At 69.5% G+C, this 115,343-nt stretch carries 95 protein-coding genes and 6 pseudogenes (1 of these 101 running past the window's edge); 43 read left to right on the plus strand and 58 right to left on the minus strand.

The genetic code is table 11. From position 1 onward, the window contains the following. Window positions 1–100: pseudogene (locus tag PV679_RS08465) on the minus strand (IS481 family transposase); the annotation flags it as partial. A 215-nt stretch (window positions 101–315) separates the two neighbouring features. On the opposite strand from PV679_RS08465, the gene PV679_RS08470 reads away from it, so the two are divergent. After that, on the plus strand, window positions 316–873 hold the full coding sequence (locus PV679_RS08470) for a hypothetical protein (RefSeq protein ID WP_319679464.1): 558 nt from the start codon (window positions 316–318) through the stop codon (window positions 871–873). Between the two features lie 11 nt (window positions 874–884). Here the strand turns inward: PV679_RS08470 and PV679_RS08475 are convergent, their stop codons facing one another. The 4 genes from PV679_RS08475 to PV679_RS08490 are packed head-to-tail and all read right to left on the minus strand — an operon-like array spanning window position 885 to window position 5,221. After that, a complete protein-coding gene (locus PV679_RS08475) occupies window positions 885–1,595 on the minus strand; it encodes a hypothetical protein (protein ID WP_319679465.1) in 711 nt (236 codons plus the stop codon). A gap of 44 nt (window positions 1,596–1,639) precedes the next feature. Beyond that, window positions 1,640–3,988: a tyrosine-type recombinase/integrase gene (locus tag PV679_RS08480; protein WP_319679466.1), complete on the minus strand. Its 2,349-nt coding sequence runs from the start codon at window positions 3,986–3,988 to the stop codon at window positions 1,640–1,642. Beyond that, window positions 3,988–4,731, minus strand: coding sequence for a site-specific integrase (locus tag PV679_RS08485; protein WP_319679467.1), 744 nt, complete (start codon window positions 4,729–4,731; stop codon window positions 3,988–3,990). The genes PV679_RS08480 and PV679_RS08485 overlap by 1 nt, the downstream gene beginning before the upstream one ends. After that, a complete protein-coding gene (locus PV679_RS08490) occupies window positions 4,712–5,221 on the minus strand; it encodes a site-specific integrase (RefSeq protein WP_319679468.1) in 510 nt (169 codons plus the stop codon). Before PV679_RS08490 ends, PV679_RS08485 begins: the two co-directional genes overlap by 20 nt. Window positions 5,222–5,341: 120 nt before the next feature. Between PV679_RS08490 and PV679_RS08495 the strand changes: the two genes are divergently transcribed. The 3 genes from PV679_RS08495 (at window position 5,342) to PV679_RS08505 (ending at window position 8,010) form a co-directional block, all read left to right on the plus strand. Beyond that, a complete protein-coding gene (locus tag PV679_RS08495; RefSeq protein WP_319679469.1) occupies window positions 5,342–6,415 on the plus strand; it encodes a Mu transposase domain-containing protein in 1,074 nt (357 codons plus the stop codon). Continuing rightward, a complete protein-coding gene (istB, locus tag PV679_RS08500; RefSeq protein WP_319679470.1) occupies window positions 6,412–7,236 on the plus strand; it encodes an IS21-like element helper ATPase IstB in 825 nt (274 codons plus the stop codon). The genes PV679_RS08495 and istB overlap by 4 nt, the downstream gene beginning before the upstream one ends. A gap of 129 nt (window positions 7,237–7,365) precedes the next feature. Further along, window positions 7,366–8,010 carry a class I SAM-dependent methyltransferase gene (locus PV679_RS08505; protein ID WP_319679471.1) on the plus strand — a complete coding sequence of 215 codons (645 nt, stop codon included), beginning with the start codon at window positions 7,366–7,368 and terminating at the stop codon, window positions 8,008–8,010. A 547-nt stretch (window positions 8,011–8,557) separates the two neighbouring features. Here the strand turns inward: PV679_RS08505 and PV679_RS08510 are convergent. From PV679_RS08510 to PV679_RS08520, 3 pseudogenes are all read right to left on the minus strand, one after another. Further along, window positions 8,558–8,740, minus strand: a pseudogene (locus PV679_RS08510) (helix-turn-helix domain-containing protein); the annotation flags it as partial. A gap of 118 nt (window positions 8,741–8,858) precedes the next feature. Beyond that, window positions 8,859–9,074 (minus strand): annotated as a pseudogene (locus PV679_RS08515) (transposase); the annotation flags it as partial. A 71-nt stretch (window positions 9,075–9,145) separates the two neighbouring features. Beyond that, window positions 9,146–9,352, minus strand: a pseudogene (locus tag PV679_RS08520) (hypothetical protein); the annotation flags it as partial. Between the two features lie 244 nt (window positions 9,353–9,596). Between PV679_RS08520 and PV679_RS08525 the strand changes: the two are divergent. Beyond that, window positions 9,597–10,004, plus strand: coding sequence for a nuclear transport factor 2 family protein (locus tag PV679_RS08525; protein WP_319679472.1), 408 nt, complete (start codon window positions 9,597–9,599; stop codon window positions 10,002–10,004). A gap of 81 nt (window positions 10,005–10,085) precedes the next feature. Continuing rightward, complete coding sequence (locus PV679_RS08530; RefSeq protein WP_319679473.1) at window positions 10,086–10,691, plus strand: TetR family transcriptional regulator; 606 nt, start codon at window positions 10,086–10,088, stop codon at window positions 10,689–10,691. A 140-nt stretch (window positions 10,692–10,831) separates the two neighbouring features. Here the strand turns inward: PV679_RS08530 and PV679_RS08535 are convergent, their stop codons facing one another. The 3 genes from PV679_RS08535 to PV679_RS08545 all read right to left on the minus strand — a co-directional run bounded on the left by PV679_RS08535 (window position 10,832) and on the right by PV679_RS08545 (window position 13,806). Beyond that, window positions 10,832–12,361 (minus strand): UDP-N-acetylglucosamine 1-carboxyvinyltransferase, encoded by a 1,530-nt coding sequence (locus PV679_RS08535; RefSeq protein WP_319679474.1) that lies wholly within the window; start codon window positions 12,359–12,361, stop codon window positions 10,832–10,834. A 200-nt stretch (window positions 12,362–12,561) separates the two neighbouring features. Further along, window positions 12,562–12,765: a DUF4236 domain-containing protein gene (locus tag PV679_RS08540; protein WP_319679475.1), complete on the minus strand. Its 204-nt coding sequence runs from the start codon at window positions 12,763–12,765 to the stop codon at window positions 12,562–12,564. Window positions 12,766–13,026: 261 nt separating this feature from the next. Next, window positions 13,027–13,806 carry an SDR family NAD(P)-dependent oxidoreductase gene (locus PV679_RS08545; protein ID WP_319679476.1) on the minus strand — a complete coding sequence of 260 codons (780 nt, stop codon included), beginning with the start codon at window positions 13,804–13,806 and terminating at the stop codon, window positions 13,027–13,029. Window positions 13,807–14,185: 379 nt separating this feature from the next. Between PV679_RS08545 and PV679_RS08550 the strand changes: the two genes are divergently transcribed. Together PV679_RS08550 and acnA are read left to right on the plus strand one after the other, a co-directional pair. Further along, window positions 14,186–15,202: an aminoglycoside phosphotransferase family protein gene (locus PV679_RS08550; protein ID WP_319679477.1), complete on the plus strand. Its 1,017-nt coding sequence runs from the start codon at window positions 14,186–14,188 to the stop codon at window positions 15,200–15,202. 290 nt (window positions 15,203–15,492) lie between these two features. Beyond that, window positions 15,493–18,207, plus strand: coding sequence for an aconitate hydratase AcnA (gene acnA, locus PV679_RS08555; protein ID WP_319679478.1), 2,715 nt, complete (start codon window positions 15,493–15,495; stop codon window positions 18,205–18,207). A gap of 268 nt (window positions 18,208–18,475) precedes the next feature. Here the strand turns inward: acnA and PV679_RS08560 are convergent, their stop codons facing one another. From PV679_RS08560 to PV679_RS08570, 3 genes are all read right to left on the minus strand, one after another. After that, entirely contained in the window at window positions 18,476–19,144 is a 669-nt protein-coding gene (locus PV679_RS08560; protein WP_319679479.1) for a DsbA family oxidoreductase, read from the minus strand. Then, window positions 19,141–19,320, minus strand: a complete 180-nt coding sequence (locus PV679_RS08565; protein WP_319679480.1) for a hypothetical protein — start codon at window positions 19,318–19,320, stop codon at window positions 19,141–19,143. Before PV679_RS08565 ends, PV679_RS08560 begins: the two co-directional genes overlap by 4 nt. A 226-nt stretch (window positions 19,321–19,546) precedes the next feature. Then, window positions 19,547–23,386 (minus strand): GH92 family glycosyl hydrolase, encoded by a 3,840-nt coding sequence (locus PV679_RS08570; RefSeq protein WP_319679481.1) that lies wholly within the window; start codon window positions 23,384–23,386, stop codon window positions 19,547–19,549. A 503-nt stretch (window positions 23,387–23,889) separates the two neighbouring features. On the opposite strand from PV679_RS08570, the gene ngcE reads away from it, so the two are divergent. The 10 genes from ngcE to PV679_RS08620 all read left to right on the plus strand — a co-directional run bounded on the left by ngcE (window position 23,890) and on the right by PV679_RS08620 (window position 37,703). After that, the gene (ngcE, locus tag PV679_RS08575; protein ID WP_319679482.1) at window positions 23,890–25,335 is read left to right on the plus strand and encodes an N-acetylglucosamine/diacetylchitobiose ABC transporter substrate-binding protein; all 1,446 of its coding nucleotides are present in this window, start codon (window positions 23,890–23,892) and stop codon (window positions 25,333–25,335) included. Window positions 25,336–25,424: 89 nt separating this feature from the next. After that, window positions 25,425–26,348, plus strand: a complete 924-nt coding sequence (locus PV679_RS08580) for a sugar ABC transporter permease (RefSeq protein WP_319679483.1) — start codon at window positions 25,425–25,427, stop codon at window positions 26,346–26,348. Continuing rightward, window positions 26,348–27,265, plus strand: coding sequence for a carbohydrate ABC transporter permease (locus tag PV679_RS08585; RefSeq protein WP_319679484.1), 918 nt, complete (start codon window positions 26,348–26,350; stop codon window positions 27,263–27,265). The genes PV679_RS08580 and PV679_RS08585 overlap by 1 nt, the downstream gene beginning before the upstream one ends. Window positions 27,266–27,539: 274 nt before the next feature. Next, window positions 27,540–28,739 carry an ROK family transcriptional regulator gene (locus PV679_RS08590; protein WP_319679485.1) on the plus strand — a complete coding sequence of 400 codons (1,200 nt, stop codon included), beginning with the start codon at window positions 27,540–27,542 and terminating at the stop codon, window positions 28,737–28,739. Window positions 28,740–28,872: 133 nt separating this feature from the next. Then, on the plus strand, window positions 28,873–29,973 hold the full coding sequence (locus tag PV679_RS08595) for a sugar ABC transporter substrate-binding protein (RefSeq protein ID WP_319679667.1): 1,101 nt from the start codon (window positions 28,873–28,875) through the stop codon (window positions 29,971–29,973). A 210-nt stretch (window positions 29,974–30,183) separates the two neighbouring features. Continuing rightward, entirely contained in the window at window positions 30,184–30,972 is a 789-nt protein-coding gene (locus tag PV679_RS08600; protein WP_319679486.1) for an ATP-binding cassette domain-containing protein, read from the plus strand. After that, window positions 30,969–32,267, plus strand: a complete 1,299-nt coding sequence (locus tag PV679_RS08605; RefSeq protein WP_416069671.1) for a sugar ABC transporter permease — start codon at window positions 30,969–30,971, stop codon at window positions 32,265–32,267. Before PV679_RS08600 ends, PV679_RS08605 begins: the two co-directional genes overlap by 4 nt. A gap of 195 nt (window positions 32,268–32,462) precedes the next feature. Next, window positions 32,463–34,376 carry a 1-deoxy-D-xylulose-5-phosphate synthase gene (dxs, locus tag PV679_RS08610; RefSeq protein WP_319679487.1) on the plus strand — a complete coding sequence of 638 codons (1,914 nt, stop codon included), beginning with the start codon at window positions 32,463–32,465 and terminating at the stop codon, window positions 34,374–34,376. 175 nt (window positions 34,377–34,551) lie between these two features. After that, on the plus strand, window positions 34,552–36,060 hold the full coding sequence (locus PV679_RS08615; RefSeq protein WP_319679489.1) for an amino acid permease: 1,509 nt from the start codon (window positions 34,552–34,554) through the stop codon (window positions 36,058–36,060). Window positions 36,061–36,155: 95 nt separating this feature from the next. Then, window positions 36,156–37,703 (plus strand): glycosyltransferase family 39 protein, encoded by a 1,548-nt coding sequence (locus PV679_RS08620; RefSeq protein WP_319679490.1) that lies wholly within the window; start codon window positions 36,156–36,158, stop codon window positions 37,701–37,703. Here PV679_RS08620 and PV679_RS08625 read toward each other — a convergent pair. Next, window positions 37,679–38,071, minus strand: a complete 393-nt coding sequence (locus tag PV679_RS08625; RefSeq protein WP_319679491.1) for an NTP pyrophosphohydrolase — start codon at window positions 38,069–38,071, stop codon at window positions 37,679–37,681. The two genes, PV679_RS08620 and PV679_RS08625, sit on opposite strands and share 25 nt — an antisense overlap. 111 nt (window positions 38,072–38,182) lie before the next feature. Here PV679_RS08625 and PV679_RS08630 point away from each other — a divergent pair, with 111 nt between their 5' ends. Next, the gene (locus PV679_RS08630) at window positions 38,183–39,343 is read left to right on the plus strand and encodes a hypothetical protein (protein WP_319679492.1); all 1,161 of its coding nucleotides are present in this window, start codon (window positions 38,183–38,185) and stop codon (window positions 39,341–39,343) included. Window positions 39,344–39,434: 91 nt separating this feature from the next. Here the strand turns inward: PV679_RS08630 and PV679_RS08635 are convergent, their stop codons facing one another. The 5 genes from PV679_RS08635 to PV679_RS08655 form a co-directional block, all read right to left on the minus strand. Then, entirely contained in the window at window positions 39,435–41,561 is a 2,127-nt protein-coding gene (locus PV679_RS08635; RefSeq protein WP_319679493.1) for a 3-hydroxyacyl-CoA dehydrogenase NAD-binding domain-containing protein, read from the minus strand. Then, window positions 41,558–42,778, minus strand: coding sequence for an acetyl-CoA C-acyltransferase (locus tag PV679_RS08640; RefSeq protein WP_319679494.1), 1,221 nt, complete (start codon window positions 42,776–42,778; stop codon window positions 41,558–41,560). The genes PV679_RS08635 and PV679_RS08640 overlap by 4 nt, the downstream gene beginning before the upstream one ends. 635 nt (window positions 42,779–43,413) lie before the next feature. Then, entirely contained in the window at window positions 43,414–44,688 is a 1,275-nt protein-coding gene (locus PV679_RS08645; RefSeq protein ID WP_319679495.1) for a ribonuclease D, read from the minus strand. A gap of 77 nt (window positions 44,689–44,765) precedes the next feature. Continuing rightward, the gene (locus PV679_RS08650) at window positions 44,766–45,425 is read right to left on the minus strand and encodes a helix-turn-helix transcriptional regulator (RefSeq protein WP_161312622.1); all 660 of its coding nucleotides are present in this window, start codon (window positions 45,423–45,425) and stop codon (window positions 44,766–44,768) included. 325 nt (window positions 45,426–45,750) lie between these two features. Continuing rightward, window positions 45,751–46,440 carry a DUF3000 domain-containing protein gene (locus tag PV679_RS08655; protein WP_319679496.1) on the minus strand — a complete coding sequence of 230 codons (690 nt, stop codon included), beginning with the start codon at window positions 46,438–46,440 and terminating at the stop codon, window positions 45,751–45,753. Window positions 46,441–46,531: 91 nt separating this feature from the next. On the opposite strand from PV679_RS08655, the gene hemE reads away from it, so the two are divergent. Then, on the plus strand, window positions 46,532–47,596 hold the full coding sequence (hemE, locus tag PV679_RS08660; RefSeq protein WP_319679497.1) for a uroporphyrinogen decarboxylase: 1,065 nt from the start codon (window positions 46,532–46,534) through the stop codon (window positions 47,594–47,596). Between the two features lie 8 nt (window positions 47,597–47,604). On the opposite strand, the gene PV679_RS08665 is transcribed toward hemE, so the two are convergent. Both PV679_RS08665 and PV679_RS08670 read right to left on the minus strand, forming a co-directional pair. Beyond that, window positions 47,605–48,984, minus strand: a complete 1,380-nt coding sequence (locus PV679_RS08665; RefSeq protein ID WP_319679498.1) for an FAD-dependent oxidoreductase — start codon at window positions 48,982–48,984, stop codon at window positions 47,605–47,607. Window positions 48,985–49,037: 53 nt separating this feature from the next. Continuing rightward, window positions 49,038–50,018, minus strand: a complete 981-nt coding sequence (locus PV679_RS08670; protein ID WP_319679499.1) for a DUF4349 domain-containing protein — start codon at window positions 50,016–50,018, stop codon at window positions 49,038–49,040. A gap of 128 nt (window positions 50,019–50,146) precedes the next feature. Between PV679_RS08670 and hemG the strand changes: the two genes are divergently transcribed. Beyond that, window positions 50,147–51,622 (plus strand): protoporphyrinogen oxidase, encoded by a 1,476-nt coding sequence (gene hemG / locus PV679_RS08675; protein ID WP_319679500.1) that lies wholly within the window; start codon window positions 50,147–50,149, stop codon window positions 51,620–51,622. Between the two features lie 4 nt (window positions 51,623–51,626). After that, a complete protein-coding gene (gene hemQ / locus PV679_RS08680; RefSeq protein ID WP_319679501.1) occupies window positions 51,627–52,343 on the plus strand; it encodes a hydrogen peroxide-dependent heme synthase in 717 nt (238 codons plus the stop codon). A 118-nt stretch (window positions 52,344–52,461) separates the two neighbouring features. Here hemQ and PV679_RS08685 read toward each other — a convergent pair whose 3' ends face one another. The 4 genes from PV679_RS08685 to PV679_RS08700 form a co-directional block, all read right to left on the minus strand. After that, window positions 52,462–54,081, minus strand: coding sequence for an alpha/beta hydrolase (locus PV679_RS08685; RefSeq protein ID WP_319679502.1), 1,620 nt, complete (start codon window positions 54,079–54,081; stop codon window positions 52,462–52,464). 211 nt (window positions 54,082–54,292) lie between these two features. Then, window positions 54,293–55,612 carry a DUF692 domain-containing protein gene (locus tag PV679_RS08690; protein ID WP_319679503.1) on the minus strand — a complete coding sequence of 440 codons (1,320 nt, stop codon included), beginning with the start codon at window positions 55,610–55,612 and terminating at the stop codon, window positions 54,293–54,295. Window positions 55,613–55,763: 151 nt separating this feature from the next. After that, window positions 55,764–56,588 carry a DUF4142 domain-containing protein gene (locus tag PV679_RS08695; protein WP_319679504.1) on the minus strand — a complete coding sequence of 275 codons (825 nt, stop codon included), beginning with the start codon at window positions 56,586–56,588 and terminating at the stop codon, window positions 55,764–55,766. 108 nt (window positions 56,589–56,696) lie between these two features. Continuing rightward, window positions 56,697–57,464: a peptidyl-tRNA hydrolase gene (locus PV679_RS08700; protein WP_319679505.1), complete on the minus strand. Its 768-nt coding sequence runs from the start codon at window positions 57,462–57,464 to the stop codon at window positions 56,697–56,699. An 85-nt stretch (window positions 57,465–57,549) separates the two neighbouring features. Between PV679_RS08700 and PV679_RS08705 the strand changes: the two genes are divergently transcribed. Together PV679_RS08705 and PV679_RS08710 are read left to right on the plus strand one after the other, a co-directional pair. Beyond that, entirely contained in the window at window positions 57,550–58,227 is a 678-nt protein-coding gene (locus PV679_RS08705) for an AIM24 family protein (protein WP_319679506.1), read from the plus strand. 109 nt (window positions 58,228–58,336) lie between these two features. After that, entirely contained in the window at window positions 58,337–58,489 is a 153-nt protein-coding gene (locus PV679_RS08710) for a hypothetical protein (RefSeq protein WP_319679507.1), read from the plus strand. Between the two features lie 36 nt (window positions 58,490–58,525). Here PV679_RS08710 and PV679_RS08715 read toward each other — a convergent pair whose 3' ends face one another. The 5 genes from PV679_RS08715 to zapE form a co-directional block, all read right to left on the minus strand. Then, a complete protein-coding gene (locus tag PV679_RS08715) occupies window positions 58,526–59,356 on the minus strand; it encodes a polysaccharide deacetylase family protein (protein WP_319679508.1) in 831 nt (276 codons plus the stop codon). Window positions 59,357–59,477: 121 nt separating this feature from the next. Next, window positions 59,478–60,377: a PPK2 family polyphosphate kinase gene (locus PV679_RS08720; protein ID WP_319679509.1), complete on the minus strand. Its 900-nt coding sequence runs from the start codon at window positions 60,375–60,377 to the stop codon at window positions 59,478–59,480. Window positions 60,378–60,456: 79 nt separating this feature from the next. Then, the gene (locus PV679_RS08725) at window positions 60,457–61,839 is read right to left on the minus strand and encodes an alkaline phosphatase PhoX (RefSeq protein WP_319679510.1); all 1,383 of its coding nucleotides are present in this window, start codon (window positions 61,837–61,839) and stop codon (window positions 60,457–60,459) included. Between the two features lie 183 nt (window positions 61,840–62,022). Continuing rightward, window positions 62,023–62,448 carry an OsmC family protein gene (locus PV679_RS08730; RefSeq protein ID WP_319679511.1) on the minus strand — a complete coding sequence of 142 codons (426 nt, stop codon included), beginning with the start codon at window positions 62,446–62,448 and terminating at the stop codon, window positions 62,023–62,025. Window positions 62,449–62,574: 126 nt separating this feature from the next. Beyond that, window positions 62,575–63,672 (minus strand): cell division protein ZapE, encoded by a 1,098-nt coding sequence (gene zapE / locus PV679_RS08735; RefSeq protein ID WP_319679512.1) that lies wholly within the window; start codon window positions 63,670–63,672, stop codon window positions 62,575–62,577. A 37-nt stretch (window positions 63,673–63,709) separates the two neighbouring features. Here zapE and PV679_RS08740 point away from each other — a divergent pair, with 37 nt between their 5' ends. The 4 genes from PV679_RS08740 to msrB all read left to right on the plus strand — a co-directional run bounded on the left by PV679_RS08740 (window position 63,710) and on the right by msrB (window position 66,951). Further along, window positions 63,710–64,480: a pyrimidine reductase family protein gene (locus PV679_RS08740; protein WP_319679513.1), complete on the plus strand. Its 771-nt coding sequence runs from the start codon at window positions 63,710–63,712 to the stop codon at window positions 64,478–64,480. Window positions 64,481–64,608: 128 nt separating this feature from the next. Further along, the gene (locus tag PV679_RS08745) at window positions 64,609–65,079 is read left to right on the plus strand and encodes an indole-3-glycerol phosphate synthase (RefSeq protein WP_319679514.1); all 471 of its coding nucleotides are present in this window, start codon (window positions 64,609–64,611) and stop codon (window positions 65,077–65,079) included. Window positions 65,080–65,135: 56 nt separating this feature from the next. Further along, complete coding sequence (gene murC / locus PV679_RS08750) at window positions 65,136–66,533, plus strand: UDP-N-acetylmuramate--L-alanine ligase (RefSeq protein ID WP_319679515.1); 1,398 nt, start codon at window positions 65,136–65,138, stop codon at window positions 66,531–66,533. 10 nt (window positions 66,534–66,543) lie between these two features. Continuing rightward, window positions 66,544–66,951, plus strand: a complete 408-nt coding sequence (gene msrB / locus PV679_RS08755) for a peptide-methionine (R)-S-oxide reductase MsrB (protein WP_319679516.1) — start codon at window positions 66,544–66,546, stop codon at window positions 66,949–66,951. 103 nt (window positions 66,952–67,054) lie between these two features. On the opposite strand, the gene PV679_RS08760 is transcribed toward msrB, so the two are convergent. Together PV679_RS08760 and PV679_RS08765 are read right to left on the minus strand one after the other, a co-directional pair. After that, entirely contained in the window at window positions 67,055–69,517 is a 2,463-nt protein-coding gene (locus tag PV679_RS08760; RefSeq protein ID WP_319679517.1) for a GTPase-associated protein 1-related protein, read from the minus strand. A gap of 248 nt (window positions 69,518–69,765) precedes the next feature. Further along, window positions 69,766–70,161, minus strand: a complete 396-nt coding sequence (locus PV679_RS08765; protein WP_319679518.1) for a VOC family protein — start codon at window positions 70,159–70,161, stop codon at window positions 69,766–69,768. A 47-nt stretch (window positions 70,162–70,208) separates the two neighbouring features. Between PV679_RS08765 and PV679_RS08770 the strand changes: the two genes are divergently transcribed. The 3 genes from PV679_RS08770 (at window position 70,209) to PV679_RS08780 (ending at window position 73,341) form a co-directional block, all read left to right on the plus strand. Further along, window positions 70,209–70,850 carry a nucleoside/nucleotide kinase family protein gene (locus PV679_RS08770; RefSeq protein WP_416069672.1) on the plus strand — a complete coding sequence of 214 codons (642 nt, stop codon included), beginning with the start codon at window positions 70,209–70,211 and terminating at the stop codon, window positions 70,848–70,850. A gap of 173 nt (window positions 70,851–71,023) precedes the next feature. Then, the gene (locus PV679_RS08775) at window positions 71,024–71,986 is read left to right on the plus strand and encodes a hypothetical protein (RefSeq protein WP_319679519.1); all 963 of its coding nucleotides are present in this window, start codon (window positions 71,024–71,026) and stop codon (window positions 71,984–71,986) included. Window positions 71,987–72,216: 230 nt separating this feature from the next. Continuing rightward, entirely contained in the window at window positions 72,217–73,341 is a 1,125-nt protein-coding gene (locus PV679_RS08780; protein WP_319679520.1) for an aminopeptidase P family protein, read from the plus strand. A gap of 21 nt (window positions 73,342–73,362) precedes the next feature. Here PV679_RS08780 and treZ read toward each other — a convergent pair whose 3' ends face one another. Next, window positions 73,363–75,108, minus strand: coding sequence for a malto-oligosyltrehalose trehalohydrolase (gene treZ / locus PV679_RS08785; protein WP_319679521.1), 1,746 nt, complete (start codon window positions 75,106–75,108; stop codon window positions 73,363–73,365). Between the two features lie 255 nt (window positions 75,109–75,363). On the opposite strand from treZ, the gene PV679_RS08790 reads away from it, so the two are divergent. Further along, on the plus strand, window positions 75,364–75,912 hold the full coding sequence (locus PV679_RS08790; RefSeq protein WP_319679522.1) for a DUF1707 and FHA domain-containing protein: 549 nt from the start codon (window positions 75,364–75,366) through the stop codon (window positions 75,910–75,912). 47 nt (window positions 75,913–75,959) lie between these two features. On the opposite strand, the gene lpdA is transcribed toward PV679_RS08790, so the two are convergent. Then, window positions 75,960–77,405, minus strand: coding sequence for a dihydrolipoyl dehydrogenase (lpdA, locus tag PV679_RS08795; protein ID WP_319679523.1), 1,446 nt, complete (start codon window positions 77,403–77,405; stop codon window positions 75,960–75,962). A gap of 207 nt (window positions 77,406–77,612) precedes the next feature. Between lpdA and PV679_RS08800 the strand changes: the two genes are divergently transcribed. Further along, a complete protein-coding gene (locus tag PV679_RS08800; protein WP_319679524.1) occupies window positions 77,613–78,497 on the plus strand; it encodes a LysR family transcriptional regulator in 885 nt (294 codons plus the stop codon). Window positions 78,498–78,565: 68 nt separating this feature from the next. Here the strand turns inward: PV679_RS08800 and treY are convergent, their stop codons facing one another. The 3 genes from treY to glgX form a co-directional block, all read right to left on the minus strand. After that, window positions 78,566–80,920, minus strand: coding sequence for a malto-oligosyltrehalose synthase (treY, locus tag PV679_RS08805; protein WP_319679525.1), 2,355 nt, complete (start codon window positions 80,918–80,920; stop codon window positions 78,566–78,568). A 97-nt stretch (window positions 80,921–81,017) separates the two neighbouring features. Then, window positions 81,018–81,794 (minus strand): GNAT family N-acetyltransferase, encoded by a 777-nt coding sequence (locus PV679_RS08810; protein WP_319679526.1) that lies wholly within the window; start codon window positions 81,792–81,794, stop codon window positions 81,018–81,020. A gap of 91 nt (window positions 81,795–81,885) precedes the next feature. Further along, window positions 81,886–84,006, minus strand: a complete 2,121-nt coding sequence (glgX, locus tag PV679_RS08815; RefSeq protein ID WP_319679527.1) for a glycogen debranching protein GlgX — start codon at window positions 84,004–84,006, stop codon at window positions 81,886–81,888. A 398-nt stretch (window positions 84,007–84,404) separates the two neighbouring features. Here glgX and PV679_RS08820 point away from each other — a divergent pair, with 398 nt between their 5' ends. The 3 genes and pseudogenes from PV679_RS08820 (at window position 84,405) to PV679_RS08830 (ending at window position 86,877) form a co-directional block, all read left to right on the plus strand. Next, window positions 84,405–85,634, plus strand: a complete 1,230-nt coding sequence (locus tag PV679_RS08820; protein WP_319679528.1) for an SAV2148 family HEPN domain-containing protein — start codon at window positions 84,405–84,407, stop codon at window positions 85,632–85,634. 137 nt (window positions 85,635–85,771) lie between these two features. After that, window positions 85,772–86,077, plus strand: a pseudogene (locus PV679_RS08825) (exonuclease domain-containing protein); the annotation flags it as partial. 86 nt (window positions 86,078–86,163) lie between these two features. After that, window positions 86,164–86,877: a 3'-5' exonuclease gene (locus tag PV679_RS08830; RefSeq protein ID WP_319679529.1), complete on the plus strand. Its 714-nt coding sequence runs from the start codon at window positions 86,164–86,166 to the stop codon at window positions 86,875–86,877. A gap of 9 nt (window positions 86,878–86,886) precedes the next feature. On the opposite strand, the gene PV679_RS08835 is transcribed toward PV679_RS08830, so the two are convergent. The 4 genes from PV679_RS08835 to PV679_RS08850 form a co-directional block, all read right to left on the minus strand. After that, the gene (locus PV679_RS08835) at window positions 86,887–88,488 is read right to left on the minus strand and encodes a S1 RNA-binding domain-containing protein (protein WP_319679530.1); all 1,602 of its coding nucleotides are present in this window, start codon (window positions 88,486–88,488) and stop codon (window positions 86,887–86,889) included. 460 nt (window positions 88,489–88,948) lie between these two features. Beyond that, on the minus strand, window positions 88,949–90,982 hold the full coding sequence (locus PV679_RS08840; protein ID WP_319679531.1) for a hypothetical protein: 2,034 nt from the start codon (window positions 90,980–90,982) through the stop codon (window positions 88,949–88,951). Then, on the minus strand, window positions 90,982–92,511 hold the full coding sequence (locus PV679_RS08845) for a hypothetical protein (protein ID WP_319679532.1): 1,530 nt from the start codon (window positions 92,509–92,511) through the stop codon (window positions 90,982–90,984). The genes PV679_RS08840 and PV679_RS08845 overlap by 1 nt, the downstream gene beginning before the upstream one ends. A 278-nt stretch (window positions 92,512–92,789) precedes the next feature. Then, entirely contained in the window at window positions 92,790–94,268 is a 1,479-nt protein-coding gene (locus PV679_RS08850) for a tyrosine-type recombinase/integrase (RefSeq protein ID WP_319679533.1), read from the minus strand. Between the two features lie 67 nt (window positions 94,269–94,335). On the opposite strand from PV679_RS08850, the pseudogene PV679_RS08855 reads away from it, so the two are divergent. Beyond that, window positions 94,336–94,737 (plus strand): annotated as a pseudogene (locus PV679_RS08855) (3'-5' exonuclease); the annotation flags it as partial. A 31-nt stretch (window positions 94,738–94,768) separates the two neighbouring features. On the opposite strand, the gene PV679_RS08860 reads toward PV679_RS08855, so the two are convergent. Together PV679_RS08860 and PV679_RS08865 are read right to left on the minus strand one after the other, a co-directional pair. Further along, entirely contained in the window at window positions 94,769–95,632 is an 864-nt protein-coding gene (locus tag PV679_RS08860; protein ID WP_319679534.1) for an aminoglycoside phosphotransferase family protein, read from the minus strand. Window positions 95,633–95,846: 214 nt separating this feature from the next. Then, window positions 95,847–96,032 carry a CsbD family protein gene (locus tag PV679_RS08865; protein WP_319679535.1) on the minus strand — a complete coding sequence of 62 codons (186 nt, stop codon included), beginning with the start codon at window positions 96,030–96,032 and terminating at the stop codon, window positions 95,847–95,849. A gap of 196 nt (window positions 96,033–96,228) precedes the next feature. Between PV679_RS08865 and mgt the strand changes: the two genes are divergently transcribed. From mgt to PV679_RS08890, 5 genes are all read left to right on the plus strand, one after another. Then, complete coding sequence (gene mgt / locus PV679_RS08870) at window positions 96,229–97,446, plus strand: macrolide-inactivating glycosyltransferase (protein WP_319679536.1); 1,218 nt, start codon at window positions 96,229–96,231, stop codon at window positions 97,444–97,446. A 300-nt stretch (window positions 97,447–97,746) separates the two neighbouring features. Continuing rightward, a complete protein-coding gene (locus PV679_RS08875) occupies window positions 97,747–98,955 on the plus strand; it encodes a S8 family peptidase (RefSeq protein ID WP_319679537.1) in 1,209 nt (402 codons plus the stop codon). Between the two features lie 123 nt (window positions 98,956–99,078). Beyond that, on the plus strand, window positions 99,079–99,627 hold the full coding sequence (locus PV679_RS08880) for a DUF1697 domain-containing protein (RefSeq protein WP_319679538.1): 549 nt from the start codon (window positions 99,079–99,081) through the stop codon (window positions 99,625–99,627). After that, window positions 99,620–100,009: a nuclear transport factor 2 family protein gene (locus PV679_RS08885; RefSeq protein ID WP_319679539.1), complete on the plus strand. Its 390-nt coding sequence runs from the start codon at window positions 99,620–99,622 to the stop codon at window positions 100,007–100,009. The genes PV679_RS08880 and PV679_RS08885 overlap by 8 nt, the downstream gene beginning before the upstream one ends. Window positions 100,010–100,099: 90 nt before the next feature. After that, complete coding sequence (locus PV679_RS08890; protein WP_319679540.1) at window positions 100,100–101,095, plus strand: ketopantoate reductase family protein; 996 nt, start codon at window positions 100,100–100,102, stop codon at window positions 101,093–101,095. Between the two features lie 61 nt (window positions 101,096–101,156). Here PV679_RS08890 and PV679_RS08895 read toward each other — a convergent pair whose 3' ends face one another. The 14 genes from PV679_RS08895 to PV679_RS08955 all read right to left on the minus strand — a co-directional run bounded on the left by PV679_RS08895 (window position 101,157) and on the right by PV679_RS08955 (window position 114,594). Beyond that, a complete protein-coding gene (locus PV679_RS08895; RefSeq protein ID WP_319679541.1) occupies window positions 101,157–101,921 on the minus strand; it encodes a sirohydrochlorin chelatase in 765 nt (254 codons plus the stop codon). Window positions 101,922–101,927: 6 nt separating this feature from the next. Continuing rightward, on the minus strand, window positions 101,928–102,845 hold the full coding sequence (locus PV679_RS08900) for an ABC transporter permease (protein ID WP_319679542.1): 918 nt from the start codon (window positions 102,843–102,845) through the stop codon (window positions 101,928–101,930). Continuing rightward, window positions 102,832–103,623 (minus strand): ABC transporter ATP-binding protein, encoded by a 792-nt coding sequence (locus tag PV679_RS08905; RefSeq protein WP_319679543.1) that lies wholly within the window; start codon window positions 103,621–103,623, stop codon window positions 102,832–102,834. The genes PV679_RS08900 and PV679_RS08905 overlap by 14 nt, the downstream gene beginning before the upstream one ends. Before the next feature lie 36 nt (window positions 103,624–103,659). Continuing rightward, the gene (locus PV679_RS08910) at window positions 103,660–104,772 is read right to left on the minus strand and encodes an aliphatic sulfonate ABC transporter substrate-binding protein (protein WP_319679544.1); all 1,113 of its coding nucleotides are present in this window, start codon (window positions 104,770–104,772) and stop codon (window positions 103,660–103,662) included. 233 nt (window positions 104,773–105,005) lie between these two features. Beyond that, a complete protein-coding gene (locus PV679_RS08915; protein WP_319679545.1) occupies window positions 105,006–106,385 on the minus strand; it encodes a sulfate adenylyltransferase subunit 1 in 1,380 nt (459 codons plus the stop codon). 2 nt (window positions 106,386–106,387) lie between these two features. Continuing rightward, a complete protein-coding gene (cysD, locus tag PV679_RS08920) occupies window positions 106,388–107,326 on the minus strand; it encodes a sulfate adenylyltransferase subunit CysD (protein ID WP_319679546.1) in 939 nt (312 codons plus the stop codon). Beyond that, window positions 107,323–107,904 carry an adenylyl-sulfate kinase gene (cysC, locus tag PV679_RS08925; protein ID WP_416069673.1) on the minus strand — a complete coding sequence of 194 codons (582 nt, stop codon included), beginning with the start codon at window positions 107,902–107,904 and terminating at the stop codon, window positions 107,323–107,325. The genes cysD and cysC overlap by 4 nt, the downstream gene beginning before the upstream one ends. Then, on the minus strand, window positions 107,901–108,602 hold the full coding sequence (locus tag PV679_RS08930; protein ID WP_319679548.1) for a phosphoadenylyl-sulfate reductase: 702 nt from the start codon (window positions 108,600–108,602) through the stop codon (window positions 107,901–107,903). Before PV679_RS08930 ends, cysC begins: the two co-directional genes overlap by 4 nt. Further along, on the minus strand, window positions 108,599–108,775 hold the full coding sequence (locus PV679_RS08935) for a hypothetical protein (RefSeq protein WP_319679549.1): 177 nt from the start codon (window positions 108,773–108,775) through the stop codon (window positions 108,599–108,601). Before PV679_RS08935 ends, PV679_RS08930 begins: the two co-directional genes overlap by 4 nt. Further along, window positions 108,772–110,469, minus strand: a complete 1,698-nt coding sequence (locus PV679_RS08940) for a nitrite/sulfite reductase (protein WP_319679550.1) — start codon at window positions 110,467–110,469, stop codon at window positions 108,772–108,774. The genes PV679_RS08935 and PV679_RS08940 overlap by 4 nt, the downstream gene beginning before the upstream one ends. A 120-nt stretch (window positions 110,470–110,589) precedes the next feature. Next, window positions 110,590–110,673: a putative leader peptide gene (locus PV679_RS36170; RefSeq protein ID WP_416069678.1), complete on the minus strand. Its 84-nt coding sequence runs from the start codon at window positions 110,671–110,673 to the stop codon at window positions 110,590–110,592. Window positions 110,674–110,754: 81 nt separating this feature from the next. Next, entirely contained in the window at window positions 110,755–111,321 is a 567-nt protein-coding gene (locus PV679_RS08945; protein WP_319679551.1) for a GNAT family N-acetyltransferase, read from the minus strand. Window positions 111,322–111,401: 80 nt separating this feature from the next. Then, complete coding sequence (locus PV679_RS08950; protein WP_319679552.1) at window positions 111,402–112,691, minus strand: GAF domain-containing protein; 1,290 nt, start codon at window positions 112,689–112,691, stop codon at window positions 111,402–111,404. Between the two features lie 253 nt (window positions 112,692–112,944). Next, window positions 112,945–114,594 carry an acyl-CoA dehydrogenase family protein gene (locus tag PV679_RS08955; protein WP_319679553.1) on the minus strand — a complete coding sequence of 550 codons (1,650 nt, stop codon included), beginning with the start codon at window positions 114,592–114,594 and terminating at the stop codon, window positions 112,945–112,947. 17 nt (window positions 114,595–114,611) lie between these two features. Here PV679_RS08955 and PV679_RS08960 point away from each other — a divergent pair, with 17 nt between their 5' ends. After that, window positions 114,612–115,343, plus strand: partial view of a YihY/virulence factor BrkB family protein gene (locus PV679_RS08960; protein ID WP_319679554.1) — the 5' portion only. The gene runs 474 nt beyond the window's last position; the window shows 732 of its 1,206 coding nt (coding positions 1–732); its start codon is at window positions 114,612–114,614; the stop codon falls past the right edge of the window.

Consider the following 115,343-nt stretch of genomic DNA (forward strand, 5'->3'; position numbering starts at 1 on the left):
CGATGCGGGCGGGGCCCCAGCGGCGCAGGACGCGGACCTTGATGATTCTGCGTTCGGTGCGGGTCGGGGTCCGGCGGGGGCTGTGGTGGGGGCGCGAGGTGTTTGTGACAGGTTCCGTTGGCCCCACCTCGGCACTCTGGTCTGGCCCCAGTTGACCGACATTTGATTTGGCTCCACCTGTGCCGCTCTGTGTCGACATGCCCTCGTCCGAGTGAATGGTCTGCGCTGTCTGCCCGATCCCGACAGGGTGTGTCCGTCGTTCACGGTCATGTCGGAGGCCGTGCTGTTGGTCATGGCCGTGTCGGGAGGCCGGATTTGCGTCTGTCGCGTGTCGAGTTGTTCGAAAACATCCGTCGGGACGTGCGTCTCGATCCGCAGATCTCGCTGAGGACGTTGGCGACGAAGTACGGCGTCCACCGCCGGACCGTGCGGCAGGCGATGGCATCGGCGATCCCGCCGCCGCGCAAGTCCGGCCAGCGGCAGTTCCGCATCCTGGACCCGGCCATTCACTGGATCGACGCGATGCTGCGGGCCGACCTGAAGGCGCCGCGGAAGCAGAAACACACCGTTGAGCGGATCCACAAGTGCCTGGCCGACGAGCACGACTTCGACGCGGCGTCGTACTCGACGCTGCGCAACTACGTCCGCAAGCGGCGGCCCGAGATCGTGGCGGAGGACCGTGAGGGCCGCCAGCATTTGGAGGGAATGGTGCCCCAGGACCACCTGCCCGGCGAGGAGGCCGAGGTCGATTTCGCGGACGTGTGGGTGCGGGTGGCCGGCGAGGCGGTCAAATGTCACCTGTTCACGCTGCGGCTGTCGCACTCGGGCAAGGCCGTCCACCGGGTGTTTCTCTGCACTATCGAGGGTGCCTGAGCGGATCCCGGTCAGAGCGCGATCGGGAGCTCCTCGATCCAGCAGTCGACTGACTTCGCGGTGATCACGGCCTGGGCGTCATCGGCGTCGGCTCTGGTCAGGAAGACACCCGCTCCGGTGACGTCGGGTCCCTCGGGGCGGATCATCCGTGTCATGACGACGTAGACGTGGCGGTGACGCTCTCGTCGGATCATGGCGTTCTCTTCAGCCGACAGTGCCTCGATGAGTTCTTGGGCCGAGGCGATGTTGAGGCCGGCATCGACTCCGGAAAGAGGCTGGCTGGGCCAGATGATCGGCCTAGCGGGGTAGAAGTTGTTGAAGAAGCTCTGCTGAGTGCGGCCGAGCACTCCTTCTGTCCAGCCGACGGCCATGGCAACCACGTAGTCGGAATCGCCTTGGCTCTCCAGAACGAAGACGCGATCGTCCCGGCCGAAGGACATGCTGGCGTGGTCGGCCTTGACCTGCTCGCTCTCGGCCTCGGTCGCGCATCTGATCGCCAAACCGCGGTAGTCGGTACTGATCTTCACCACGGCGGCGGGCTTGAACAGCAGGTCAATCGTCGTCTCGGGCTCGCCAGCTTCGTCGGGTTGCCCGACACTCCGCATCAGGAGCTGACTGTGGCTCGCCGTGTAGGCCAAGAGGTGGAACCTGCGCTCACTGCGAAAGAGCTCCTTGCCGGGGATAAGCTGGTGATCGCGGTTGAGCCAGGTGCTGTCCGTCATGGGCATACGATCTCTGTCCCGCCCATGCTGGTCAATGTGATTGTTCAGCTGAGGGAACCGGCTCGGTTCTCTCCCTGCCCTGCTTGTGCCCTTAGGCGTTCGGCCTGCTGCTTCTTGACGGCGATGTGCCGTAGGCTCTCCTGCAGTCCGGCGACCTCACCGAGCCACTGCATCCGCTGGGCCTCCCCGAGGCGCTCGCGAGTGTTGGCTTCGATCTCCAGCAGCCGGGGCTCCTGGGCCAGGTCCAGGCGGAGCATGGGGCACCTGACGCAGGCGTTTTCATGCTGGCAAGGGGTCCCATAGGGCCGGTCGCAGGTGCCGAGGGCGACCTTGCGGAGGCTGAAGTGGTCACGGAAATCCTGCCACTCCGTGTCGCTGGGCTCGCGGTATTCCTCGCTGGGACGGTGGGTCCGGCGCTGGTCGACGAACTGCCGGTAGTGGCGGATGACCTCCTCGGGATAGACCGCGACGTAAGCCTGAGTGGTGTTGAGATCGAGATGGCCGAGGAGCTTCGCGGCGATGTGGATCGGCAGGCCGCCATTGACCGTCTCGGTCGAGAAGATTCTGCGGAAGTCGTGCGGGGTGAATCTCAGCGGTGTGCCGTCGACGTCGACGATGCCGGCCCGCAGCGCATGGTCGGTGAGGAGCTCGCGGATCCGGTTGGGGGAGATGACCTGCAGCCGGTGCTGGGAGGCGCACTGGAACAGGTGTGGCATCGGTGGGCCGAAGACCCGTTCGTAGCCGTCGTACCGAGTCAGCAGTGGCACCCGTTCGCCGGTGCCCTTGATGCGGCGAATGATCCGGGCGAGGACCGCGACCAGGTCCGGGTCGGCGGGGATGACGCGCTCGCGGTCGGTCTTGGACGGGCTGATCTGCAGCAGCGGGACTGTCTCGCCGGTCGGCGCCTGGTACTGACGCAGGCTCAGGTGGGTGAGCTCCAGGAGCTCCTCGATCCTGGCCCCGGTGCGTCGCAGGACCTCGATGATCGCCCAGGTCCAAAACGCGTTGTTCTCCTCGCATTCGGCATCGAATCGGGGGCCAGACTCGTCGACAGGGGCGAGGAACAATGCAGTGGGGCGCCAGTTGCTGCCGTCGCGGCCGGTGCGTCGATAGCGCGAGCCCTCGACGGTGAACTCCTCTCCTGGTGCCGCCGAGCGGGCTGCCTGCAGCAGGAGCGTGGCGCGTTGGAGTCGGGCCTCGGCAGCGCGGACGAGTTGTGGCAGGACGGGGACCAGGGTGCGGGTACGCTGCTGCATCCGTGCCTGCCGGTGCCGGGTCTCCTTGATGTAGCCGCGGATGTCGGCCTCGCTGATCGGGCAGGGTGCGGCCCAGGCCGCCCAGCGGGCCGGGTCTTCCATCGACCACTGCGAGAGGTCCAGGTAGAAGGAGCGGACGGCCAGGAACACGGCGTGGGCGGTGCGGCGTGGGCGCCCGTCGGGCAGGACCCGGACGCGTTGCTTCCATGCCTGGGCCACCTCGTCGGGCAGATTGAGCGAGGAGATCGCGGGGTGGTGGCGTTGCAGGTCGCCCCAGAACAGGTCGGCCAGCATCTGGGCGTGGTTGACCAGGGAGCCGTAGTCCAGGACGGCGGATCGCTCGGCGATGTAGTGGACGAGCACGTCGCGGACCGCGCGGTTGGCGATCGGGTGGCGGTCGATCAGCTCGGCGGGGGTGAGCTGGCCGCGGGCCTGGGCCTCGCGCAGGGTCGGTGGCGAGTCCTTGAGACCGCCGACGGCGTGAAGGATGTCGTAGGCAAGGGGCAGGGCCGTCACCGTGCGGCCGTTGGCCCGACGGGCCCGGGCGTAGTCGGTGAGGTCCTCCAGGTTGAAGGCCAGCAGGTCCTTGCCGGTGACGATGCTCATGCGGGTGAGCACGTTCAGGGCCTCGGTCGCGTGCTCCTCGCAGCGCTGTCCGCCGGCGCGCTGTGTGAGTTCGGCGAACAGCGACGGCTGGTTGTGGCGACGGTACGCGTCGTAGACGCCCAGGAGGCGGCTGCCGAAGAGCCAACCGTAGGAGGGCCGGATCGCCTGGAGGACGATCAAGGTGCCCAGACCGGCGGTGAACCGCGACCGGGTGCCCGCGCTGAGCCCCTGCGGTCCCCAGCCCGAGCCAAGGTCGTCGGCACCGCTCAGCAGCCATCGGTCCTGCCAGGTGTCGGCGGGGAATCCCTCCAGCCAGTCGAAGATGCGCGTCAATGAGAGCTGTTGGCGCCACAGGTTGCGGACGGTCGGCTCGCTCAACAAGCTCTCGGCCAGGTGGGCCAGTTCATCGCGATGCGCGGTCTCCCGTCCGCTGCCACAGGTCGTGCTCCTCGGTTCGGGCAGCGCGGCGGTGAGGAGGGCGGGGTCGCGTGGGCTGACCGGCGTGCGGGCGACGCGCCCGTGCCGGGTCATCAGCGGTTCCCGAAGACGTCGGCGAGGTCGTCCGGGTCATATGTCCAGCCGGTCAGCGGCCGCGGCGGCGGCTTGGGGCGCGTGTAGTGCTCGTGGACCTTGGTGATGACCTCGTCGATCCTGGGCCGCAGGTAGGTGCTGGTCGTGGTGATGCGCCGGTGGCGCATCACCTGCTGGGCATCGACCAGGGTGATGGCCGGGTCTTCGATCAGGCGCAGACACAGGGTGTGCCGCAGGTCGTGCAGCGTGATGTTCGCCCCGATCCGGGCGTTGATCCGGTTGAGTACCGCTCGCAGGGCGGTGTAGGTCAGCGGGCGCGTCGGTCCGCGCAGGGTCCACCACACCGGCTCGTCCGGGGCGGGCCGATGGCCGTCCTGGGCCAGGTCGCCGAGGTAGAGGGCCAGCCAGGCGAAGGCTTCCGGGGAGGCCGGGCATGCTTCCTTCGCCCCGCCCAGGCCCTTGGTCTGCACATAGATCCGGCCCTCGCCCGGGTGGATGTCGCCGATCGTCATACCCAGCATCTCGGCGGCTCGTGCGCCGCTGGACAAGAACATGGAGAACAGTGCCCGGTCGCGGTGGCAGCCCAGGGAGGTGAACAGGTCCTCGACGACATCGTTGGGGACAGCGCGGGGCTCGCGGTCGACCTGCTTCTGCCGGTAGGCGCCCCGACGGTGCAGTCGGAACGGCTCCAACGGGTTGTGATGCGCCTCCAGCCGGCGCCCGTCACGGGACTGCGGTGGCACAGGAGAGACCAGAGGACCCTGCCCAGTCTGCAGATGGTGGTCGTAGAACGCCGCCAGCACCGACACGGCGTGGTTGATGGTTGCCGAGGCATAGCCCGACCCTCAGGTACGGCTTGCCGGTGCGCGCGTTCAGCGATCCCGGAGCGGGCGCGTCCGGGCGGCGCCGGTCCCGCGCCGGGTTGTGGCACGTTCGCAGCCACAGGACGAAGTCGCGTACGTCCGCACGCTTCGCACGGCTCCATTCAATGTCCACCGCGGCGAGGAACCGGAACCAGCGCAGCAGGTCAAAGGCGTAGGAGCGGCAGGAGGCCGGAGTGTTGCCGCAGGCCAGCAACTCCCGCAGGAACTCGCTTGCCGGCTTGATCGCCCGCCCCGCGCCGTCGAGCACTACCCAGGGCAGCGTGGCGGCAGTGGTCGCCTCCACCCTGCCCACCCGGGCCACCACCAGGCCGGACACCTCGCGTTCGGCTATCACCACACGGTGATCCATCGCGCCTCCGTCTCATCGGGAACATCCCGAACGGAGACTCCTCGCCCTCACCATGCCGACACGTAGGACACGCCGATAGTGCGGTCAACGGGTCTCGCTTCGCAGGCCCAGGAGTCGTTCATGGAGGGCCATGTCGAGGCTTTCCGGGCGCTGGGCGGTGTCCCGACCAGGCATATCCGTTACGACAACCTCAAGCCCGCAGTCCGGCAGGTCTGCACCGGCCGCAACCGGGTCGAGTCCGAGCGGTGGACCACTTTCCGCTCGCACTACGGGTTCGACGCGTTCTACTGCATTCCCGGCGAGGAAGGCGCCCACGAGAAAGGCGGGGTCGAGCAGGAGGGCGGTCGTTTCCGCCGGGCCCACCTGGTCCCGGTTCCCGACGTTCCCTCGCTGGAGGAGCTGAACGGCCGGCTCGCCATCATCGACGAGGCGGAGGACGAACGGATCCTGCGCGGGAAACTGACCTCGATCGGCTTCAACTTCCTTATCGAGTCAGAGGAGTTGGCTCCGCTGCCGTCCGAGGACTTCGAGTGCGGGCTGACGCTGAAGGTCGACCGGACCAGCCGGATCAGTGTCCGCCAGTGCCACTACTCGGTGCCGGCCCGCTTCATCGGAGAACGGGTACGCGTTCTTCTGCGGGGCAACGAACTGTTGGTCTTCGAGCGGCGGAACGTCGTCGCCCGTCATCCGCGGCTGACCCAACGCTATGGATATCGCGACGTGCTGGATCACTACCTGGAGATCTTGCTGGTCAAGCCCGGCGCCATGGCCGGGTCGACTGCGCTGGCCGCCGCGCGGGCCGAGGGCACCTTCACGGCCGTCCATGAGGCGTTCTGGGCTTCCGCCCTCAAAACGCATGGGGACGCGGCCGGCACCCGGGTTCTGATCGAGGTTCTGCTGCTGCACCGGCGGATGCCCGCCGATGCGGTCCTGGCCGGCATCAAGGCGGCGATCAAGGCGGGGTCGATCAGCCCGGACGTGGTGGCCATTGAGGCCCGCAAGGCCGAGTCCACCACCCTGATTCCCGAGCCGGAGGACGACGAGAACGATCCTCCGCCCTGGGCGGACATTCCCGGCGGACAGTTGCTGTCGCTTCCCGCCCGCCGGGCCGAACTGCCCCAGGACAACCGTCCCCCGCCGTCGGTGGACGTCTATGACCAGCTGCTGACCCGCCTTCCGAAAGGTTCCGCATGAACGACAACACCGCCCTCTTCGACGTCGGTCAGCGGGTTCCGGGGCAACGCAAGGACTCCAACGCCCAGGGCGCCGTCGAAACGGTGATCGACGAAGCCTGTCGGACCCTGCACTTGCCCACGATCCGCTCCCGCTTCGAGGACATCGCGGCCACCGCGCTGAAGGAGCGGTCCAGCTACAAGGACTTCCTGGCCGATCTGCTGGAGGCTGAGTGCCACCAGCGCGAGGAGCGGAAGAAGACCCGGCTGGTCAGGGAGGCGAACTTCCCCCGCCCTAAGCGGCTGGAGGACTTCGAGTTCGAGAAGAACCCGAACGTCACCCCAGAGCAGGTCAGCACCCTGGCCGACCCGGCCTGGGTGAAGGCGGGCCTGCCGCTGTGTCTGATCGGTGACTCCGGCACCGGCAAGTCGCACCTGCTGATCGGGATCGGAACGGCGATCGCCGAGGCGGGCATGAAGGTCTGCTACACGACCACGGCGAACCTGGTGAACGAGCTGGCCGAGGCAGCCGACGAAAAGAAACTTGGCCGCACCCTCGCCCGCTACGGACGCGTTGACCTGCTGTGTCTGGACGAGTTCGGTTATCTCGATCTCGACAAGCCCGGCGCGAAGCTGCTGTTCCAGGTGTTCACCGAACGCGAGGAACGACGCGCGATCGCCATCGCCTCGAACGCCCCGTTCTCGGAGTGGAAGCAGACGTTCACCGACCCCCGGCTCTGCGCCGCGATCGTGGACCGGGTCACCTTCAACGCGCACATCATCGAGACCGGTACCGACAGCTTCCGCTTCAAGAAGACCCAGGAGAAGCACCGCAAGTCCTGACCCCCACGCGTTCAGAAACTGTCCCGTCTCGAAGGACCTGGTCTCCGTCTCAAGTGACCTGGTCTGGTTCGTCGTTGATCTCAGTTGATCTGGTTCGTCATCCTGATCGCTGGACTACTCTGTCGAGCCATGAACGCGGAACGCTGGTTGGCAGACACCCGGACCTCCTACGACACGGTCGCGGTCAGCTATGCCGACCAGCTACGCGAGGCTCTGGCCGGGTCGCCGTATCTTCGGGCGGCTCTGGCGCTGTTCGCCGACTTGGTACACGCCGCTGGTGGTGGACCGGTGGCGGACGTGGGCTGCGGACCTGGGCACGTCACCGCTCACCTGCACGAGCTGGGTGTGGACGCTTTCGGCATCGACCTTTCATCCGTGATGATCGACGTGGCTCGGCGTGACCACCCTGGTCTGCGGTTCGAGGTGGGCTCGATGACCGACCTCGACCTCGCCGGTGCTTCAGTTGTCGGCCTGCTCGCATTCTGGTCGTTGATTCACATCCCTGACGAAGCAGTGCCCACGGTCTTCGGCCACTTCCGGCGCGTGTTGAGTCCCGGCGGACCACTGCTGCTCGGCTTTCACGTCGGCGACGAGTCGAGGCTGAAGACGCAGGGCTACGGCGGTCACCCGGTGAACGTCCACGTTCACCGCCGCCAGCCTGACCAAGTGGCGGCCTGGCTACGCGATGCCGGGTTCACCGTCGAGGCCCACATGCTGATCGACCCCGACGAGAGCGTTCCAGGTGCGGTCCTCTTCGCACGCCGTCAGTCCTAGCCACGCCAGCGGTCCGGTTGCGGCCGCCGGCACAGCGAAGTCGGACCACATCAACTGAGACAGCCTCCGGCATCCGCTCGCCCGGGACCACATCACTTGAGATTCCTGGCTTCCCCACGTCTCAACTGAACCGGTCGCCGCAGGTCAGCGACCCGACTCGGAACCAGATCATTTGAGACCGGACAGAAACCGAGGCCGGCACCCCTCACGGGGCGTCGGCCTCGGCCCAGTTGGGCCCGCACCGTTCTCCGCCGGTCGTGCCAATGCCCGCCCTCGTCGTCCACCGCGGACCGGAGAGTCCGTCGGTCCCAGATCGAACACGGGTCGAGATCCGCGGTTTACCTGTCGGGGGCTCGTCGTCCAACAGATCCGATGCGTTTCACGCTACCGCTCCGACCCCGCCCAACCACCAGGGAACCCACTCGTTCGGGGTGGGGCCAAACAACTTGTCGGACCCAGGTTGACGACCTCCACACGACCCTCAACGAACCGCCGGTGGGGCCAACTTCAATGTCGAAGTGGGGCCAATTGAAGTTGTCACAAACAGCGAGGAATGGTCGGCCATGCCCGCCTCGCCCAGCTCGCGATAGCGGGCGGCCCAGCGCTGGGCCGTGGTCGGCGAGACCTGGAAGCGTTCGGCCGCCCGCCGCAGGGGCCATCGGTCCTCGACCACGCAACGGGCCAGGCGCAGACGACCGGTCTCGGTCAGGGGTGCATTACGGTGGGGCATGAGGGCCTTCTGATCGTTCGGTGGAGATGTCGCAATCCACACCGAACCCGGAAGGCCCTCACTCGTTCAAGATCACCCAGCCGTGATTGCTGTCACCAACCTCCGTGGACAGAACACCTAGCCGCCGCCAGGCCGTCGCCCCGCTGCAGCCCGTCCGCTCCGCCGGTACGTCCCGCGAGCTGACGCCCTTACGTAGGACGTACACGATCCCACGCAGTGCAGCCCTGTCATCCGCCGGCAGCCGCCCCGGATAGCGATAGCGACGCACGGGACGGGGAGGCAGCAGCGGGGCGACACGTTGCCACAGGTCATCAGGCACAAGATCCTCTGGCACGGCAGCACTCTCCCGCCAGACCGCTTCAACTGCCGAGCCCCTCAACCGATCTCCTTCTGAATCGATCAGTAAGTCCAGCCCGTGGGTGCCAGCAGCTCCTTCGCAGCGGGGTCGGTCAGCTCGGCCCAGGTGGAGAACAGCCGGACGTGGGACCAACCGCGTACCGCGGCGGCGGCCGGGCCCTGCTCCAGGACCAGCGGGGTCAGGCCGCGCTCGACCAGGTGGGCGGCTGCGGCGAGCCCGGTGCCGTCGCGGGGATTTCCTGCACCGCGCCGCATCGCGTGGTGATGCGGCACGGTGGCCGGCCTGTAGCTGGACTCCCCGGCCGGCACAACCGCCGGCGCACCAGCCGGAGTTCGGTCAGCACCATCACGACGGCGCTCTGCGCGGCGGGCCGGCCCGGCGCCCGGCGCCTTGACGCCGCGCTGCGTTTGGCGTTTTGAGGACTGCCGCCTACATTAGTAAGTAGGTAGTTACTTATTCGCGGTACGACTCACTCAGTCAAGCAAGGAGCGGAACGGCATGGCGACGGCCGAGGAAAACAAGAATGTGGTGCTGGCCTTCTTCGACGGGGTGGGGTCCGGCAACGACCCCAGCGCCCTGCTGGCCGACGATCTGACCTACCGGATCGCTGGTCGGCCGGAGCAGTTTCCGCTGGCCGGAACCCACTCCAAGGAAGGGTTCGGCCAGGTGATGTCCGTCATTGGGGCGAACATGCCCAACGGGGTGAAGGTGAAAATCAACAACGTTGTTGCCGAGGGTGACCAAGTTGTGCTTGAGACGGAGGTTCATGGGGTCTCCGCCACCGGCAAGGTGTACGACAACAGGGTGGTCGTCGTGACCACGGTGCGCGACGGCAAGCTGGTATCGGTGCACGAGTATCTCGACACCATCCACGCCAACGAGGTGCTGGCCGAGAACGTAGCCTGACCCGTGTAAAACACCGTCGGCTGCGGCGTTGACCCGCGTCGCACCCGACGGGCAGGTGTGAGTCAAGTAGGAGCGTGTGGCATGACCCAGAGGCAGGACATCGGCCGGGCGACCCGGGATGCCGCCGACACCCGCCGTCGCATCCTGGAAGCTGCCACCGAGGAGTTCGCCGCTGTGGGACTGTCCGGCGGGCGCATCGCGCGCATTGCCGACAAGGCACAGGCCAACCAGCGCATGATCTATGCCTACTACGACAATAAGGACGGTCTGTTCAACGCCGTTCTGGAGCATCACGTCCTGCGCGCCCAAGACGCCGTGACCCTCGACGCGACCAACCTGCCCGACTACGCCAGGCAGGTCTTCGACTTCTACCGAGCAAACCCCCACTTCGTCCGGCTCCTGTTGTGGCAGCACCTCGAACGCCCCGACCTCACCAACTCGCTGGTCCCAGTGCGGCGGGCCGTTGCCGACAAGATCAAGGCCATCGAACGTGCCCAAGCCGCCGGACGCGTAAGCAGTCAACTCGGCGCGCAACAGCTCCTCGACCACATCTCCGCGCTCACCCTGGGGAACATCGCCGGCCACCCGAACGACTGGACAGAGGAAGAACGCGAAGCCCTCACCCATAGCGTGACCCTGCTCGCAACACCGTCGGCCGCTCCGGAAACGACTACCCCAGCTCCTTGACCAGCGGAGTATCAAGGCGCCAACAGCTCCTTGATCGACCAGTGACCTTGGGTGGCTTCCGAGAAGTCCCAGAGATGCCGCCGCACGCCTGTCTGGCTCGCTAAGTAGCAGGTCAGACGGGATGCGGCGGCATCCGCGTATCAGATGTCGCGGAAGATCTCGATCTGGGCGCCCACCGAGTTCAGGCGCTCCGCCAGGTCCTCGTAACCGCGGTTGATGACATAGACGTTGCGCAGTACGGACGTACCTTCCGCCGCCATCATCGCCAGCAGGACGACCACCGCGGGACGCAGCGCCGGCGGGCACATCATCTCGGCCGCGCGCCAGCGGGTCGGGCCCTCCACCAGGACGCGGTGCGGGTCGAGGAGCTGAAGCCGGCCGCCGAGGCGGTTGAGGTCCGTCAGATAGATGGCGCGGTTGTCGTAGACCCAGTCATGGATCAGAGTCTGGCCCTGGGCCACCGCCGCGATGGCCGCGAAGAACGGCACATTGTCGATGTTCAGTCCCGGGAACGGCATCGGGTGGATCTTGTCGATCGGCGCCTCCAGCTTGGAGGGCCGTACGGTCAGGTCCACCAGCCGCGTACGCCCGTTGTCGGCCGAGTACTCGGTGGTGCGGTCGTGGTCGAGTCCCATCTCCTCCAGCACCGCCAGCTCGATCTCCAGGAACTCGATCGGGACCCGGCGGATCGTCAGCTCGGACTCGGTGACCACGGCGGCGGCGATCAGGCTCATCGCCTCGACCGGGTCCTCGGAAGGGGAGTAGTCCACATCCACGTCGATGGACGGCACGCCGTGCACGGTCAGGGTGGTCGTCCCGATGCCGTCGACCTGTACGCCCAGCGCCTCCAGGAAGAAGCAGAGGTCCTGGACCATGTAGTTGGACGAGGCGTTGCGGATGACGGTCGTACCGTCATGGCGCGCGGCGGCCAGCAGCGCGTTCTCGGTGACGGTGTCGCCGCGCTCGGTCAGTACGATCGGCCGGCCGGGCGAGACCGAGCGGTCCACCTGCGCGTGGTAGAGGCCCTCGGTCGCCGCGATGTCCAGACCGAAGCGGCGGAGCGCGATCATGTGGGGCTCGATGGTGCGCGTCCCGAGGTCGCAGCCGCCCGCGTACGGGAGCCGGAAGTTGTCCAGGCGGTGCAGCAGCGGGCCGAGGAACATGATGATGGAGCGGGTGCGGATCGCCGCCTCCGCGTCGATCGCCTCCATGTCCAGCTCGGCGGGCGGCACGATCTCCAGGTCCACACCGTCGTTGATCCAGCGGGTGCGCACGCCGATGGAGTTCAGGACCTCCAGAAGGCGGAAGACCTCCTCGATGCGCGCCACTCGGCGCAGCACCGTACGGCCCTTGTTGAGCAGCGAGCCGCACAGCAGTGCGACGCACGCGTTCTTGCTCGTCTTGACATCGATGGAACCGGAGAGCCGGCGGCCGCCGACCACCCGCAGATGCATGGGCCCGGCGTAGCCGAGCGACACGATCTCACTGTCGAGCGCCTCACCGATGCGCGCGATCATCTCAAGGCTGATGTTCTGGTTACCGCGCTCAATGCGGTTCACGGCGCTCTGGCTGGTGGCCAGAGCCTCGGCAAGTTGCGTCTGTGTCCAGCCCCGGTGCTGACGGGCGTCGCGGATGAGCTTGCCGATGCGTACGAGGTAGTCGTCTGCCATAGGGGCAGGTTATCTCAGATGTGAGATAGGGGCCGAGCTGGGATATGCCGTCCGGGTGACGGCCACCCGGGTGGCCGCCGAGGGCGGCCACCCATGCTCCGATCTTCTGCGCCAGGAGCCGGCCCGGCAACCGTTGCGCCGCCGTACGGGTGCCCGGTGACCTGCGAGATCGCCTGCTCAGTGGCCGGTGCGGTCACCGCTCAGTGACCGCGCCGCTTGCTCGTCGTCTTGCGCCAGCCGAACGGACCCGGCAGGTCCATGGACGTCGTCCGCCGCCCCGTACTGCTGGACGTGTGCCTCGGACCGTGCTTGCCGCCACCGGTGGTGATGGACCAGGAGTGACGGTTGATGTTCAGCCGCACCCCCGGCAGGATGGTGAAACTCTTACGGAATGTGATCGCCATCTGTGCCTCCTCTGTCAGAGGTACGGGTTTCCGCTGAACACCGATACATGTCTGCGCGCCGGCGGCCGTGGCGCGTGCGCGGCCGGTGAACCGCCGTTCCGTGACCGGGGAGTCTGTCCCGGAGGTCGTCGCCAGTCGTGGCGCAAAGGTCGTGGCGCAAAGGTCGTCGCCGGTCGTGGCGCGGAGGTCGTCGCGCCGGGATCGCCGCCGGCGAAGGGAGTCCGGCCGGTCTCTCAGGGACCGCGATCCGAGGCATCGCGCTCAGTGGACGGAGAATCCGCCGTCGACGCAGATCGACTGTCCGGTGACGTAACCGGAGGCGCGGCTCGCCAGGAAGACCGCCGCGCCGGCGAAGTCCTCGGCCAGACCGTTCCGCCCGGCCATCGTGCGTGCGGCCAGCGCGGCCACCTTCTCCGGGTCGGACGACAGGCGCTCGTTGAGAGGCGTCATCACAAACCCCGGCACCAGCGTGTTGCAGGTGACTCCGTACGGCGACCACGCCTCGGCCTGGGAACGGGCCAGCGACTCCAGCGCTCCCTTGGAGACACCGTAGGCACCGCTCCGGACGAACGCCCGATGCGCCTGCTGGGAGGTGATGTGAATGATCCGCCCGAAGCCGCGTTCGGCCATGCCGGGCCCGAACCGCTGTCCCAGCAGATACGGCGCCTCCAGGTTCACCGCCATCGTGGTGTCCCACACGTCCTCGTCCAACTCGTCCATCGGCGGACGCAGATTGACCCCGGCGCAGTTGACGAGGATGTCCGGCTCTCCGAACGCCTCGACCGCGCCTTCGGCCGCCGCGCGTGAGCCGTCGCGGGTGCTCAGATCGGCGCTCACCCAGGCCGTCCGGCAGCCGTGGCTCGCGAGTTCACCGGCCGTGGCGGCCAGCTCCGCCTCCTTGCGCGCCACCATCACCACACGCGCGCCCGCGCGTGCGAGAGCCCCGGCGACGGCCCGGCCGATGCCGGAACTCCCGCCGGTCACCACGGCGGTCCGGTCCTCCAGCGAGAACAGTTCGGACAGGTACGCTTGCGAGGTCATGCGCGCACACTACTGCGGTGGTGTGGACCTGCTGCTTGTGAGCCCTGACGCATGCCCGGCTTCGTGAGAACCCGTTGACGGTGTTCCGGAAAGTCCGAAGGCCAGGCCGCCGAGCCCGCGAAGTCGAATGCGGTGGCATTGACCGGGACGGTCGCGGCGGAGGCGGTTGCCGAAGCGCCCCAGCCCCGAAGCGCCCCAGCCCCGAAGCGCCCCAGCCCCGAAGCGCCCCAGCCCCGAAGCGCCCCAGCCCCGAAGCGCCCCAGCCCCGAAGCGCCCAAGGCCCGAAGCATCCAAGGCCCCCAAGCCCCGAAGTCCCGCGAACGCATCGCCGGAAGTCCTTGTCCCGACACCGTCCCTTCTGATGAGGAGTCAATTGTCCATGCCGACCAGCGACGCGTCCTGGGGTACGCCCGCACCTCTTCCCTCACACACCGGCAGCAGGCGCATTTCCTGGAGCAGCCTGCCGCGGTCCGTGGCGGCCGGTATCGAGGGCCTGCTCCAGGGCGCGGTGACCACGGCCATCAGCCAGCAAGGCGGTTTCTCCGACGGCCTCGCGGTCCGGCTGGAACTGTCCGACGGCCGCAAGGCGTTCGCCAAGGCCGTCGACACGGTGGCCGCTCCCGCCGTCGGAGAGTTCCATCGCCGTGAGATCGCGGTGGCCGGCGGGCTGCCGTCCGGAGTGCCCGCACCACGGCTGCTGGGATCCTTCGACGACGGCGAGTGGGTGGCACTGGTCTTCGAGGACATCGACGGCGCGCTTCCCGCGCAGCCGTGGCGCGAGGCCGAACTGCGGCGGGTCCTGGACGCCGTCACCGACCTGGCGGAAGGACTCACACCGGCACCGCCGCGCGACCTGGCCTATCCCGCGCCACGACTCGGCGGCTGGCGGCGGCTGGCGGACAATCCGCGGGCGCTGAGAAAGCTGACCGAGATCTCACCACGGACCGCCGACGAGCTGGAAGCACATCTGTCCCTGGAGGCTCATCTCGCCGAGGCGACCGCCGGAGAGACACTCACCCACGGCGACCTGTATCCGTTCAACATCCTGCTCACAGCCGACCGCGTCGTCGTCGTGGACTGGCCGCACGCCTGGGCCGGACCTCGCCACGCCGATCTGGTCATGCTGCTCGGCAGCGTGGCGCTCTCCGGTATCGATCCGGAACCCTTCGCGGCGCGTCATCCGCTGCTGACCGGCGTCGAGCGCGACGCCGTCGATGTCCTCATCTCGGCGCAGGCGGGTTTTCTGCTGGCCGCGGCCTGCTCCATGGATTCCACCGGAGACCCACGGCTGGCGCGCATGATGACGGGGCTCGGCCTGGCCTCCCTGCGCTGGCTGTCCGTACGCCACGACGGCACCGGAGCCGGTCGGGGTGGTGCTCCGGCCGGCGGACGATGACGTTCCTTCCGGCCGGGCGGCCGACTTCCGTCCCCGGCGTCACGCGGGACACGGCTGTCCCACCCAGCGCGCGCTTTCCGGCCCTCGTGGAACAGAACAAGCGCGCGGGCCTGGACATGACCGCGCAGGGGTCATGTACTAGAGTTATCTCGACATCGAGATATCTGCGAAGGCGTACCGCGGCCGCCACTCGGTAAGGGTTACCTAACTAAGCCTTACCTTAGCGCATCGACGACGAGTCGTGACGGCAAGATCGCGGTAGTACGCGCACATTGATGAAGGAGACTGTCGTGTCGGCGAACAGCTTCGACGCCCGCAGCACGCTGCGCGTGGGCGACGAGTCGTACGAGATCTTCAAGCTGGACAAGGTCGAGGGCTCCGCGCGCCTCCCTTACAGCCTGAAGGTGCTGCTGGAGAACCTGCTCCGCACCGAGGACGGCGCGAACATCACCGCCGACCACATCCGCGCCGTCGGCGGCTGGGACTCCCAGGCGCAGCCGAGCCAGGAGATCCAGTTCACCCCGGCCCGCGTGATCATGCAGGACTTCACCGGTGTGCCGTGTGTCGTGGACCTCGCGACCATGCGTGAGGCCGTGAAGGAGCTGGGCGGCGACCCGGCCAAGATCAACCCGCTGGCCCCGGCCGAGCTGGTCATCGACCACTCCGTCATCGCCGACAAGTTCGGCACGCCGGAGGCCTTCACGCAGAACGTGGAGCTGGAGTACGGCCGCAACAAGGAGCGTTACCAGTTCCTGCGCTGGGGCCAGACCGCCTTCGACGAGTTCAAGGTCGTCCCGCCCGGCACCGGCATCGTCCACCAGGTGAACATCGAGCACCTCGCCCGGACGGTCATGGTCCGCAACGGCCAGGCGTACCCGGACACTCTCGTCGGCACCGACTCGCACACCACGATGGTCAACGGCCTCGGTGTGCTGGGCTGGGGCGTCGGCGGCATCGAGGCCGAGGCCGCGATGCTCGGTCAGCCCGTCTCGATGCTCATCCCGCGCGTCGTCGGCTTCAAGCTGACCGGCGAGCTGCCCGCCGGCACCACCGCCACCGACCTGGTCCTCACGATCACCGAGATGCTGCGCAAGCACGGCGTCGTCGGCAAGTTCGTCGAGTTCTACGGTGAGGGCGTCGCCGCGACCTCTCTCGCGAACCGCGCCACCATCGGCAATATGTCGCCGGAGTTCGGCTCGACCGCCGCGATCTTCCCGATCGACGACGAGACGCTGAAGTACCTGCGCCTGACCGGCCGCAGCGACCAGCAGGTCGCCCTGGTCGAGGCGTACGCCAAGGAGCAGGGCCTCTGGCTCGACCCGGCCGCCGAGCCCGACTTCTCCGAGAAGCTGGAGCTCGACCTCTCCACGGTCGTCCCGTCCATCGCCGGCCCGAAGCGCCCGCAGGACCGCATTATCCTGGCCGAGGCCAAGCAGAAGTTCGCGCAGGACGTCCGCAACTACGTCAGCGACGACGAGGAGGCGGGCAAGGAGTCCTTCCCGGCCTCCGACGCTCCCGCCTCCGCCAACGGCGTGCCGACCCGTCCGACCACCGTCACGGCTCCCGACGGCTCGACGTACGAGATCGACCACGGTGCCGTTACCGTCGCCGCGATCACCTCCTGCACCAACACCTCGAACCCGTATGTCATGGTCGCCGCCGCGCTGGTGGCCAAGAAGGCGGTGGAGAAGGGACTGACCCGCAAGCCGTGGGTCAAGACCACGCTGGCCCCGGGCTCCAAGGTCGTCACCGACTACTTCGACAAGGCGGGCCTCACTCCGTACCTCGACAAGGTCGGCTTCAACCTCGTCGGCTACGGCTGCACCACCTGCATCGGCAACTCGGGACCGCTGCCGGAGGAGGTCTCCAAGGCCGTCAACGAGCACGACCTGGCCGTCACCTCGGTGCTCTCCGGCAACCGTAACTTCGAGGGCCGGATCAACCCGGACGTCAAGATGAACTACCTGGCGTCTCCGCCGCTGGTCGTCGCGTACGCCCTCGCGGGCTCCATGAAGGTGGACATCACCAAGGACGCCCTCGGCATCGACCAGGACGGCAAGCCGGTCTACCTCAAGGACATCTGGCCCACCGAGGCCGAGGTCAACGATGTCGTGGCCAACGCCATCGGCGAGGACATGTTCAACAAGTCCTACCGGGACGTCTTCGCGGGCGACGCCCAGTGGCAGGCGCTGCCGATCCCCACCGGCAACACCTTCGAGTGGGACCCGCAGTCCACCTACGTCCGTAAGCCCCCGTACTTCGAGGGCATGACGATGGAGACCACTCCGGTCGCCGACATCACCGGCGCCCGGGTGCTCGCCAAGCTGGGCGACTCGGTCACCACCGACCACATCTCCCCGGCCGGCGCGATCAAGGCCGACACTCCGGCCGGCAAGTACCTCACGGAGCACGGTGTCGAGCGCCGTGACTTCAACTCGTACGGTTCCCGTCGTGGCAACCACGAGGTCATGATCCGTGGCACCTTCGCCAACATCCGCCTGCGCAACCAGATCGCGCCGGGCACCGAGGGCGGCTACACCCGCGACTTCACCGTCGAGGACGGCCCGGTCTCCTTCATCTACGACGCCTCCCAGAACTACCAGGCCGCCGGCACGCCGCTGGTCGTCCTGGCGGGCAAGGAGTACGGCTCCGGCTCGTCCCGCGACTGGGCCGCGAAGGGCACCGCGCTGCTCGGTGTGAAGGCCGTCATCGCCGAGTCGTACGAGCGCATCCACCGCTCGAACCTGATCGGCATGGGCGTGCTTCCGCTCCAGTACCCGGAGGGCGCCTCGGCGCAGTCCCTGGGCCTGACCGGCGAGGAGGCCTTCTCCTTCACCGGTGTGACGGAGCTGAACAACGGCACCACGCCGCGCACGGTCAAGGTCACCACGGACACCGGTGTGGAGTTCGACGCGGTGGTCCGCATCGACACGCCCGGTGAGGCGGACTACTACCGCAACGGCGGCATCATGCAGTACGTGCTGCGCAGCCTGATCCGCAAGTAGCCTGACCGCTCACACGGTTGAGGGCCGTATCCCGCGTCGCGCGGGGTACGGCCCTTCGGTGTTTTCGCGCGCCGTGTCTCCCGGCGCGCGTCCGACGGCCCGGTCCGGTCCGGTGGCGGCGCGGCGCGTGACGCGCGCCGCTCGCGCGCTCGGCCGGATCTGGTGGCACGGCGGCTACAGCCGCCCGGCGGAGGACTGACCGCCTGCCTCCGCCCGGAGAGCCGGCACCGCCGGGCGTGACACCGCCGGTGCTCCCGGAAAAATCAGATCAGCGGGTCGCCGCGCCCGAGTGGTGGTGCGCCTGGCGCAGCGCGGACAGAAATGTCTCGACGGGCTGCGCGCCCGAGACGCCGTACGCACGGTCCAGTACGAAGAACGGCACGCCGGTCGCCCCGAGTGTCCGGGCCTCGCGGATGTCCGCCGCGACATCCGCCGCGTACTCGTCGCCTGCCAGGACCCGCCGCGCCTCGTCGGCGGGGACACCGACCTCGGCGCCCAGCCGGACAAGCGTCTCCGTGTCGCCGAGGGACTCACCCTCGGTCAACTGGGCGCTCAGAAGCCGCTCGTGCATCTCCGCGCCGAGGCCGTGCGCCTTGGCGAGCTGGGCCAGCCGGTGGGCGTCGAAGGTGTTGGCCATGGTGGCCCGGTCGAAGTCGTACACCAGGCCCTCCTGCTCGGCCAGCGCCGCCACCTGCGCGGTCATCGCGCGCACCTGCGCCGTCGAACCGCCGGTCTTCTCGGCGAGGGCCTCGTACACCGGCCGTCCCGGGCCCTTGGGATACGCCGGGTCGAGCTGGAAGCTGCGCCACACCACCTCGACCTCGTCGGCGTGCTCGAACCCGGCGAGGGCCTTCTCCAGCCGCCGCTTGCCGATGTAGCACCAGGGGCACACCACGTCGGACCACACCTCGACCCGTATGGAGGTCTTCTCGCTCACAGCAGGCAGCTTCCGTCGGCGCAGGCCGGGGCATCCGTGGAACCAAGCGACACCAGTACGGACGCGGCGGAGGCCGGTATCACGGCGGGCGGCTCGCCGGTCGTGAGGTCCGGCGGCGGTGCCGCCTCCTCCCGGACAGGGCCTGGTGCCGGCATCGCCGGTGAGGGTGCGCTCATCGAGACCTCCATTGGTTACTTCTTGTGCGTGACCCCATCCTGCGGCAGCCCGAACGGAACCGGAAGGAGGCACTTTGATGTCAGCCACGCACATGGATGTGCCCAAGACCCTCACGGTGACCGACGACCGCCCGGTCCGTGAGGTGTCCCGACACGAGGCCGCCGTCGCGAAAAAGCCGAAAGGGCCACCGGCGCGCGCCGATGGCCCCTTCAGCGACCGGGCGGCCTACCTGAGCAGTTCCACCTCCGCCAGTGCCGACGGTTCCGTGCTCACCAGGCGGTACGTGGCGTACGTGCCCGGCCTGGCCACCGTGAAGACCCGGGTCTGCTTGTCCCAGGCGAAGGACTGGCCGGACCGGGTGTCCAGCGTCTTCCAGGCCGAGCCGTCGGCGGAGCCCTGGAGCACCCAGCCGCTCGGCGCCCGGTCCGCCGCCGATGACGTCAGCGTGTACTGGACGGCGCGGGTCGCCGAAGCGACCGGCAGGTCCACCGACTCGACGGGCGCCTCCGTGCGGGAGGAGTTGTCGAAGAGCGGGCCCGACGCGGTCAGCGCGTCGGCGCGAGGCGCCGGGACCTGGTCGTCCTTGGTGATCGAGACCGGCGCCGCGTCCTTGCCGGTGCCCCAGGACGACGGCTTGGAGCCCATCGCGAACTCCAGCGTGCCGCCGCGTTCGAGCAGGTCGTGCGGGAGCGCCGTGGAGTTCCAGGACTTGCCGTTGACCTTCAGCCCCTGGACATAGATGTTCTTGGCGCTGTTCTTCGGCGCCTTGACGACCAGCTTGCGGCCGTTCTCCAGACGCACCGTCGCTTTGGTGAAGAGCGGTGAGCCGATCGCGTACTCACCACTGCCCATCACCAGCGGATAGAAGCCGAGCGCGGAGAAGAGGTACCAGCCGGACTGCTCGCCGTTGTCCTCGTCGCCGTGGTAGCCCTGGCCGATCTCGCTGCCGGTGTAGAGACGGGAGAGGACCTCGCGGACCTTCTCCTGGGTCTTCCAGGGCTGCGAGGCCGCGTCGTACATGTACGCGACATGGTGGGCGACCTGGTTGGAATGGCCGTACATGCCCATCCGTACGTCGCGCGCCTCGGTCATCTCATGGATGATCCCGCCGTACGAACCGGCGAACTCGGACGAGGCCGTCTCGGGCGTCGAGAAGTAGGTGTCCAGCTTCTCCGCGAGACCCGACCGGCCGCCGTAGAGGTTGGCGAGGCCGCGGCTGTCCTGGACCGCGGTGAACGCGTATCCCCATCCGTTCGTCTCGGTGTAGTCGTAGCCCCATACGCGCGGGTCGTACTGGTCCGAAGGAACCCGCCAGTCGCCCGCCAGATTCCGGCCCTGGAAGAAGCCGGCCTTCGAGTCGAAGAGCGAGACGTAGTTCTGCGCGCGGTTGAGGAAGTACTCCGACTCCTCCTTGTAGCGCTCCTTCTTGGTCTTCTTGTAGAGCGCCTGGCCCATCTTCGCCAGGCCGTAGTCGTTGAGATAGCCCTCCAGCGACCAGGACAGGCCCTCATGGGTCTCGGTGGAGGCATAGCCGGTGAAGGGCGAGGTCTCCATGCCCTTGCGGCCGACTCCCGAACTGGGCGGCGCCACCGTCGCGTTCTTCAGCGCGGCCTCGTACGCCGCCTCCGCGTCGAAGTCGACGCCCTTGACATAGGCGTCGGCGAAGGCCACGTCCGAGCTGGTGCCGGTCATCAGGTCGGCGTAGCCCGGCGAGGACCAGCGGGAGATCCAGCCGCCGTCCTTGTACTGCTGCACAAAGCCGTCAACCAGCTTGCCCGCCTTCTTCGGAGTGAGGAAGGAGTAGGCCGGCCAGGTGGTCCGGTAGGTGTCCCAGAAGCCGTTGTTGACGTACATCTCGCCGTCGACGATCTTCGCACCCGTCCGTGTCGGGGTGTCAGGACCGGTCGCCGGCGAGAACGGGCTCGCGTACTGCTGCTTCGGGCGGGACTTCGAACCGGTGTTCTCGAAACCGGAGTTGGGATACAGGTAGAGCCGGTAGAGGCTGGAGTAGAGCGTGGTGAGCTGGTCGTGGTCCGCGCCCTCGACCTCCACCTTGCCCAGCAGGTCGTCCCACGCCGTCCGCGCCTGGTTCTGGACCTGGTCGAAGCGGCGGGAGGCCGGGATCTCGTCGGCGAGGTTCTTCTTCGCCTGGTCGACGCTGATCAGCGAGGTCGCCACGCGCAGCGTGACGGTCCTGTCCTTGCCGGCGTCGAAGCGGAGATATCCCGTGACATCCTCACCGCCGCCGCCGGTGAGCCTGCCGCTCGCCGTGACGGACGCGTCGAAGACGCCGTATACGAAAAGTCGCGTCGCTCCCGTCGAAAGACCGCTCTTGACGTCCGAGAAACCGGTGAAGGAACGGCTCTCCGGATCGAGGGTCAGCCCGCCGGCGTTCGAGATGTTGTCGAATATGACGCTCGCGTCCTCACCCGGATAGGTGAAGCGCATCATCGCCGCATGGTCGGTCGGGGCCATCTCGGCCTTGAGACCGTTCTCGAACGTCACACCGTAGTAGTGCGGCTTCGCGGTCTCGTTCTCGTGCTTGAAGGGCAGTGCCCGTTCCGTACGGGAGGCGTCGGGCGTACCCGTGGCGACCGACGGCATCACCTGGAAGGTCTGCCGGTCGCCCATCCAGGGACTCGGCTCATGGCTGGCGCTGAACGCCTGCAGCGTCGGCAGGTTGTCGGCGTTGTTGGCGCGGGAGTACTCGTACAGCCAGCTGTCGGAACCGGCGTTGGTCACCGGCGTCCAGAAGTTGAAGCCGTTCGGGACCGCCGTGGCCGGGAAGGTGTTGCCGCGTGAGAAGGAGCCGCTGGAGTTGGTGCCGCGGACGGTGGACGCGTAGTCCGCGAGATGCGCGAGCCGCTTCTCCGGTGCCTTCGGCGCCAGACTGATGTCGTCGATCCAGCCCTGGAAACTCGCGGGCCCCTTCGGCGAGTCGTACGCCACCAGGATCCGGTCGACGGTCTTGCCGGCCGCGACCGAACCGATCCGGGAGTCGACCTGATTCCACTGGTTGACATAGAGCTGCTTGGCCGCGCCCTGGCCCTGCGGGGTCAGCAGCCCGCCGTGGGAGTCGACGGCCTTCAGATCGCTCAGATAGGTGCCGTCGGTGAAGGCGAGATCGACCGAGACGTTGGTGGCCGGGTAGTTCAGATCCGTCTCCGGGAGGGAGGGATAGATCCGGTACGAGAGCGCGGTGTCGCGCCGCACGGCCGTGTTCACGTCGAAGACCTTGTTGTACGAGTACGCGCGCCCGTCCGGCTTGTGCGTACCGGCGTACTTCAGCGCCTTCTTGCCGGTGAATCCGACGCTGGACTTGGCGGTGGGAGAGCCGGCCGGGCCGCGGTCCACCTGGGTGCGCATGTCCTGCGGAGCCGGTGCTCCCGTGTCACCGTTCGAGAACTGGACATCGGCCAACTGGGTCGCGTCCGTACCGCCGTTGTTCGCGGTGATGTCCAGCCGGTAGTGCTGGTAGGCGGTGGAATCGGAGATGTCGTAGGACTTGGTCTGGAAGCGCTCCCCGAAGGTCTCGCCCTTCCTGGTGTCCAGGTCCTTCCACTCCTTGCCGTCGGCGGAGCCCTGGAGCGTCCAGTCCCTGGGGTCGCGTTCCGCGTGATCGTTCGCCGAAGTCAGCGCGTACGTCACGACCTTGACCGGTTCGTCCAGGTCGAACTCGATCCAGGCGGTCCGCTCGAACGCCAGCCACTTCGTGGCCGACTGGACATCGACCAGATTCTCCTTGGTCTCGCCACCGCCCGTGTTCTCGTCGCTCGCGCGCAGATCCACGACCTTGTCGGTGACATTGCCCGGAATTCCGGCGGTGAAGCCGCCATCGACACCGGATGCCCGCTTGTCGCCGCCGGGCCCCACTTCGACGGTGTTGCGCCAGTCCGGCTGAGGTTCGTCTTCCTCGAAAGAGGAGGTGAATTCCTTTTCCGCCGGGCGCGGTTGGCTGGGCTGTGCTATAGCGGCGGACTGGGCGGTCACGACAAGCAGCGAGGCGGCCGCCACCAGGGCGGCCGTATGCCATTGTCTGCGCCGGGCGCCGGTTCTCTGCTGCATACGAGCCATTCCTCCTGCGTAATCAGTTGGACAACGTTGTCAAACGTGAGCGCAGGGTCCAGTAGGAAGCAAGTGTGCAGTGGTGTCAAGGGTGTTGGAGAGGTGTGAGTGCCAGAATCGGTCATTCCGGAGAGACCGAGGCGGTCGAATGAGTACACACCGGCTCAGATATCCGCGAGGTCTCAACTAGGGAAAGACTGCCGTCCAAACCTGCTTTCGATCTTGCTCAGTTGACGGGAAGTGGACTATACCTGTCGGCGTCAGCCCCTGGCGTTTACCGCGGCGGCGGACCGGGGGGCAGGGACGGCGGGGAGGGCTCTGCCCGCTCTCCGCCGGCTCCATTCAGGCAGTTCTCCCTGTGATCGATCAAGCGACGTATTCGAGCACGGCAATCCTGCACCACCCAGCTTCATTTGACCGCGGTGGCGGGGCCCTTCGCCTCAGGCGAGAAGGACGGGCGACCGGTACACCGCCTGAGTCCTGGAGAAGGCGAGGACTTGAGCATGGGATCCACCTCCGCTCAGAACAACGAGGGCCTTGGCCGTCGCGATGTGATCAAGCGTTCTGCCGCGATCGGCCTGATCACCGTCCCGACGATGAGCTTCCTGGCCTCGTGTGCGAGCAGTGACAGCGGGACCGACCAGAAGGTCGAAAAAGGCAAGACGTCCGAGAAGAACCCGCTCGGGGTGAACGAGACCGCGCCGCTCGACTTCGTCCTGTTCGACGGCGGATTCGGCACCGAGTACGCCACCGACGCCGTCAAGCAGTACACGAAGGCCTTCCCGAAGGCGAAGGTGAAGTTCACTCCGACCCAGAAGATCCAGTCGGAGCTCCAGCCCCGCTTCAACGGCGGCACTCCGCCGGACCTGATCGACAACTCGGGTGCCGAGCAGATGGACATGGGTGTTCTGGTCGGCAAGAAGCAGCTCGCCGATCTCACGCCGCTGATGGACGCGCCGTCCTTCGACGACCCGGGCAAGAAGGTCCGTGACACGCTGCGTCCCGGTGTCCTGGAGATGGGCCAGTTCGACGGCGACCCGGTATGGATCATGTACTACGCGTACACCGTGTACGGCGTGTGGTATTCGCAGACCGCTCTGGACAAGCTCGACGCGGAGTATCCCGAGGACTGGGACGCGATGCTGGCCCTCTGCGAGAAGGCCAAGAAGAAGGGCATCGCCGGCTGGACGTACGCGGGCAAGTACCCGTACTACATCCCGTTCTCGCTCTACCCGTTCATCGGCAAGATCGGTGGCCGCGAGGTCCTCGACGCCATCGACAACCTGGAGCCCAACGCCTGGAAGCACCCGGCGGTGAAGGCCGGCTTCGAGGCGTACTACGAGCTGTACAAGAAGGGCTACATCCTCAAGGGCACTCCCGGCATCGACCACACGCAGTCGCAGACCGCGTGGACCGAGGGCCGGGCGCTGTTCCTCCCGAACGGCTCCTGGGTGGAGAACGAGGCGGCGAAGACCACGCCGAAGGACTTCCAGATGAAGGTCGCCGCGCCGTCCAGCCTGGACAGCTCGGACAAGCTTCCGTTCGGCACCATCTGGGCGTCCGGCGGTGAGCCCTTCGTCGTCCCGGCGAACGCCAAGAACCCCGACGGCGGTATGGAGCAGCTCCGCATCATGCTGAGCGAGGCGTCGTCGAAGAACTTCACCACCAAGGTGAAGTCGCTGAGCGCCTTCAACGGCGGCACCGACGGTCTGACGCTCTCCACCGCGCTGCAGTCCGGTGTGGACGCGCTGACCAAGGCCGGTACCAATGTGCTGAACCCGAGGCTCCAGGACTGGTACGTCGCCCTCCAGAAGGAGAAGATCGGCGTCGGCGCGCTCGGCGAGATGATGGCCGGACGCATCACTCCGGCCGAGGCCATCAAGAAGTGCCAGGAGTACGCCGACGCGGCGGCCAAGGACGACTCCATCAAGCACTACAAGCACCAGTAGGAGCGGAAGTGGCCGGAAGCCCCGCCGGGGCTTCCGGTTCCCCCCAAGGCAGCGCGGCGGCACCCGCCGGAGATTCGGGGTCGGGAGACATGCAACACGGCAAGTACCGGTTCATCGTGGGGTTTCTGGTCGTCCCACTGGCGATGTACGCACTGTTCGTCATTTGGCCATTCATCCAGTCCATCTATTACTCGTTCACCGACTGGACCGGTCTCAGCCCGGACTTCAAGATGGTCGGCTTCGGCAACTACACGCGGATGCTCGATGACGACACCTTCTGGAGCTCGCTTCAGCACAGCCTGACTTTCGCGCTGCTGCTGCCCGTGGTGGTGCTCGGCCTGGCGCTGTTCTTCGCGTTCATGCTGAATGTCGGCGGTCGCCGCCGGAAGGGAGCCGCCATCGCGGGCGTCCGCGGCTCCTCCTTCTACAAGATCGTGTACTTTTTCCCGCAGGTGCTCTCGATCGCGATCGTCGCGCTGCTCTTCCAGTTCGCGTACAACCCGAACAGCGGCGCCATCAACTCCGCGCTCGGCGCGGTCGGTCTGGACAGCGTGCAGCCCGAGTGGCTGGGCGATCCGGATCTCGCGCTGTGGTGTGTGATGGCCGTCCTGGTGTGGAGCCAGGTCGGTTTCTTCGTGGTCCTCTTCTCCGCGGGCATGGCCTCCATCCCGAAGGACTTCTACGAGGCGGCGCTGCTGGACGGCGCGAGCCGCGTCACGACCTTCTTCCGTATCACTCTGCCGCTGCTGTGGGACACCGTGCAGTCCGGCTGGGTGTACATGGGCATCCTCGCGCTGGGCGCGGAGTCCTTCGCGGTCGTCCAGATCATGACCGTGGGACCGGGTGGGCCGGCCGACTCCACCAATGTCCTGATCCTGTTCGTCTACCAGAAGGCGTTCCGGGACGGTCAGGCGGCCTATGCGACCACGATCGGTGTCGCCCTCCTCGTCGTCACGCTGGCTTTCTCCGCCATCGTGATGCGGCTGGGTCGACGTGAGCGGCTGGAGTTCTGATGAAGACCACTGACACCCCTCCGCCGGCCGGCGCCGTGGAGCCACGGCCCGTCGTGGCCAGGACGGACGACTCCGCGCCGGCCGTGAAGAAGAGCGGCGGCGTCCTCAACGTCTTCTCGCACGGCGTCCTGGTCATCTGGGCCGTGCTGGTCGTGCTGCCGCTGCTGTGGGCGGTGATGACGTCGTTCAAGGACGACAGGTCCATCTTCACCTCGCCGTGGTCGCTGCCGGACACGCTGCACTTCGACAACTGGTCGCGCGCCTGGACCCAGGCGCACATGAGCGACTACTTCCTCAACACCGTGCTGGTGGTGGCCGGTTCACTGGCCGGCACGCTGCTGCTCAGCTCGATGGCCGCCTATGTGCTGGCGCGCTTCGAGTTTCCCGGGAACCGCTTCATCTACTACCTGTTCGTCGGCGGGATGAGTTTCCCGGTCATCCTGGCCCTGGTCCCGCTGTTCTACGTCATGAACAATCTGGGCCTGCTGAACTCCATCCACGGCCTGATTCTCGTCTATATCGCCTATTCACTGCCGTTCTCGGTCTTCTTCCTCACCGCGTTCTTCCGGACGCTGCCCACCTCGGTGGCGGAAGCGGCGATCATCGACGGTGCCTCGCACACCCGGACGTTCTTCCAGGTGATGCTGCCGATGGCCAAGCCCGGCCTGATCAGTGTCGGCATCTTCAACTTCCTGGGGCAGTGGAACCAGTACCTGCTGCCCACGGTGCTGAACACCGACCCGGACCACAAGGTGCTCTCGCAGGGACTGGTGCAGCTCGCCGTCAGCCAGGGCTACAAGGGCGACTGGTCCGGTCTCTTCGCCGGTCTGGTGATGGCCATGCTGCCGGTGCTCGCCGCGTACATCATCTTCCAGCGCCAGGTGGTGGCCGGTCTCACAGCCGGAGCGTTGAAGTAGCTGATTTACGCTCAATGGGCAGCTATAGCGATAAAACGGACGAACCGTCCGCCTGCTCCGGCCGGCGGACGGTTCGCCGTGTTCCGAACGCGCTGGTCCGAGGTGTGTCGAAGTCGCTCATCCGTAGCCTTACTCGCTCAAGGTCTTGACGGGGAGCTGCCCGAAAGGCTGAGCTTAGGGTTCACAAGTTGGAGAGACGTCGAGGTCTCATTGGCGCGACCTCGGCCGGGGGCGGTGGTCGTGCCGCCCGCCAAGGGCAGGAGTGGATGAGTTCGTGGAGACTCCAGGGTCGCAGTCGTCGCTGCACCGGGCCAACCTTGAGCGGGTCGTACGCGCCGTGCGCATGGCCGGTTCGCTCACCCAGGCGGAGATCGCCCGCGGCACGGGACTGTCGGCGGCCACGGTCTCCAATATCGTCCGCGAACTGAAGGACGGCGGAACCGTCCAGGTCACGCCCACCTCGGCGGGCGGACGCCGGGCCCGCAGCGTCTCGCTCAGCGCCGACGCGGGCATTGTCGTCGGAGTGGACTTCGGCCACACGCATCTGCGGGTGGCCGTCGGCAATCTCGCGCACCAGGTGCTCGTGGAGGAGTCCGAGCCCCTCGATGTGGACGCCTCGTCCGCGCAGGGCTTCGGCCGCGCCGAGGAACTGGTCGAGCGGCTGATCGTGAGCACCGGGGTCAGCCGTCAGAAGGTGATAGGTGTCGGCCTCGGCGTCCCGGGCCCGATCGATGTCGAGTCGGGCACGCTCGGCTCCACCTCGATCCTGCCTGGCTGGACCGGGATCAACCCCAGTGACGAGCTGGCCGGCCGGCTGGGCGTGCCGGTGTACGTCGACAACGATGCCAATCTCGGCGCCCTCGGCGAGCTGGTCTGGGGAAGCGGCCGCGGGGTCAGGGATCTGGCGTACATCAAGGTCGCCAGCGGTGTCGGCGCCGGTCTGGTGATAGACGGTCACATCTACCGGGGACCCGGCGGTACGGCCGGTGAGATCGGGCACATCACGCTGGACGAGTCGGGCCCGGTGTGCCGCTGTGGCAACCGCGGCTGCCTGGAGACCTTCACGGCGGCCCGCTATGTCCTGCCGCTGCTCCAGTCCAGCCACGGCGCCGATCTCTCCATGGAGCGCGTCGTGCGGCTCGCCAGGGACGGCGACCCGGGCTGCCGCAGGGTCGTCGCCGATGTCGGCCGGCACATCGGCAGTGGTGTGGCGAATCTGTGCAACCTCTTGAACCCCAGCCGGGTGGTGCTGGGCGGGGATTTGGCGGAGGCTGGTGAGCTGGTGCTCGCGCCGATACGGGAGTCTGTCTCCCGGTACGCGATCCCGAGTGCGGCGCGGCAGCTCTCGGTGCTTCCCGGAGCGCTCGGCGGACGCGCCGAAGTGCTCGGAGCGCTCGCTCTCGTACTGAGCGAAATGGGCGATTCGACCCTTTTGGACGGTGCCATTCCGGCCGCGACGCCCGCCTTCACTTAGATAACGAATGGCACCGTTGTCATCTCGTTAAGGATTTACTCCTTGACGCTGGCCCCGGAGCCGAGTTGACTTCCAGCCACCTCGGCCGCAACGACGCGGCCTCGTCAGGGAGGTTTCTGAAGTGAACGCGAACATGCGTCGTGCTGCCGTGGCCGCCGCCGCCACCGCGATGGCCGTCTCTCTTGCCGCTTGTGGCAGTGCCAAGGACTCGGGCGACAAGTCCGACGCCCCCAAGACGGTGAAGACGGACGCGATCAAGGTCGGGCTGCTCCTGCCCGAGAACCAGACCGCGCGCTACGAGAAGCTCGACAGGCCGCTGATCGAGAAGAAGATCAAGGAACTCACCAACGGCAAGGGCGAGATCGTCTACGCCAACGCGAAGCAGGACGCCTCGCTGCAGAACCAGCAGGTCGACACCATGATCACCAACAAGGTGAACGTCCTGATCGTCGACTCGGTGGACTCCAAGGCCATCGCGGGTTCGGTCCAGAAGGCCAAGGACGCCGGTATACCGGTCGTCGCCTACGACCGGCTGGCCGAGGGCCCGATCGACGCCTACACCTCCTTCGACAACGAAGAGGTCGGCAAGGTCCAGGGCCAGGCGCTGCTCGACGAGCTGGGCGACAAGGCCAAGTCCGGCGACATCGTCATGATGAACGGTGCCATCACCGACCCCAACGCCGCGCTGTTCAAGAAGGGCGCCCACTCGGTGCTCGACGGCAAGGTGAAGATCGGCAAGGAGTACGACACCAAGGAGTGGAAGCCGGAGAACGCCAACGCCAACATGGAGGCGGCGCTTTCGGCCCTCGGCAAGAACAACATCGTCGGCGTCTACTCCGCCAATGACGGCATGGCCGGCGGTATCATCACCGCCCTCCAGAGTGCCGGCCTCAAGCCGCTCCCCCCGGTGACCGGCCAGGACGCGGAACTCGCCGGCGTGCAGCGCATCGTCGCGGGCCAGCAGTTCATGAGCGTGTACAAGCCGTACGGTCAGGAAGCGGACATCGCCGCGCAGATGGCCGTCGCGCTCGCCAAGGGCGAGAAGCTGGACTCGATCGCCAAGTCCGCCGTGGACAGCCCCACCACCAAGGGCGTCCCGTCGGTGCTGGTCCCGGTCGTCTCGCTGACCAAGGCCAACATCAACGACACGGTCATCAAGGACGGGCTGTACTCGATCCAGGAGATCTGCACCACGCAGTTCAAGGCCGCCTGTGACGCGGCCGGCGTGAAGTAGGTCCTCAGCCGGGTCCGCCCGGTGACCTGCTTCCGGTAAAAGCCTGTCCGGCACCTCGCCCCACATACAGCCCCGCAGGCGGGGCGAGGTGCCGGACGGAACGGCTCACCCAGGCCGGCCGCCTCCGCGGCCGTTTTGGTCTGTTCTCTTCTGCTCGACCACCGCGCCTCCCCCAGGCGCGGCATCCCCGCCGGTCAGGCGGCGAAGGAGATGGTTCACGTGACCGCTACGCCCGTGCTGGCGTTGCGAGGGGTCTCCAAGCGATTCGGTGCCGTCCAGGCGCTCACCGACGTAGAGCTTGAGGTCCACGCCGGTGAAGTGCTCGCCCTGGTGGGCGACAACGGAGCCGGTAAATCGACACTGGTGAAGACAATCGCCGGTGTCCACCCCATCGATGAAGGTGTCATCGAGTGGGAAGGCAAGCCCGTCTCCATCGGACGGCCCAACGACGCGCAGCGTCTCGGTGTGGCGACCGTCTACCAGGACCTCTCGCTCGCCGACAACCTCGATGTCGTCGGAAACCTCTACCTCGGCCGCGAGCTGCGCCGCTGGGGAGTCCTCGACGAGGTCGAGATGGAGCGCCGTTCCCGCGAGCTGCTCCAGACCCTCTCGATCCGTATCCCGAGCGTCCGTATCCCGATCGCCTCGCTCTCCGGCGGTCAGCGCCAGACCGTGGCCATCGCCCGCTCCATGCTCGGTGAGCCCAAGCTCGTCATCCTCGACGAGCCCACGGCGGCCCTGGGCGTCGAGCAGACCGCCCAGGTGCTCGACCTGGTCGAGCGGCTGCGGGAGCGCGGCCTCGCGGTGCTGCTCATCAGTCACAACATGGCGGACGTCAAGGCCGTCGCCGACAAGGTCGCGGTGCTCAGGCTGGGCACCAACAACGGTGTCTTCGACGTCAAGACCACGTCGCAGGAAGAGATCATCGCCGCCATCACCGGTGCCACGGAGAACGCCGTGACCCGTCGTGCGTCGCGCAACGCGGAGGTTCAGAAGTGAGTATCGACAAGGCCCCCGCGCCCGCCGGCGGCACACCCGCTCCGGTCGACGCCCCCGCCGCCGCGGCCGGTGCCGTCACCGCGGTCGACCCGCGGCTGCTCGTACGCGAACAGGGCTTCGGCGGTTACATCTCCGAGTTCAAGCGCAAGATCCGCGCCGGTGACCTGGGTTCCATCCCGGTCATCGTCGGACTGATCATCATCTGCGTGGTCTTCCAGAGCCTGAACTCGGCCTTCCTTTCGGCCGGCAACCTCTCCGACATATCCGTCGCCATGGTCGGCACGGGCATGATCGCGGTCGGTATCGTCTTCGTCCTGCTGCTCGGCGAAATCGACCTCTCGGTCGGTTCGGTCAGTGGTGTGGCGGGCGCGATCGTCGCGGTGATGAGTGTCACCCATGGGGTGAACGAATGGCTGGCCGTACTGGCCGCGATCGTCAGCGGCGCGGTGATCGGCGCGGTCCACGGCTTCTTCTTCGCCCGCATCGGGGCACCGGCCTTCGCGGTCACCCTGGCCGGTCTGCTCTTCTGGCTCGGCTTCATGCTGCAGCTCCTCGGCGACAACGGCACGATCAACATCGACCGTGACGGCGTGGTCGGCAAGATGACGTCGTATTACTTCTCGGACGTCGCGGTCGCCTACGGCGTCGCCCTCGCCGCCGTGGTGGTCTACTTCGCGACCTCCTTCTTCGAGAACCGGCGCCGCGACGCGGCCGGTGTGCCGTCGCGGCCGCTCAGCGAGACCGTGGCCCGCACCGTGGTGCTCGCGATCGTGGCCTTCGCCGCGGCGTTCACGTTCAACCAGTCCAAGGGCCTGCCCCTCGCCCTGCTGATCTTCCTGATCGTGCTGGTCGCGACCGACTTCGTGCTCCGCAGGACCACGTACGGCCGCAAGATCTTCGCTCTCGGCGGCAGCGTCGAGGCGTCCCGCCGCGCCGGTATCAATGTCACGATGGTCCGGATCTCGGTGTACTCGATCGCCGGCGGCTTCGCGGCCATCGGCGGTCTGTTCCTGGCGTCCAAGGTCGCCGCCGCCAACCAGGGCGCCGGCACCGGCGACCTGCTGATGAACGCCATCGCGGCGGCCGTCATCGGTGGCACCAGCCTCTTCGGCGGCCGGGGCCGTACCTGGAACGCACTCCTCGGTGTCATGGTCATCACGTCGATCCAGTACGGACTGGCCCTCGAAGGCATCGCCACGCCCGTGGTGTACATGATCACGGGTGGCGTGCTGCTCCTCACGGTCGTCATCGACTCGATCACGCGACAGACCCAGAAGACCGCGGGTCGCGCCTGACCGCGGCTCCGCGGGCCGTGCCCGGCACCCGACCCTGGGGTGCCGGGCACGGCTGCGTCCCGGGTGGCGTCAATATGACGTACCTACAGCCGATCGGGTGACGTACAACGCACCGCCCCCTGACGAGGCGCGCGAACGGAACATTAGACTCTGCGGATCGGCAGGCTCGACGAGCTCAAACGCAAGGAGGCACGGGTGGCGTTGCTGACCCATATCAGGGGACCACGCGATCTGGACCGGCTCGGCCCGGAGCAGCTTGAGGAGCTGGCCGGTGAAATCCGGTCATTTCTCGTCGACGCGGTCTCCAAGACCGGCGGCCACCTCGGGCCCAATCTCGGTGTCGTCGAGCTGACCATCGCCCTGCACCGTGTCTTCGACTCCCCGAAGGACAAGGTCCTCTTCGACACGGGCCACCAGTCGTATGTGCACAAACTGCTCACCGGCCGTCAGGACTTCTCCAAGCTCAAGAGCAAGGGCGGCCTGTCCGGCTATCCGTCGCGTGCCGAGTCCGACCACGACATCATCGAGAACTCGCACGCCTCCACCGTGCTGGGCTGGGCCGACGGCTTCGCCAAGGCCAACCAGGTCCTGAAGAAGGACGACCACGTGGTCGCGGTGATCGGTGACGGCGCGCTGACCGGCGGAATGGCCTGGGAGGCGCTGAACAACATCGCCGCCGCCAAGGACCGCCCGCTCGTCATCGTCGTCAACGACAACGAGCGTTCGTACGCACCGACCATCGGCGGCCTCGCCAACCATCTCGCCACCCTGCGGACCACCGACGGCTATGAGCGGTTCCTGGCCCGCGGCAAGGACCTCCTGGAGCGCACGCCGGTCGTCGGCAGGCCCTTGTACGGCACCTTGCACGGCGCCAAGAAGGGCCTCAAGGACTTCATCGCTCCGCAGGGCATGTTCGAGGACCTCGGCCTGAAGTACGTCGGCCCGATCGACGGCCATGACATCGAGGCACTGGAGTCCGCGCTGCTGCGCGCCAAGCGCTTCGGCGGTCCCGTCATCGTGCACTGCCTCACCGAGAAGGGCCGCGGCTACCAGCCCGCCTTGCTGGACGAGGCGGATCGTTTCCACGCGGTCGGCAAGATCCATCCCGACACCGGACTGCCGATCGCCTCCTCGGGCGTCGACTGGACCTCCGTCTTCGGCGAGGAGATGGTCAAGCTCGGGACGGAGCGCCCGGACATCGTCGCGATCACGGCGGCCATGCTCCAGCCGGTCGGTCTCGACAAGTTCGCCAAGGCCTTCCCCGACCGGGTGTACGACGTCGGTATCGCGGAGCAGCACGGCGCGGTCTCGGCGGCGGGCCTCGCCACCGGCGGCCTGCATCCGGTCTTCGCCGTGTACGCCACCTTCCTCAACCGCGCCTTCGACCAGGTCCTGATGGATGTCGCGCTGCACCGCTGCGGTGTGACGTTCGTCCTCGACCGGGCCGGTATCACCGGCACGGACGGCGCCTCGCACAACGGCATGTGGGACATGTCCATCCTCCAGTGCGTGCCCGGCCTGCGGATCGCGGCGCCCCGCGACGCCGACCAGGTCCGCGCCCAGCTCCGCGAGGCGGTGGAGATCGACGACGCGCCGACCGTGGTCCGCTTCTCCAAGGGCGCGGTCGGCCCGGCGGTCGCCGCCGTCGGCTGCGTCGGCGGAGTCGATGTGCTGCGCAAGGCCGAGGAAGGCGCCGCGGACGTCCTGCTGGTCTCCATCGGCGCGCTCGCTCCGATGTGCCTGGAGATCGCCGATCTCCTCGACAAACAGGGCATCTCGACGACGGTCGTCGACCCGCGCTGGGTCAAGCCGGTGGACGAGGCGCTCGTACCACTCGCCGAGCAGCACCGCGTGGTCGTCACCGTCGAGGACAACAGCCGCGTCGGCGGCGTCGGTTCGGCGATCGCCCAGGCACTGCGCGACGCCGGAGTCGACGTACCGCTGCGGGACTTCGGCATCCCGCCGCGCTTCCTCGACCACGCCTCCCGCAAGGAGGTCATGGCCGAGATCGGGCTGACCGCACCGGACATCGCGCGCCAGGTCACCGGCCTGGTCTCGAAGCTGGACGGCCGGCTGATGGACGCGCCGGCCGAGGCCGCCCGCGACTGAGCCGGCCGGCGATCCGCCGATGTGCTGACGGGCCGGCCGGTCGACCTGTAAGAGGTCGCGCGACCTCTAAGGGTGGTCCGACCGGCCCATCCGTGTGAAATAAGCAGTTTCCGGTGTTCGGGGCCGCCACGCCTCCCGATCATTGCCGGAACGACGCGCACACGGAGGTACGCCGGTGAGTACGCAGCAGGACCCGGGATCAGCCGGAAACGGCTGGTTCCGGACCAAGAACGTCGAGCAGTCGATCCGGGACACCGAGGAGCCGGAGTTCCAGCTCAGGAAGACCCTCTCCGCGCTCGATCTGACGGTCTTCGGCGTCGGCGTGATCATCGGTACGGGCATCTTCGTCCTGACCGGTGTGGTGGCCAGGGACAACGCCGGGCCGGCCACCGCCATCGCCTTCGTCGTCTCCGGAATCGTCTGCGGTCTGGCCGCCCTCTGCTATGCCGAGTTCGCCTCGACGGTGCCGGTCGCCGGATCCGCGTACACCTTCTCGTACGCCTCGCTCGGCGAGCTGCCCGCCTGGATCATCGGCTGGGACCTGGTGCTGGAGCTCGCGCTCGGCTGCGCCGTCGTCGCCGTCGGCTGGTCCGGCTATGTGCGCTCGCTGCTGGAGACCGCCGGGGCCGGGCTGCCGGACTTCCTCTCCGGCACGCACGACGGGAAGTTCGGCTTCGACCTGCTCGCCTTTCTCCTGGTGCTCGTTCTGACCTGCGTCCTCATCGTCGGAGTCAAGCTGTCCTCACGGGTCACCACGGTCATCGTCGCCGTCAAGGTCACCGTCGTGCTGCTGGTCATCATCGTCGGAGCGTTCCTCATCAACGGCGCCAACTACACGCCGTTCATCCCGCCGTCCAAGCCCAGTCCGGGCGGCAACGGACTGACCGCGCCGCTGATCCAGCTCATCTTCGGTTTCACTCCGGCGAACTTCGGCGTCATGGGGATCTTCACCGCCGCCGCCGTGGTCTTCTTCGCCTTCATCGGCTTCGACATCGTCGCCACCGCGGCCGAGGAGACCCGCGACCCGCAGCGCGACGTGCCCCGGGGCATCCTCGGCTCGCTCTTCATCTGCACCGTGCTCTATGTCGCCGTCTCGATCGTCGTCACCGGGATGCAGCACTACTCCGAGCTGTCGGTGGACGCTCCGCTCGCCGACGCCTTCAAGGCGGCCGGCCATCCCTTCTGGGCCGGTCTGATCAGCTTCGGCGCGGCGGTCGGACTCACCTCGGTCAGCATGATCCTGCTGCTCGGCCAGACCCGGGTGTTCTTCGCGATGAGCCGCGACGGACTGCTGCCCAGGACCTTCTCGCATGTCCATCCCCGGTTCGGCACGCCGTACCGCTCGACCATCCTCCTCGGGCTGATCGTCGCCGTCGTCGCCGGCTTCACGTCCATCTCGGAACTCGCCGAACTCGTCAACATCGGTACGCTCTTCGCCTTCGTCGTGGTGGCGCTCGGCGTCATCCTTCTGCGCAGGCAGCGTCCCGACCTGCCGCGCGCGTTCCGCACTCCGCTGGTGCCGTATCTGCCGGTCGTCTCGGTGCTCGCCTCCCTGTGGCTGATGCTCAACCTGCCCTCCGAGACCTGGCTGCGCTTCGGCATCTGGATGGTCGTCGGCATCGTGGTGTATTTCGCGTACGGACGCGGGCACAGCAGACTCAGTGGTTACGGCGACAGCGCTTAAGGCTGTCCCGCTGACAGCGAATTGTTACGCGGCTCATTCTCCCGGCCCCGTATGTCCTGCTCCGGCACGGACGGCGGGGCCGGTTACTGTGCGGCATGCTCGTCGAGCCGCTGTCCGCCCTTCGGTACGTATCCTCCCCACGACGCACCGCCCCGCGCCGGACCCGGCGGACCGACCGCGCCGCCGGCTACTGGCGCCGGCTCCTTCCCGCCCTCGCGCTGCTGGCCCTGGTCACCCGCCTGCCGTCCTTCCTCCATCCGCTGTGGAGCCCCGACGAGGGCTATCTCGCCGTCCAGGCACGGATACTGGCCGACGGAGGAGCGCTGTACGACACGGTCGTCGACCGGAAGCCGCCCTTCCTGCCCTGGCTCTACGAGGCCACCTTCGCGCTCTTCGGCGACGAATCAGCGGGCGCGGTGAAGGCCCTCGCCGTTCTCGCGCAGCTCTGCACCGCGGCGCTGCTCGCCGCCACCGCCCGTGACCGCTGGGGCGACCGGGCCGGCCGCACCGCCGGAGTCCTCTATCCGCTGGTCTCCATCGGCCTCAACCCGGAGGACACCCAGGCCGCGACCTTCGAGGTCTTCATGCTGCCGTTCACGGCCGCGGCGATGTGGTGCGCGGGCCGGGGCCGCTGGGGCGCCGCCGGTCTCGCGGTCGCCGGCGCGCTGCTGACCAAACAGACGGGCGGCGCCGTGCTCGTCCCCGTCCTGTGGCTGCTGTGGCACGCGTCGCCCGCCCGGGCCGGCCTGTCCCGTCTCGCCGCCGGGCTCGTCCTGCCCGTGCTGGCCGCGGCGCTGGTCACCACACCGTCCGGCTTTCTCTTCTGGACGGTGACGGGCTCCGGCGCGTACGCCACCTTCACCGGCTCCGAACTCCATGTGCTCTCCCGGGGCATGGCGAACACCGCACTGCTCTGCCTCGCCTGTGCCGGGCTGCTCCCGCCGGTGCTGCGCGTGCTGCGCGGCGGCGCGAAAGGCACCGGTACGAAGGCCGTGGACGCACCGGGCGCGCGGGGCAGTTCCGGGACGGGCTCCGCCGATCTGTGGCTGTGGCTGGCCGTCTCGGCCGCCGCCGTCCTGCTCGGCTTCCATTTCTTCGGCCACTACTTCCTGCAACTCCTGCCGCCGCTCGTGCTGCTGGCGACCGCGACGCTGCGGCTGCTGCCTCGCGACCGGCTCGCGTCCGCGCTGCTGACCTCGGCCTGCACCTGTGCGCTGTTCCTCTCCTGGGGCGTTCTGGCGCCTCGTCCGGAGCTGGGCCATGTCCAGCGTCTCGCCGACGCCGTACGGGCCCGTACAGCGCCCACAGACCGGGTCCTGGTCTGGGGCATACACCCGGAGACATACTGGCTCGCGGACCGGACCCCGGCCAGCCGCTATCTGACGGCCGGTCTGCTCACCAACTACAGCGGCGGCCGGGACGGCCCCGAGGTCGGCGAGAAGTACGGCGTGGCGGGCACCTGGCCCGTGCTCGTCTCCGAACTGCGCGCCCGCCCGCCGGTTCTGATCGTCGACGACTCCCGCGGCAAACCCTTCGCCCCGGAGCGGCTGCCCACGCTGCGCGGCCTGCTGGCCCGGCACTACGAGCCGCTGACACAGACGGTCGACGGAGCGGTGCTCTACGTACGCTCGTCCGGCGACTGACGTACGGTCCCGGGGCCGACGCACTCCGCGCCATGAGCGGCCACCCGCCGGCGCAGCTCCCGGTCCGCCGTGACGACGACACAGCCGAGACCGTCCGCCGCCGCCCGCGCGGCCAGTTCCACGATCCGGTCGTCACCGCTGCCGGACGCGGGCTCGACCCGGACACCGGGCACGGACTCCACGCCCCGGGCGGCGCCCTCGACCACGAGCACGACCTCGGCCGGACCCGGATGCCCGGCCACTCCACGGTCGCCGTACGGCGCCAGGGTGTCGCGCAACCGCTCGGTGGCTCCGCGCCGGTCGCGCCACCAGCCGTCGGGGACGGAACCCACCACATTCGCCGCGTCCACGATCAGTACATTTCGCACCTCGACAGCGTGGCACAGCGCGGGCCGCGCCGAGGCTGCCCGGCTCCGCCGAGTGCCGCCGCGTAGTATCGGCCTCTGAGTTTCCTGCGCTCGGGAAGGTGGCAGTGGGCCATGAGACCGCGGTCCGGACGGACGTCGAGGCGGCAGGGAGAGGGCGCCGACAAGGCGCCGGACACGGGCGGAAAGCCACGCCGTGAGCACCTCGCGCCGGGCCCGGACGACGCCCTCCCGGCGACCACCGGCTGGCTGCCGCGCGGCAAGGACGGCAGGCTCACGGCATACGCGGCGACCGCCGACGGGGTGCTCCGCTGGACGGAGACCCGGCCGGGCGGCCCCGACTGGACGGGACCCGAACTGCTGGCCGCGCGCGGACTCCTGCCGTACCTGTCCGTCGCCAGGAGCGCCGAGGGCTTCGTCCATCTGCTGGGTGTGCGCAGGCGTCCGCGCGCCGACGGGCCCGACGACACGGATCTCGTGCACGCGGTCCAGTTCCAGACGGGCCGTCCGATCCGGGACTGGCAGTCGCTGGGCAATCCGCACGGCAAGGACCGCGAGCGAGGTCAGGACATCGGCCTGCCGTCGGCGGTCCTGGACGGCACCGGCTCGGTGCATCTGTTCCTGCGTAACGCGCACGGCGGCCTCTCGGCCAAGAACCAGTCGCCGACCGGCCGTTGGGGGCCCTGGGGCGGGGCCGACGCCGAAGGGACGGCGCTGACCGGCGAGACGGCCGCCGCCGTCACCGGCCAAGGAGTGATCGACATCCTGGTCCCGGCGGGCGGCACCATGGTGCGCTGGCGCCGCGAGAAGCCCGACGCCGGGCTGGAGCGGGCCGGTGACGAGCCGTCGGCGACGGTCTCACCCGGCACGGTCACCGCCGAACGCACCGGCGACGGGCGACTGACGTTCTACTGGCGCGACGCCACGGACTCCACCGTCCGCGCCTGGCGGCCGGGATCCCGGCCCGTACCGCTGGGCGGCCCCGGCACCGGCCCGCTCGCCCTGCTGCGTACGCCGGTCGACGGTCACGACTGCACGATCCTGGCCCAGCGCGGCACCGACGGCCGGCCCGCCGTCGCCGCCTATCCGACCGAGGACGAAGCGGCGGGTCTGCACTGGACCCCGACCGGCGAACCGTGCGCGGGCGCGCCGGCTCTGGCCCTGGACGGACAGGGCCGGGTGGTGCTGGCGGCCGTCGGCGCGGACGGCACTCTGCGGGTGGCCCGGCAGAAGGCGGAACCGGGCCTGGCGCTGGAGGCGTGGCGGCGGATCTGACCGGCTCCGCCGCGCGGGTCCGTACGGCACACGGCCGGGCCGGTACGGAAAGCCGCTTCCGTACCGGCCCGGCCGTCCCGCACGCGCGTGGTCACACCGGAACGCTCGCCACACCCGGCGCCAGGAACGGCTTGCCGTTCACCCGCTCCGAGACACCCTCACGGTCCAGATACGGCGTGATGCCGCCGAGGTGGAAGGGCCAGCCCGCGCCCGTGATCAGACAGAGGTCGATGTCCTGGGCCTCGGCGACGACGCCCTCGTCCAGCATCAGACCGATCTCCTGCGCCACCGCCGCCAGGACGCGGTCCCGGGTCTGCTTCTCGGTGAGGACGACATCTCCCTGCGTGAGCAGCGCCGCGACCTCCGGGTCCAGCTCCGGCTGCCCGCTGTCGTACACGTAGAAGCCGCGCTTGCCCGCCTTGACGACCGCCGCGAGATTCTCGGAGACCGTGAAACGGTCCGGGAACGCCCGGTGCAGCGTCTGCGAGACATGCAGGCCGATGGCCGGGCCGACCAGCTCCAGCAGCACCAGCGGAGACATCGGCAGGCCGAGCGGCTCGACGGCCCTCTCGGCGACCGCGACCGGCGTGCCCTCGTCGATCACGTTCTGGATCTCGCCCATGAAGCGCGTGAGGATGCGGTTGACGACGAACGCCGGGGCGTCCTTCACCAGCACCGCCGTCTTCCGCAGCTTCCTCGCCACACCGAACGCCGTGGCCAGCGAGGCGTCGTCGGTCCGCTCACCGCGGACGATCTCCAGCAGCGGGAGGACCGCCACCGGGTTGAAGAAGTGGAAGCCGACGACCCGCTCCGGGTTCTTCAGCTTCGACGCCATCTCGGAGACCGACAGCGAGGAGGTGTTGGTGGCGAGGATCGCGTGCGCCGGGGCGACCGCCTCGACCTCCGCGAACACCTGCTGCTTGACGCTCATCTCCTCGAAGACGGCCTCGATGACGAAGTCCGCGTCCGCGAAGCCCTCCGCCTTGTCCAGCACACCGGAGACCAGGCCCCGGAGACGGTTGGCCCTGTCCGGCGTGATCCGGGACTTCAGCAGCAGCTTGTCGATCTCGCCATGGACATACGCGACGCCCTTGTCGACACGCTCCTGGTCGATGTCGGTGAGGACGACCGGGACCTCCAGACGGCGCAGGAAGAGCAGCGCGAGCTGTGAGGCCATCAGACCGGCGCCGACGACACCCACCTTGGTGACGGGCCGCGCCAGCGACTTGTCGGGAGCGCCGGCCGGCCGCTTGGCGCGCTTCTGCACGAGATTGAAGGCGTAGATGCCGGAGCGCACCTCCCCGCCCATGATCAGATCCGCCAGGGCCTGGTCCTCGGCGTCGAAGCCCGCCTGAAGATCGCCGTCCTTGGCGGCGGCGATGATGTCCAGCGCGCGGTACGCGGCCGGAGCCGCGCCGTGCACCTTGGAGTCGGCGATGAACCGGCCCCGCGCCACGGCCTGGTCCCATGCCTCGCCGCGATCGACCTCGGGCCGCAGGACCTGGATCTCGCCCTTCAGCACGGACGCCGTCCAGAGCAGTGACTGCTCCAGGAAGTCCGCGCCGTCGAAGATCGCGTCGGCGATGCCCAGCTCGTAGACCTGGTCGCCCTTGAGCTGCTTGTTCTGGTTGAGCGAGTTCTCGATGACGACCGAGACCGCGCGCTCCGCGCCGATCAGGTTCGGCAGGAGCGTGCAGCCGCCCCAGCCGGGAACCAGGCCGAGGAAGACCTCGGGCAGCGAGAACGCGGGCAGCGCGGCGGAGACGGTGCGGTACCGGCAGTGCAGACCGATCTCGACGCCACCGCCCATCGCCGCGCCGTTGTAGTAGGCGAACGCCGGGACGGCCAGCGTGGCGAGCCGCTTGAAGACGTCGTGACCGCCCTTGCCGATCGCGAGGGCGTCCTCGTGGCGCTTCAGCAGCTCCATGCCCTTGAGATCGGCGCCGACGGCGAAGATGAACGGCTTGCCGGTGACTCCGACGCCGACGATCGTCCCTTCGGACGCCTCCTTCCCGACCTGGTCGATGGCGGCGTCGAGATGGGCCAGCGACTGGGGCCCGAAGGTGGTCGGCTTGGTGTGGTCCAGACCGTTGTCCAGAGTGATGAGCGCGAAGCGCCCGGCGCCTCCGGGCAGGTCGAGATGGCGTACATGCGCCTGGGTCACGACCTCGTCGGGGAACAGCTCGGCCGCGCCCTTCAGGAGTTCTGCGGTGCTCACTTGTGGCCTCCGTCGAAGTGCGGGTTCTCCCAGATGACCGACGCGCCCATGCCGAAGCCGACACACATGGTGGTCAGGCCGTAGCGGACGTGGGGCTGCTCCTCGAACTGCCGCGCGAGCTGCGTCATCAGACGTACTCCGGAGGAGGCGAGCGGGTGGCCGAACGCGATGGCTCCGCCGTACTGGTTGACGCGCTCGTCGTCGTCCGCGATGCCGTAGTGATCGAGCAGGGCCAGCACCTGTACGGCGAAGGCCTCGTTGATCTCGAACAGGCCGATGTCGGAGATCGACAGGCCCGCCTTGGCGAGTGCCTTCTCGGTCGCCGGGATCGGGCCGTATCCCATGACCTCGGGCTCGACGCCCGCGAAGGCGTACGAGACGAGCCGCATCCTGACCGGCAGGCCCATTTCGCGCGCGAAGTCCTCGGCGGCGATCAGCGAGGCGGTGGCGCCGTCGTTGAGCCCGGCGGCGTTGCCCGCGGTGACCCGTCCGTGCGGACGGAACGGCGTCTTCAGACCCGCCAGCATCTCCAGCGTGGTGCCGGGCCGCATCGGCTCGTCGGCGGTGGCCAGACCCCAGCCGGTCTCGCCGGCCTCCGGAGTCGTACGGCGGATGGAGATCGGCACCAGATCCTGCTGGATCTTCCCGTTGGCGTACGCCTTGGCGGCCTTCTCCTGCGAGCGGACCGCGTACTCGTCGGCGCGGAGCTTCGTGAGGTGAGGGAAGCGGTCGTGCAGATTCTCGGCCGTCATGCCCATGAAGAGGGCGGAGTCGTCGACGAGCTTCTCGGACACGAAGCGCGGGTTCGGGTCGACGCCCTCGCCCATCGGGTGGCGGCCCATGTGCTCGACACCGCCGGCGACGACGATGTCGTACGCGCCGAAGGCGATGGAGCCGGCGGTCGTCGTCACGGCGGTCAGCGCGCCCGCGCACATGCGGTCGATGGAATAGCCGGGGACGGACTGCGGCAGCCCGGCCAGGATCCCGGCGGTCCGGCCGAGGGTGAGGCCCTGGTCACCGATCTGCGTGGTCGCGGCGATGGCGACCTCGTCGATACGGGCCGGGTCGAGGTCCGGGTTGCGGCGCAGCAGCTCCCGGATCGCCTTCACGACGAGATCGTCGGCGCGGGTCTCGTGGTAGATGCCCTTCGGGCCCGCCTTGCCGAACGGGGTGCGGACGCCGTCGACGAAGACGACGTCCCTGACGGTACGAGGCACGATGGCTCTCCTCCAGGGTGCGGGGTGGCACTGCTGCGGGCACGCGCCTGTGGCGCGCTTCCCCTCCCATGCTACTTGCGGGTAACCACCATGCCCACCCCTGACCGCCTTTAATGCGTGTCCGCCTCCGGCGGGGGTTGCGGGCTTGTGCGGTGCGTTGTGGGTGCGGTCCGGTGGTTCCGTGCGGGTTGTGGCCGGGTGTCGTTCCGCGGTGGTGTCCTGGACTGCATGATTTACGGCGCGTGCGGCCCGGTAATCCAGTGAAGGTTGTCGTGCGCCACAAATCACGCTTTACGTCCCGGACACCACCCCTGCACGACCCCCTTCACCGCCCGCCACCACCCAAACCCACCCCACCAGCCCGGCCGCCACCCCACCCTCACCCCTCCAGCCGGAGGCGGTCGTGACCGGCAGGACCACCGGCGGGAGGGGGACGGGGGCACAGGAGGATGGTGACCGGACGTAGAGCGTGATTTGCGGCGCGTTGTACGGGGTGACTTGGCGGCCGCCCGAGCGCGCCGTAAATCATGCAGTCCGGACACCACCTCCGGCGCCCCCGGCACCCGCACCACGAACGACAGACCCGCGCCGGAACAACGCACCGCCGGAGGCCCGCCGCCCGCCGCCACCAACCGTCACACCGTCGCCGACAACGCCCTCGTCAGCAGCGGAGCCACCTGCTCGACCTGCCACGCGCGGGCGCCGAGCGCGGTGAGCGCCGCCTCGACGTTCTCCACCGTCGGCTCGTGCGGCGGCTCCCAGCAGACCCGGCGGACCGTGTCCGGCGTGATCAGGTTCTCCTGCGGCATGTGCAGCCGCTCGGCGAGCGCCGAGACCGCCGCGCGGGCAGCCGAGAGCCTGGCCGCGGCCTTCGGGTCCTTGTCCGCCCAGGAGCGCGGCGGCGGCGGGCCGGAGACCGGCTGGCCGGGCTGCGGCAGCTCCGTGTCGGGCAGCGCCTTGGCCCGGTCGACCGCCGCCTGCCACTGCTCAAGCTGGCGCCGTCCCATCCGGTGGCCGAAGCCGGGCAGCGCCGTGAGCGCGTGGACGTTCGCCGGCAGGGCCAGCGACGCCTCGACGATCGCGGTGTCGCTCAGCACCTTGCCGGGCGACACGTCACGCCGCTGCGCGACGCTGTCCCGCGTGGTCCACAGCTCCCGTACGACCGCCATCTGGCGGCGCCTGCGCACCTTGTGCATGCCGGACGTACGGCGCCACGGATCCTTGCGCGGCGGTGGCGGCGGAGCCGAGGCGATGGCGTCGAACTCCTGGTGCGCCCAGTCGAGTTTGCCCTGGCGTTCCAGTTCCTTCTCCAGCGCGTCCCGCAGATCGACGAGCAGCTCGACATCGAGCGCGGCGTAGCGCAGCCAGGGCTCGGGGAGCGGACGGGTCGACCAGTCGACCGCGGAGTGGCCCTTCTCCAGGGCGAATCCGAGGACGCTCTCGACCATCGCCCCGAGGCCGACCCGTGGAAAGCCCGCCAGCCGGCCGGCCAGCTCAGTGTCGAACAGCCGGGTGGGCATCATGCCTATTTCGCGCAGGCATGGCAGATCCTGAGTGGCCGCGTGCAGGATCCACTCCGTGTCGGCGAGGACCTCGCCGAGACCGGAGAGGTCGGGGCAGCCGACCGGATCGACCAGCGCCGTGCCCGCGCCCTCGCGGCGGAGCTGGACGAGATAGGCCCGCTGGCCGTACCGGTAGCCGGACGCCCGCTCGGCGTCGACGGCCACAGGGCCGGTGCCGGCGGCGAAGGCGGCGATCACTCCGGCGAGCGCTTCATCGGTGGCTACCACCGGCGGAATGCCCTCGCGGGGCTCCAGCAAGGGGATCGGCGCCGGTTCGACGTCGGCCGGGGGAGCGCCCCCGGTGGTTCGCAGTGCTGGCTCTGCTGCGGTCTCTTGGGCGTCGGTCACCTGTCAAGGGTATCTGTGAACGGACGGCGCCCGTCGACGGAACGTTCCGTCGACGGGCGGTGAGGGATGAGAAGCGGTCAGTGGATGATGCCGGTACGGAGGGCCACAGCGACCATTCCGGCCCGGTCACCCGTGCCGAGCTTGCGCGCGATCCGGGCGAGGTGGCTCTTGACGGTCAGCGCGGACAGCCCCATCGACACGCCGATGGCCTTGTTGGACTGGCCTTCGGCGACCAGCCGGAGCACCTCGACCTCACGGCCGGAGAGCTCGCGGTAGCCGCCGGGGTGGCTCGGGGCGCCCGGCGGACGGCGGTGCATGCGGGGTCCGGCGCCGATGGGCGCGGCGCCGGGGCGGGTGGGGTGGCCGATGTTCGTACGTGTACCGGTCACGACATAGCCCTTGACGCCGCCCGCGAGTGCGTTGCGCACGGCGCCGATGTCGTCGGCGGCGGAGAGGGCGAGGCCGTTCGGCCAGCCCGCGGCTCGGGTTTCGGACAGCAGGGTCAGCCCGGAACCGTCGGGCAGGTGGACGTCGGCAACGCAGATGTCACGTGGGTTGCCGACGCGGGGGCGGGCCTCCGCGATGGACGACGCCTCGATGACGTCACGTACTCCAAGGGCCCACAAGTGGCGGGTGACGGTGGAGCGGACGCGTGGGTCGGCCACGACGACCATGGCCGTCGGCTTGTTCGGGCGGTAGGCGACCAGGCTTGCGGGCTGCTCGAGGAGAACGGACACCAGGCCTCCTGGGAAGGTGCGGGACGGCGCCGGCTCTGGGGGATGAAGCCGGGGCGAACCGTGCTTGAAGGGTCATTGACCTCTTCGGCAGCAATCGCGCCCGCCTTTAGAGAAAGATCACGATTTGGTGAGTAACAATTCGGGCAATTCGGACGGGTGCTCGATCATCCTACGGCCGGGACCCGCATCGTGGGCAGACCGGGAAGACCCCGGGCACGCTGCGGGAACGCGTGCCGGGGCGCCGTGAAGGGATGTCAGGACACCATGGTCCGGAAAGACACGGAAGTTTCAGGACATTCGCCGAGCCGGAAGAGCGGGCGCGGAATCAGGACACCTGCGGGCCGCGCCGCTGCGGCAGCGACACCACACCCGCGCCCGTCGCGGCGTCGGCCGTGCCGGGAACCGCTCCGGGCGAGACCGGCGGCAGACCGGCGACCTGGCAGAGCAGATCGCACCAGGCCGTGAGATGCGCCGCCGAGTCGGGCACTCCGCCCAGGCTCTCGCGCGGTGTCCAGGACGCGCGGATCTCGATCTGGGTGGCCGGCCGGCGCTCCGCGAGACCGCCGAAGTAGTGCGACCCGGCGCGGGTGACGGTGCCGCTCGCCTCGCCGTACGACAGACCGCGCGCCTCCAGCGCGCCCGTCAGCCAGGACCAGCACACCTCCGGCAGCAGCGGATCGGCGGCCATTTCCGGCTCCAGCTCGGCCCGTACGAGCGTCACCAGCCGGAAGGTGCCCTGCCAGGTGTCGTGCCCGGCCGGGTCGTGCAGCAGGACGAGACGGCCGTCCGCCAGGTCCTCGTCACCGTCGACGACAGCGGCCTCCAGGGCGTACGCGTACGGCGCCAGGCGCTTCGGCGGCGGAGTCGGGTCGATCTCGATCTCGGGACGTGGCCGCGCCGTCCGCAGCGCTTCGACCGCCAGCCGGAAAGCGGACGGGACGGAGTCCCCCTCCGTGCCGTCCGTTTCCTCGGTGCCGTTGGAATGATCGGAAAACTGTCCCTGAGCCGCAGCCATGCGGGGAAGAGTAGGCGGAACGCGCGCTTCGCGCAGGGAGGGACACCCGGGCCGGGGCATGCGCTTCCCCGTACATGCGAAGATTCTGGGCGTGAGTGCCAGTGACAGCCCCTCGGGCCAGCAGAAGAAGACGTACGAATCGGCCTTCCTGAAGGCGTGCAGAAGCGAGCCGGTGCCGCACACTCCGGTCTGGTTCATGCGGCAGGCCGGGCGCTCGCTGCCGGAATACCTGAAGGTGCGCGAGGGGATTCCGATGCTGGAGTCCTGCATGCGGCCCGAGCTGGTCACCGAGATCACACTCCAGCCCGTGCGGCGCCACAAGGTCGACGCCGCGATCTACTTCAGCGACATCGTCGTCCCGCTCAAGGCCATCGGAATCGACCTCGACATCAAGCCGGGCGTCGGTCCGGTCATCGCCGACCCGATCAGCAGCCGCGCCGATCTCGCCCGGCTGCGCGATCTCACGCCGGACGACGTCTCCTATGTCACCGAGGCGATCGGCATGCTGACCGACGAGCTGGGGCCGACGCCGCTGATCGGGTTCGCCGGCGCGCCCTTCACACTGGCCAGCTATCTCGTGGAGGGCGGCCCGTCCCGCAACCACGAGCGCACCAAGGCGATGATGTACGGCGACCCGCGACTCTGGGCGGATCTGCTCGACCGGCTCGCGGACATCACCTCGGTCTTCCTCAAGGTCCAGATCGAGGCGGGCGTGAGCGCCGTGCAGCTCTTCGACTCCTGGGTCGGCGCCCTGGCACCCGCCGACTACCGCCGCTCCGTGCTGCCCGCCTCGGCGAAGGTCTTCGACGCGGTCGCCACGCCCGGCGTGCCGCGCATCCACTTCGGCGTCGGCACCGGCGAACTGCTCGGGCTGATGGGCGAGGCCGGCGCGGATGTCGTCGGCGTCGACTGGCGCGTCCCGCTCGACGAGGCCGCCCGCCGCGTCGGCCCCGGCAAGGCGCTGCAGGGCAATCTGGACCCGGCCGTCCTCTTCGCGCCGACCGAGGCGGTGGAGGCCAAGACCCGCGAGGTGCTCGACGCGGCGGCCGGTCTGGAGGGCCATGTCTTCAACCTGGGCCACGGCGTGCTGCCGAGCATGGACCCGGACGCCCTGACCAGGCTCGTGGAGTACGTACACACCCAGACCGCTCGCTGAGCGGGTCGTCACATGCCCGCCTCGCGTACCTTCGCCGTCGCCTTGCGGGCGGCGACCAGGACCGGGTCCCAGACGGGAGAGAACGGCGGGGCGTAGCCGAGGTCCAGACTCGTCATCCGCTCCACCGTCATCCCGGCGGTCAGCGCGACCGCCGCGATGTCCACGCGCTTCGCCGCGCCCTCGCGGCCGACGATCTGGACGCCCAGCAGCCGGCCGGTACGGCGCTCCGCGAGCATCTTCACCGTCATCAGGGCGGCGCCCGGGTAGTAACCGGCGCTGTTGGTGGACTCTATGGTCGCGGTGACGAACTGGAGCCCCGCTCCGCGGGCGTCCTTCTCCCGCAGACCCGTGCGCGCGATCTCCAGCTCACAGACCTTGCTGACGGCCGTACCGACCACACCGGGGAAGGTGGCGTAGCCGCCGCCCGCGTTCGCGCCGATGATCTGGCCGTGCTTGTTCGCATGCGTGCCGAGCGCGACATGGCGGGTCGATCCCGAGACCAGATCGAGGACCTCCACACAGTCGCCGCCCGCCCAGATGTTCTCGTGGCCGCGCACGCGCATCGACAGATCGGTGAGCAGCCCGCCGTGCGGCCCGAGAGGCAGTCCGGCGGCGCGGGCGAGGGCCGTCTCCGGCTGGACACCCATACCGAGCACCACGACATCCGCCGGATATTCGGCGTCCTCGGTGGTCACGGCGCGTACCCGGCCGTCGTCGCCGGTGAGGATCGCGGAGACCGCCGTACCTCCGACGGTCTCGATGCCCATACCGCGCATCGCCGCACCGACCAGCCGGCCCATGTCGGGGTCGAGCGTGGCCATCGGCTGCTCGCCGCGGTGGATGACGGTGACCTCGAAGCCGTGCTTCAGCAGCGCCTCGGCCATCTCGACGCCGATGTAGCCCGCGCCGACGACCACCGCGTGTCTGCCGCTGGTGGCGCCGAGCGTGTCCAGCAGCGCCTGGCCGTCGCCGAGGGTCTGTACGCCGTGCACGCCCGGCGCGTCGATCCCGGGCAGCGCGGGCCGTACCGGTCGCGCGCCGGTCGCGACGACCAGTTTGTCGAAGCCCGTCCAGCTCTCCGTGCCGTCGGTCAGGTCCCGGACCCGGACCCGCTGCCCGGCCACATCGATCTTGTTGACCTCGCTGCGCATCCGCAGGTCGATGGCGCGTTCCCGGTGCTCCGCCGGTGTACGCGCGATCAGATCGTCGCGCTCCGTCACATCGCCGCTGACCCAGTACGGAATGCCGCACGCGGAGTACGAGGCGAAGTGGCCGCGCTCGAAGGCGACGATCTCCAGCTCGTCCGGTCCCTTCATCCGCCGGGCCGCCGACGCGGCGGACATGCCCGCCGCGTCGCCGCCGATGACCACCATGCGTTCCGCTGCCATTGCGCGTCCTTTCGGTCCTTGTCCGCGACGGAACGCTACGCGGGGCCCGTGGCTCAGCTTTCCTCGCGTGTCTCTTTCTCGTCCGGAGCGGCGTCCGGTCCGTCCGGCGCGGGCCCGGTGGGCCACGCCGGGACCCGGGCGGGTCCCTGATGGGCGCCCACGGGCCGCCGGGCCGGCAGCCCGCGCACCAGCCGCCACAGCAGATAGAGCACGGCGAGCGCGGCGGCGAACGGCGCCACCGCGCCGATCACCACGGCGATCCACCGCAGAGTGGCGGTGAACGCGTCCCAGCCGCCGCCCAGCGCGTCCAGGAAGCCCGGGTCCTCCTCCCGCTTCCGCTCCTTCTTCGCGACCGGCGTCTCGGAGACATCGAGAGTGATGGTCGCGAGAGTGGTGCGGTCCCTGAGCGACGCCTGCTGAGCGAGGAGCGACTCCAAGGCCGCCTGACGGCTGCTCAGTTCGCCTTCCAGCGCGACCACATCGCTGAGCTTGGTGGCCCGGTCCATCAACTCCCGCACGCGCGCCACGCTCACCCGCTGCGAGGCGACTCTGCTGTTCACATCGACCACCTGGTCGGTGACGTCCTTGGCGTCGGCCTTGCGCGCCACCAGCGTCCCGGTTCCCGCCAGTTCGTCCAGCACGGAGCCGTAGGCGTCCTGCGGGACACGCAGCACGATGCGCGAGGTCACGCGGCCGGCCGGGTCCCGCTCGGTGGACTCGTTCTCGACGAGCCCGCCCGCGCTCTCGGCCGCGCGGCGCGCCGTGGTGAGCGCCTTCTGCGCGTCCTTGACACGCACGGTGAGCGCGGCCGTACGGATCACCTGAGTGCCGCGCTGTGCGGGAGTCCGCACCTGCTGCTGCCCACCGCCCTCCCGCGGAGCGGCGACATCGCCCGCGCCGGCGCCCTGCTGTTTCTGAGCCGCCGGTTTCGCGGCGCTCTCCGATCTCGCTCCGGAGTCGCCGGCACCGCCGCATCCGGCGAGAGCGAGTGAGACGGTGAGAAGTGCTGCCGCGAACGCGGGTGTCGCGCGCATATCGGCCCCCCTGGGACGGCTTTTCGCTGGTGCTCATTCGACGTACGAGGCCCCTGCCCGGGTTGCCCCTTCGCGGTTCCGAAGCGGTCACGGTCGGGACTCGGAAAGGGGTTTGAGAGAGTGGGAGCATGGAGCCGAGCACACATCACGTGGATACGCGTACCGGGCATGTCGTCGTCATCGGTGGCGGGATCGCCGGCCTCGCGGCCGCGCACCGGCTGCTGGGCGCCGGGGTCGCGGTGACCCTGCTGGAGGCCACCGACCGGCTCGGCGGGAAGCTGCGCACCGGTGAGATCGAGGGTGTTCCGGTCGATCTCGGCGCGGAGTCGGTGCTCGCGCGCCGGCCCGAGGCCGTCGATCTGGCCCGGGCCGTCGGCCTCGCGGAGCTGCTCCAGCCGCCCGCCACCGCCAACGCGGCGCTCTGGACGCGCGGTGAACTGCGGCCCATGCCCAAGGGCCATGTGATGGGCGTGCCCGGCGATCCCGCCGCACTCGCGGGCCTCCTTTCCGCCGAGGGGCTCGCCAGGCTGGCCCGGGAGCCGGAGCTGGCGCCCACCGAGGTCGGCGACGATGTGGCCGTCGGCGAATATGTCGCGGAGCGGCTCGGCCGCGAGGTCGTCGACCGGCTGGTCGAGCCGCTGCTCGGCGGGGTCTACGCGGGCGACGCGTACCGCATCTCCATGAAGGCCGCCGTCCCGAATCTCTTCGACGCGGTCAGAAGCCATGACTCGCTGCTGGCGGGCGTACGCGACATCCAGGCGAAGGCCGCCGAGCGACAGCCCACCGGTCCTGTCTTCACGGGCATCGACGGCGGAGTGGGCCGGCTGCCGGAGGCCGTCGCGGACGCCGTACGGGCCGGTGGCGGCGAGATCCTGCTGGAGACGCCCGTGCTCGGTCTGACCCGACCGCACGGCCTTGAGGACATCGGAGGTGCCCGCTGCGCCGACGGCTGGCGGATCCGCACCGGCCGGCGGACCCTGGTGGCGGACGCCGTGATCCTGGCGACGCCCGCCCGGTCCGCCTCGGCACTGCTCGCCGAGGAGTCACCGGCCGCCGCCGCCGAACTCTCCGAGGTCGAGTACGCCTCGATGGCGCTGGTGACGATGGCCTTCCGGCGGAGCGACACCGGCGTCCTGCCCGACGGCAGCGGCTTTCTGGTGCCGCCGGTCGACGGCCACACCATCAAGGCGTCCACCTTCTCCAGCCGCAAATGGCGCTGGCTCGCGGACGCCGCGCCCGGCCTCTTCGTACTGCGTACCTCCATCGGGCGATACGGCGAGGAGGAACATCTGGACCGCGAGGACGACGATCTCGTCGATGTGTCACTGCGCGATCTCGCCGAGGCGACCGGGCTCGCCGCGAAGCCGGTGGCCACCGAAGTGACCCGGTGGACCGGTGGCCTGCCGCAGTACCCCGTGGGACACCAGGCCCGGGTGGTCCGCGTCCGAGAGGCGGTCGCCAAGCTGCCGGGCCTGCGGGTCTGCGGCGCGGCGTACGACGGCGTCGGCATCCCGGCCTGTATCGCGAGCGCCCGGCGGGCCGCCGACGAGATCATCGCCACGTCGACCCCGGCGCGGGGCGCCGGTCGCGGCGCGGGAGAATAGCGGTATGACTGCTGCTCCAGACAAGGCCCCCAACGCGGGCAAGAAGGCAAAGGACCTCAACGAGGTCATCCGCTACACGCTGTGGTCCGTCTTCAAGTTGCGTGATGTGCTGCCCGAGGACCGGTCCGGCTATGCCGACGAGGTCCAGGAGCTGTTCGACCAGCTCGGCGCGAAGGACGTCACCGTGCGCGGGACATACGACGTGTCCGGGCTGCGGGCCGACGCCGACGTCATGATCTGGTGGCACGCGGAGACCGCCGACGAGCTCCAGGACGCGTACAACCGCTTCCGCCGCACCAGGCTGGGACGGGCGCTGGAGCCGGTCTGGTCGAACATGGCGCTGCACCGCCCCGCCGAGTTCAACAAGTCGCACGTACCGGCCTTCCTGGCCGACGAGACGCCTCGCGACTATGTGAGTGTCTATCCCTTCGTGCGCTCGTACGACTGGTATCTGCTGCCTGACGAGGACCGCCGCCGGATGCTCGCGGACCACGGCAAGATGGCCCGCGGCTATCCGGACGTGCGCGCCAACACCGTGGCGTCGTTCTCGCTCGGCGACTACGAGTGGGTGCTGGCCTTCGAGGCCGACGAGCTGTACCGCATCGTCGACCTGATGCGTCATCTCCGCGCCTCGGAGGCCCGGATGCATGTCCGCGAGGAGGTCCCGTTCTTCACGGGCCGCCGCAAGTCGGTCGCGGACCTGGTGGCCGGGCTGGCGTAGCCCCTGGCCCTGTCCGCGGCTCCCGCGCCCTCCGTCTCCGTAGGACCGGAGCGCGGGGACGGGACCGGACCTGGTGGCCGGGCCGTACGCACACGGCCCCGGCCACCCGCCCGGAAGATCAGACGATCGGCGGCAGCTTCCGGCCGCTCGACCGCTCGTCCAGCGACACCGGGTTCGGCTCCGCGTGCGGCGCGCACTCCGCGCGCCGCACCGGTGTCCTGCCACGCAGCAGATAGTCCTCCAGATACGCGTTGACGCAGGCGTTGCCGCCACCGGCGATCCCGTGCGTACCGGCGTTCCGCTCGGTCACCAGCACGGATCCGGCCAGCCGCCGCTGGAGCTCCAGCGCGCCCGTGTACGGCGTCGCGGCATCACGCTCGGCGGCCAGGATCAGCGTCGGCGGCAGCAGACCGGGCTCGGTGCGGACATCGACGGGCTCCCGCTGGTGTGCGGGCCAGTAGGCGCACGGCAGATTCATCCAGGCGTTGTCCCACGTCTCGAACGGCGCGAGGCGTGCCACGCCGGTGTTGTCGCGGTCCCACACCTTCCAGTCCGTCGGCCACGGCGCGTCATTGCACTCGACGGCCGTATAGACGGCGTTGCCGTTCTCGCCGCGCGCGGCGGTCTCGGGCCTCGGTGCGGCCTGCGCGATCAGCGGCTTCGGATTGCCCTTGAGGTACTCGGCGAGAGCCGTGGCGCGCATCGGCCAGTAGTCGTCGTAGTAGCCGGCTCCGAGCATCGCCGCCTGGAGCTGGCCCGGCCCGACCTTTCCGCCCGCCGGCTGATGCGCGACCTTCGCCCGTACCTTCTCGTAACTCCCGCGTACCTCCTCGGCGGTGGAGCCCAGGTGGTACGTCGTGTCGTGCCTGGCGACCCAGTCGCGGAAGTCCTCCCAGCGGCGCTCGAACGCGAGTGACTGGTCGAGGTTGTTGCGGTACCAGATCTGCCGGGGATTCGGATCGACCACGGAGTCGAAGACCATCCGGCGTACGTGCGAAGGGAAGAGTGTCGCGTAGAGCGCGCCGAAGTACGTGCCGTACGAGGCGCCCATGAAGGTCAGTTTCCGCTCGCCGAGAGCCGCGCGCAGCACATCCAGATCGCGCGCGTTGTTCAGCGAGTTGTAGTGCGGCAGCGCGGCGCCGGCGCCGCGGGCGCAGCCTCGCGCGTACGCCTTGGCCTCGGCGATCCGCTCCCGCTTGTACGACTCCGAGGGACGCACCGGTGACTGCGTCGGGGCCTTGGCGAAGTCCGCCGGATCACCGCAGGAGAGCGGTGCGGAGCGGCCCACGCCGCGCGGCGCGTAGCCGACGATGTCGTACGCCTCGGCGATCCGCTTCCACGCGGACAGCCGCGCGGCCATCGGGAAGTACATGCTGGAGGCGCCGGGACCGCCCGGGTTGAAGACGAAGGCGCCCTGCCGCTGGGCCGGCTTTCCGCTCGCGCGGACCCGGCTGACGGTGAGCCGGATCTTCCCGCTGCCGGGATCGGCGTAGTCGAGCGGTACTTCGACCGTGCCGCAGGTGAGAGGAGCGGGCAGTCGCTCGGCCTCGGGGCAGCGGCCGAACGCGATACCGGCGGTGGCGGCGCGCGCGGCGGCGCGGATGACCCCGCGCGTCGCGGCGTCGTCGGCGGCGCGCGGGCCGCCGGTGTCCGCGCCGTCCGCCGGGGCGGCGACGAGGCCCGTCAGGACCAGGGAGCCGAGGCTTGCCAGCGCCCCGTACTTCGCTACTGCTCTCATCGCGTTCCCTTCTGCGTGCGGCTGTGGATCAACCGCGGAACCGAGGGTCGGCAGAGCGAGCGAGCGGGACAAGGACTGGTGCGCGGTGTCGGGTGCGATGACTCCGATGCGCCGGAGGGCCACTCCTGAAGGGCTTCCGGCGTGCGGGACCGGCCCGGATGTGCAGGCGGGACGCGGCCGGTGCGGGACCGCTCACGGGCACGCCGTCAGGTCACCTCCCGACCAGCGCGGCGCGAGCGGCCCGGACCAGACGGGTCGCGCGGCGAGGCGGCCGTGCGCCGGCCCGGTCCTTCCACCAGAGGCTCAGCCGGCGCCGCGCGGCGGAGTCGTCGGGCCGTCCCTCGGCCAGCAGATGTGCGGCGAAGTCGAGCGCGTCGCGGCGGTATCCGTCGTGCAGGGGCCGGTCCGCGGCGTACGCGAGAAACGCGGGACGGAAGCCGCTGCCGAGGATCTCCGGCAGTTCCGGTGCGACCTTGGCGACCACACCGGCGCGCTTGGCGGCGAGGGCCCGGCTCTGCACGTTCAGCCGCCGCGAGTCGAATCCCTCGGGCGCCGGCGTACCGGCGACCAGCGCGGAGAGAAGCGCGGTCTCGCGGAGAGCGAGCCGCTCGCGGGCGGGGCCGGCGCCGTCCGGCCGGCCGTCCTCCGCCGGCCGGCCGGCGGTGGTCGCGGCGATCCGCGAACGGCGCGGCGCCGATGCCGCCACCTCGATCGTCTCGCGTATCACGGCGAGTTCGCCCGCCAGCTCCGGCGCCGGCGGGAAGTCGTCGTCGCGCTCCAGGAGCACGCCCGGCGGCGCGACCCGGGAGCGCAGCTCGGCCAGCACATCGAGCACGGGCCGGGTGACCGGATGGGCATGGGTGTCGTGCCAGACGCCGTCGCGCTCGGTCCCGCCGGCGACATGGACGTACGCGATGGCCTCGACGGGCAGTTCGTCCAGCGCGGTCGCCGGGTCCTCGCCGCGATTGACGTGGTTGGTGTGCAGATTGGCGACATCGATCAGCAGCCGGACGCCGGTGCGCTCGACCAGCTCCGCGAGGAACTGGCCCTCGCTCATCTCCTCGCCGGGCCAGGAGATCAGCGCCGCGATGTTCTCCACGGCGAGCGGCACCGGCAGCGAGTCCTGGGCGATCCGGATGTTCTCGCAGAGTACGCGCAGGGCGTCCCGGGTCCGTGGGACGGGCAGCAGATGACCGGCTTCGAGCGCGGGCGACCCGGTGAGCGGCCCGCCGGCCCGTACGAACGCGATGTGCTCGGTCACCAGAGGCGAGCCGAGGGCCTCGGCCCGCGCCGCGAGGTCCGCCAGACGCCGGCCGTCGGGCCGGTCCGCGCCGCCCAGACCGAGTGAGACGCCGTGCGGGACGACGGTGACACCGCGCTCGCGGAGCCGTACCAGCGAGTCGGGCAGATGCCCCGGGCAGATGTTCTCGGCGACGGCCTCGACCCAGTCGATGCCGGACAGCTCCTCCACCGTGCCGGCGATCTCCGGGCGCCAGCCGATGCCGATTCCCAGCTCTGGTGTGTCGTTCATGGCTCCCCCTTCGGTACCGCGGCATACCGCCGCGGTGCCGGGGTGATGACCCCGCGGGACGGCGGTGAATCCGCGAAGGAGGACGTTCAGAGGTTGATTTGAGGTTCCCCGGTTACCCGGGTCACGCGGGTCCCGTACGGCTCTGTCGTGTTCACCGGCCGTCCTGCGGCTGGTGCGTCGACATGTCCATCGGCGTCGTCCGTTCGCTGCCCGGCTCCGGCCGGTTGGTGTTGATCGCGGTCGGCGCGCCGGGCTGGGTCGAGGGCCGCGAGGTGAAGGACTGGTCACCGGCCGGCGCGGCGGGCGCCGGCGCGGCCGGCGGATTTCCGTCCGGCGGCACCGGCCCGGTCGGGCTGGCGGTCGCCGTGCCCGCGGCCTCGTTCGCCAGGGCGTCGAAGTCGACGAAGCCGGTGGCCTCCAGCATCGTGATGTGGTCGAGCACGGTCTGGTTGGCGTCGGTGGCGAGCTGCCGTATCAGGGTGTTCCTGGTGGTGTGCCGGACCTGCGCGACCAGCGCGAAGACCTTGCCGTGCGCGTTGCGCAGCAGATTGGCGAACTTCCGCTCGTACTCCTGGCCCTGGGCCGCCGAGAGCTCTCTGAGCCATCCCTGCTGCTGTTCGTTCGGCTGGTTCGGCAGCTCGACACCGAGCTTCGCCGCCACATCACGGGCGCGTTCGTCGAGATCGGTGTGGCCGACGACAAGATGGTCGCCACAGTCCCTGATGGCCTGGCTGGGCGCGCGCTCGACGGCCTGCTGCCCGGCCGGCAGCTCCCAGAGCCCGGCCAGCCGCACCCTGATCAGGAAGTCGCGGTCGGTCGCGGAGAGCGGGCCCCACTGGGTCGCCACGGTCGACGCGTTGAGATTGGCCTGGCCGGTCCCGGACCGGTCGGCGTACGACCAGACCGGAAAGGCCAGCGCCCCGACCGTGGCGACCAGCGCCGCGACGATGAGCGCCGTACCGTTGATGCGTCGCAACACTGTGCTGCCTCCCGAAGCGATTGGTGACACCGCAGACTCAACCGCCGACCGGCCGTTCAGCCTGGCCGACGGTATAGGGAGGTACGTAAACCGGCGGCGGAGGGTTCAGTTCCGCAGCGCCGGATGATCGGCGCACACGGTGCAGGATCCCGGCGCGATCTCGGTGAAGCCGGCGTCCCGTACCAACGGCAGTCCACTGGCGACCAGTTGCCGCCAGCGCTCGGCGTCGGCGGTGCGCACGGTGAGCGGGAAGCCGGCCTCGCGCCAGGTCTTGCGGTCGGTCTCCGACAGCTCCCACCAGGCGAGTTGGGCGCCATGGCCGACCTGGGCCATGGCCTTGCCCGCCGACATGTCCAGGTCCGGGCTCAGCCACAGCACGGGCTGTGCCGGGTCCGGCGCGGGCAGCGGCCCCGGGTCGTCCAGGTCGGTGCCCGAGACCTGGAGCTTGGCCAGCTCCTTGGGCCAGCCGTCGAGCGGCACGGGCGGGAAGACCCGTACCTCGGCGGCCGGCGCCGGCTCTCCGGTCGTGGCGCCGGTGACCGTGATACCGGGAAGCTCCGTGGCGCGCCGCCATTCCGCGCCGCGCGCTCGCCGCACCACCTTGCGGATCCGGGCGTCCTGCCAGTCGCGCATGGCGCGGGCCCATTCGCCGTCTCCCAGCGACCGCTCGTCGGAGAGCATGACCAGCACCGCGCGGGCCGCCGTCTCCAGGGCGTCGGTACGCGCCGGTGGCGCGGTCTTCTCGATCCGTACCACCAGCGGCAGGACGAACTGCGGCGCCGCGTCGCGGTCGGGCCGTTCGTCTCGGAACGGGTCGTCGGTGCCGCCGGGGCTCTCCGGGATGTCGCCGGCGGTGGTGCTGTAGCTGCTCACAGGTCCAGTCTGCCAGCCGCCTCCGCCGTCCTTCCTGGCCCGTCCTGCTTGGCGGAATGAGCGCCTCCGGGGGACGATGCGCGGCATGAAGAGCGATCTCTTTGCCACGGAGCACATGGCGCAGGCGGCGACCGTCCCCGGGATGACGCTGCAGAACAGCAAATCGATCAAATACGCCGTCAACGGCGAGATGCACGCGCGGCAGGGATCCATGGTCGCCTTCCGTGGCAATCTCCAGTTCGAGCGCAAGGGCCAGGGCCTCGGCGGCATGCTCAAGCGGGCCGTCACGGGTGAGGGACTGGCGCTGATGGCCGTGCGCGGCCAGGGCGAGGCGTGGTTCGCGCACGAGGCCGCCAACTGCTTCATCGTCGAGATCGAGCAAGGCGACGCGCTCACCATCAACGGCCGCAATGTGCTGTGCTTCGACCCGACCCTCTCGTACGAGATCAAGACCGTGAAGGGCGCCGGCATGACCGGCGGCGGGCTCTTCAACAGCGTCTTCACCGGCTCCGGGAAGCTCGGCCTCATCTGTGAGGGCGATCCCATTGTGATTCCGGTCACGGCGCAGGCACCGGTGTATGTCGACACCGACGCCGTCGTCGGCTGGAGCGCGCAGCTCCACACCTCGCTGCACCGCTCGCAGTCCGTCGGCTCGATGATCCGCGGCGGCTCCGGCGAGGCCGTCCAGCTCATGCTCCAGGGCGAGGGCTTTGTGATCGTCCGGCCGAGCGAGGTCACTCCGCAGAAGAGCACCGCGCACTGAATCGACCACTGCCGCACGGCTGGTCCGGATCTGCGTCGCGCGGGAGCCCACCGCCGCGGCGGTGGGCTCGCCGCGAGGCCGGGCCGCGCGATTTTGTAGGCTCTCCCGCATGGTGGAAGAGACTGTCCCGGCGGAAGAGATCGCCTACGCGGACTGTGTGCTGTGCGGAGAGCCCACCGAGCACCCGGAGACGGTCAGGGGCGCGACGCTCTGTCCCGTCTGCGAGTGGCAGGAGGCCCAGCGGATGGCGTGCTCGGGCTGACGCCGCCTCCGCCCGGCCTCTTGTCCACCTTTCCGTTCAGGGCTTCATCAGCTCGGAGACCTTGGCGAAGCGGAAGCCGCGCTTTCGCAGCTCGGGCACGATCCTGGCGACCGCTTCCTCCGTCACCGGCGCGGCGCTGCGGGTGCAGTGCATCACCACCACCGAGCCCGGCTTCACACCCTCCAGCACTTGTTCCGCCACCGGGTCCGAGTCGGTGGCGAAGGCGTCGCCGCTGACGACGTCCCACTGGATCGCGGTCACCTTGGCCGGAGTGAGGGCCTGGAGCGACGCGTCGTCGTAGCAGCCACCGGGAAAGCGGAAGTACGGCACCACGTTCTTGGCTCCCGCCTTACGGAACGAGCCGAAGGCCCGTCGTACATCGGCCGCCATCTTCTCCGCACCGATCTCCGGCAGGCCGTAGCAGTCGGCCTTGAAGGCATGGTGGCTGTAGGAGTGGTTGGCGATCTCGAAGAGCGGATCGTTGCCGATCGCCTTCGCCTGGGTCGGATACTCCTCGGCCCACCGGCCCGTCATGAAGACCGTCGACGGGACTTCGAGGCGGCGCAGCAGAGCGATCAGGCCGGGATTGTCGAAGCGCTCGCCGCGCGCGGCGCGCGGCCCCTGCTCGGCCGTCATATCGGCGTCGAAGGTGAGTGCCACGGTCTTCCCGGCGGCCGGAGTGCCGTGCTTGAAGACCGGCGTCCGGCCGCCGGGACCGGGTGCGATGGTCGGCGGACCGTTGGCTCCGGCCGGCCGGAGAGACGCGGAGGAGTGGGCACCGGAGGTTTCGGAGGTGGCGCCGTCGCAGCCGGCGAGAGCGGCACACAGGACAGTGACAGTGGCGAGAATGCGTACAAATGTGGTCACTCACGGAAAATATATGATCATCTGCCTGTAATGGTTGTACGGCACTCCTCCGCGCCGAAGTCGCTCTCCGGGCCGGGCCGGGACGGCGCTGGTGGCGCTCTTCCCGCCGATGTGCCCGCGCTCAGCGCCGGGCCTCGGCCAGCAGCCGCTCGCGGCTCTTCTCGACGTCGAAGTCCCCTTTTGGATACGCCGGATCGAGCGCCGTCAGGTGCTCCAGCAGCAGCGTGCTGATCGCCCAGTCGCGATACCACTTGCGGTCGGCCGGGACCAGGTACCAGGGCGCCGCCGGCGTCGAGCAGCGGTGCAGAGCGAGCTCATAGGCGTCCTGATAGGCGGGCCACAGCGCGCGGTCGGCGATGTCGGACGCGCTGAACTTCCAGTGTTTGTCCGGGTTGTCGAGCCGCGCCAGGAGACGGTCGCGCTGTTCCTCGTAGCTGATGTGCAGAAAGACCTTGACGAGGGTCACGCCGTCGTCGGCGAGGGCCTGTTCGAACCGGTTGATCTGGCCGTAGCGCTGGGCCAGGGCATGGGGTGAGGCCAGCTCGCGCACCCGGGCGGCCAGGACGTCCTCGTAGTGCGAGCGGTCGAAGATGCCGATCTCGCCCGGTTCGGGAAGCGCGCGCTCGACGCGCCACAGGAAGGGATGGCGCCGCTCCTCCGGCGTCGGCACCTTGAACGCCCTGATGCGGCAGCCCGCCGGGTTGAACAGACGGATCACGCGCTTCATCGTGCCGCCCTTGCCGCTGGTGTCCATGCCCTGGAGGACAAGCAGCAGCCGGCGCCGGTCGCCGGCCGTACTGGACGCGAACAGGCGATCCTGGAGACCGGCGAGGCGTTCCGCCATACCGGTGATGGCCTCCTGGGCGGCCTTCTTGTTCCCGGGGCCTCCCGGAGTCGCTCCGGCGTCGTACGAGGCCAGCTCGGCGCGCTCGCCCGCCGGGACGCGCAGCAGCTCATGGAGGGCGGGCGGAGGCTGCTCCGGCTTCTTGCCCGCGTCCTTCTTCGAGCCCTTCTTGGCCACTGCGCGCCCCTTCCGCCCGGTCAGTACCTCTGAGCGTGCGTCGGACGGCTCCGCTCTGCGACCGGACCGGCGGTGCGGCTCAGCCCCAGGGGCCGGTCACGGCGAAGGTGGTGCCCGGCGTGTAGCAGTTCAGATACATCGTGCCGCCGTCCGGAGAGAAGGTGACCCCGGCGAACTCGCCCCACTCCGGGGCCGCGCCGCCTCCGCCGGCCGCGGCCGGTGTGATCGCCTGGGCGTTGCGCGCCATCGCGTAGACCTCGCCCTGCCGTGTCACTCCGAACACATGCTGCGCGCCGCCGCCGTCCTCGCACACCATCAGGCCGCCGCTCGGAGCGAGACAGATGTTGTCGGGAGCCTCGCCGGGAAGCTGGATGTCCGTGTCCGGGCCGAAGACGATCACCAGTGTGAGCCGGCGCCGCTCCGGTTCGTACTTCCAGACCTGTCCGAAGTGGTCCGCCGCCGAGCCCTCCGTCCGGTGCGCGAAGCTGGACACGAAATAGACGGACCGGCCGCCCCAGTAACAGCCCTCCAGCTTCTGCGCGTGAGTGATGCCTTTCGGGCCGAAGTCCTGGAGCCGGATCGGTGTCCGCGCCGCCAGCGGGTCCGGCACGGGCACCCACTCCACGCCGTCGAAGCTCGATCCCGTCTCCTGGATGCTCGACAGGTCCGGTACGCCGGGCACCCGCATGGCCTCCAGGTCGCCGCCCGCGCGCAGCGATCCGGCGCCGCCGCGCGGCTTCTCCGGCAGGAAACGGTAGAAGAGACCGAACGGCTTTTCGAACGCGTCCTCGGTCTCGTACACGACACCGCTGCCCGGGTCGACCGCGACGGCCTCGTGCTGGAAGCGGCCCATGGCGGTCAGCGGCACCGCTCCGGTACGGCGCGGATCGGCGCCGTCGACCTCGAAGACGAAGCCGTGGTCCTTGGTGTATCCATTGGTACCGGCCCGGTCCTCGGTCTCCTCGCAGGTGAGCCAGGTGCCCCAGGGAGTGGGCCCGCCCGCGCAGTTGACGGCGGTGCCGGCGATGGCGACGCGTTCGCCGAGGACCTCGCCGTGTGCGTCCAGTTCGAGCGCCGTACAGCCGCCCTTGCCCATCGGGTCATAGGTGAGGCCGGGGACGGTCGGCACCGGAATCCGGCCGTCCGCGCGGTTCTCGTGATTGCGTACGAGATGGACTCGGCCGTGGCGGCCGGCGAAGGCGCCCATGCCGTCATGGTTGCCGGGCACCAGGCCCTCGCCCGAGCGGAGCCGGTCGCCCTCCCGGGAAAGGACCTTGTAGCGGAAGCCCCGTGGAAGGTCGAGCAGTCCGCGCGGGTCGGGCACGAGCGGCCCATGAGCGCGGTGGCCCACGCCTCGCGCCGCCGCGGTGCCGGTGAACAGCTCCGACACGGCTCCGCTGAAGGCGATTCCGGCGGCGGCCGTTCCGGTACGGGACAGGATCTGACGTCGTGTTGCGGACATGAGGCAACTCCCTGCTGGCGGACAGGAGACGTGACCCGCATGTGTGTACCACGTGCCGGCAGGCACGTGAACCATGCGGGTCACCGCGAGCCTCGTGTGTCCCATGGGGCTCCCGCGCCGGACGATGCCTCAGGATCTCGGATCCGAGTCACCGGCGGACCGGGCCGGAGCGCCGGACCCGGGTCAGGCCAGCGAGGCGCTCAGCGTGATGGGCGTGGCCGAGAGCGCCTGGCTGACGGGGCAGTTCGCCTTGGCGTCCTCGGCCGCCTTGACGAAGCCCGCCTCGTCCAGGCCCGGGACGTCGCCCTGCACGGTGAGGTGGATACCGGTGATGCCGGTGCCGGGCTGGAAGGTGACCTCGGCCTGGGTGGTCAGCTTGGTCGGCGGGGTGCCGCCCTGGGCCAGACCGTTCGAGAGGGCCATCGAGAAGCAGCTTGAGTGGGCGGCCGCTATCAGCTCTTCCGGGCTGGTCTTGCCGTTGGCCTTCTCCGCGCGGGAGGGCCAGGAGACCCCCTGGTCGGGGATGCCGGAGGAGTCGAAGGTGACGGTGCCCGTGCCCTGGAGGAGGTTGCCCTCCCAGACCGTGTGCGCCTGGCGCGTGGTGGCCATGGTGGAACCTTTCTGCTTGGTTCTGGTGATGCCTGTATGAAGACGCCCCGCGTACGGGCGCCCGAGGTGGCGGCGCCCCGTGTGACAACGCCTCGTACGGCGAGGCGTGTTGCCGTGGCACCGAACCTACCGGGCGACCAGCCCTTTCGCGTCCCGTGCCAGGGCTGTCAGCCGGGAGATCGCCCGGAAGTATTTCTTTCGGTAGCCGCCGTTCAGCATCTCGTCGCTGAACAGGCGGTCAAAGGGAAGACCGGAGGCGAGCACCGGGATCTCCCGGTCGTAGAGCCGGTCCGCGAGGACGACGAGCCGCAGCGCCGTCGACTGGTCGGGCACGGGCCGGACATCCGTGAGGCAGACGGCCCGCAGCCCTTCCGTGAGCGCTCCGTACCGGCTCGGATGGACCTTGGCGAGGTGGTCGAGCAGCCCGGGGAAGTCGTCCAGGCTGGCGCCCGCGGTCGCGTAGGCGGCCTTGGTCACCTGCTCGTCGGAGTAGGGCGCGGGCGCCTCGGGCAGCCCGCGGTGGCGGTAGTCCTCACCGTCGATGCGCAGCGGGCGGAAGCGCGCCGACAGGCCCTGGATCTCCCGGAGGAAGTCGGCGGCGGCGAACCGGCCCTCGCCGAGCTTTCCGGGCAGCGTGTTGGAGGTGGCGGCCAGCGCCACGCCCGCGTCCACCAGCTTGCCGAGCAGGGTGGAGACCAGGACGGTGTCGCCCGGATCGTCCAGCTCGAACTCGTCGATGCACAGGAGCCGGTGGCCGCCGAGGGTCTGGACCGTCTGCTGGAAGCCCAGCGCGCCGACCAGATTCGTCAGCTCCACGAAGGTGCCGAACGCCTTCAGCTCGGGCGCGGCCGGAGTGGCGTGCCACAGGGACGCCAGCAGATGGGTCTTGCCGACGCCGTAGCCGCCGTCCAGATAGATCCCGCGCGGACCCGTGGGCGCGGCGGGCTTTCTGGCGAACCAGCGGCGCCGTCCTGGATCGCTCCCGGACAGGTGCGCTCCGCCCAGTCCCGCCGCGAAGGTGCTCAGCACCGTGACCGCCTCGGTCTGGCTGGGCTGGTTCGGGTCGGGCACGTACGTGTCGAAGCGTACGGAATCGAAGCGCGGCGGCGGGACCATCTCCGCGACCAGCCGGTCGGCGGGGACGCGCGGCTCACGTGCGCGGAGCGAGAGCGGGGCCACGTCGGCTATCGGGGCGCGGCCGGAGGCGGCGGTGGAGGACGACACAACTCTCCACTCTATGCGCCGTGCCACACTGCTCCGCATGCGACGCCTGTTCCCTGTGACCGATCAGACAGTCTCCGCCGCGGACCGTGAGTGGACTCCCGATGAGCTGGCGGAGGCGTACGCATACCCGGCGAACACGGCCGGCGGCCACTGGCTGCGGGCCAACATGGTGTCCACGCTGGACGGCGCCGCCCAGCACGACGGCCGCTCGGCGCCGATCTCCTCCGCCGCCGACATGCGGATCTTCGGCACGCTGCGCGGGCTCGCCGACGCGGTCGTGGTGGGTGCTGAAACGGTTCGCCTGGAGCGATACCGTCCGGCCCGCGCCCGGGACGCCTTCGCCGAGGGCCGCGCGGCGGCCGGCCAGGCGCCCGCGCCGGTGATCGCCGTGGTCAGCGCGAGCCTCGGCCTGGACTTCTCGCTGCCGCTGTTCACCGAACCTCTCGTCCGCACGCTCGTGCTCACCGGCGCGGCGGCGTCTCCGGAGCGGATCCGGGCCGCGGAGAAGGCCGGAGCCGAGGTGGTGATCGCGGGCGACGGTCCCGGAGTGGACCCCGCCCGTGCCGTCGGCGCTCTGGCGGAACGCGGCCTCGTACGGCTGCTCACCGAGGGCGGCCCGCGGCTGCTCGGGCAGTTCGTGGCGGCCGGCGTCCTGGACGAACTGTGTCTGACGGTGTCTCCGACGCTCACTTCTGGGTACGCGCAGCGCATCGCGGGCGGGCCGGCTCTCGCCCTTCCCGAACGGTTCGCGCTGGCGTCGCTACTGGAGGAGGACGGGTTCCTTTTCGGTCGTTATTGTCGCGTTTGACAGTCGATGGAATTTATCGTTCCGGTTAGCTTCCGCTGGGCAGACTTACTCGGGGACCCCGTGCGGGCACGGGGAAGGATGGTTTCCGCAGTGGGCCGAACGGCCTATGAAGACGAAGGGTGCCTGCCGTGTTCACAAGCGTATTGATGATCGAGAAACCTCTGACGCCCGAGGACGTGGAGTTCGTCACGACTCTGCACGGCGACGAGACGGTTTCCTTTGTCGTCCTCATGCAGCCTCGCGGGGACCAGGCGGATGTGCTGCTGCGTGCCATCGACGATGTCGCGCTCGGCGAGCTGGGTGAGGCCGCCCGGGAGAGTGAGGAGCCGGAGGGCAAGCAGGCCAGACAACCCGCCGAACTGGCGCTCGCGCATTCTCTGACGGCGCTGCGCGCCCAGGGGTCCGAGGCCGTGGGCCAGGTCGTCGAGGAGCACCCGCTGGACCTGCTCAGGGGTGTGGTGGACGAGTCCGGAGCGGACGAGGTGATCGTGCTGACCGAGCCGCACTATGTGGAGGAGTTCTTCCACCGCGACTGGGCGTCCCGGGCGCGCCACAAGGTCGGCGTCCCGGTGCTCAAGCTCTTCGCGCACAGCGAATAGGCTGGAGCCCCGACACAGCGTGACGCTGCACCGCCTGCACCCTGGGAGAAACACGTATGGCACCCGGTATCCCCACCGCCATGGAACGGCCGCACTTCATCGGCATCGGCGGCGCCGGAATGTCAGGTATCGCGAAGATCCTCACTCAGCGCGGAGCGAAGGTCGCGGGAAGTGACGCGAAGGAGTCGGAGACCGCGCAGGCGCTGCGGGCGCTGGGAGCCACCGTGCACATCGGTCATGCCGCGACTCATCTCGCGGACGACGCGTCGTGCGTGGTGGTCTCCAGCGCCATCCGGGCCGACAACCCCGAGCTCGCCCGCGCGGCGGAGCTGTCCGTGCCGGTGGTGCACCGCTCCGACGCGCTGGCCTCGCTGATGGGCGGTCTGCGGTCGATCGCCGTCGCGGGCACCCACGGCAAGACGACCACGACCTCCATGCTGGCCGTCGCGCTCAGCGAGCTGGGCCTCGATCCCTCGTACGCGATCGGCGGCGATCTGGCGGGGCCGGGCACAAACGCCCAGCACGGTGCCGGCGAGATCTTCGTCGCCGAGGCCGACGAGAGTGACCGCAGCTTCCAGAAGTACGACCCCGAGGTCGCGATCGTCCTCAATGTCGAGCTGGACCACCACGCCAACTACTCCTCGATGGAGGAGATCTACGAGTCCTTCGAGACATTCGTCGGCAAGGTCGTCCCCGGCGGGACGCTGGTGATCTCCGCCGACCAGCCGGGCGCCGTCGAGCTGGCCTCCCGGCTGCGCGACCGGTCCGCGCTCAACATCGTCACCTACGGAGCGGCCGACACCGCCGACGTACGCGTCCACAAGGTCACCGCGCGCGGGCTGACCAGCGAGGTCACGGTCCTGCTCGACGGCCGCTTTCTGACCTTCACGGTCTCGGTGCCCGGCCGGCACTACGCGCTCAACGCGGTCGCGGCCCTGGCCGCGGGCGTGGCGCTGGGCATCCCGGCGCACAATCTGGCCTCGGCCCTGGGCAAGTACACCGGTGTCAAGCGCCGTCTCCAGCTCAAGGGCGAGGCGGCGGGCGTCCAGGTCATCGACTCGTACGCGCACCATCCCACCGAGATGACCGCCGATCTGGAGGCGATGCGCGCCGCCGCGGCTCCGGGCTCGCGGCTGCTGGTCGTCTTCCAGCCGCACCTCTTCTCGCGCACGCGGGAGCTGGCCACGGAGATGGGCCAGGCGCTCAGGCTCGCGGACGCCTCGCTGGTCCTCGACATCTACCCGGCCCGCGAGGACCCGGTCCCCGGTGTCACCAGTGCGCTGATCATCGACGCGGCGAAGGCGGCGGGCGCCGAGGTCACCGCCGTCCACGACAAGAGCACGGTTCCCGAGGCCGTCGCGGGAATGGCCGGACCCGGGGATCTCGTTCTCACTATGGGCGCGGGCGACGTCACGGACCTCGGTCCGCACATCCTGGCCCGCCTGACCGACTGAGGGAGAGCGCATGTCGTACGACATCGACAAGCCGGACGAGCAGTGGCGCGCGGAGCTGTCCGCCGCGGAGTACCAGGTACTCCGCAAGGCCGGCACCGAGCCCGCCTTCACCGGCGCATACACCGACACCAAGACGGCCGGCGTGTATTCCTGTCGCGCGTGCGGCGCGGAGCTGTTCCGCTCCGACACCAAGTTCGAGTCGCACTGCGGCTGGCCGTCCTTCTACGACCCGAAGGACACGGACGCGGTCGAGCTGATCGAGGACCGCTCGCACGGCATGGTCCGCGTCGAGGTCCGCTGCGCCCGCTGTGGCTCGCACCTGGGCCATGTCTTCGAGGGCGAGGGCTATCCGACCCCGACGGACCAGCGGTACTGCATCAACAGCATCTCGCTCCAGCTCACGCCCGACGCGAGCTGACCGGTGTGTCACGACCGGTGATCACCGCGTTCGGTGATCACCGGCGGGAAAAGCCACGGCCGGCCGCCGAGCCCCATGGGGGCCGGCGGCCGGCCGCCTTGCGTCAGCCGCCCTGACGGCGGCCACGGCCGCCGAGACGCAGACCGAGTCTGCCCAGCGCGCCCGGCCTGTTCCAGGTCCGGAACTCCTCGGCCCTGCGGCCGCCCGTACGCTCCAGGTGCCGTTCCACGGCGGCGAGGTCCTCGGCCGGCAGCGTACGTACGACAGGACGCAGCACCTTGTCGAGCAGGGTCGTGCGGATCTCGTCCCAGGTCCGGTTCGCTCCCGGCAGCGAGGTCCACGCGGTGAAGCAGTCGGCCGCGTGGGCCGGGACCGTACGCAGCCGGTCGCGCAGCCACTCCTCGTGTGCGGCCCGCCGGTACGCCGAGGTCAGGTCGGTGTCGCCGCAGTGCGCGAGCGCGTACAGCTCTCCCTCCGGCCGCTCCTCGGAGAGCAGAGCGCGGGCGAGGGTCCCGAACACCTCCAGCAGCACGCCCGGTTCCACCGGTTCCGCGGCGGACCGCAGCGTCAGCGCCCGCGCGGTCCAGCCCGATCCGGTCCGTCCCGCCCGGAGATCCCTGGCGAAGTCGAGGAGTTGCAGGGCTCCTCGTACGCGCGGTTCGAGCTCCTCGGGAAAACTGCGCAGCAGATCGTGGGCGAGCTCCGGAGCGTCGGCCCGGTCTCCGGGCCCGTCGAGCGCCGCCTTCACCAGAGCGGACCAGGTGCCCGCCGCGCGGTGGGCGTCCGAGCCGCTTTCGGCGAGCATCAGGCGTGCCTCGGACGCGGTCGGCGTACCGCCGTCCCACACCAGCCTGACGGCGGTGCGCAGCACGAGCGGATCGGCGAGCGGTGAGGCGCCGGCGGCACGCAGCACGGAGTGCAGTGCGGTGACCCGGTCGCCGCCGTCCGGCGCCGGAGCGGGCGCCTCGGCGCACATCCGCAGATGCGGCAGAGTCTGGATTCCGTCGAACGGAAGCGAGGTGCGGGCGAGCAGCCGGGCGGCGGCCGGCGGGTCGTCCGCGGCGAGCGCGTCGAGCCTGCTGAGCAGCGCCGTACGCAGATCGAAGTGCTCCTCCAGCACGGTCCGCACGGCGGGAGTGTAGGCCGGCTCCGGGTCGGCGATCAGCGCGTGGGCCAGCCGCTGTGCGAGGCCGGGCAGCAGATCGGCGGAGTCCATGCCGAGCAGTTCGGCGACGCGCAGCAGCTCCACCGGCCGCGAGGTGTCCGTACCGGCGCCGCCGGGCTCGTCCCCGGGCCGGCCCACGATGCCGGCGCGCAGCTCGGGAGCCAGCTCGGCGGCGAGGCGCCGCTTGAGATCCTCCGGGAGCGCGGGCAGCCGGTGACCGGACAGCCCGGTCCCGGCGGACGGCGTCCCGGACGCCGGAGCGCGGACGGCCTCGGTCAGTACGAGCGCGGCGAGCGGCGCGGTCGTGGCGGCCGGAGCCCTGCCGTCGAGCGCCGTGAGCAGGCCCGCGAGGGCCGCCGTTTCGGCCGGTGTCCGGTCCTCGGCGGGTGCGCACAGGGCGTCGACGAGCTGCCGCAGCCGCTGATCGTCCAGTGCGTCCGTGTGCTTCCGCGCCCAGTCGGCCGCCGCCGCGCGGCCGGCCGCCTCCGGCGCGATTCCGGCGCACAGGGCGGCGACGGCGAGCGGTCCCGCGGTGAGCGGGCCGCCGGGCAGCGCGGCCGCCTCCGTGAACAGCTCGGGAGCTCTGGCCAGCCAGACGCGCGCGGCGATCACGGCCCAGGTGTCCGCCACCGGACCCGCCGGCGCGGGACCCGCCGGATCGAGTACGCGGCAGAGGTGGTCCTGTCCGGCCAGGCTCCGCGCGTCCTCCGGCAGGACTCCGAGGATCTGCTGGCCGGCGAGGTGCGGACGCCGGGTGTAGGTGGTGAAGGTCAGCCGGTGCACGGCCGCGCCCGGCAGCACCGCACTGGCCAGCGCGATCCACCGCGCCACGTCCTCGCTGTCCCGCTCGACGAGCACGATCCGCGGCGCCGCCGCCTCCTCGCTCAGCTCGCGCAGACCGGCGAAGAACACCGCGAGCCACGGTGCGCGGGAGGCGGCGAATGTGACCAGCTCCCGCCGGTCGAAGCTCCGTCCCGCCGGAGGCGCCTCCAGCGGCGCGGGCACACCGCCGACCGGTGTGACGGTGGCCCACTGCGGCGAGTTCCAGGCGCTGATGGGAGTGGATCCGGCTCCGGTGGACAGCGCGGTGCTCGCGGGCAGCCGCACGGCGTGGGCATGGAAGTTGCCTCCGCGTCCGCTGTGATCGGCGCCGGTGGGGACGGTCCTGGCCAGCAGCCGAGTGCCGTCGGAGAGCACGCTGTGGCTGAACGCCTCCGGCAGAGCGGCGAGTTCGGTATCCGTGGGCTGCGAAGGCGCGTCGTGCGGCGGCTCGTAACCGATGAGCTGCTCGACCTCCTTGAGCAGCTCGTCGGGTAGACCGGGAGTGACCGCGGTGAACCGGAAGCCGGATCCGTCGGGTCCCGGCGGTGCGGAGGTGTAGTGCCACTGCGCCAGGCTCATGCCCCGGCCCCCTTCGTGCCCGACGTGCCGTGCTCGGAGGGCGGCAGGACCGGTCTCGGCCCTGTCACCCTGGCGCCCGACCGTACCGGCGCGACGCCGTTCAGCACCACTCAGCACCGCTCGGCATCGCAATGACGGCGCCGCCGACCCGGCGGTGCGGCCCGGCGCGGGCCAAAGGGACGCGGTTCGCGAGGAGTTCGGGACGTGAATTGGCGTACACGGTCACCGGTCCGCCGCGCGGACAACCCTTAGGCGGCGGGCTGAAGCAGGTCCCAGTGGTTCCCGTAGAGGTCCTCGAAGACCGCGACCGAGCCGTACGGCTCATGGCGGGGCTCCTCCAGGAAGCGGACTCCGGCGGCCAGCATCCGCGCGTGGTCGCGGGCGAAGTCCTCGGTGTGCAGAAAGAATCCGACCCGGCCGCCGGTCTGCGCGCCGATGCTCGCCCGCTGTGAGTCGTCCTTGGCGCGGGCCAGCAGCAGGCCCGTGGACCCGTCGCCGGAGCCGCGCGGACGCACCACCACCCAGCGGGAGCCGTCGCCACGGTCGGTGTCCTCGGCCAGCCGGAAACCGAGGGCGTCCGTATAGAAGGCGATGGCCCTGTCGTAGTCGTCGACGACAAGGGTGACCAGGGCGATATGCGACATGGCCGCTACGTTATACGTATGACTGAAGCCTGGGCAAGGATGGAACAATGACTCCCATGGATGTGCGGCAGTTCGCTCGGCTCAGCAGCCGCGCCCGAGGGCTCGCCGCCTCCGGCCGTCGCCGCGTCCTCGGCATCGCGGGCGCGCCGGGTGCGGGCAAGTCCACGCTCGCCGCACGGCTCGCCGACGAACTCGGCGGGCTCGCCGCGCTCGTTCCCATGGACGGCTTCCATCTGGCCCAGGCCGAGCTGAACCGCCTCGGACGCGCGGACCGCAAAGGCGCTCCGGACACCTTCGACGCCACCGGCTACGCGGCGCTGCTCGCCCGGCTGCGCGCTCCCACGGCCGGCGCGGTGGTCTACGCCCCGGCCTTCGACCGGACGCTGGAGGAGCCGGTGGCCGGCAGCATCCCGGTCGATCCCGGCACCCCTCTTGTCATCACGGAGGGCAACTATCTGCTGCACGACGACGGCCTCTGGGCGCCGGTCCGGCCGCTCCTCGACGAGGTGTGGTTCCTGGAACTCGACACGGTGGTACGGGTGCGCCGCCTCGTCGACCGGCATGTCGCCTTCGGCAAGGACCGTGCGCACGCCGAGCGCTGGGTCAGGGAGTCCGACGAGGCCAACGCGCGGCTGGTGGCGGCGGGCCGGGACCGGGCGGACCTCGTCGTCACTCTCGACGGCCACTGAGGCGGCGGACCTTCCGCTCCGGTGCCTTTCTCTTCCGCCGTCGAATCTCTCCAGGTGCCGGAGTGCGCCGGCCGAGACGATGACGATCGCCGAGACGGTCACCTGGGCCCGGTCCGGCGCATAGCCTGGATGGTGAGCGCGTACAGACGGACACAGGCGGAGGCGATGGCGGCGTGGGAATGTTCCGGCGGGGGCCGAAGCGCGACGGACGCGATACGCCCCGGGACCCCGCGTTCTCCTTCTTCTCTGCCGACGAGGGCGCGCGGTTCCGCGGCCAGGTGCGCCAGGCATTCGCGGAGCACGGCCTGGAGGTCACGGTGTACGCCGATGTGGTCACCGACAGTGGTGGCCGCCAGTTCGGCCTCGGCAATCTCGCCGCCGTCTGCCACAACGACGGCCGAGGGCCGCGCGTCTGGGGCGAACTGGCGCGTCGGCACGCCGGCACGGTGCTGCGCACCATGGACGCTCCCTCGGCCCTGGACACGCTGCCGCCCGAGCAGATCCGAGCCCAGCTCTATCCTCGCGTGATCAGCCGGGAGGGCCTCGATCCGCAGAGTTTCGGCTATGCGCGGTCCGTCGCGCCCGGGCTGTACGAAGTGCTCGCCCTCGACCTCCCGGAGAGCGTCATGATGCTCACCGACGAGGCGCTGGAACCGCTCGGCGCGATTCAGCAACTGCGTGACCAGGCCCTGCGCAATCTACGGGAGCTGCCGGTCGAGGGCTCGGAGACCATCAAGGACGCCGGCGGAATGCGCTTCGAGGTCGTCCTCGGCGACTCGTTCTACACGGCCAGCCGGGTCCTGGCGCTGGAGACGGTCGTACGGCAGGTCACGGGCCGGCGGATCACCGGGGACGGGGCGCTGGTCGCCATGCCCTTCCGGCATCAGCTCGCCTTCCATGTCATCCGCGACTCGACCATGATCCCGTCCCTCAACGCCATGGCGTCCTTCGCCGCCGCCGGATACGAGGACACTCCGGGCGCCATCAGCCCGTATGTGTACTGGTGGCGCGGCGGCACGCTCACCCAGCTCAGTGAGCAGGGCGCGGACGGCAAGGGGCTGCGGATCGTCGTCGGAGACGGTCTCCAGGAACTGCTGGAACGGCTGGTCGCGCAGGATCCTCCGGACAGCCCTTGAGGTCCGTCGTCCCCTCGCTTCCCGGCCGGTCGCGGCGGCGTGCGCCGGCTCACGGCGCGTGGAGACGCCGGAAGTCCGCGTCCTGGAACCCTCTCCGCCGAGCCCGGCGGTGACGGCTCTGTCGGGCGGGTCCCGGTGGTGGGAAGATCGGAGAGCCGGCGACCTGGTGCGCCGGCCGGCCCGTACGTTCCCGTGGTACGGACACGAGGTACGCCGCCGAGGAGGAGACCATGACCACCGCTCCCGTGCCCTTCACCGCTGACGACTACCGCGCCCGGATGGCCCGCGCGGCGGAGTCCGCCGCCGGCGCCGGACTCGCGGGGGTGCTGATCGCGCCAGGACCTGATCTGGTCTACCTCACCGGCTACCGGCCGACCGCCGACACCGAGCGGCTCACCATGCTCGTCGTGGCCGAGGGCCAGGATCCCGTACTGGTGGTGCCCACTCTGGAAGCGGCGGACGCCGCGCGGGCCGTCGGCGCGCCCGCGTTCACGCTCCGCGACTGGACCGACGGCAAGGATCCGTACGGTGTCACCGTCCCGTTGCTGGATCCCGCCGGGCGCTTCGGCGTCAGCGACAACGCCTGGGCGATGCATCTGCTCGCGCTGCAGCAGGCGCTGCCCGGCACCTCGTATGTGGCGCTGACCGAGGCGCTGCCGATGCTGCGCGCGGTCAAGGACGCGCGGGAGCTGGCCAGGGTCGAGGCGGCGGGCGCGGCAGCCGACGCCGCGTACGGCGAGATCCTGGAGGTCCGCTTCGCCGGACGCCGGGAGGAGGAGGTGGCCGCGGACCTCGCCGCGCTCCTGCTGCGGCACGGCCATTCCCAGGTGGACTTCACCGTGGTCGGCTCGGGACCCAATGGAGCCGATCCGCACCACGAGGCCGGTGACCGCGTCATCGAACACGGCGACATGGTCGTCCTCGACTTCGGCGGCCTCAAGCACGGCTATGGCTCGGACACCACGCGCACCGTCCATGTCGGTGAGCCCGGCGCCGAGGAGCGCCGTGTCCACGATGTCGTACGCGAGGCGCAGCAGGCCGGTTTCGAGGCCGTCCGTCCCGGCGCCGCCTGCCAGGACGTCGACCGGGCGGCGCGCGCGGTCATCACGGCGGCGGGATACGGCGACTACTTCATCCACCGCACCGGCCACGGGATCGGCGTCACCACCCATGAGCCGCCCTACATGATCGAGGGCGAGGAGCGGCCGATGGTGCCGGGCATGTGCTTCTCCGTCGAACCGGGCATCTATCTGCCGGGACGCTTCGGCGTCCGGATCGAGGACATCGTCACGGTCACGGAGGACGGCGGCCGCCGCTTCAACAACACGTCCCACGCGATGGCGATCGTCGAGTAGGGCCTGTCCGGGCAAGGGAGTTCAGTCGTCGGCGAGGATCACACAGGACTCGGCCGGCAGCCTCAGCACACCGTCCGGGCCCGGCGGCCGGACCGGCTCCCAGGCGGCCAGCACCCGGCCTCCGCGGCCCAGCGGGATCTCCGCGGCCCTGCCGGAGAGGTTGACCGCGATCCGCAGATCGCCTCTTCGGTACGCCAGCCAGCGCGCGCCTTCGTCGTATGCCGTCTTTATCGCCGCCAGATCGGGATCGGAGAGATCCGGCTGGCCGCGCCGCAGGGCGATCAGCTCCCGGTGCCAGGACAGCAAACGCGCGTGCGGCTCCTTCCCGGTCTCGGACCAGTCGAGACAGGACCGCTCCCGCGTCCCGGGATCCTGCGGATCCGGGATGTCCTCCTCGGCCCAGCCGTGCGCCGCGAACTCCCTTCGCCGGCCGGTGCGTACGGCCTCCGCGAGGATCGGGTCCGGATGGTCGGTGAAGAACTGCCAGGGCGTGCCCGCGCCCCACTCCTCGCCCATGAACAGCATCGGAGTGTGCGGTCCGGTCAGTACGAGCGCGGCGGCGCAGGCCAGCAGACCGGGGGAGAGGGTCGCGGAGAGCCGGTCGCCGAGCGCCCGGTTGCCGATCTGGTCATGGGTCTGCGCATAGCCGAGGAAGCGGTTCGCCGGCGTTCTCGTACGCTCGACGGGACGGCCGTGCACTCTGCCGCGGAAGCTCGAATACGTGCCGTCGTGGAAGAAGACACGGGTCAGGGTCTTGGCGAGCGCGGCGAGCGGCTGACGGGCGAAGTCCGCGTAATAGCCCTGGGATTCGCCGGTGAGCGCGGCGTGCAGGGAGTGATGGAAGTCGTCGCTCCACTGCGCGTGCAGCCCGAGGCCACCGCGCTCACGGGTGGTGGTGGTGCGGGGATCGTTCAGATCGGACTCGGCGATCAGGAAGAGCGGACGGCCCTGCTCCGTGGCGAGTGCGTCGACGGCGGTGGACAGCTCTTCGAGGAAGGTCAGCGCCCGGTGGTCGGCGAGTGCGTGCACGGCGTCCAGCCGCAGCCCGTCGAGCCGGAAGTCCCGCAGCCAGCCGAGAGCGCTGTCCAGCAGATAGGCGCGGACCTCGTCCGAGCCGGCGGCGTCGAGATTGACCGCGGCGCCCCATGGAGTGTGATGTGTCTCGGTGAAGTACGGGCCGAACTGCGGCAGGTAGTTACCGGCGGGACCGAGATGATTGTGGACCACGTCGAGTACGACGCCGAGGCCCAGACCGTGTGCCGTGTCGACAAAGCGCTTGAACGCCTCCGGGCCGCCGTACGGCTCGTGCACCGCCCAGAGCGACACTCCTTCGTATCCCCAGCCATGCGTACCGGGGAACGGGCACACCGGCATCAGCTCGACATGGCTGATGCCCAGCTCGGCCAGCGGAGCGAGCCGCGCGGCGGCGGCGTCGAAGGTGCCCTCGCGGGTGAAGGTCCCGATGTGCAGTTCGTACAGGACCGCGCCGGACAGTCCCCGGCCCGGCCACGGTGCGCGCCAGTCGTACGCGCTCTGGTCCACCACGGCGCTCGTCCCGTCCGGTCCGTCCGGCTGGCGGCGCGAGCGCGGATCGGGCAGTACGAGGCCGTCGTCGAGCGCGAAGCCGTAGCGCGTACCGTCGACGGCGGGCGCCTCGGCGGTCCACCAGCCCGCCCGCTCCGGATCACGCTCCATGAGCCGGTCCTCGCCCTCCACCCGGAGAACGACCCTGTCCCGCGCCTGCGGTGCCCACACCTCGAACTGCACTGGCGGTTCCCCCTTGTCGTCATCGCTGTTCCTCCATGGTGACAAGAGAGCGTGACCGGGGCCCGGTGATCGCCGCGAATCGGGTGCACGCCACATACGGCGCGGCCGGTCTGATACGGAGACCCGCGTCGCACCGCCGCCCTTCGCGCGCGCCCCGGAGCCGTTCCTTCCGGTGCAGGTCAGCGAGGCGCCGGGAGCGGTGGAAACTCCTGACCGTCTGGACACCTCAGGGCCACCGGACGGACAATCATCTCTGTGACGTCCTCATCCGAGTTCCACACGTATCCCGCGCGGCTCTCCGACGCCGAGCGCGACCGTGTCCTCACGGTGCTCAGGGAGGGAGCGGCGCAGGGCAAGCTGTCGCACGACACCTTTCTGCACCGGATGGATCTGGCGCTGGCCGCCCGCAGGGTGGACGAACTGAAGATGCTCACCGCGGATCTGGAGTCCGAAGGCCGCTGGTCGCGAAGGCTGTTCGGCACGGTGAGCCGGATGTCCGCGTTCTCGCTGCGGCTGCGCAGGGCCTGGCAGGTCGAACGGCTGCCGAAACTGCTGATGCCGCAGCCGAGTCCGTATCCGCTGCGCATCGGCCGCGACCCGGCGAACGGACTGCGGCTCAGCCATGACACGGTCTCCCGGCTGCACGCCGAACTGAGCACGCAGGGCGGGCTGTGGGTGCTGCGCGACCTCGGCTCGACCAATGGCACCACCGTCAACGGACGGCGGGTGACCTCGACGGTCGTCGTGTACGACGGTGACATGGTGAGCTTCGGGCAGATGAGTTTCCGGCTCGCCTCCCACTGAGTGTCCGCCGAGACCGAGTGTCCGCCGGGACGCGTCCGCACCGCGGCCTACCGCTGGTGCAGTCCCCGGCCCGCCAGAGCGAGGAATGTCTCGCCGACCGCCTCCGACAGCGTCGGATGCGCGTGCACATGGCGCGCCACATCGGAAGGCTCCGCCTCCCAGCCGACGATGAGCTGGCTCTCGGCGATCATCTCGGAGACACGCGGGCCGACGAGATGGACTCCGAGGACCCGGCCGTCCCGCTCGGCGACGACCTTCACCACTCCGCCCTGGCCGTGCACCATGCCCTTGGCGACGGCCGTCAGCGGCATCGTGTTCACGATGACCTCATGGCCGCGGTCGCGCGCCTCCTCCTCCGTCAGGCCCACCGCGGCGGTCTCCGGGCTGGAGTACGTCACCCTCGGCACGGCCGTGTAGTCGACCGGCGGTGTGGCGAGGCCCGCCAGTGTCTCGGCGACCAACAGCCCCTCCGCGAACGACGCGTGGGCCAGGCCGAGTGACGGCGGCGGCAGCAGGTCACCGACCACATGGATGCCGGGCACGGCCGTCTCCAGCCGGGACCAGTCGACGGGCGCCACCTGGCCGCGTTCGTCGGTGGTGAGTCCGGCCGCCGCGAGGCCGAGTCCGTCGGTGACCGGTGTCCGGCCCACCGCGACCAGCAGCCGCTCGGCCTCGACCGTACGGGTCTCACCGCGAGCGGTGCGCACGGTGGCCCGTACGCCGTCCGCCAGGACCACCGCGTCCAACAGCCGTGCTCCCGCGAGCACATCGACGCCGCGCCGTTTCAGACCACGTGTCAGATGCTTGCTCACCTCGGTGTCTTCGAGCGGTACGAGCCGGTCCGCGGCCTCGACCAGAGTGACCTCGGCGCCCATGGAGCGATGGAACGAGGCGTACTCCACTCCGATCGCACCGCCGCCCAGCACCATGACGGAGCGCGGCAGTCCGGGCGCGAACAGCGCGTCGTCGCTGGTGACGACGCGCCGGCCGTCCGGCACGAGGCCCGGCAGAGTGCGCGGCCGTGAGCCGGTCGCCAGCACGATGCCGCGCCGGGCGGCGATCTCTCCGTGTCCCTCGACGCGCACGGTGCGCGGACCGGTCAACCGGGCGCTGCCGTAGGCCACATGGACACCGGAGTGCGCGAGATGGCCGGTGACGCCACGGTGGTTGCGCGAGACGATGTCGTTCCGAGTGGCGACCAGGGCCGGCCAGTCGACCGATTCGAGCGTCGACTTCACACCCCATCGCTCCCGGGCCTCGGCGATGCCGTCGACCAGTTCGGCCGCGTGCAGCATCGCCTTGCTCGGGACGCAGCCACGGTGCAGACATGTCCCACCGACCTTGTCGCGCTCCGCGAGGACGACCTTCAGGCCCAGCGCGGCGGCGCGCAGAGCGGTGGAGTAACCACCGGTGCCGCCACCGATCACGATCACATCGGTCTCGGAGTCCGTACCGGCTGAGGTCTCTGGTGCTGTGCTGGCTGCCGCGGTCATGGCACAAGCCTCCGTCCGCCGCTTGCCATGAGTCCAAGGCAATGTTTTTCTGGTTTCGATGCACAACGTTCATGGATTCGGCCCTCAGACACTCGATCGTGAAGCACTCGCTCCTCAGGCATCGAGTCCTCAGGCATCGCGTCTTCGGGCATCGAGTCTTCAGGCATTCGGCGGCCTGAGCGGATCGCGCCCGGAGGTGGCCCGAGGATGAGCCTCCGACAGATGGAGTACTTTCTGACGGTCGTCGAGGAGTCGTCCTTCACCCGGGCGTCCGAGCTGCTTCATGTCACCCAGTCCGCACTCTCGCACCAGATCAAGGCGCTGGAGAAGTCCGTGGGCGGCGCGCTGCTCGAACGGCTGACGCGCGGTGTACGGCTGACACCGATGGGCCGCGCCTTTCTGCCCCATGCCGAGCTGGCCGTCCGCAGCGCCGCGCAGGCCCAGCGCGCGGCGCGCGCCGCGGCCGGGGCGGAAGGCGGCGAACTGCATGTCGCCGCGCTGCACGGAGTCGCGGTCGGCGTGCTCCCGGAGGTCTTCGCGCGATGGCGGCGGATCCATCCGGAGGTCGCGCTCGTCCTCCACGAGTACGCGACCACGGACGCGCTGGAGGAACACGTCGAGCGTGGCACCGCCGACCTCGCGGTCGGACCGCCGCCGGTGAACTGGCCGGGCCCGGCCGTCACGGTCGGCGAGGAGGAGATCGTCCTCGTGGTTCCCTTCGACGACCGGCTCGCGGGCCGCACCTCGGTGACACTGGCCGAGCTGGCCGACCGCACCTGGGTCCGCTGCGCCATGGAGCCGGTTGTCGAAGGCCGCGAGTTCCTGGACTGGGCCTGCGCCAGGGCGGGCTTCACTCCACGTACGGCGGTCAGGACCGAGCACACCTCGACGGCGGTCCGTATGGCCGCGGCCGGCGTCGGCATCGGTATCGCGCCGTCCCATGTCGTACGAGGAGCGGTCGGCGAGGACTGCGTGATCCTCCGCGTCGACCCGCGGTGGCGGCGCCCGCTGACGGTCTTCTCCCGGGTCGGGCTGACCGGCGCGGCGGCGGCCTTCGTCGACCTGCTGCGGGTCTCTCAGCCGAACGGATGAGGCCGGAAGCGTCCGCGAGGCCGTGCGCGCCCGGTCTCGCGACAACACACTCCGCGGGGCGCCGGTCGTCAGCTCCGGCGGCTGAGCAGCGCCACGGGCCGGTCGGAGAACAGCACGGCCAGATCCACCGGAGCGCCGCCTTCGAACTCCCTTTCCGGCGAGGTGAGCAGATCCGACCACCGCCCGGCGGGCAGCACCAGCTCCGTTCCGGCCCAGCCGCCCGCCTCCGCGAGCCGCAGCGGAAGCCGTGTGACGGCCGTGACCACCTCGCCCGAGCGGCAGAAGGCCAGACAGTGCGCGGCGGCCGGACCGGTCGCGTACAGCGGTGCGTAGGTACCGGACTCGGCGAACACGCCGGGCCGGTCCCGGCGCAGCCGCAGCGCCGCCGTCGTGACCACCGTCTTCTCGTCGGGCGGTCCGGTCCGGAACCGAGGACGGTTGTCGGGGTCCACCAGCGCGAAGTACTCGCGCTCCGTGCCCTGGTAGAGGTCCGGCACGCCCGGCATGGTGAGCTGCACCAGCGCCGCGCCCAGCGCACTGGTCCGTACATACGGAGCGAGCGCCCGGGTGAACCGCGCGATCGTCCGGCGGCCGGGCCCGGCCGGGCCCGCCTCGACGAAGTCGGTCACGGCCTGCTCGTACAGCGGATCGGTCTCCGTCCAGCTTGTGTGCAGCCCGGCCTCCCGTACGGACTTCAGCAGCGCGGGCACCATGCGCGAGCCGTCCGGGACGCCGGAGTCCGCCGCCGGTGTGAAACCCACCGCCGTCTGCCATGCCTGCCACGCCACCAGCGGATCCGGGGCCGGCACATTGGCCACTCGCTTCAGCAGTTCGGTCCACCGTTCCGGGCATTCGGACAGCACGGCGATCCCGGCCCGTACATCCGCGCTGCGTTTGGTGTCGTGCGTGGTCAGTACCGTCCCGGTGGCCGGCCAGTCGCGCGCCAGCCTGGCGCAGTACGCGTGGAACCGCTCCGGGCTCACCGCCGGACCGCCCGGATCACCACCGACCTCGTTCGCGGAGATCAGCGGCACATAGCGGTAGAAGGCGGTGTCCTCCACGGACTTGGCGCGCAGCGCGGACGAGGTCTGGGCGAAGCGGGCGCAGAACGCGGTCTGGTCCGGGCCCGTACCGAGCCTGCCGAGTGCGAGCTCGCGCACCACATCCACGGCGGTCGCCTCGCGTTCGACCGTGAACGCGGCCCTGGCCTGGCGTACCGCCTCCTCCGGGACCGCGGCTTCCGCGGCCTCGGGACTGGGGCCGCCGGCCGTGGTGTACGGGCGGTAGACCGGGACGCGTACCAGCAGTTCCCTGATGGCCGTGGCCAGCGCCCAGGGAGCGTGGTCGCGCAGCGCGGGATCGGCGGCGCAGACGCGCTGAGCCGTACGGGTCAGAAAAGCGGTCTCGGCGGCCAGTTCATGGACGACCACCTTGTACGCGGCCCGGCGCACCGTGCCTTCCCAGTAGCCGCCGCGGTCGCCGGCGGGTCCGGTGATGTCGCGGTAGCTCCGTTCGAGCTCGGCGGCGCCCGCCGGATCGGTGAAGAGACCGTCGACATGGCGCAGCGCGTCGTAACCGGTGGTTCCGGCGACCGGCCAGCCGGCGGGAAGTGATTCCTCGCCGGTGAGGATCTTCTCCACGACCGTCCAGCAGTCGCCGCCCGTCGCCTCGTTCAGCCGGCGCAGATAGTCCTCCGGGTCGGCGAGACCGTCCGGGTGGTCGACGCGCAGTCCTTCGACGACTCCGTCCCGTACCAGCTCCAGGATCTTGGCATGGGTGGCGGCGAAGACCTCCGGATCCTCCACCCGCACTCCGATCAGCTCGGAGATGGTGAAGAAGCGGCGGTAATTGAGCTCGGTGCGGGCCAGCCGCCACCAGGCGAGCCGGTAGTGCTGCGCGTCGAGCAGTGCGGGCAGCGGCAGCCGCTCGGTGCCGGACGCGAGCGGAAACCGCTGGTCGCCGTGGTGCAGCACACCGTCCTCGACGCGCAGCGCACTCAGTTCGTCGCCGATCGGGCCCGGCAGCACCGGCAGCAGCAGCTTGCCGTCGCCCGCTTCCCAGTCGATGTCGAACCAGCGGGCGTAGGCGGAGTCCCGGCCCTCCCGCAGGACCTCCCACAGAGCGTGGTTGTGGCGTGGCGCCGCGGCCATGTGATTGGGCACGATGTCGAGGACGAGTCCGAGGCCGTGCTCACGGGCCGTGCCGGCGAGCTGCCGCAGCCCCGCCTCACCGCCCAGCTCGGCCCGTACGGACGAGTGGTCGACGACGTCATAGCCATGCGTCGAGCCTGGTACGGCCTCCAGTACCGGCGACAGATGGAGATGCGAGACCCCGAGCGCGGCGAGATACGGCACCGCTTTCTCGGCGGCCGAGAACGGGAAGTCCGGCTGGAGCTGCAGCCGGTAGGTCGCGGTGGGCGTCATGCGATCGAACGTACCCAGCTCGGCGGCTTCTGTGTCATCGGCTCATGCGTACGGCCGGAAGGCGCGGGAGTCCGCCGTCCGGGCCGCCGGGACGCGTCTACGGCTCGTACAGATACGGCGTGGTCGTGCTCAGCGACGCGAACCCGAGCCGCCGCAGGATCGGGCGGCTCTCGTCCGAGGCGTCGACCTGGAGAAAGCGACAGCCGTGCGCGGCGGCGATCCGGGCCCGATGAGCGACCAGGGCCCGGTAGACGCCCCGGCCGCGCCACTCCCGCACCGTGCCTCCGCCCCACAGCCCGGCGAACAGCGTGCCCGGCACCAGCTCCATCCGGGCCGCGCTCACCGGCGCCTCGCCCGCCATGGCGACGACCGCCGAGAAGGTGTCCGGCGCTCCGGAGAGCTGGCGCAGCAGCCGCTCCCTGAGCCGGCCGCCGTCCGTGCCGAACGCCTGCTCGTGGACGTCCACGACGAGATCCACGCCCGCCGCGTCGGTCACCGGCAGCAGCCGCACTCCGTCCGGCAGCCCGCCGCCGGGCGGAAGGTCTTTGAGCTCGGCGACCATGAGAGTCTCCGTGGGCCCGGAGGTGAATCCGGCCGACAGCAGCCGCCCGGCGAGGTCGCCCGGCCGGTCATGGGCGTACAGCTTCCACTCGAATTCGCGTCCGAGCGCGGTGAAGTACTCCACTTGGGCCGCGATCGCCGCTGCCGCCGTCGTCCCGTCCAGGTCCGACCAGAGGACGCCGTTCCAGTCGTGGCCGGCGCCGACCTGACGGACCACTCCCTCCACGCGCTCGACCCGGGCGCCCGGAGAGTCGGCCCGCGCGCCCTCGCGCGTCTGCCGGTCGAACAGAGCCAGTACCGCATCGTGATCCATCCGGCCATCGCAGCACCGGTCCGGGCGGCGCGGCAAACGGATTTCCCGCGCCGCGCCGCCTTTCGCGCCACCTGCCTCGGCGCGGCACGGTTTACGCCGGCCGCATCAGCACCGTCATACTGCGGCCGATCATGATGATCCGCTCGCCGCCGTCGACCTTCTCTCCCTGGCCCGGTGCCACTCCCTCCGGGCGGGCCGTGTCCACCATGATCTGCCACTGCCGGCCGTGGTTCACCGGCACCACGAATTCCAGCTCCTCGGCGCTCGCGTTGAACATCAGCAGGAACGAGTCGTCCGAGATCCGCTCACCGCGCGGGCCGGGCTCGGAGATCGCGTGACCGTTCAGAAAGACGGTCATGGCCTGCGCGTGCGCCGCCTGCCAGTCCCGCTGTGTCATCTCCTCGCCCTCGGGCGTGAACCACGAGATGTCCGACAGATCGTCGTGCGTTCCCTCGACCGGTCGCCCGTGGAAGAAGCGCCGGCGCCGGAACACCGGATGGTCGCGCCGCAGCCACACCATCGCCTGGGTGAAGGCCAGCATGCTGGTGTCGGTCTTCTCGCCGCGCTCGGGCCAGTGCACCCAGGAGACCTCGTTGTCCTGGCAGTACGCGTTGTTGTTGCCGCTCTGCGTACGGGCGAATTCATCGCCGTGGCTGAGCATCGGCACACCCTGCGAGAGCATCAGCGTCGCGATGAAATTGCGCATCTGACGATTCCGCAGCTCCAGGATCTCGGGATCGTCCGTGTCGCCTTCCACTCCGCAGTTCCACGACCGGTTGTGGCTCTCGCCGTCCCGGTTGCCTTCGCAGTTGGCCTCATTGTGCTTGTCGTTGTACGAGACCAGATCGTGCAGGGTGAAGCCGTCGTGGCAGGTGGTGAAGTTGATGGAGGCCAGCGGCCGGCGTCCGTCGTCCTGGTAGAGATCGGACGAGCCGGTCAGCCGGGACGCGAACTCCGCCAGAGTCCTGGGCTCACCGCGCCAGAGGTCCCGCACGGTGTCGCGGTACTTTCCGTTCCACTCGGTCCACAGCGGCGGGAAGTTCCCGACCTGATAGCCGCCCTCGCCCACGTCCCAGGGCTCCGCGATCAGTTTCACCTGGCTGACCACCGGATCCTGCTGCACCAGATCGAAGAAGGACGAGAGCCGGTCCACCTCGTGGAACTGGCGGGCCAGCGTCGCCGCGAGATCGAAGCGGAAACCGTCGACGTGCATCTCCGTCACCCAGTACCGCAGCGAGTCCATGATGAGCTGAAGCACGTGCGGGCTGCGCATCAGCAGCGAGTTCCCGGTCCCGGTGGTGTCCGTGTAGTAACGGGCGTTGTCACCGAGCCGGTAGTACTGGGTGTTGTCCAGGCCGCGGAACGAGAGCGTCGGGCCGAGATGGTTGCCCTCCGCCGTGTGGTTGTAGACGACGTCCAGGATGACCTCGATTCCGGCCCGGTGCAGAGCGCGTACGGCCTGTTTGAACTCCAGGACCTGCTCGCCGCGGTCTCCCCAGGACGCGTAGGCGTTGTGCGGAGCGAAGAAACCGATGGTGTTGTAGCCCCAGTAATTGCTGAGGCCGGCGTCCACCAGCCGGTGGTCGTTGACGAACTGGTGCACCGGCATCAGTTCCAGCGCGGTGACGCCCAGTTCCGTCAGATGTTCGATGACCGCCGGATGGGCAAGGCCCGCGTAGGTGCCGCGCAGCTCGTCCGGCAGTTCCGGATGGAGCATGGTCAGGCCCTTCACATGGGCCTCGTAGAGCACCGTGCGGTGGTAGTCGGTACGCGGCAGCCGGTCGTCTCCCCAGTCGAAGTACGGATTGACGACGACCGAGGACATCGTGTGGGGCGCGGAGTCCATGTCGTTGCGCGAGTCCGGCTTGCCGAAGTGGTAGCCGTACACCGCCTCGCCCCACTCGATGCTGCCGCTGATCGCACGCGCGTACGGATCGAGGAGCAGCTTGGCGGAGTTGCACCGCTGTCCGCGCTCCGGTTCGTACGGTCCGTGGACCCGGAAGCCATAGCGCTGACCGGGCATGATGCCCGGCAGATAGGCGTGCCGCACGAACGCGTCGCTCTCGCGCAGTTCCACCGCCGTTTCTGAACCGTCGTCGTGCAGGAGGCACAACTCGATCCGGTCGGCGGCCTCGGAATAGACCGCGAAGTTGGTTCCGGCGCCGTCGTACGTGGCGCCGAGGGGATACGCCTGTCCCGGCCAGACCTGCATAGATATGACTCTTCCATTTCTGATCCGGGTGCTGCGGGGCTCTTGAGCCAGATCTTCCCCGAAAGTGCGGCCTCCACCTAGGAACCCGATGGGTTCTTGCCGGTTCTTGCCGGTTCTTGTTCCCGGGCGACCGCCGTGGCGGGGCCGGAGTCAACTTCGTGTTCCATGCCGTCGCCCCGGCTCGAAACCCGCCTCCATGGTCCCGCGCGAGCCATCGAGCCGCAGTACCGACCAGGTGAAACCGCTATCAACCAGCGCATTCCTGACGAACTCGCCGTACGGAACGCGCCGACCGAACGGAGCAGTCGGGAAAGGAGCCTGCGCAACCGGCTGCACCGCCTCGGGTCGGCGGAGTACCCTTCCTTGATCGTTGAAGGGGGAGGGAAGGCGGTGCGCGGGTGAGCTCGGGAGGGCTGGAGCTACCCCCAGGTGACGCGGGTCACGAGGGGGAATCCGGCGACATCCCGCCCGGAGCGGTCTCCCTCGCGCGGCCGATGGAGATCGGGGCGGAACTGGACTGGGGCGCGGAGGCCTGGGGCGAAGTCCGCACCCGCGCGCAGCGGGCCGGCCGGGCCTATATCTGGCTGAATCTTGTGGAGCAGCGGCTGCGCGCGGTTGTCGCCGCGGTCCTGCGGCCCATCTATGAGCCGGTCCACGGCGAGGAGTGGGTGGTCGCCGCCGCCGGGCCCGCCGGTCAGGAGTGGGTCCAGCGTGCCGTCGCCGTACGGGAGGTCTCGCGTCGCAAGGGCTATCTGCTCGACCCGGCCGACGACAATGTCCTGAGCTTTCTCACTCTGCCGCAGCTCCGGGAGCTGATGGTCCAGCACTGGCCGTGCTTCGAACCCTATTTCGACGACCGTCGTGATGTGGAGCTGGCGCTCGACGAGCTGGAAGTCGCGCGGAACGTCGTGTCGCGCAACCGCGCGCTCTCCGAGACGGTCCTGGCGCAGGCCGAGCGGGCGTCGGCGCGGCTGCTGGAGATCCTGGGAGGCGGCGGAGTGCCGTCCGCCTCGCGGCTCCGGGTCGACGCGGTGGAGGATCTGGTCGGCGACCGGTACGCCGATGTGGTCTCCGTCCATCCCGACCGGGTCAGACTGCAACGGCAGATTCCGGCGGAGGATCTCTTCGGCGGTGCCCGGCGTGTCGACGCGATCGGCATCGGGCTGAATCTGCTGGTCCAGAACTTCTCGGGACGCCGGCTGGTCCGGCTCGCAGAATCGGGCTGCCGGATACGCCTGGTCTTCCTCAACCCGGCGAGCAGCGCGGTCAAGCGCCGCGAGCGCGAGCTGGCGCTCAAGAAGGGCGAACTGAGCCGTTCGGTGGAGATGAACATCCTCCATATGCGGCGAGTGCGCTCCAGGCTGCGCGACCCGGGTGCCTTCGAGATCCATGTCTTCGACGAGACACCGCGCTTCACCGCGTATCTCGTCGACGGTGACGGTCCCGACGGCCTCGCCGTCGTCCAGTCCTATCTGCGCCGGGCGCGCGGCATGGAGGCACCGGTGCTCGTCCTGCGAGGCGGCGGGCGCGAGGTGGTGCGCTCGGGGCAGGAGCCGGAGCACGGTCTCTTCCAGACCTATCGCGAGGAGTTCGAGTCGGTCTGGACGGATTCCCGCCCGGTCTCCTGAGCCGCGCGGCTCGGCGCGGGACCGGTCAGAAGCGGGACCCCGTCGCACCGCGTTGTCAGTGCCGCGTGGCAGGGTGACTGTCCGACGGGGGAAGCACCAACGGGGGAAGCACCACCGCATTGTGAGGGAGGGCCACGATGACTTGGCACGGAGAGCCGCTGGTCGGTTTTGATCTGGAGACGACCGGTACGGAGCCGCTGGAGGCCCGGATCGTGACGGCCGCGGTCGTCGAGGTCCAGGACGGCGAGGTGATGGGACAGCGGACCTGGCTCGCCGATCCGGGCATCCGTATCCCCGCCCAGGCGTCCGCGGTCCATGGCATCAGCAGCGAGCGTGCGGCCGCGGAGGGACGGCCGGCGCGCGAGGTGGCCGGCGAGATCGCTCAAGTCCTCGCCGGATACTGGGCGCGCGGTGTGCCCGTCGTGGCGTACAACGCGCCGTTTTATCCCCGCACGCCAGACACGTCTCAGGCGTCTCATGGCGAAGTGCGACGCCAGCCGGCAGTCCACGCCGGAATGAGGGCCGCGTGATGAGCTGGATCAGTGGGCCGTTGATGGCCTTCGACCTGGAGACCACGGGCACTGACGTCGAGACCGACCGCATTGTGACGGCGGCAGTCGTGCAGTTGGGTCCGGACGGAGCCGTCGCAGAGGAACGGACCTGGCTGCTCAATCCAGGAGTGGCGATACCAGAACAGGCATCGGCGATCCATGGCATCTCGACGGCCCATGCTCGCGAGCACGGGGCACCTGCCGCCTCCGCCATTGAGGAGATCGCGCAGGCCGTCGCCGAAGGGCTGCGTCTTGGGACGCCGCTGGTGGTGATGAACGCACGCTACGACCTGTCACTGCTGGATCGCGAGTGTCGGCGCTACGAGGTCGCGTCGGTCAGCGAGCGGCTGGGCAGTGTGCCTGCGCCCGTCATCGATCCGCTGGTGATCGACAAGCACGTCGACAAGTACCGGAAAGGCAAGCGGGCCCTCCACGCCTTGTGTGCTCACTACGGTGTGTCGCTCGATGACGCGCACAACGCGAGGGCCGATGCCGTGGCCGCTGCCCGCGTGGTGCGACGCATGGGTGAGAAGCACCAGCCCGTCGGCCTGATGCCGTTGGCGGCTCTGCATGACCTTCAGGTGCGCGCGGCGGCTGAACAGTCGGTCTCTTTGCAGGCCTATCTGCGGCGGACTGCGGATTCAAAGGCAGTCGTCGAGCCGGCCTGGCCGCTCATTCCCCGGAGGCGATGACCACGCGGGTCAGCCCTCCCCGGGGGCGAGAGCCTGGAGGTGGGAGAGGGTGATCCGACGCCGTGGAAGGTCGACGTTCACAATCTTCACGGTGAGGGTGTCTCCGACCTGGACCACGTCCTCGGGCTGAACGACGGGTCCTTCGGCCAGCTCGGTGAGGTGCACCAGGCCTTCGAGGCCGTCCCCTCTGTCTTCGATTCGGACGAAAACGCCGAACGGCACGAGTTTGGTCACGACGCCGGTCACCGTCTGGCCGACCTGCCGTACGAACGGCGGCATCGGGTCCTCTTGCAATGCCTTCAGGGACAACGGCACACGCTCGCGCACCAGGTCGACGTCGAGGATCTCGGCCGAGATTTCCTGGCCGACAGTGACGACGTCAGAGGGGTGCTCGAAGCGGCGCCAGGACAGTTCGGGGATGTTGATCATCGCGATGAAGCCGCCGATGTCCACAAAGGTCACACCGAAGCTAGCGATCTCGGTGACCGTGCCGGTGCAGATCTGCCCGCGGTGGAGAGTCTTCAGGAAGGCCCAGTTCCGATCGCTCGGGGTCGGCTCGGTCCTCCACCGGGCTCGCAAGACGCCGTCGATATCGGGCAGGACCGCACTGAACAGTGGGTGGCGTTCGTCGACGGTCAAAGACAGAGCCGTGGCAGCACGGGCGCCTGCCATCCGGGCGGCCAGCTCCTGGTAGTCGGACTCGTCGACCACCGTGCTGGAGAGAGCCCCGCTCTCGTCCTCCCATACGAACTCGACCGGACCTTCGTCGGGAAGCGAGGCGAGGACCACGTCGACATCGGTGGACAAGTCAGGCCAGACGGTCAACTGGGCACGCGGGGTGAGTCGGGCGCGTACCGCATCGAGTGTGTCTTCGGTGAGGCGGTGCCAGCGGGAGGCATTGTGGAGATACCCCTCCTCCAATATCGCTGCGTGCCGCATGGCGATGGACCAGCGCAGACGGGCCCAGAAGTCCTCGTCGGCGGGCCGCTGCACGCCGGGCTCGTCAAAGTCCGCGTCGTAGGGCGAGGCCTCCAGCCGCTCCGGGAAGAGATCGAGAGCCCGAGTGTGGGCAACGGCGCGCTCGCAGGGCTTGTTGCTGCTGACGTAGACGTACTGGTCCCAGCCGACCTGCACGTCGAACTTGTCCTCCACCGCCAGACGGCACCAGGCACCGTTTTCGCGGAGCATGACACGGACCAGCTCCAGACCGACGGAGAGGGGCACCTCCGCACCGTCGTGGAACCCGCTGAGGTCGGGTGGGAAGAGCTCGGCAAGGCCGTGATCGTCGACCGCCGGCTCCAGGCCGAAGTGGGCAAGGCCGGAGATCCCCGGCTCACGAATGGCCAGGCGGATGATGCCGGTGTCCTCGGCGAAGGCGGCAACCGCTTGCAGATATGCAGCCTCGACCGGTCCGTGGTCGTTGGTCGTGTCCTCAGCGCCGATGTAGCTGCCGTGCTCGTCGCGGTCGGCAGGGTCGTACTTGGTGATCCGGTAGACGAAAGGCGGCACGTTGCTCCCCGTGGTTGTCGACGATGCTTGCTCAGCGGCCGATCTCGTGATCGGGAGCGTAGTGCGGGGTCCAGCGCAGCTCCGCCCGATCTGCCTCGTCACCTGCGAGGATGGCCATCGGGATCACCTTCTGCAAGCGAGATATCGTGCCGCATCGGGCCGAGTAGATCAGCGACGATCGATGCGAGTGACGCGATCGCTTCGGTCGGCCGCCCTGGAGAGACGTTGATTCTCCAGGGTGAGGAGCTGAACCTGTTGTGCGAGGACGTTGATCGAGGAGCGTAGCTCCCGCACCTCGCGCGCATGCTCTTGGCGGAGCCGGCGCTCGGCACCCTTCAGAGCCTGGACCTCCTGCCGGAGGGAAGTTGAAGGTGCGGCTGCTGCTTCTCGATCGGCTACGAGGTTTCGGAACTCTGCCAGAACATGGGGGTAGCGGTAGGCGCTGGCTCTGCTGACGCTGGCTTCAACGGCGAGTGAGGCCACGGTCAGGGAACCGTCGCTACGGGTGGGCTCTCCTCGGAGTAGGCGTTCGGAAGCCGCTCGGAGGGCTGATTCGGTTGCGTCAGTCGTTGGCACAGTCGATACCCTCGATCACTTTGGTGACGTCGTTGAGGTGCCCTCGCAGAGCCGTTCGCTGGAGATCGGAGAGACCGACGAAGGCCAGCGCGCGCTCGGTGTCTCCGCGTGCTGCTTCCCAACCGCTGCGATGCCGGGTCGTGATGGTCGAGTTCCCACAGCGATCGGGACGGCAGCTGTTGAGTAGAGGCCGGTCCTCGCCGCTCGGTGTGCGGCAAAGGGCGGTCTCGGGCTGGTAGTAGCAGTCGTTGAGCGTGCCGACATGCAGGGTGCGAGCGGAAGCCTTGAGCATGGCGTGCAGGCGGCGCTCATCGACCAACCTGCCCGGGAAGTCCCGGAGCTCCTTCTGGACACGTGCGAACTCGTTGTCGGTCCGTGGTCCGCCTGGGGATGTCGAGCGTACGCCTGCCTTGAAATCCTCGTAGCGCTCGACGACATCGGCCAAGCGGGCCAGCGCCTCCTCAGTAGCTACCTCCGCGCGAAAACCGGAGGAGGAAGTGCCCGCGTACCCCTCGAACATGGCCACGGAGAGATGCTTGTACTGAATCATCCCGGCCACGGTGCCGAACGGACGGTGTGCGATGTGCCAGGCCACGGTCCTGCGAAACTGGCGGGTCGTGAGATTCCACGGTTCCCCATCGACATCGGGTACCGGGTAGTCGACGTCCGCGCAGTGCGTCAGGAACTCGTTGAGGTTGTCATTCATGCGGTTGGCGGAGATCGTCGAATGCGGACGGCCAGCTACCGGCCGGCAGAACAGCAGGTCACGGTGGGGCAGGTGTTCCAGGACATTGATGGCGTGTGTGACGGGTTCGATGACGATCCAGCTCTCTGATGTGCCCCGCCCGCCTTTGACGAGCTGCGAGCGCACCTTGTGCCGGACGACGACGCCGTCAGCACTACGCTCGGTGTAGTGGCAACCGTTACGGAGTTCTTTGACTTCGGAGTCGCGCATGCCTGACAGATAGGCGATGAGGATGTAGCAGGCGGCTCGCAGGAGACGTTCCTCGTGGGGGATCGCGGGAGGGCTGAATCTCTCACGCCAAGGCTGCCCGCTCTGCGGGTGGAGCGTGATGGGTGTGTCCATGTCGCCGATCTCAGGCCCCAGCTGTTGCAAAGCGCGGTCGATGCGGTCGTTGTACGAGCTACCGGCGATCGCCTGGCCGGCTCCTGACTTCCGCATGATGTACGTGTACGCGGGCGAACCGGCCAGGTGGGGTTGGCGACCGGTTCCGTCCAGCACCGGGACGCCCCGTCCGTCGGCCGCGAGGCTGTCGAGATAGCGGTTCAGCCGGGTGAGAGACAGCCCGTGGATCTCCTCCACGGAGGCCTCCAACGCCGTCAGCTCGGCTCGTGCGTGGATGATGTCGGGTGCCGCAGTGTGGACGTAGAACAGGGCAGCCTGGACCAGCGGGGCGATGACCTGCGGTGGGATACGGGGAGTCTGGTTCTCGTGTTTGCGCACCATCGGACCTCCGATGACGCGAGAGAGAGGGCGCCCGTTCCACGGATTCAGCTCCAGCGCGTCCGTCGGCATGGCTTCTGCAGCGAGGTGAAGACGCGGAATCACCTGGAGCCGTTGACGCAAGCTGCTCTGCACCAGGCCTTCCCCGCGGCAGCTGGCCAGGTAGGAGTCCAGGACTGGCTGCGTCACCGCGCGCAGGCGAATCCCATCGTGCTCAGTGTCGAGGAACCGGAGGAAGCACCGCAGATTCCACCACTCCGCCGCTACTGTCGAGATGGAGGGCAGCGGGCCACGAACCGGACGGGTGTTGAGCCTCCAGAAGAGGAATTCGCGAGCGGCCTCGCGCCGTGCGGCATTGCTGAGTGAGTGGAAGTCGATGAGGAACTCGCTGGCGTAGCGGTTTCCTGCGTGACCTGCGACCGCAAGGTTCCAGACGTGGTCCGCGAATTGGGGCACGGTGGCAGGATCGTCGGCGAGAGGACGCCCGGAGAGAACGGGTGTCGTGCCGACAGGGCGGATGCTGCCCTCACTGGTTGACAGGGGCTGCGCCGACATCAGTGGCCTCCCAGCAGGGTTTGGGGCAGGAAGATCAGGGACGCGTCAGACTCGGCGACTGCCCTGGCGTGCAGCACGTCTTCCTCACTGAACCTCGGGATGATCAGTTCCAAGATCTGCTGGCGGGCTCTGCCGAAACGCGCCGCCCACTCCTCTGCCGGCGTCTTTGTGCGTTCGGATTCGATGTGGTTGAGAAACGACAGAATGGCTGGGAGCTTCCCTCGGGTGATCACTGCATTGCTGCATCCGAGACAGGCGAAGAAGGACACCGGGCAGGGATTCCCTTTCGTACCGAAGGGCGAGTCGAAGAAGCTGCTGCAGGACGACAACCACAGATCGGACTCGCCGGTCAGAAATTGCGGCAGCTCCAGGTCGGCAGGGCCTGGCGACTCAGTTCCATTCGACGGCGGCTGCCTGAATGCCTCTTCTTCCTCAGGCGTAAGGATGGTGGGCGCCTGTGCGTCCGCCAGCGCGTCCTGCAGGCCGTCTGCCACGGCCTGCTCGTGGAGGCCGCGTAGTGAGGGGATGTCCGCGTAGTGTGCGGCGGCGATGTCTGGGGAATGGCCCTGGACGAACGCCGACATCTTCCCCCCGGTCGTCTTGTACACGGCTGCCTTGTACGTCTTGCGGAGCCGGGACAGGCGGAGGTCGACGGGGCGTCCTTCTTCGGTCAGCTGATGTAGCGAGACGAAGCTCCGGGCCATGTGGCTCGCTGCACCGGCACTGAATTCTGCGGACAGAGGGCCGTCCTTTGTCCGAAACTGCCACAGCGCGGGGGCGCCGGTGGCTTCTCTGACAGACGAGGTAAGGCGTAGTGCCAACCGAATCAGCCCGCCGGGTGAGTTGGGAGAGCCGTCCCGCACCCGGATCGCGTTCCACTCCTGCCCGTGCCGCCGCCGTTTGAGGTACTCGATCTGTACGTAGCCGCGATTCGGATTCTTCAGGCAGTCGGAAGTCAGTTCTCTGGCTGCCTCCAGCTCCATGCCGCTCTCCAGGCAGAACAACAGGAGCAGGGCGAACACGTCCCGGCTGGTCGGGTACAGCAGAGGTGCAAGGCGGCCGGGAGTGTGTGCGTTCGCCAGTTGATTACCGACCGTCTGTGCCAGCATTTGCCTGGTGAATTGTCCGTTCTGGTGACGGATTTCCCAGAGCACGTTGGCATCGGAGTCCCAGCCTGATGTTCGCGGGTCCTGTCCCTGCGCCAGAAGGGCGGGCCCTTGTAGCGTCAGTCGTCGGACTGCATCGTCGACGTCGGCTCGCGCGGCAGCGCGCAACTGGTTGACGATGTGAGGCGAGTAGGCGTCGCGAGGGTAGTACGAGCCGACCGGACCAGCGGATGTGTAGGAGAGCCGTCGGGCCATCGGTGGGGACAGTTCGTGCTCCTTCTCACCGAGTCGGCGCAAGATCCACACGACGTCAGCGATTCGCGCGTAGGGCGTCCGGGAGAACTCCGGGTGGCTCTCTCGAAGGTGGCTCTCGAATCCGTCGAGATGACGCGGAAGGAGGTCGCTTACGCGTATGTCCATCACTTCCGTAGAGTCGAGCCACCGAGCCCAGAGCAGGCAGGAGCGTGCGCGATTGCGGAGCGTATGCGGTGAACCAGTTCCTTGTCCCACGTCACACGAGGCCGCCAACTCGGCTCCCAGTGCCCCCAGCAGCCGCTGCTGAGGCTCCCGCGTCCAGTCCACGACGGCCGGCCGGTTATCCGGGAAGGTGACCTCGATCCTCAAAACTCCGAGCATGGCTGGAGTCGGGTCGACCGGCTGGAGTGCGGGTGCGTTCAACCGGGCGCTGCGCCGCCCCCGGCCTACCACGGGGCTGCTCCCTGCGCCTGAGCAGAGGAGTTGTCGATCTCCTGCGACACGCGATGTGCCGTGTCCACGACCTCGGACGTCCAGGCATCCACCGCGTCGTCGATCAGGGCTTGGGCTTGATCGGTGCAGTCGAGGTAGATGTACGTCGTCGTGATCGAGGAGTGCCCCAACAGACGGCGCAGGTGATCGAGTGGATCGCCGATGATGCGTCGGTACACGCCGTCACCCATCTCGTCCTTCTCCACCGAGCCGATCTGCTCCTGAATCAGTGCAGACAACAGATGCACGGCGAAGGTATGCCTGAGGACGTGGGGTGTGGCGGCGACGTCGATCCCGTACGTACGGCATCTCTCCGAGGCCCGCACGAAGACCGACTCCCAGGCCGACAGGGTCACGGGACGAGCTTCCTGGCCCAGCCAGACGCACGCGGGGCCTAGAGGACGGCCCTGCTCGTCAACGAGGTACAGCCGAGCCCGGACTGCCGGTGTCACGCGTGACCAGGGGAGTTTCCGGAGTCGTCCATCTTGCATGGGAATCCGTACACCTCGCCGGTCGGCCTGGCTCCCCACTACCGCGCCGGTCGGCAGCGGACAGTCGCGGGCGCGCCAGCGGTCGAGCATCAGGGAACGCTCGATCTCCACGTAATCGGCCACGGCACGAAGGACTCGCTTGGGCAAGAGGATCCTGCGCCCCTTGTCCCGTTTGGCGGTCGGCGGCGCCAGGTCGAACGGCACGCTCTTCACGTCTCTCTGGCCGCCCAGGTCCGGGAGCTCCGGCCAGCAGAGCGAAGCGGCCTCCTCGATGCGTAAGCCAGTGGTGACCAACAGCTCTGCCATGAGGGCATTTCGCTCCGCATTACGGCCTCGGAAGGCAGAATCGGTGGTGCCCGTCCGGAACTGACCTCGTAGGCCGATGTCACGAAAGGCCGCATAGCGATCTACGGAGAGGAACTTCACGTTGCTGCGCTTGGCGGCCTTCTCGACGGCGCGGTTGCTGCGGACGCGTACCTGCTGTCCGAAGTGCGAGTGGCGTGAACTCTCGTAGTACTTGAATGGTGTCCGCTCGATCAGAGCCTCGTCCACCGCCCACGTGTAGAACTTGTCCAAGGCTGCGACCGCCCGGTTCCAGGTTGAAGCCGAGACGACCTGCGTCGGATCGGGAGAGACACGCCGGGCTCGGTGGAACACCGTGACGTCGTCACGGTCCGCGTGCCACACGGTCTTGCCGCGATGTTCCTGGAGGAACCGCCCCCAGGTCAGCAGATCGAGAGCGTACGCGCGCCAGGAGTGAACCGACCTCACCCCGAGGGTCGGAAGGGACCACAGGAAGCGGTTGAGCTGGACGTCGTAGCTGCCGTCGTGGCTGAGGATGAACGGCGCGCCAGCGTGCAAGCCATGTCGTTCAAGTGTCCTTCGAGCATCACTTACCCCGGCCGCTTCCAGCGCGTCCGGGTCCGTGAAGAAGATCTCCATCTGATCGCACCCCCGGTCAATCAACGACGGGGGAGATCGTGAGACACGGTCGTGCGTGGATAAGCCGTTCGATCTGACGCTGCTCGCCGCGGAGCTGAGCCGGCACGGCCTGCCGCCGCTCGATCCGATCGGCCCGGTCATCGACCCGTACACGATCGACCGCGCCGTCGACCGCTACCGCCGTGGCAAGCGCACGCTGGAGGCGGTCTGCGCGGAGTACGCGGTGGTGCTCGGCACCGCCCATGAAGCGGGAGCCGACGCGCTGGCCGCGGTCCGGGTGGCCATCGCGATAGCGAAGCGTCATGCCTCGGTCGCGGCCCTGACACCGGCGGAGCTGCATGAGCGTCAGATCCGTTGGTACGCGGACTGGGCGACGGACTTCGAGCGCTTCCTGCGCGAGAAGGGCAACGCGGACGCGGTGGTCGACCCGGTGTGGCCGCTGCGCGGGCCGGTGGTGCCGGTGTCCTGAGGACAAGGAGGCCGGCGGTGGATTGGGCCCGTCAGAACGGGTACCAGCGGACTTCGGGGTCGTGGTCGCGCAACGAGGCGACCCGGCGGCGGAATTCGGCGAGCGCCTTCGGGTTGGTCGGAGCGTGCTGGGCCACCCATGCGCAGCTCGCCGTTTCCCGGGCGCCGCGCAGGACGGCGCAGCCGTCCCACTCGGTGACGTCCCAGCCGTAGGCCGCGGTGAAGGTGTCGTACGCGTCGGCGGACAGGCCGTACCGGTCCCGGGACAGGGCCATGACCACCAGATCGTGCTCCCGGAGATCCAGGGAGAAGGTCTCCAGATCCATGAGGACCGGGCCGTCCGGGCCGACATGGACATTACGCGGCAGCGCGTCGCCGTGGATCGGGCCCGGCGGCAGATGCGGGACGAGCGCGGCGGCGGCCTCGGCGAAGCCGTCCCGGCGCCGCCGCAGATAGTCGGCGTCGGCCGGGTCGATCGCGTCGCCGGCGATCCGCAGCCACCGTTCGACGCCTCCGAGCAGCTCCCGGCGAGGCAGCGCGAAGGACGGAGCGGGCAGTGCGTGGACCAGACGCAGCAGCGACGCCAGATCGCCGGGACCGGCCGGCCGGTCACCGTCCGGCAGCCGGTGCCAGAGAGTCACCGGATGGCCGTCGACCGACCGCGCCTTCGGCTCCGCCGCCCGGACGGCCGGAATGCCGGCCTCCGCGAGCCAGTGGGCCAGCGAGACCTCGCGCCGCGCGCGGTCCAGCAGTTCGGTGTGCGCCGTCGCGTCCCGGCCGACCTTGATCACCAGCTCGTCCGCCCGGAATACCGCGTTCTCACCCAGAGCCAGCAGTTCCGCGTCCTGCGGCAGTCCCGCCGCGGCCAGTACCGTCCGCGCCCGCGCCTCGTCCATCGCCTGCTCACTTACTTCCGGTCGTTCCGCGTGTCCGCTCGGTCCGCGCGTCCGCCGAAGTCTCCCATCCCGGTGAGTTCGCCCGAGAGGCCCGGGGTCTGACCGGCCTGATGACCGGACGCGGCCGGTCCGGCGGCCGTAAGGCGATCTCCACATGGCCGAGCCCCCGCCGGCCTTCCGAAGTGAGGCGGACGGAGGCTCGGCGGCTTCCCGGTCAGTCGTCGCTCAGCGAGTCCTTCATGCCCTTGGCACGGTCGGTGGCGTCGTCCACGGCGCCTTTGGCCTTGCCCTTGGCCTGGTCGGTCTTGCCTTCGGCTTCCTTGCGGCGGTTGCCGGTGGCCTTGCCGGTCATCTCCTTGGCCTTGCCCTTTGCCTTGTCCATGGCGCTGTCGTCGGTCATTGCGGCTCCTCGTTCGGTGTGCTCCTTACCGGGCCAACGTAAGACGGAACGGTGCGAACCGCCTGATATAGGGATATGTACACCGTTCGGCCCGCTCCGGCGGCGCCGATCCACGGCGGCGAGCAGCGCCATTTCTCGGAGACCGCCGCGCGAAAGTCGATTGCACGAGACGTCTCGTCTCGCCTACGTTGAGTCCATGACCACACCGAAGTCCATGACCACACCGAAGCGCGCCCATCTCGCCATGTTCTCGATCGCCGCCCACGGGCATGTGAATCCGAGCCTCGAAATCGTCCGGGAGCTTGTCGCGCGTGGACACCGCGTCAGTTACGCGATCCCCGCGTCCTTCGCGGACAAGGTCGCCGAGACCGGCGCGGAGCCGGTGATCTACACCTCGGTCCTGCCGTCCGCCGACGCCGATCCCGAAGCCTGGGGCACGGAGCTGATCGACCACATCGAACCGTTCCTCGCGGACGCGATCCAGGCGCTGCCTCAGCTCGCGGCGGCGTTCGAGGGTGACGAGCCCGATCTCGTGCTGTACGACATCACGGCCTATCCCGCGCGGATCCTCGCCCATCGCTGGGGCGTGCCGATCATCCAGTTCTCGCCGAACCTCGTGGCCTGGGAGGGGTACGAGGAGGAGGTCGCCCGGCCCTTGTTCGAACCGCTGAGGCGGACTCCGCGAGGCAAGGCGTTCTATGACACCTTCGCCGAGTGGATCGCCGAGAGCGGCATGACCCTCGACGTCGATCGCTTCATGGGCCGGCCCGATCGCTGTCTCGTCCTGATCCCGAGAGCGCTCCAGCCGAACGCCGACCGGGTGGACGAGTCCGTCTACACCTTCGTCGGCGCCTGCCACGGCGACCGGCGGGAAGTGGAGTGGCGGCGGCCGTCCGGCGCGGAGAAGGTGCTGCTGGTGTCGCTGGGCTCGGCCTTCACCAAACAGCCCGCGTTCTACCGGGCGTGTGTCGAGGCCTTCGGTGATCTGCCCGGCTGGTATGTCGTGCTCCAGATCGGCGCGCATGTCGACGAGGCGGAGCTGGGTGACGTACCGGCCAATATCGAGGTGCGCCGCTGGGTGCCGCAGCTCGCCGTCCTCGGCCAGGCGGACGCCTTCATCACTCACGCGGGCGCCGGTGGCAGCCAGGAGGGTCTGGCGACAGCCACCCCGATGGTCGCCGTCCCGCAGGCCGTCGACCAGTTCGGCAATGCCGACATGCTGGTCTCGCTGGGTGTGGCCCGCCGCCTCGACACACGCGAGGCGACCGCGGAGGCGCTGCGTGCGGCGGTTCTCGCGCTGGCCTCCGATCCCGACGTGGCCCACAGGCTCGCGGAGATCAAGCGCGGCATGGCCGCGGAGGGCGGTACGCGGCGAGCGGCGGACCTGGTCGAAGCGGCGCTGCCGGGAGCGTGATCCAGCCGTATCGACCCGCTCGTCCAGCGGCCGGGAGGGAGGTCCCCGCGTTCCCGCGCGGGAGACGCGTCCCTGGCAAGCGGGTTCGAATCCTCTGGTGACCGTGGCCCGTTGGCGGTCGGGCCCGGCTTGTGACCCGCTGGCCGGTTTCTGATTACAGAGGCTTGTTGAGTAAATCACAGGTGTATGAAGCACTTGATATGAGCGCGTCAATCGGCGAGGGTTTCGAGCCAGTCCGCCGGAGTTCTCCCGTCCGGTGGGCCATCCCCCCACAGATGATGACGAGGAGACCGCCTCTTCATGGCAACTCGCAAGCGCGCGAGCAGGAGCAAAGTCACCGCCGCCATAACCGCCGCCGTCGCCGTCGCCGGAATCACCGCGCTCACCTCCCCCACAGCGGGCGCGGCTCCGGCACAGGGCATGGTGTACGGAGCCGGCGCCGAGAGCGCGATACCCGGCAGCTACATCGTGCTGCTCGACGAAAAGACCGGCGAGAAGGCCGACAGGAAAGAGCTGGCCGAGGAGTACGGCGGCCGGGTCGAGCGGAACTACACCAAGGCCATCAGCGGATTCTCCGCGACCGGACTGACCGAGCGGGAAGCCGGACGCCTCGCCGCCGATCCGGCCGTCGACAAGGTCGTCCAGAACAAGAAGTTCAGCGTCAAGGAGACCCAGGAGAATCCGCCGTCCTGGGGACTCGACAGGATCGACCAGACCGCGACCACCGGTGACAACGCCTACACGTATCCGGACACCGCCGGCCAAGGCGTGACGGCGTATGTCATCGACACCGGGGTCCGCATCACGCACCAGGACTTCGAGGGCCGCGCCCGCTACGGCTACGACGCCATCGACAATGACGACTCGGCCGACGACGGCTACGGCCATGGCACGCATGTCGCCGGTACCATCGCCGGCGCCGCGAACGGCGTCGCCAAGAAGGCGGAGATCGTCGCCGTACGGGTCCTCGACGACACCGGCTACGGCACCACCGAACAGGTCGTGGCCGGTATCGACTGGGTCGCCGCGAACCACCAGGGCCCGTCCGTCGCCAATATGAGCCTCGGCGGCGGCGCCGATCCCGCTCTCGACGAGGCCGTACGCAACGCCATCGCCTCCGGTGTCATCTTCGGCGTCGCGGCCGGCAACGATACGAGTGACGCGAGCCTCACCTCACCGGCCCGGGTCGAGGAGGCCCTCACGGTCGCCTCCTCGACCGTGGACGACCAGCAGTCCGACTTCTCCAACTACGGCCCGATCGTGGACCTCTACGCCCCGGGCTCCAATGTCACCTCGGACTGGAACGACAGCGACACCGGCACCAACACCATCTCGGGCACCTCGATGGCGACGCCTCATGTCGTCGGCGCCGCCGCGCTCTATCTCGGCGGTCACCCGGACGCCACCTCCGACGAGGTCGCCTCGGCCCTCATCGGCGGCGCCACCCCGGACGCCATCTCCAACGCGAGCGCGAACACCGCGAACAGGCTGCTGAAGATCGTCGAGTAGCGGCGCAGCACCGGCCTCCACCCGGCCGGCCGAACCGGCGGCCGTCGTGCTCTCCCCCACGGAGCGCGGCGGCCGCCTCGCTCGCGCCGGGCACCGCCGGGCCCCTCGTCCTATCGTGAGCTCATGACCACGACATACGCCGCGCTGCTGCGCGGAATCAATGTGAGCGGCCATAAACGGGTCCCGATGGGAGACCTGCGCGAGCTGCTCACGCGGCAGGGCCACGGCGACGTCCGTACCTATCTGCAGAGCGGCAACGCCGTCTTCACCAGCGCGTCGGACGACGAGCGGGCCCTCACCACCGCTCTCGAACGCGCCATCGAACAGCGCTTCGGGTTCCGTGTGGAGTGCGTGGTGCGCGGGGCCGGTTATCTGCGGGCCGTGGCCGAGGCGTGCCCGTTCCCCGCCACCTCCCTGGAGGCCAAGCAGCTCCACGTCACGTACTTCTCCGAACCGGTGGATCCCGGCCGGCTCAGCTCGCTCGACCAAGCCGTGTATATGCCCGAGGAGTTCAGGCTCGGCGACCGGGCGCTGTACCTGTACGCGCCGAACGGTCTCGGCCGCTCCAAGCTCGCCGGCGCGCTCGCCAGGCCCGCGCTGTTCCAGGGCGTCACCGCCACCACCCGCAACTGGAACACCGTCGTCAAGCTGGTGGAGCTGACCCATGGGTGACCGTACGCATGTGCTCTCCGCGGTCTCCGCCGCCATGGAGGCCGAACTGCGCCTACTCGACCCGGCGGTCCGCTCCGCCCCGGACCTCATGGCGGAGCTGCTGCACCCCGGCTTCAGAGAGTTCGGCTCCTCCGGCCGGGAGTGGGACCGCGATTCGATCGTCGCCGCGCTCACCGCGAAGGGTGCTCCCGGGCCCCGGCCGATCACCACCTCCAAGATGAAAGGAGTCCAGCTCGCCCCGGACCTGGTGCATCTGACCTTTGACACCGACTCCAACGGCCGCCGCGCGCACCGCAGTTCGCTCTGGCGGCTGACCGACAAGGGCTGGCTGCTCTACTTCCACCAAGGCACGCCGTTCACCTCGGAGGACGAACCGAGCTGAACGGCCGGGCCCCGCCGTGCCCGGCCGCACCGGGTGAAAAAGTCCTCTGGCCATTTCCGGACCATGGCCGAATGTGCCAAGGTCGGAGGCATGCGCTACATCATCATCGGAGCGGGAGCCGTCGGCGGCAGCATCGGCGGCCGGCTGGCCGAGGCGGAACAGGACGTGGTGCTCGTCGCGAGGGGCGCACACCACGAGGCGCTGCGCGACCACGGTCTGCGGCTCGTCACGCCCGACGGCACCCGTGTGCACAAGCTCCCTGTCGTCGAGCGGCCCGAGGAGCTCGATCTGAGCCCCGACGACGTGTTGCTGCTCTCCGTGAAGACGCAGGACAGCACGGCGGCGCTGGACGCCTGGGCCGCACAGCCGGTCGCCGGTGGCGGCACGGCCGGCGAGCTGCTCCCGCTGGTCTGCGCGCAGAACGGCGTGGAGAGCGAACGGCTCGCTCTGCGGCGGTTCCGGCGGGTGTACGCCATGTGCGTATGGCTGCCCGCCACCTATGTCGACCCGGGCGAGATCATCGCCGGCGGCACGCCGTACACCGGCATGCTGCACATCGGCCGCTATCCGGCGGGCGCCGACGAGACCGCCCGCCGGATCGCCGCGGGTCTGGAGCAGGGCAAGCTGCTCTCTCCGGTCGCCCCGGACGCGATGCGCTGGAAGTACGCCAAGCTGCTGGCCAACCTCGCCAACGCGATCGAGGCCCTGACCGGCCCGGTCAGCGGTGACGGAGCGCGGGAGATCCTCCGGCGCGCCCTGGCCGAGGGCCGGTCCGTGCTCACCGCCGCGGGCATCGGATTCGCGAGCCAGGAGGAGGCGGCCGAAGTCCGCGGCGACAAGGTCACTCTCGATCCCTCCGGCCGTGGCGGCGGCTCGTCCTGGCAGAGCCTCAGCCGTGGCACCGGCACGATCGAGACGGACTATCTCAACGGCGAGATCGCTCTGCTGGGCCGGCTCCACGATGTGCCCACTCCGGTCAATGACACGCTCCAGCGGGTCGCCGGAGCCTTCGCCCGCGAGCACCGGCCCGCCGGCTCCATGACGGTGGCCGAGCTGACCGCGCTCGTCGACGGCCGCCGGGACTGAGCGGCACCGGCGCCCGGCGGCCGTCCCGCGCCGGACGGTCCCCGTGCCCGGGCCGGTCTCGCTACGCGGGCCTGGCCAGGGACGTCATCCACTCCACGGCCGCGGCCCGGTCGTAACGGCGCAGCAGCAGCCGGGCCAGTTCGGGCGCCGCGCCCAGCACGTCGGCCAGTACCTCGGCGCCGCCCTCCCGGGCTCCGGCCTCGATACGGTCCGGGAGGAAGCCGGGCGCGATGACATACGGGGCCACGGCGATCCGCCGGACACCCTCCGCACGCAGCTCGCGCACCGCGTCCTCGGTGCGCGGCAGTGACGCGGAGGCGAACGCGGGCCGCACGGCGCACCAGCCGGTGTGCCGCCACTCCCGCGCGATGTCAGCGATCACCGCGATCGCCTCCGGGTCCGAGGAGCCGGCCGAGGCCAGCACGACTCCGGTCGAGGGTTTGTCGCCGGGCCTGAGCCCGGCCTCGTACAGCCGCCGCTCCAGCGCGTCGGTCAGCAGCGGCGACGGCCCCAGCACGTCCGCCTGCCGGATCCGCAGCAGCGGATGCCGGGCCGATGCCTCGTGCAGTACGGCCGGGATGTCGGCCTTGGCGTGGAAGGCCCGATTGAGCAGCAGCGGCAGCGCCACCACGTCGCCGGCACCCTCCAGCGCCAGCCGGTCGAGGAGTCGCGGCACGGACGGGGCGTTGAAGTCCAGGAAACCGGTCTCGACCCGCAGCCCCGGCCGCAGCGACCGCACGCGCCGGCTCAGGGCGTGCACGGTCGCGGCATGCCGGGGGTCGCGGCTGCCATGGGCGATGACCAGCAGAACAGGACGGTGGTGCACGGTGGATCAGCTCTTCACAAGGAGGCCACGGTTGCGCAGGACCCACCGCTCCAGCGGACTGAAGATCAGCAGGTCGATGGCGATACCGACGATCAGGATCAGGAAGATGGCGAGGAACACCATCGGCATACTGCCGACGGTGCGGCCGTTCTCCAGCAACTGGCCGAGCCCCACACCGAGATCGGGCGAGGACGCGATGATCTCGGCGGCCATCAGCGAACGCCAGGAGAACGCCCAGCCCTGCTTCAGCCCGGCGAGATAGCCGGGCAGCGCCGCCGGCATCACGATGTGCCACGTGCCCCTGAGCCCGGTGGCGCCCAGCGTGCGCCCGGCCCGCAGGAACAGCGGCGGCACCTGGTCGACTCCGGAGACCAGGCCGTTGGCGATCGAAGGGACCGCGCCGAGCAGGATGACGGCGTACATCATCGTGTCGTTCAGGCCCAGCCAGATCACGGCCGGCGGCACCCAGGCCACCGAGGGCAGCGACTGGAGTCCGGACAGGATCGGTCCGAGTGCGGCACGGACGAACCTCACCCGCGCCACCAGCAGTCCGAGCGGAGTGCCGATCACCAGCGCCAGCAGGAAGCCCAGCAGACCGCGCGAGACGCTGGTCCAGATGTAGTCGAGCAGCGTGCCCTGCGCCCAGGCGTCCGCCACCTCGTCCCACACGGCCGACGGCGACGGCAGCTTGTAGTCGTCGGTGACCTTCGCCCAGACGAGGATCTGCCACACCACCAGCACCAGGGCAACGGCGACAACGGGCGGCAGGACCTTCTGGACCAGGGTCCTGGACAGCGGCGTACGTCCGGTCTGTACGGTGTCCAGCGCGTCGAGTCCGGCCTCCAGCCCGGCCAGATCCTGCTGCGGAGCCGCGTCTCCCGGCGACCGCGCGTCCTTCGGCGCCGTCGTGTCAGTGCTGGCCATGGCGGCGGATCTCCCCACGCAGTTCTTCGGTGATCTCGACGGACAGCTCGGCGACGGCGGTGTCCTCGATCCGGCGCGGCTGCGGGATGTCCACCCGCCACTCCCGGGCCACCCGGCCGGGCCGCGACGACAGCAGCACGACCCGCTCGGCGAGCCGTACCGCCTCCCGCACGTTGTGCGTGACGAACAGGACCGAGAGGCTCGTCTCGCGCCAGATCCGGGTCAGCTCGTCGTGCAGCACATCGCGGGTGATGGCGTCGAGCGCCGCGAACGGCTCGTCCATCAGCAGCAGTTGGCTGTCCTGAGCCAGCGCGCGGGCCAGCGCCACACGCTGCCGCATACCGCCGGACAGCTCGTGCACCCGCTTGCCGTACGCGTCCTGGAGCCGTACCAGCTCCAGCAGCCGCTCCGTCTCGCTCCGCCGCGCCTGCTTCGGTACGCCGCGCAGCCGCAGCGCCAGCTCGATGTTCTTGCCCGCGGTCAGCCACGGGAACAGAGCGTGCTCCTGGAACATCAGGGCCGGCCGGCCGCCGGGTGTCTCGATGGACCCGGCGGACGGCCGGTCGAGCCCGGCGACCAGATTGAGCAGTGTGGACTTGCCGCATCCCGAGGCGCCCAGGAGCGTGACGAACTCGCCCGGCGCGACATCGAGCGTGATGTCGTCCAGCACGAGCTGCTGCCCCGCGGGCGTCGCGAAGGACTTCGAGACGCCCGCGATACGGGCGGCGTGATCCACCGCCGGCGTGCTGTCGGCGGGCTTGGCGAGTGTCGATGCCATGTTCGTCACCTCCTGAGAACGACGCGGACGCGGTGGTTACTTGACGCCGAGACCGGCGTCGGCGACCTCGGGCTGACCGGCGGCCTTGAGCACCTTGTTGAGAAGGCTCAGGTCGTAGATGCCGTTCAGATCGGGCTTCTCCAGCAGACCGGCCTTGACCGCGTGGTCGGCCTCCGCCTGGAGCGTGGCGGCCAGCGGGTCGTTGATGATCTGGATCGACTTCCACGCCGGGTCGAGGATCTCCGGCGGCAGCGCCTTACCGGAGAGCGTCTTCAGCGCCTCGTTGGCGGAAGCCTTCGCCTGGTCCTCGTTGGCGTTGATCCACTCGTTGGTCTTCACCGAACCGCGCAGTACGGCCTCGACGACATCCGGGTGTTCACCGAGGAACTTCTGCGACACGATGATGTTCGTGATCACGAACTGCTTGTCCGGCCACAGGTCGGACTCGTTCAGCAGCTCCTTGGCGCCCTCGGAGACCAGCTTGGACGCCGTGGGCTCAGGCACCCAGGCGCCGTCGATGGAGCCGGCCTTGTAGGCGTCCGGAGTGATCTTGTTGTCGGTGCGGACCACCGAGACATCGCCCTTGCCGGACTGGGCGTCGACCTTCCAGCCCTTCTCGGCGATCCAGTTGAGGAACGCCACGTCCTGGGTGTTGCCGAGCTGCGGCGTGGCGATCTTCTTGCCCTTGAGGTCGTCCAGAGTCTTGATCTTCGCCGGGTTGACCACGAGCTTCACGCCGCCGGACGCGGAGCCGCCGATGATGCGCAGGCTCTTGCCCTTGGTCTGGGTGTAGCCGTTGATCGCGGGGGAGGGGCCGATGAAGCCGATGTCGATGCTGCCCGCGTTGAGGGCCTCGATCTCGGAGGGGCCGGCGTTGAAGGTCGAGGGCGCCACCTTGGTGCCGCCCAGCTCCTTCTGGAACAGGCCTTCCTGGATGCCCACCAGGGCCGTCGCATGAGTGAGGTTCGGGAAGTAGCCGATCTTCACGGTGTCGGCCGACAGCGCCTTGCCCTCGGCGGCGGGAGCGGCCTTGTCGTCCTTCGTGTCGGCGTCGGAGCCGTAACCGCAGGAGGTGACGACGACGGCGAGAAGAGGCAGTGCGGCTACCGCGGCGAGACGGCGGCGCGAGATGGTGCGGGAGGCAGGCACGGGAGGTTTTCCCCTCGTTGGCCCGGTACTTACGCCCCTCGGTTCACGGGGACGCGGCCGGGAAGTCGGCAGATCTTCGGCGGTACGGGTACGGCACGTGGGGGGTGCGGGCGCGCGAGCGGTGCGCGTACGTCATCACGCACATCGCGCCACCCCGCCCGTTCCCGCGCCGAGAGCGCCGCTGCCCACGCGGCCGCCCTCCTTCGCGAAGGTCGCGTAGACGTCTACGGCCATCAGAAGTCCCATCCCTCGTCCTCGGCCGACGGCGCCGGGGCGGGCCCGGCGGCGAAGGCCTCGCCGGCCATGCCGGCGGTCAGTGTGGTGCCGTCCGCCGGGTCGATGAGCAGGAACGACCCGGTGCGGCGGGAGTCCGCGTAGGCGTCGAGCGCGAGCGGCTCGGCCGTACGGATCGTGACCCGGCCGATGTCATTGGCGACCAGTTCGCCGGGAGCGGCGTGCTGGGACAGGCCGCTTCCGCCGTCGGGCGCCGTCAGCGTCAGCCGGGACGGAATGTCCTTCACGATCGCCTTGACCGTGCGGGTCGTGTGCTTCAGCAGCACCCGCTGGCCCACGGTCAGCGGCCGGTCGGCGACATGGCAGACGGTCGCCTCGACATCCTGGGTGGTGGCGGGCGTGTGCGCGCTGGGAGCGATCAGATCGCCGCGTGAGATGTCGATGTCGTCGGTGAGCCGGAGGGTCACGGACTGCGGCGCCCAGGCGATGTCCACGGTCGTGCCGGAACCGAGACCGGTGCCGAGCGCGTCGATGGCCTCGATGGTGCTCGTACGGCCGGACGGCAGCACGGTCACCGCGTCGCCGACACGCAGCACTCCGGAGGCGATCTGTCCGGCGTAACCGCGGTAGTCCGGGTGCGCGGCGTTCGCCGGCCGGATCACGTACTGGACGGGAAAACGCGCCGGGCTGCCGGCCAGATCATCGGTGACGGGCACGGACTCCAGATGCTCCAGCACCGTCGGGCCGCCGTACCAGTCCATGTGCGCGGACGGCTCCACGACATTGTCACCGGCGAGCGCCGAGATCGGGATCGCGGTGATCTCCGGCACACCGAGGGAGGCCGCGTACGCCGTGAACTCCTCGGCGATGGCCGCGAACACCGGCTCCGCGTATCCGACCAGGTCCATCTTGTTGACGGCGAGGACCACATGCGGGACACGCAGCAGTGCGGCGACCGCGGCATGCCGGCGGGTCTGCTCGACCACGCCGTGACGGGCGTCGACGAGGACGACGGCCAGCTCGGCGGTCGAAGCGCCGGTCACCATGTTCCGCGTGTACTGCACATGCCCCGGGGTGTCCGCGAGGATGAACCGCCGCCGGGGCGTGGCGAAGTAGCGGTACGCCACATCGATCGTGATGCCCTGTTCGCGTTCCGCGCGCAGTCCGTCGGTGAGCAGTGCCAGGTCCGGCGCCTCCTGGCCGCGGCGGCGCGAGGCGTGCTCGACGGCCTCCAACTGGTCGGTCAGCACCGACTTGGAGTCGTGCAGCAGCCGGCCCACCAAGGTGGACTTTCCGTCGTCGACGGAGCCCGCGGTGGCGAAGCGCAGCAGCGTGGTCGCGGACAGCTCCTCCGCGAACCGCTCGGTGGTGCTCGTCATGGCTAGAAGTACCCTTCGCGCTTGCGGTCTTCCATCGCGGCCTCGGACATCTTGTCGTCGGCGCGGGTCGCGCCGCGCTCGGTGAGCCGGGAGGCGGCGATCTCGGCGATCACCGCGTCGAGCGTGGTGGCGTCGGAGTCGACGGCGCCCGTGCACGACATGTCGCCGACCGTGCGGTAGCGCACCAGGCGCTTCTCGACGGACTCGCTCTCCTTCGCGCCGCCCCACTCGCCGGCGGTCAGCCACATGCCGGCGCGCAGGAAGACCTCACGCTCGTGCGCGAAGTAGATCGCGGGCAGGCCGATCTCCTCCCGGGCGATGTACTGCCAGACGTCCAGCTCGGTCCAGTTGGACAGCGGAAAGACCCGGACGTGCTCACCGGGAGCGTGCCGGCCGTTGTAGAGCTGCCACAGCTCCGGCCGCTGACGGCGCGGGTCCCACTGCGAGAACTCGTCGCGCAGGGAGAACACCCGCTCCTTGGCGCGTGCCTTCTCCTCGTCGCGCCGCCCGCCGCCGAAGACCGCGTCGAACCGCTCGGCCTGGATCTTCTCGGTGAGCGGGACGGTCTGCAGCGGATTGCGGGTGCCGTCGGGGCGTTCGCGCAGCTTTCCCGCGTCGATGTACTCCTGCACGGAGGCGACATGCAGCCGCAGCCCGTGCTCGGCCACGGTCCGGTCGCGGTACTCCAGCACCTCGGGGAAGTTGTGCCCGGTGTCCACGTGCAGCAGTGAGAACGGCACCGGCGCCGGCGCGAACGCCTTCAGCGCCAGATGCAGCATGACGATCGAGTCCTTGCCGCCGGAGAAGAGGATCACCGGCCGCTCGAACTCGCCGGCCACCTCGCGGAAGATATGGACCGCCTCGGACTCCAGGGCGTCAAGATGGCTGAGCGCGTACGGCGCGTCCGTGCCCTCGTCGACGGCGGCGACGGTCGTGGTCACACGAGACCCCTCTCGGTGAGCAGCGCGTACAGCGCGGCGGCGGACTCCTCGACGGACTGGGTGTGCGACTCGATCCGCAGGTCCGGTGAGTCCGGCGCCTCGTACGGGTCGTCCACTCCGGTCAGCCCCGATATCTCGCCGGCCGCCTGCCGGGCGTACAGCCCCTTCACATCGCGGACGGAGCAGACCTCGACCGGCGTGGCCACATGCACCTCCAGATATCCGGTGCCCTCGGTCTGATGGCGCTTGCGCACCGCCTCACGGCTGTCCGCGTACGGCGCGATCACCGGCACCAGGGCCTTCACGCCGTTCGACGCCAGCAGCTCGGCGACAAAGCCGACGCGCTGCACATTGGTGTGCCGGTCCTCGCGGCCGAAGCCGAGGCCCGAGGAGAGGAACTCCCTGATCTCGTCGCCGTCGAGGACCTCCACGCGGTGGCCCTCGGCGCGGAGCCGGCCGGCCAGCTCGTAGGCGATGGTGGTCTTGCCGGCGCTCGGCAGACCGGTGAGCCAGACTGTCGCGCCCTGCTCCGTCACGCTCAACCGCCGCTCCTCGCGCTCGCGTTGACGGCCCGTCATCCGTGCAGTCCGCATTCGGTCTTGGAGCGACCGGCCCAGCGTCCGGCGCGCGCGTCCTCGCCCGCCAGCACCCTGCGGGTGCAGGGTGCGCAGCCCACGGAGGCGTAGCCGTCCGTCAGCAGCGGGTTGGTGAGGACGCCGTGCTCGGTGACATACGCGTCGACGTCGTCCTGCGTCCAGCGAGCGATGGGCGAGACCTTCACCTTGCGGCGCTTCTCGTCCCAGCCGACGACCGGCGTGTTCGCACGGGTCGGGGATTCGTCGCGGCGCAGTCCGGTGGCCCAGGCGTCGTATCCGGTCAGACCCTCTTCGAGCGGCTTGACCTTGCGCAGCGCGCAGCAGAGATCGGGGTCGCGGTCATGCAGCCGGGGGCCGTACTCCGCGTCCTGCTCGGCGACGCTCTGGCGCGGCGTGAGCGTGATGAGGCGGACATCCATCACGGCTTCCACCGCGTCACGGGTGCCGATGGTCTCGGGAAAATGGTAGCCGGTGTCGAGGAAGACCACATCGACACCGGGCAGCACACGGGAGGCGAGATGGGCGACCACCGCGTCCTCCATCGAGGACGTGACACAGAAACGGCCGCCGAAGGTGTCCGTGGCCCAGGTGAGGATCTCCGGCGCCGAGGCGTCTTCGAGTTCCCGTCCGGCCCGCTCGGCGAGGCCCTTCAGATCGTCGGTCTCCGTCAGTGCCGTCATATCTCTTCCCCTCCGTCGCTCCGCTGGAGTCCACGCGACAGCAGCCCGAGGAACTTGAGCTGGAAGGCCCGGTTGCACGCGGCGCATTCCCAGGCGCCGTGGCCCTGCTCATGCGGACGCAGGTCCTCGTCACCGCAGTACGGGCAGTAGAAGGGCGCGGCGCGCTCGCTCACGACAGCGCCTCCTCCGACGCGCGCGCGGCCCAGGTGGCGAAGCGCTCGCCGTCCTGGCGCTCCTTCTGGAAGCGGCCCAGTACCCGCTCGACATACTCGGGCAGCTCCGCGGAGGTGACCTTCAGCCCGCGGACCTTGCGGCCGAAGCCGGCCTCCAGACCCAGTGCGCCGCCCAGGTGCACCTGGAAGCCCTCGACCTGGTCGCCGTTCTTGTCCAGGACGAGCTGGCCCTTGAGGCCGATGTCCGCCACCTGGATACGCGCGCAGGCGTTCGGGCAGCCGTTGACGTTGATGGTGATCGGCTGGTCGAACTCCGGAAGGCGGCGCTCCAGTTCGTCGATCAGCGTGGAGCCGCGCTGCTTGGTCTCGACGATCGCCAGCTTGCAGAACTCGATACCGGTGCACGCCATGGTGCCGCGCCGGAACGGCGAGGGCTTGACCCGCAGGTCCAGCGCTTCGAGGCCCGCCACCAGTGAGTCGATCCGGTCCTCCGCCACATCGAGGACGATCATCTTCTGCTCGACGGTGGTACGCAGCCGGTCGGAGCCGTGTGCCGCGACCAGCTCGGCGATCTTCGTCAGCGTCGCGCCGTCCACCCGGCCGACACGCGGCGCGAATCCGACGTAGAAGCGTCCGTCCCGCTGGCGGTGCACACCGACATGGTCGCGCCACTCCTGTACGGGCTGCGCCGGCGCGGGGCCGTCGATCAGTTCGCGCTTGAGGTACTCGTCCTGGAGGATCTGGCGGAACTTCTCCGTGCCCCAGTCGGCGACCAGGAACTTCAGCCGGGCGCGGGTGCGCAGCCGGCGGTAGCCGTAGTCGCGGAAGATCCCGATGACTCCGGCCCATACGTCCGGCACCTCGTCGAGCGGGACCCAGGCGCCGAGCCGCTGCCCGATCTTCGGGTTGGTCGACAGGCCGCCGCCGACCCACAGGTCGAAGCCGGGGCCGTGCTCGGGATGGTCTACGCCGACGAACGCGATGTCGTTGATCTCGTGCGCCACGTCCAGCAGCGGCGATCCGGAGATCGCCGTCTTGAACTTGCGCGGGAGGTTCGAGAATTCCTTGGTCCCGATGAAGCGGGCGTTGATCTCGTCGATGGCCCAGGTGCCGTCGATGATCTCGTCCTCGGCGACTCCGGCGACCGGTGAACCGAGGATCACACGCGGTGTGTCACCGCAGGCCTCGGTGGTCGAGAGGCCGACGCCTTCCAGGCGCCGCCAGATCTCCGGCACGTCCTCGATCCGGATCCAGTGGAGCTGGATGTTCTGCCGGTCGGTGATGTCCGCCGTCCCGCGCGCGAACTCCTGCGAGATCCCGCCGATGGTCCTGAGCTGCTCCGTAGTCAGCCTGCCGCCGTCGATCCTGACGCGCAGCATGAAGTACTTGTCGTCCAGCTCCTCCGGCTCCAGGATCGCGGTCTTGCCGCCGTCGATCCCGGGCTTGCGCTGCGTGTACAGCCCCCACCAGCGCATACGGCCGCGCAGATCATTGGGGTCGATCGAGTCGAACCCGGCCTTGGAGTAGATCGTCTCAATGCGCGTCCGCACATTCAGACCGTCGTCGTCCTTCTTGAACTGCTCATTGCCGTTGAGCGGAGTGAAGTGACCAACGGCCCACTGGCCTTCGCCGCGGTGACGGCTCACCTTGCGGCGTGGCGTGGCGGTGGACGGCTTTTCCGGGGTGGCGGCCATGGCGGGTACGTCCTTCGAGACTGCGGGAGGGCGGCTCTGAGCCGCACACTCGCGCGGCGGGCGCGCCGATGCGCGGCGGTGGAGCTGGGGAAACGTGGGCTGCGGCTGTGCTGGGAGCTCTCAGCTCGCCCGACAGATGGCGCTGGACATGCGGCCGAGATCGACGTGCCGCCGACTCACCAAGGCGATTCCAACTCGATCCATGACGGAAGCGTGTCACGGCGGTCTTCGGAGAGTCCACCACTATCCATTATCCGGACGAGAGTGTCCCACCGTGCGAGACGCTTATCGCTGGGCGCCGGGCCAGGGACCGGGCGCCGGCACCTCGGGTTCTTCGGCGGTGCTGGTGTCGAAGAGCGTGAAGCCGCGCCGCAGATAGTTGTCCATGGCGTACGGGCCGTCCTTGGAGCAGGTGTGCAGCCACACCCGCTTCGTCGGCGCCGCGCCGGGCCATCGCTCGGCGAGATCCCAGGCCCGCGCCGCGCCGTACGACAGCAGATGGCCGCCGATCCGGCGGCCGCGGAACGCGGGGATCAGCCCGAAATAGACGATCTCGACCACGGACTCGTCCTGCGCCTCCAGCTCCAGATAGCCGGCCGGCGTGCCGCGCTCGTACGCGACCCAGGTCTCGACGCCCGGCCGGGAGAGGGACTCCTGCCACTGCGCGTAGGTCAGGCCGAGCCGGTCGGTCCAGCGGACGTCGCCGCCGACGGCCGTATACAGGAAGCGGCTGAACTCCGGCGACGGCACCTCCGCCCGCACGATCCGGATGCCGCCGGGCGGCTCCGCCGCCGGCCGCAGATCGGCGGGCGAGGTCTGTTCCAGGGACCAGGTCGTCACAGTGATGCTCATGCGCGCCAGAAAACCACGCGTCCGGGCCCGGCCGGGACGCGCCCCTGGTCACCGGCGCCCGGGTCCGGACGAGACGCGGACTACGCGTCCGGCGGCCGCCGCGCGCTCAGCACCGCGGGAGCCGTCGAGTGCGGCAGCAGATCCGCCGGATCGTCCGGCCCGACCACCTCGACGTCGACCTCCTCGCTGAACCGGTACGGACGGTGCGCCAGCACGCCCGACAGATGACGCCGCACCCGTGACATCTCCGCCCGTACCGTCACCGTGCGGGCGGAGTCGCCGAAGACATCGCCGGCCAGCTCCGCCGCGCTCCGGCCCTCCCGGTGCACGGCCAGGACATACAGCAGCTCGGCGTGGCGCGGGGTCAGCTTCTGTGTCCAGCTTCCCGCCGAGCCGGACACGGCGACCGACCAGCGTCGGGGCCGGCTCAGATCCAGCACGACCCGGCTGGGTGTCTGGGCCACCGGCCGCTCACCGTCCACCTGGACCAGCCAGCCGCCGGGCAGCGGCTCGACCGCGCACATGCCCAGCGACGGCAGCCAGACCCGGCCGGCCCGGAACGACTTCGGCAGCGGCAGCCGGTCCACCGGCGGCATGCCGGTGACGGCCGCCGTCCAGCCGTACGGGTCGACCACCAGCGCACGGCCGCCGAGGCGGTACAGGACCGGCGCCGCCACCGAGCGGAGCCGCTCGACGGCCCGCCGGTGCCGCTCACGCGTCTCGCTCTCGGCGAGCCGGGCGATCGAACTGACCAGCGCCACGGTGGTCGGATGGAAACCGGTGGCGGGCCCGCTCACATTCACCACACCCAGCAGCCGCCCGTCCCGGGGATCGCGCACCGGCGCCGCGGCGCAGGTCCAGGCGTGCAGCGCGTGCACGAAATGCTCCGCTCCATGGACCTGCACCGGACCGCCCACGGCCAGCGCCGTGCCGATGGCATTGGTCCCCGTGGCGTCCTCGGACCAGGCCGCGCCCTCTTCGAGACAGACACCGTTCGCCTGGCGCAGCACGCTGAGAGAGCCCTCCCGCCAGAGCACCCGTCCCTCGTCGTCGGTGACCACCATGATCTGCTGCGAGGCGTCGGCGGTCTCGCCGAGCGACTCGCTGAGCGTGCGCATCGCCCCGCCCAGCGCCGAGGTGCGCCTGCGGTGCTCCAGCTCATCGCGCTCCAGCGGCACACCTCCCGCGGACTGATCGGGATCGAGTCCCAGCCGGAGCATCCGCCGCCAGGACGCGTCGATCACCGGCCGGGGAGCGACCGGTGGCCGCTCTCCGGCGAGAGCGGCCTCCCGTACCTGATGGAGCAGCCGGGCGGCCTGAGTGCCGTCCAGGGCCATGAGTCTTGCCAGGTCGAGCGGTACGTCCCTCATCTCGGTCCCCCTGCCATCAGTGGTGCCGTATCGGTTCTGCAGAGCTCTTTCCATCGGTCGCGCGCTGCCCGTTCACCGGTCGCGCCTCTCCGGTAACCGTACGGAGCCGCGCCGCAGATGTCCGCTGCAACGGCTTGCAACTCTGGCAAACCGCAGGCAGGTGCATGAAAGTGACTGCAAGCCAGAGGTGGTGCCGTGTCGGCGCAGCACCACCTCTGGCTTTTCGCGGTCCCTCCCGCCGTACGGACATCTCCTACGGCGCGACGGGCCGCGCCCGGTCCACGATCGATGCCAGCCCCAGGCTGTGCGGCAGTGTGCCGAAGGCCGTGCCCCAGTCTCCGCCGAGCCGTGAGGCGCAGAACGCGTCGGCCACCTCCGGCGGCGCCCAGCGCACCAGCAGCGAACCCTGGAGCACCAGCGCCATCCGCTCCACCAGCCGGCGGCCCCGTGCCTCGATCTCGCTCAGATCGGCCAGCTCGGTCAGCAGATCCTTGATCGCGGCGTCCAGCCGGTGGTCGGCGCCGCGCGTCCTGCCGACCTCCTGGAGGAAGGCGTTCAGCGCCTCGGGCTCACGCTGGAGGGCCCGCAGCACATCGAGCGCCTGGACGTTTCCCGAGCCCTCCCAGATCGAGTTGAGCGGCGACTCGCGCAGCAGCCGCGGCATACCGGATTCCTCCACATAGCCGTTGCCGCCCAGGCACTCCAGCGCCTCCGCGGCCACCGGCACACACCGTTTGGTCACCCAGTACTTGGCGGCCGGGACCGCGAGCCGCAGAAAGGCCCGCTCCTCGTCCGAGCCGTCGTTCTGGACCGAGTCGTACGCCGACGCCAGCCGCAGCGCGAGCGTGGTCGCCGCCTCCGACTCCAGCGCCAGATCGGCCAGTACGTTCCGCATCAGCGGCTTGTCGATCAGCGCGCCGCCGAACGCGCCGCGATACGTGGTGTGATGCACCGCCTGCGCCACGGACTGCCGCATCAGCGCGGCCGATCCGACCACGCAGTCGAGTCGGGTCGCCGCCACCATCTCGATGATGGTGCGCACTCCGCGGCCCTCCTCGCCGACCCGGCGGGCCCAGGTGGAGTCGAACTCGACCTCACTGGACGCGTTGGAACGGTTGCCCAGCTTGTCCTTGAGACGCTGGAGGCGGAACACATTGCGCGTCCCGTCCGCCAGGACCCGCGGCACCAGGAAGCAGGTGAGTCCGCCGGGCGCCTGCGCCAGCACCAGAAAGCCGTCACACATCGGCGCGGAACAGAACCATTTGTGACCGGTGAGCAGATACTCGCCGTCGGCGGACAGCGGCGTGGCGCTCGTCGTGTTGGCGCGCACATCGCTGCCGCCCTGCTTCTCGGTCATGCCCATCCCGAAGAGCGCGCCGGCCTTTTCGGCGGCCGGCCGCAGCCCCGGTTCGTACCGGTGAGAGGTCAGCCTCGGCTCCCATTCGGCCGCGAGCGCCGGATCCACCCGCAGCGCGGGCACGGCGGCGTGTGTCATCGAGACGGGACAGCCGTTTCCGGCCTCCGCCTGCGTCCAGACCAGAAATCCGGCCGCGCGGCGAAGATGTCCGCCCGGCCTGCCCCAGGCGTCGGTCAGTCCCGCGGAGACGGCCCGGCCGAGGAGTTGATGCCAGGCGGGATGGAAGTCGACCTCGTCGATCCGGTTTCCGTAGCGGTCGTGGGTGCGCAGTACCGGAGGGTTCTCATTGGCCCGCGCACCCCACTCCTGGGCCTCGGCGGAACCGGCCGTGCGGCCGAGCGCCGTCAGCTCCGCGCGGGTCTCGTCGAGAAGGCCGGGCGCGCTGTGCCGCTCCACGCCCTCCGTGAGGACCCGGTCGGCGTTGAAGACGTCGTATCCCACCAGGGGCGGGGCCTGGTTGGTCACTGTGTGGGTGGTGGCTGCCATGCCGATACGGTAAGGACGTGCAGCCAGCAAATGAAACACCCGAGCGGCCAGCGGGTCGACTCCACCGGGCCCGAGTCCTCTACCGCAACGTCTCCAAGCGGAAGATGGTCTGGCTGCTTCTGAAGGACACGGTCAACTCGTGCATCGAGTACCGCATCCTGGGCCTGGCGGCCGAGGCGGCGTTCTTCACCCTGCTCTCGCTGCCGCCGCTGCTGCTCGGCCTGATCGGTCTGCTCGGCTATATGGACGACTGGACCAGCACCACCACGGTCGCGTCGATCGAGAAGAACATCCTCGCGGCGGCCGGCACGGTGCTCTCCGACCGCGGTGTCAACGAGATCGCCAGACCTCTGCTGGCGGACATCACGCAGGGCGGGCGGCCCGATGTGATCTCCCTGGGCTTCGCGATCGCGCTCTGGTCGGGCTCGCGGGCGGTCAATGTCTTCGTCGACACCATCACCGTGATGTACGGGCTCGACGGCCGGCGCGGCATCGTCGCGACCCGGCTTCTCGCCTTCCTCCTCTATATCGTCGCGCTGCTGATCGGCGCGGTGGTGCTGCCGCTCGCGGTGGTCGGGCCCGATCGCGTCGTGGACCTCATCCCGTGGGGCACGGAGGTCGTCGCCGTCCTCTACTGGCCGGTGGTGATCCTGCTCTCGGTCGCCTTCCTCACCACGCTCTACCACGTGTCCGTGCCGGCCCGTTCCCGCCGCTGGATAGAGGACGTGCCGGGAGCGCTGGTCGCCCTC

The sequence above is a fragment of the Streptomyces sp. AK02-01A genome, assembly GCF_033795305.1.
In the GTDB taxonomy this organism is placed as follows: Bacteria; Actinomycetota; Actinomycetes; order Streptomycetales; family Streptomycetaceae; genus Streptomyces.

Coding starts and splice junctions, on each gene's coding strand:
- PV679_RS08475 (WP_319679465.1), bottom strand. CDS start 1,595: ATGACGGACAGCACCTGGCTCAACCGCGATCACCAGCTTATCCCCGGC.
- PV679_RS08480 (WP_319679466.1), bottom strand. CDS start 3,988: ATGACCCGGCACGGGCGCGTCGCCCGCACGCCGGTCAGCCCACGCGAC.
- PV679_RS08490 (WP_319679468.1), bottom strand. CDS start 5,221: ATGGATCACCGTGTGGTGATAGCCGAACGCGAGGTGTCCGGCCTGGTG.
- PV679_RS08495 (WP_319679469.1), top strand. CDS start 5,342: ATGGAGGGCCATGTCGAGGCTTTCCGGGCGCTGGGCGGTGTCCCGACC.
- istB (WP_319679470.1), top strand. CDS start 6,412: ATGAACGACAACACCGCCCTCTTCGACGTCGGTCAGCGGGTTCCGGGG.
- PV679_RS08505 (WP_319679471.1), top strand. CDS start 7,366: ATGAACGCGGAACGCTGGTTGGCAGACACCCGGACCTCCTACGACACG.
- PV679_RS08525 (WP_319679472.1), top strand. CDS start 9,597: ATGGCGACGGCCGAGGAAAACAAGAATGTGGTGCTGGCCTTCTTCGAC.
- PV679_RS08530 (WP_319679473.1), top strand. CDS start 10,086: ATGACCCAGAGGCAGGACATCGGCCGGGCGACCCGGGATGCCGCCGAC.
- PV679_RS08535 (WP_319679474.1), bottom strand. CDS start 12,361: ATGGCAGACGACTACCTCGTACGCATCGGCAAGCTCATCCGCGACGCC.
- PV679_RS08540 (WP_319679475.1), bottom strand. CDS start 12,765: ATGGCGATCACATTCCGTAAGAGTTTCACCATCCTGCCGGGGGTGCGG.
- PV679_RS08545 (WP_319679476.1), bottom strand. CDS start 13,806: ATGACCTCGCAAGCGTACCTGTCCGAACTGTTCTCGCTGGAGGACCGG.
- PV679_RS08550 (WP_319679477.1), top strand. CDS start 14,186: ATGCCGACCAGCGACGCGTCCTGGGGTACGCCCGCACCTCTTCCCTCA.
- PV679_RS08565 (WP_319679480.1), bottom strand. CDS start 19,320: ATGAGCGCACCCTCACCGGCGATGCCGGCACCAGGCCCTGTCCGGGAG.
- PV679_RS08570 (WP_319679481.1), bottom strand. CDS start 23,386: ATGCAGCAGAGAACCGGCGCCCGGCGCAGACAATGGCATACGGCCGCC.
- ngcE (WP_319679482.1), top strand. CDS start 23,890: ATGGGATCCACCTCCGCTCAGAACAACGAGGGCCTTGGCCGTCGCGAT.
- PV679_RS08580 (WP_319679483.1), top strand. CDS start 25,425: ATGCAACACGGCAAGTACCGGTTCATCGTGGGGTTTCTGGTCGTCCCA.
- PV679_RS08585 (WP_319679484.1), top strand. CDS start 26,348: ATGAAGACCACTGACACCCCTCCGCCGGCCGGCGCCGTGGAGCCACGG.
- PV679_RS08595 (WP_319679667.1), top strand. CDS start 28,873: ATGCGTCGTGCTGCCGTGGCCGCCGCCGCCACCGCGATGGCCGTCTCT.
- PV679_RS08600 (WP_319679486.1), top strand. CDS start 30,184: ATGGTTCACGTGACCGCTACGCCCGTGCTGGCGTTGCGAGGGGTCTCC.
- PV679_RS08620 (WP_319679490.1), top strand. CDS start 36,156: ATGCTCGTCGAGCCGCTGTCCGCCCTTCGGTACGTATCCTCCCCACGA.
- PV679_RS08630 (WP_319679492.1), top strand. CDS start 38,183: ATGAGACCGCGGTCCGGACGGACGTCGAGGCGGCAGGGAGAGGGCGCC.
- PV679_RS08655 (WP_319679496.1), bottom strand. CDS start 46,440: ATGGCTGCGGCTCAGGGACAGTTTTCCGATCATTCCAACGGCACCGAG.
- PV679_RS08665 (WP_319679498.1), bottom strand. CDS start 48,984: ATGGCAGCGGAACGCATGGTGGTCATCGGCGGCGACGCGGCGGGCATG.
- PV679_RS08670 (WP_319679499.1), bottom strand. CDS start 50,018: ATGCGCGCGACACCCGCGTTCGCGGCAGCACTTCTCACCGTCTCACTC.
- hemG (WP_319679500.1), top strand. CDS start 50,147: ATGGAGCCGAGCACACATCACGTGGATACGCGTACCGGGCATGTCGTC.
- hemQ (WP_319679501.1), top strand. CDS start 51,627: ATGACTGCTGCTCCAGACAAGGCCCCCAACGCGGGCAAGAAGGCAAAG.
- PV679_RS08685 (WP_319679502.1), bottom strand. CDS start 54,081: ATGAGAGCAGTAGCGAAGTACGGGGCGCTGGCAAGCCTCGGCTCCCTG.
- PV679_RS08690 (WP_319679503.1), bottom strand. CDS start 55,612: ATGAACGACACACCAGAGCTGGGAATCGGCATCGGCTGGCGCCCGGAG.
- PV679_RS08705 (WP_319679506.1), top strand. CDS start 57,550: ATGAAGAGCGATCTCTTTGCCACGGAGCACATGGCGCAGGCGGCGACC.
- PV679_RS08710 (WP_319679507.1), top strand. CDS start 58,337: ATGGTGGAAGAGACTGTCCCGGCGGAAGAGATCGCCTACGCGGACTGT.
- PV679_RS08725 (WP_319679510.1), bottom strand. CDS start 61,839: ATGTCCGCAACACGACGTCAGATCCTGTCCCGTACCGGAACGGCCGCC.
- PV679_RS08730 (WP_319679511.1), bottom strand. CDS start 62,448: ATGGCCACCACGCGCCAGGCGCACACGGTCTGGGAGGGCAACCTCCTC.
- PV679_RS08740 (WP_319679513.1), top strand. CDS start 63,710: ATGCGACGCCTGTTCCCTGTGACCGATCAGACAGTCTCCGCCGCGGAC.
- murC (WP_319679515.1), top strand. CDS start 65,136: ATGGCACCCGGTATCCCCACCGCCATGGAACGGCCGCACTTCATCGGC.
- msrB (WP_319679516.1), top strand. CDS start 66,544: ATGTCGTACGACATCGACAAGCCGGACGAGCAGTGGCGCGCGGAGCTG.
- PV679_RS08760 (WP_319679517.1), bottom strand. CDS start 69,517: ATGAGCCTGGCGCAGTGGCACTACACCTCCGCACCGCCGGGACCCGAC.
- PV679_RS08765 (WP_319679518.1), bottom strand. CDS start 70,161: ATGTCGCATATCGCCCTGGTCACCCTTGTCGTCGACGACTACGACAGG.
- PV679_RS08770 (WP_416069672.1), top strand. CDS start 70,209: ATGACTCCCATGGATGTGCGGCAGTTCGCTCGGCTCAGCAGCCGCGCC.
- PV679_RS08780 (WP_319679520.1), top strand. CDS start 72,217: ATGACCACCGCTCCCGTGCCCTTCACCGCTGACGACTACCGCGCCCGG.
- lpdA (WP_319679523.1), bottom strand. CDS start 77,405: ATGACCGCGGCAGCCAGCACAGCACCAGAGACCTCAGCCGGTACGGAC.
- PV679_RS08800 (WP_319679524.1), top strand. CDS start 77,613: ATGAGCCTCCGACAGATGGAGTACTTTCTGACGGTCGTCGAGGAGTCG.
- treY (WP_319679525.1), bottom strand. CDS start 80,920: ATGACGCCCACCGCGACCTACCGGCTGCAGCTCCAGCCGGACTTCCCG.
- PV679_RS08810 (WP_319679526.1), bottom strand. CDS start 81,794: ATGGATCACGATGCGGTACTGGCTCTGTTCGACCGGCAGACGCGCGAG.
- glgX (WP_319679527.1), bottom strand. CDS start 84,006: ATGCAGGTCTGGCCGGGACAGGCGTATCCCCTCGGCGCCACGTACGAC.
- PV679_RS08830 (WP_319679529.1), top strand. CDS start 86,164: ATGAGCTGGATCAGTGGGCCGTTGATGGCCTTCGACCTGGAGACCACG.
- PV679_RS08840 (WP_319679531.1), bottom strand. CDS start 90,982: ATGTCGGCGCAGCCCCTGTCAACCAGTGAGGGCAGCATCCGCCCTGTC.
- PV679_RS08850 (WP_319679533.1), bottom strand. CDS start 94,268: ATGGAGATCTTCTTCACGGACCCGGACGCGCTGGAAGCGGCCGGGGTA.
- PV679_RS08860 (WP_319679534.1), bottom strand. CDS start 95,632: ATGGACGAGGCGCGGGCGCGGACGGTACTGGCCGCGGCGGGACTGCCG.
- PV679_RS08865 (WP_319679535.1), bottom strand. CDS start 96,032: ATGACCGACGACAGCGCCATGGACAAGGCAAAGGGCAAGGCCAAGGAG.
- mgt (WP_319679536.1), top strand. CDS start 96,229: ATGACCACACCGAAGTCCATGACCACACCGAAGCGCGCCCATCTCGCC.
- PV679_RS08875 (WP_319679537.1), top strand. CDS start 97,747: ATGGCAACTCGCAAGCGCGCGAGCAGGAGCAAAGTCACCGCCGCCATA.
- PV679_RS08880 (WP_319679538.1), top strand. CDS start 99,079: ATGACCACGACATACGCCGCGCTGCTGCGCGGAATCAATGTGAGCGGC.
- PV679_RS08885 (WP_319679539.1), top strand. CDS start 99,620: ATGGGTGACCGTACGCATGTGCTCTCCGCGGTCTCCGCCGCCATGGAG.
- PV679_RS08890 (WP_319679540.1), top strand. CDS start 100,100: ATGCGCTACATCATCATCGGAGCGGGAGCCGTCGGCGGCAGCATCGGC.
- PV679_RS08900 (WP_319679542.1), bottom strand. CDS start 102,845: ATGGCCAGCACTGACACGACGGCGCCGAAGGACGCGCGGTCGCCGGGA.
- PV679_RS08905 (WP_319679543.1), bottom strand. CDS start 103,623: ATGGCATCGACACTCGCCAAGCCCGCCGACAGCACGCCGGCGGTGGAT.
- PV679_RS08915 (WP_319679545.1), bottom strand. CDS start 106,385: ATGACGAGCACCACCGAGCGGTTCGCGGAGGAGCTGTCCGCGACCACG.
- cysC (WP_416069673.1), bottom strand. CDS start 107,904: ATGACGGGCCGTCAACGCGAGCGCGAGGAGCGGCGGTTGAGCGTGACG.
- PV679_RS08930 (WP_319679548.1), bottom strand. CDS start 108,602: ATGACGGCACTGACGGAGACCGACGATCTGAAGGGCCTCGCCGAGCGG.
- PV679_RS08940 (WP_319679550.1), bottom strand. CDS start 110,469: ATGGCCGCCACCCCGGAAAAGCCGTCCACCGCCACGCCACGCCGCAAG.
- PV679_RS36170 (WP_416069678.1), bottom strand. CDS start 110,673: ATGGATCGAGTTGGAATCGCCTTGGTGAGTCGGCGGCACGTCGATCTC.
- PV679_RS08945 (WP_319679551.1), bottom strand. CDS start 111,321: ATGAGCATCACTGTGACGACCTGGTCCCTGGAACAGACCTCGCCCGCC.
- PV679_RS08950 (WP_319679552.1), bottom strand. CDS start 112,691: ATGAGGGACGTACCGCTCGACCTGGCAAGACTCATGGCCCTGGACGGC.
- PV679_RS08955 (WP_319679553.1), bottom strand. CDS start 114,594: ATGGCAGCCACCACCCACACAGTGACCAACCAGGCCCCGCCCCTGGTG.